The sequence below is a fragment of the Acinetobacter sp. ANC 4648 genome, from assembly GCF_002135345.1.
In the GTDB taxonomy this organism is placed as follows: Bacteria; Pseudomonadota; Gammaproteobacteria; order Pseudomonadales; family Moraxellaceae; genus Acinetobacter.
Map to the genome: position 1 here is coordinate 57,672 of NZ_NEGI01000008.1, position 110,572 is coordinate 168,243.

Sequence of the window (110,572 nt, forward strand, 5' to 3'; positions counted from 1 at the left end):
ATTTAACGCCAAAACCGACATTATTATTATCGGAGAATTCACCAATGACATCGCCATTTTGACGTTTAGCTTTGGCGTCACCCAGCCATAAATATTTCCCGCCTACAGCTATGGATAAAGTATTGCTCAGATTATATTGAACACCTATGCCTGTTCCCCAATAACCATCAATTGGACCCAATGCATTAGCAGGACTGCCAAGACCAGAATCCCAATTTAAAGATGTAGAAACCGCCCATTTAGAATTCAATTTATGGGATAAACCTAATTGGGCAGACCATTGATCATTTTCATAGGTTAAAAGTGGTACACCTTGTTTAGTCGGGCTATTTGTAGCTGTTTTTTGATAAAGGTGATAAGGCTTAAATGCAAAGTCACTCCAAGGGACCCATCGTACATTAAAGTTAAGTAATGTTGATTTATTTAAACCTGTTTGTAAATCAAAATTGACTGACTCTGGCGTTGTAAATGTGACAGAATGAATTAACTTCTCATCACTGATTGCCGTAAATGATTCCGTTGTTTGTGTGTCATGATTAATTTCAGATCGATAAGTTAATCCCGCTTTTAAGCCAATTTCTGGTTTTTTAAATACAATGCCTGTCACCCAGCCCACAGCTTTATCGGATTTTAATGTTGCTTGATAATTGGCGCTGGCTTTATAAATTTGACCTCTGAGCTTAACTTCGCCTTCTATTTCTTGCAGCGCAGGGCCTCCAAACAACATTACTTTAGAATTAACATTCCAACCTAATAAACCAGTAAAATTGTTACTTTCAAATTCTGCTTTTGTTCCTTCGGTTGTACCATTGGCTAAAGTTGAAATAAAATCGCTTTCGCCATAGTGCTGTACATTACTACCAAATGGTTGATCAAAAATAACTCCTAAACTAAATTGCTCATTAATGTCCGATTTGACAGCCCATCTTAGGCCAGAACTATTTTCCACAATATTTCTAGTTTCATTGGCAATTCGTGCGGTACTTAAGCCCGTATCTGTACCTTGTACATCTGGTTCAATGTAGTTGTACGAAACTTCAGCATAAGTACCATTTTTCCATAACTCTGTGACTGATTGCCCCGATCGGTCTAGTCCAGAAGCAAATGCCATGTTGGGAATAAATAAAATAGTGCTCGTTGTTAGAATTAATTTATTCATGTGATTTCAAATTCCATTTGAATACGATGATTAAGTTTTTATATAAATCAGGGCAATCTAATTACATTTAAATTGCCCTGATTTTTTGATGCTGTTTTGGGATAATTACGAATTATTACAAGGTAAGAACGTCTCTAATTGATTTGGCATTAGGTAATTTGTTTTAGGCATATATTCACCCATTACTCCAACTAAATCCTTTTGAGTTTCAATATTGGTAAAGGTATTTTTAAAGTCTGGAGAAGAGAGCATGTGACGAATTTGTATCACTGAAACATCGTCATCGAATACCCCATCACCATCATCTGCCATTGGTAACCAACCGATACCACATTCTGGTTTTGCATTTCGAGGACGATCCTCGGCACGACTAACTACAACGGTATAATAACCCTTGTCATCTAATGGAATTTCTTCATCAAATAAGCAGTCATTGACTCGAGTATTAGCAAAACTTTGATTCGAGCAAATAGACCAATATCTTAATTGACCTTGTGACATCACAGCATCGCTGTTAAATGTCTTTGCAACGGTTGGTGCTTTACCGCGCATCACAAATAATTTTCCATATTTTCTATTGGCAATTGTTCGAATGTATTGGTTGTCTAAGTTCGGATAAAAGCCACCTTCTGAACGTCGTGCATTTTCATTAAATTTACCTGTATAAATACCAATTAAACTTTCACGATCAAGCTGGATATACCATTCTGCAGGATTTTTAGCAGGCCATGTATCCGGTTTATCGGCTTGTTGAGCCAATTGACGATATTGATAGGGTGGAATACTTGCGGCGGCAGCAGTCAGTTGTAGCGGTTGCTTGGTATTCAGCTTTCCACAGGCTGAATCACCACTGACTACTGTCCCATCAGCCAGTGTTAATTTTGGTGTAGGTAAATTAACACCGCCAGTAATATCTTTGTTTTTATCGGGGAGATAAATTCGATAAAGCACAGTCTGTTGCCCAGTACCATATTGTGGAACATGTAATTTATCAACACTTTGTGCTTGACCTAATTGCCCAACGAGACGTTGAACTTCTGGGGCACTGCTGACAATCTCAACTGAATAATCGCGTTTATGACTATCACGTTTATTACCCGTTACAAATGGATTAACTGAACCCTGATTTGGTTTGATTAAATAATCCGCTGCGGATTCAATGGGTTTTCCTGCATTATCATAACTAATTAAAGACATATAGCGTGAATGTGGATATTGTCCTTGTATTTCCAGTTTAGCGCCTTTAGGGACTGTAAATGTCGCAGCCCAATAATAAACATTTGCATCTGGATAAGCCATATTCAAATAAGGATCAGCACTATGTGGCCCACGAGACCAGAAACATGTTCTTGGCCCAGGAATCCCCGAAGCATCTATTGAAGCAGAACTATTTTTTAAGTTTTTCTGACTAGCATCATTTGCTGCATAGCTCATACCCGAGGATAAAAGCATCAGGCTAGACATACTTGAAGCAAGTAAAACATTTCTCATTCTAACATCCATATCATTTTTCAAATTAGGAACACATTTAAATAAGAGTGCTTAAGTAAGGCATTCTTCTTTGATTAAAAATAAATCAAGAAAATGAATCATAGATAATAAAAAAGTAAATTGGTAATTCAATTAAAATATTAAAGTTATAGTTTTTAGAAATACCCGAGTTAAATTATTTTAACGTTCTTGAAAATATATTATTTTTAATATAAGTTCTCTTTAAATATGCTGTATCAATTTACGATTTGTTGAGAAAATATGTTAAAGCCAAATCACCTTAAACAAATCATCGTGTTAGCAGAAATTGGCTCAATTAATAAAGCCGCGAATGTATTGCACATGACGCAACCATCGTTAACAAATAGTATTAAAAAACTTGAACATCAATTGGGAATTCCGCTCTTTGAACGTACGACCAAAGGAGTGAAACCAACTTTATATACTGCACATATTATTAGAAAAGGAAAAAAGCTACTTTCTGATTTTAATGTATTACATAAAGAAATTCAGTTACTTGCTAGTGGCCAAAACGGAGAGTTACATATCGGTTGTGGCCCAGTCATTATTCATACTGTGATCCAAGAAATAATTACAAAATTTAGCTCACTGTATCCCAACATTGAAGTCAATATTCATGTTGATCATCCGCGAAAAATTGTCGACAAAGTAAAAAATGGCTCCTTTGATATTGGATTTCTCAGTACTGAATATATTAATGTAGAAAATAATTTTAAGACTTTATCTTTACATAAAGAAAATATTTTTTTTATTGCAAATTCTTCTCACCCAATTCTATTGGAAGATAATATTTCGATTAATTCAATTTTAAAATATCCATTAGCTTTACCCAAAATTTTCATTGAAAATATGGTGGATTTTAAAACAAATTTATTTGAGGCCAATATTAATATTCGAACCTGTTTAACATCAAATGATTATAATTTATTATTACATACAGTTCGTCATACAGATGCAATCACTGCAGCACCCCAGCATCTATTTGATCGCTACAAGAGCAGTAAAGATTTAGTCTGTTTAAATTATACCAATGAAAATCTGTATTGGCATGCACATGCTTTATATGATCCTATTCGAATGTATTCGACCAGTACTAAATTATTTTTAGATATGATTGTCGATTGGTTTAATCAAAAGAATTAGTTTTATATTTTAAATAATTTACCATAAATTTTAGGAATTGAGTCATGGATAGTACCAATTTAAATTATGAACAAAATGCAGAAATCGGATTGTTTAAAGAGATATTTCGAGAGCAGAAATTAAGTTTTGAAAAAGATAAATATCCTGTACTAAAATCAAGGAAAGAAAGTCTAAATACGCTCAAAAAAATGATTATCGATAATCAGGATTTAATAATTGATGCGATTAACCAAGATTTTAAAAGTAGAGCACGACAAGAAACCATTACTTTCGAAATTTTACCCTCTGTATTAACGATCAACTATACGCTTAAACATCTGAAAAAATGGATGGCACCGCAAAAAAGACATGTGCATTTGCTATTTCAACCAGGTTCAGCATCAATTTACTATCAGCCACTTGGTGTAGTGGGAGTGATTGTTCCATGGAACTATCCTCTCTTTTTAGCAATGGGCCCGCTCATACAAGCATTGGCTGCAGGTAATAAAGTAATGATTAAGATGAGTGAATTTACACCTCATTTTTCGTTATTGCTGAAGTCCTTAATTTCACAATATTTTGATAAAAATCAGATTAGTGTGATTCTAGGTGATGCACTCATTGCTAGTGAATTTACGCAGTTACCATTCGATCATTTGCTATATACGGGGTCGACCAATATTGGTAAGAAGGTGATGGCTGCTGCTGCAAATAATTTAACACCAGTCACATTAGAGTTGGGTGGAAAATCTCCCGCGATTGTCTGTTCTAACAGCAACATTCACGATGCAGCAGAAAAAATTGCTTATGGTAAGCAGGTTAATGCAGGGCAAACTTGTGTTGCACCAGACTACGTTTTTATTCATAAAGATAAAGTTACTGAATTTGTTACGCATTATACAAATACGATTCAAGCATTTTATTCGAATACAGTGAATAATTCTGATTACACTGCAATCATCAACCATATTCAAAATAATCGATTACGGCATTATATTGAGGATGCAAAATCTAAAGGTGCCACGGTTACTTCAATCCTTCCTGAAGGAGCCAAAATTTATGTAGAACCAACCTTAATACAGAATGTTGATGATTCTATGCTCATTATGCAAAATGAAATATTTGGCCCCATTTTACCGATTATTACATTTGATGATTTGAATCAAGCTATTGATTATATAAATAATAGACCACGGCCATTAGCATTATATTTATTTAGTAATAACAGCAATGATCAAAATAAAGTCATACATGAGACACACAGCGGAGGAATGTGTATCAATGAAACTGTTCTACATGTGGGTGTCGATTCATTACCATTTGGTGGGATTGGCGGTTCAGGTATGGGGCATTATCATGGTTATGAAGGTTTTATAACCTTTTCCAAAGTGAAATCTGTTTATAAAAAATCATTTATTAATTTAATGAAGTTTTTATATCCTCCTTATAGTCAAAATACTTTTTTTTATCAAATTTTGAAAAAACTTTTTATTAAATAAAATTTTTATAGATACACTTATTCTAAAAATATGAGTGTTTGAATTCTAAATTTTATTCAATGACTTATAACCTAAAGCGTAACAAAGATACTTTAGGTTGTTGAGTTATTTTTGAAATATAAATATTTGATTTAAATACTTAGGTTTTAGTGATATTGAGGAAAATTTTACGTAAATTTTACGGCAAATATATATCCTGAAATAGAGAGTTTACGCTGTTATTTTTCATACTAGGTTGTGGAATATCCCCGATGTTTAGGATGAAAACGATGGTTGCTAAATTCATAGCTCATCAACAAGTAAAGCATCACTTCTCATGCTTACAGCACAATCTATCTAAAAATATAATACAGCTGAACATGAGCATTTTTTCAACAGGAGAAATGCCATGTTAGAGCTAATCTGTCTTTTACTGATTGTCACTCTTTTGGCTTTTCCTCTTGGAAAATATCTTGCGACAATTATGCAAAACCGTGAGATGAAAATTGATCCTCTATTTAATTGGCTTGAGAGACCGATTTATGCAGTTTTGGGTACACATCCGAAACAAGGGATGAACGTTAAAACCTACATACTGAGTTTTATATTCAGCTGCATGGTCATTGGTTTGATAGTTTGGGGCCTATTTATGGTGCAAGCTGGGTTGCCTTTAAATCCCAATAATGCACCCAATATGTCGTGGGATCTGGCTTTACATACCATGATTTCATTCTTGACCAATACCAATCAGCAGCATTATTCAGGTCAAGCACAACTATCTTACTTATCTCAAATGGTTGGTATTGTCGGTCTGCAAGTTATTACCCCAATGATGGGTTTAGCCATGGTAGTGGTGACCATTCGTGTTTTATTCTTTGATCAATCCAATGCGCAGTCAGCGATTGAGTCGAACACACCTGAACAAAATCTTTCTAATAAAATTCAAATAATTAATGTCGGAAATTATTGGGCAGATGTGATTCGTCCAACCTTTCGCTTTTTATTACCGCTCTGTCTTATTTGGGCATTATTTTTAAATAGCCAAGGCGTACCTTCAACGTTCCAAGGTGGGCCGGAAGTCCAAGTTATAGATCAAACCACCGAATTAAAAACTCAGAAAATTCCACTTGGCCCAGTTGCACCAATGGTTGCTATTAAGCAATTGGGTAGTAATGGTGGTGGATGGTATGGGCCGAATAGTGCTGTACCTTTAGAAAATCCAACACCATTGTCTAATTTTATGGAAATGCTGGGAATTTTACTCATTCCTATTTCTGTCATTTTTATGCTGGGTTTTTTTACGAAACGTCCAAAATTTGCAGCCTTTGTTTTTGGTTCAATGCTTTTAATGTCAGTTATTTCAGCTTCCAGTGCAATTTGGTCTGAAAGTCTTTCGCAAACCGCATCGCAAGTTTCAGTGATGGAAGGCAAAGAAATGCGTTTTGGTGAAGCATCTTCGGCACTGTGGTTGGCACTTACCACGCAAGTCAATAATGGCTCAGTCAATATGATGCACGATTCTGCTGCACCATTAACAGGATTAATTGCACTGTCGAATATGCTGATTAATGCCATTTGGGGTGGTATTGGTTGTGGTTTGCAACAATTTATCATTTATTTATTCTTAGCTGTGTTTATTGCAGGATTAATGACTGGACGTACGCCTGAACTTTTTGGTCGAAAAATTGAAGCTGGAGAAATTAAGTTACTTGCTATCGTGATTCTGATTCAGCCAATTGTAATTTTAGGATTAACCTCAATTACATTGTTTTTCCCTGGTTTAACGGGAAATAGTAACCCTGCATATCATGGGGTTTCTCAAGTTTTATATGAATATGTATCTGCATTTGCCAATAATGGCTCAGGTTTTGAAGGTCTGGCAGACAATACCGTTTGGTGGAATGTCACCTGTAGTATTGCACTCATTTTAGGACGATTCCCAACGCTGATTATTCCTCTGATTATTGCCACTCGTTTGGCGGCTAAACGCCAAGCACCTGAAAGCAACGGTAGTTTAAAAGTTGAAACCCCAACTTTTGCTTTAACGCTCATTGCTATCGTGGTGATGTTGACCTTATTGCAGTTTATGCCTGTCTTGGTATTAGGGCCAATCGCTGATCATCTCTTATTGGTTCAGGTGGAGTAATATTCATGAATAATCCCAAAAATTCCCAAAAAAATATTTCAACGCTTTTTCAAGCTGAAGCATGGAAAGATGCCTTTATTAAACTTTTGCCACAACATGCAATTAAAAATCCAGTTATGGCGATTGTGTGGTTAGGGACACTTATCACCTTAATCAGTACCTTATTTGGCAAAGCAAACTTTGTTTTCGGTTCGCTGGTGACCTTAATTTTATTTATCACCGTATTGTTTGCCAATTATGCAGAAGCCATTGCAGAGGCTAAAGGGCGAGGTCAGGCTTCATCACTCAGACAAGCACGCCAAAATTTAACAGCCCGTCGTTTAATGTCTTTGGAAGATAAAGAGGGTGCTCAAGTTGCTGCGACACTTTTAAATATCAATGATCTAATTGAGGTACGGGCGGGCGAGCTCATTCCAGCAGATGGGGAAATTATTCATGGCTTTGCAACGATTAATGAAGCAGCAGTAACAGGGGAATCCGCACCGGTACTTCGTGAAGCGGGAACAGACCGTTCTGGAGTCATTGCTGGAACGAAGGTTTTAACGGATCGTATTATTGTTCAGGTGACCGCAGAATCTGGGCATAGCTTTTTAGATCGAATGATTGCTTTAGTTGAGGGTTCAAATCGTCAAAAAACACCCAATGAGATTGCGCTGGGTATATTACTGACAGTGATGACTGTGACCTTTATTATTGTGGTCTGTAGTTTACCAATTATTGGTCATTTTCTAAATATTTCGATGAATCCCATTCTTTTAGTTGCCTTATTGGTATGTCTTATTCCAACTACCATTGGTGGGTTATTACCAGCGATTGGGATTGCAGGGATGAACCGCGCCTTAAAAGCCAATGTGATTGCCAAATCAGGTAAAGCTGTCGAAATTGCAGGGGATATTGACGTCCTTTTACTCGATAAAACTGGAACAATTACCTATGGTGATCGTCAAGCAACCGTATTTTATCCACTTACAGGGGTTTCTGAATCTGAACTGCGTCAAGCAGCAGTCTTAACGTCGCTGGCAGATCCTACGCCTGAAGGAAAATCAGTCGTTGCTCTGGCTAAAGAACTGGGTGAAAAAATCATTGATCCAGAACAGGCAGAATTCATTCCTTTTAATGCATCGACACGTATTTCTGGGATAAATTTGGCAGATGGGCAACAAATTCGTAAAGGGGCATTAGATGCAATTTTAAAATTTACATCACAAGAAATTTCTCACCACAGCGAACTTAAAACGCATGTCGAGCAAGTTGCATCAAAAGGTGCGACACCACTTGTCGTTGCATGCGGACAAAATCTATTGGGAGTAATTGAACTTTCAGATGTCATTAAATCAGGGATTAAAGAAAAGTTTGCTCGTTTACGTGAAATGGGGATTAAAACCGTGATGGTGACAGGGGACAATCCACTCACTGCTGCTGCCATTGCTGCCGAAGCGGGTGTTGATGATTATATTGCAGAAGCCAGACCTGAAGATAAGCTAAATTGTATTCGTAATGAGCAAAATAAAGGTCATCTGGTAGCAATGGTCGGTGATGGTACCAATGATGCACCTGCACTTGCACAGGCAGATATTGGTTTGGCCATGAATTCAGGTACACAAGCAGCCAAAGAAGCCGGCAATATGGTGGATTTAGATTCAGATCCGACCAAATTATTGGCTGTGGTTGAAATTGGTAAACAACAACTGATTACTCGTGGCGCATTAACGACTTTCTCTTTAGCGAATGATATTTCAAAATATTTTGCGATATTACCTGCACTTTTTGTTGCCGCCATTCCACAAATGCATGTGTTAAATGTCATGCAATTGGGAAGTCCTGAAACTGCGATTCTTTCGGCACTCATTTTCAATGCCATTATTATTCCACTACTCATTCCAATTGCTTTACGTGGAGTAAAATTTAAACCTTCAACATCAACACAATTATTACGTCGTAACATGATGATTTATGGGGTAGGTGGAGTGTTATTGCCATTTTTTGCAATTAAAGCAATTGATCTTGTTATTAATCACGTTTTAGTCTTGTAAGGTGATGAACATGAATACAGTAAATGCAGAACAGTTAGTACAACCTTCCTATACTTCAATCATCCGTGCTTCGATTGGATTAAGCGTCATAAGTTTAGGATTATGTGGTTTTTTATATAGTTCAGTCGCTACGGGTCTAGGGCAATTGATATTTCCCGACCAAGCCAGTGGCAGTATGATTGAGTTAGATGGAAAAATTTTAGGTTCAAGTCTAGTGGCTCAAACTTTTCAGGATCCTCAATATTTTCAAGCTCGGCCTTCGGTAGCTCATTATGATCCAATGGCGATGGCTGGAAGTAACATGGCAAGAACCAATCCTGAATTGACTAAAATCATTGCACAACGCATTGCAGATATTGAAGCCAAGGATCATGTGAGTCCTAAGCAAATTCCAAGTGATTTGGTGACTGCCTCAGGCAGTGGTATAGATCCTGAAATTAGTATTCAAGCTGCGATGATTCAAGTGAAACGTGTCGCCTTACAAAGGCATTTAACTGATCAACAAGTGATTAAACTGATTCAAGAACAGACATTAAAACCAACTTTGGGCTTTTTAGGGCAAGAACGGATTAATGTTTTGGAGTTAAATTTAGCTTTGGATCAGATGAAAAAATAGGATTTTGATATCCATAGACTGTCCGATATATAATTTTTTATTATGAGCTGCTGTCATAAAGTTTAATGGTGGCAGCTCATAGGTTATTTTTTCGAATAAAGTACTCTAGAACCAAAATTATGAAAACAGCATTAGATATAAAATATCAGTATGTCTTCATATTTATTGATTTAATTACTGCAACATGATGAACCAGATTTTGAAATATATTTTCCCTAGACCGTTTCAGTTTTGCGCTAGGAATTTTATGAATAGAGTGAATAAAAGAATGATCTACCAGATGACTTTTTCCTATTTTAAAAAGATAGATTTATGACTGAAAATCGAAATAATAAAGTAGATGCTTTACTGCAACATGCACAACGCTATCAGTCAGGGCGATTAACCATTTTTTTAGGTGCGGCCCCTGGGGTAGGAAAAACCTATGCGATGTTAGTTCGCGCCCGTGATTTATTTCAGCAAGGGCAAAATATTATTATTGCTTATATCGAAACACATGGTCGCTTAGAAACTGAAAAACTGATTGAAGGATTACCTTTAATTCCACGAAAAATAATGCAATACCAAGGGCATTCTCTTGAAGAAATGGATTTGGATGCAGTTCTTTACCAGAAACCTGACATTGTATTGGTAGATGAGTTTGCGCATAGCAACATACCTAAAAGTCGGCATGAAAAACGCTGGCAAGATATCAATGAATTACTTGATGCTGGTATCGATGTTTTTACCACCATGAATATTCAGCATCTAGAAAGTTTAAATGATGTGATTTATCAGATTACAGGTATTCGAGTCAAAGAAACCGTGCCAGATCGAGTCTTTGACCGAATTCGCGATATTCGTTTAATTGACTTGCCTGTGAATGAACTTTTAGAACGATTAAATCAGGGTAAAGTTTATATTCCTGAACAAATACAACATGCGCTACAAGGCTTTTTCAATGCTTCCAATTTGACGGCTTTACGTGAGCTGGCAATGCAAACAGTTGCAAGTCATGTCGATAGTGATGTCCGGGAAAACTTTGCTTTACATGGGCTAATACCTATTCCACTCAAAAATCATATTTTGATTATGCTGGATGGATTAGGACAATCTGAAGCCTTGGTTCGGGCAGGTTGTCGGATTGCCGAAAATCGGTTAGCCGCTTGGACGGTCGTGGTGTTTATGGATGAACATCAAAACCAGCATAAAAAATTAGATGCTCAAAGTAGAGAAATCGAACGGGCGCTCAATCTCAGTCGTCAACTGGGTGGAATGACTGAAATTTTATATGGCCAACAACACACTAAAATTTTATCTGAATTTGCATTGGAACGCGGCATTTCAACCTTAGTCGTGGCACAAACCCAACAGAAACAACATCGGTTTAGCTTAAAACCAAATTTGATTAAACAAATATTACAACATCATCCAAATTTCGAACTCAGTATTGTTCCGATTCAATCAGAAATCAGGCACGTTCAACATAGTTTTCCCAAAAATCTATTTTTAAGTCTAAAAGAGTCTATTTTTGTTTTATTAACGACAATTATTAGTATTGTGATCGCAAGTCTTGGAGAAAAACTGCTTGGCATTGAAGAGCTTTCGGTTGTTTTTATCACAGCGGTGGTTTTTGTTGCATCAAAAACACGAATGACAGCAGCAGTATGTTCAGCCATCATTTTTTTTCTGGCTTATAATTTTTTCTTTATTATACCTAAATATACCTTACAAATTTCAGCACATCAGGGTGTGATTACGGTTGTGGCTTTTTTAGCTGCTGCACTGATTGCCAGTCGTTTGGCTTCTCGATTACGAGAACAAGTCACGGCGTTAAAAGCTGCGAATAGTTATAATAGTATTATGCAAGATTTAGGACAAAAACTCTCTATTGCCGCAAATTTAGAACAAATGCATGTGATTGCAAAGAAAAGTTTAGAGCAAAATTTAAAGGCAGAAATTTTATTCTATATTCCAAATCAAGAGGCGCTTGTCAATGATTCAAATCATTTACAACTTTCAGAGAAAGAAAAAATATCAGCCGAATGGACGATCGCTAATCATCAACCGTCAGGTCGTTTCACGCAAACTCTGACTGAAAATGAATGGTGGTTTTTACCACTTTTGGCATCTAAATTATGTTTAGGTGTCATTGGCGTAAAATTTAACTATGAAATAAAGAATCTTAGTGTTGAACAAAAACGCTTAACTGAAACTATGATTGAGTATATTGCTCAAGCAATTTCAAGGGCTAAGCTTACTAAAGAATTAGAAATTGCCAATGTCACATCTGAAACAGAGAAATTACGTTCTGCGTTATTATCATCCGTGTCACACGACTTACGTTCACCTTTAGCATCAATTATTGGTGCTGCAGAGACTTTGAGTAATTATCGACACTCTATGGATGAAGCTGATCAAAATAGTTTACTTGAGGCTATCCAATTGGAAGGTGAGCGTTTAGATCGTTATATCCAGAATCTATTAGATATGACACGTTTGGGTCATGAAGGCTTAAGCTTAAAACGCGATTGGATTGGGATGGATGAGTTAGTCGGCTCCGCAGTACGCAGGTTAAATCGATATTTACCAAAAGTCGATGTACATATTGTGATGCCTGAAGCCACAATTAGTTTATTCGTACATGCTGCATTAATTGAACAAGCAATTTTTAATGTTTTAGAAAATGCGGCAAAGTTTTCACCCGAAGATGAAGTAGTTGAAATTGAAGTCAAAAAAATTGATGATACACAGGTTCAAATTACCATTAGTGATCAAGGCCTAGGCATACCAGAAGATGAGCGTAATCGAATCTTTGATATGTTTTACACGATGCAGCGCGGTGATCGTGGACAATATGGTACTGGTTTAGGTTTAACCATTGTTAAAGCGATTATTGGGGCTCATATGGGGCAAATTTCAGCAACTTCTGCAAAAAATAATCGTGGAACATGTATTCGCATCTTGCTTCCTATACAGCAAATTATGGCATAAAAGAGAAATAAAGCATGATGAAAAGTCTTGATATGTCGAGCAATGCTGTCAATATATTAATCATTGATGATGAAACTCAAATTCGTAAATTTTTAGATATTGCCTTACGTGCTCAAGGATATAAGACCATTTTGGCAGAAACTGGACAACAGGGTCTAGAAACGCTTGCTTTACATGGTGCAGATTTGGTTATTTTGGACTTAGGATTGCCCGATCTAGATGGACAAGAGGTATTAAAAGAGCTACGTGTATGGTCACAAGTTCCCGTGATTATACTTTCCGTTCGTTCGAGTGAAGAAGAAAAAGTCGCACTTTTAGATGCTGGGGCAAATGACTATGTGACTAAACCGTTTAACGTGCAAGAACTCATGGCACGTATTCGAGTAATGCTAAGAAATATACCAACTCAAGTTGAATCAGCTATTTTTGATGATGGATTTCTCCGAATTAATTTTGCACAGCGTCAAGTTTTTATAGAAAATCAACTGCTGGCTTTAACGCGAAAAGAATTTCAATTATTAATGTTACTCGCGCAACATAGTGGACAACTTATTACTCAACCCCAAATTTTAAAAGAATTGTGGGGCCCAACACATCAGGAAGATACACATTATTTACGTATTTTAGTGGCAAAATTACGCAGTAAGTTAAGTGATGATGCAATTCATCCTAAATATATTATGACGGAATCAGGGGTAGGATTAAGGTTTATCGGTCGAATTAATGAATAACTCGCTGTACTGTTATTGTCGAGCGATTCGTCTTGTAAACTCCTGATAAAGAAAATGGAGCTTAAAAGCTCCATTTTTAATTGAAAGTATATCTATGCTCAAATATTTTTAAGTTTTAAATGTTTATGCAACACAATCAATGCAACTAATTAAGATCCTTGATCACCACATCTTTATGAAAGACCTCAATAGGTTGTCCTCCTATGGGGCGGTTCAGAAGAGCACCTTCTCTCCAGCTTGATCTATATATTCCCATTTGGAAATAGGGCGGCCATGCTTGATGATAGTTATTTTCTCCAGAAATTCTAGCGACTTCTTTATCATTATGTTTCACCACAATTAAACCTGGAATCAATTGATTATTAGCATCTAACTGCGACCATTGAATATCAAAATTCCAATTATTCCATTGATCATAAGTTACGGGCACATCAAGGATATAACGAGTTAACACTGTTTCTGGTACATCTAAAGGCGAAGATAGTGGCTTTAAATGATAGACATGGAGCTGCCATTCAGGTTTTTCCCCATTTAGGACGAATGCAATAGGTGGGTTTAGATTTTTATTGTTTAAACTATACCCATGCCATTGGGCTAAAATTGTTCCATATTTAAAAATTGGCCATGTAGAGGGAACGTAGTGGGAAACTGAATAATTATAATGCCCCCATTTGAACTGCTTTCTCTGGATTTCTGCTCTATAAGATTGACCATCATCAGGAACTATAAATTTGGCAACATTCTGATCACTACCCGCAGGATCTTTGACAATCTCTGCTGAACTACGATTTTCCATATTCAGTGCCATTGCACTCCATGTGTAGTCATTCGCGTTAACATTTTCCTTATCTACATTGATTTTCCCTGTCCAAAAACCATCACGGAACACGACTTTACCCAATTCAGTAGGTGGTTGAGTGCTTTGTTTTTCAACAACTTGTATAGATACAACACTGATTGGACTATCTAGTTCACCGTCATTGACGATCAAACTAATTTCATAGTTGCCAACAGTATCAGGAATGAAATTAAAAGTTTGCGTATTGGTTGATCCTATAGCAGGAAAACTATTTTCAGGCTTTGACTTGACTGACCATTGATATGTGAGAGTACTCGAACGATCATCAGTACTTTCAGAACTATCCAATACAATGGAAGATCCGACCACGACGATTATAGGTATAGCAGTGTTTTTTGATTGAATGATTGCAACAGGCGCTATATTCGTAGCTTTGTTTGGTGGTATTTCATTTGAAATACCTTCACTCTCTCCACCACATGCTGTAAGCCCTAAAAGTATAGAAAATATTAAAGAATATTTAATTTTTTTCATGTAAATTCATTCTCATTATCAGTACTAGATTAATTCAGTGTCTTATCTAGAGAGTTCCTTCAAAATACAAATTTGAGAGGAGAAATCTCATCATTCAATACAAAAAAATTACTAAAGTTATACTGAGAATTATACTAATATTGTAAATAATTTGTTTGTTTTTCAGTTACTAATCAGTACAGTATATTTATAATTGAATAAATTTTATCTAAATATTGAACATCTTTATTCTAAAAATTGAGAAGAATTATATGCGTGCTACTCGGCAGAATCACGTTCCTCCAATAAGCTGCATGTATATGCTATATATATTTGCAATATTTACCATTAAATAAAGAGTCTACTGACAAGTTTTGAAACACTATAGCAATTGTTGGCCCTTATCTAAACTAAGCTTTAATAATAGAAATAGGGCAGATTACCTACTTACTTCTCTTGTTTTGGAGTGGAATTTAACTCCGCCAAAACAAAACTTAGAGATATGTAAAATGTAGCATTTGATTTAATATTTTCTCACCCCTATTATTTTATGAAGAATAAAGGTATTAAAACACGATTAACTTTTTATCAAAATAAAGAAGACAAGAACCAGCTAGAAATATAAATATTAAAAATTTAAGTTAACTTTTTACTTAAACTATTAATACTTTAATTACTTTTCTCGTATTCAACTTGTTTGATTCCACCTTGGTTTAACTATTTATAAATTCAGATCAAATTGTTTACAGAATAAAGCATATCTTTTTACAAAGACTCAATTTACATTGAACTTAAACTATATTTTTACTGAAAATATAATTAACAAAGGATCAGTAAGTATGAAAAAATTAGTGATCGCAGGAATTGTGATAATTATTTTATTAATCGCTGGTTTTTTTATATGGCAATATTATAAAAAAGAGAGTTCTGATAACGTACTCACGTTATATGGAAATATTGATATTCGGCAAGTTTCACTGGCATTTTCCGAAGTTGGACGAATACAATATTTAAATGTTCAAGAAGGTGATCAGGTAAAAAAAGACCAAATACTGGGTCAACTGGACACTACTGTATTACAATTTCAGGCAGCACAAGCAAAAGCTCAAGTAGATGTACAGCAACAAATAATTTTAGAACAAAAAATAGGTGCAAGACCAGAAGAAATTACCCAAGCACGTGCTCAGTTAAATTCTGCAGAAGCAAGCTTATTAAAAGCACAGGAAGATTATTCACGGTTACAAATTTTGGATAAAAATACGGAGGGAAAAGCATTAAGTAAGCAAGAATTAGATTTAGTAAAAAGCAATCAACGTGCATCAGAAGCGGCAGTTAAAGAGCGTAAAGCCAATTTAGATTTAATTCTAAAAGGTGCTAGAAAAGAAGATCGTAACGCTGCGGTTGCTCAATATAATGCTTTAAAGGCCAATTTGGAACTTTTAGAATATCGTGTGGCACAAGGTATCTTACGCTCGCCTGTAGATGCTATTGTTCGGGCTCGTTTGCAAGAGCCTGGAGATATGACCAACCCACAGAATGCGGTATATACACTTGCATTAATTTCACCTAAATGGGCACGTATTTATCCTGATGAAAGTGATTTGGGTCGAATACAAATGGGCATGCAGGCACAAGTTTACAACGATACCAAACCTGATCAGCCAATCAGTGGAAAAGTGGGTTATATATCCTCAGTTGCAGAATTTACACCAAAGACGGTGCAAACAGATGAGCTTAGAACTCATTTAGTTTATGAAGTTCGAGTATATCTAAATGACTCAGTAGATCAACTCAAAATGGGACAGCCGATCACTGTCAAAATCAATGCACCTTTAAAGAGTGATTAAGGCTATGCCCAACAATAAACATGTTGTGATCGCTAGTGACTTGCTTATGGAGTTTGCTACTGATAAAAAACAAAAAACAAAAATAATAGCGCTAGATCATCTAAATCTTAAAATTGATGCTGGTGAAATTATTGCCTTCGTTGGTCCAGATGGTGCTGGTAAAACCACCTTGTTACGCTTAATTGCTGGTTTATATACCGCAACTTCTGGCAGTTTAACGGTATTAGAGACTGATGTATTCAACGATCCTCAATCTGTTCAAAATCGTATTAGTTATATGCCACAACGCTTTGGTCTATATGAAGATTTAAGTGTCATGGAAAACATACAACTTTATGCTGACTTACATGGCGTACCTAAACATATCAGAAAAGAAAGATTTGATCGATTACTTAAAATTACTGATTTAAACCAGTTTACTGAACGTATTGCAGGCAAGCTATCAGGTGGAATGAAACAAAAATTAGGCTTAGCATGTACTTTGGTTCGGTCACCAGAATTATTATTACTTGATGAACCTAGCGTTGGTGTCGATCCACTTTCTCGTCGAGATTTATGGGGGATTATTGAACAACTGGTTCGTGAAGAACAACTTAGTGTTATTATTAGCACAGCGTATATGGATGAAGCTGAGCGATGTGCTGAGGTGTATATTTTATATGAGGGTCGAATACTGGCTCAAGGTACACCACAACAATTAACCATAAAAGCTGAAGGTTTGACTTGGGAGGTTAAGCCACCAGAGTATATTCAAGCCAGAAAAGTACAAGCAAAATTACTTGAAAATACTGCGTTAATTGCAGATGCTGTACCCAAAGGCAATACGGTCAGATTTATCACTAAAGCTCAATATAAACATATTCCTGCAAATATTCTATCTGATGAGGCATTAGCTAAACCAAGAAAACCCGAACTTGAAGATGCCTTTATGCTGTTATTACATCAGGCAAAATCTAACTTAGAAATACAACAAAATCAAATAGCAAAAGTTGAAATCGTTTCAGAAGACAATCCATCAAAAAATATGGATAAAGCTGTAATTATTGTTCAAGATTTAGTGAGAAAGTTTGGAAATTTTACGGCAGTTGCAAATGTATCATTTGAAGTAAAAAGAGGTGAAATATTTGGCTTATTAGGCCCAAATGGTGCTGGCAAAACGACAACTTTTCGAATGCTATGCGGACTATTACCAGCGACCAGCGGTTTTTTAGAAGTTGCGGGGCTAAATCTACGAACTGCACGCGCTGAGGCACGTGCCCGTATAGGCTATGTTTCACAAAAATTTGCTTTGTATAGCAGTCTCACGGTACAGGAAAATTTACATTTTTTTGGTGGGGCTTATGGTCTAAGAGGTCAAAAACTTAAAAGACATATTGAAGCTGCATTACAGCAATTTAACTTAAACCCACATGACAAAAGTGGTGATTTACCCGGTGGCTATAAACAGCGTTTATCTATGGCTGTTGCACTAATACATCAACCAGAAATTGTATTTTTAGACGAACCAACCAGTGGAATAGATCCACTCGCTCGACGTTTATTTTGGTACACCATTGGTGAACTAGCCGATAAAGGCATCACGATTATTGTCACTACTCACTTTATGGAAGAAGCCGAATATTGTGATCGGATTGCCATCCAAGACGCGGGTAAATTATTGGCTTTAGGTACACCAGCACAAGTCCGACAACAAGCAGGACTTGAAAATGCATGTGATATGAATAGTGCCTTTATTGCAATTGTAGAAAATGCACGTGCCATTAATCAAAAGAATAAAGAGGTTGTGGAATGAAACAATCCTTTCTGCGCTTAATTGCACTCATTCGGAAAGAAACACGGCAACTGTTACGAGATAAAAGTAATTTAGCTGTAGGATTAATCTTACCCATTATTCTAATTTTATTATTTGGTTATGGATTGTCTTTTGATTTAACCAACGCGCGAGTCGCAGTGGTTGTAGAACAGCACTCACCACAAGCCAATACATTATTATCAGGAATACAAGACACAAAATATCTTAAAATAGAGCAATTTAATTCATTCGATGCTGCTAAAAGAGCCTTATTAAAAAATGAAAACGATGCAATTTTAACGATTCCACCAAATTATGCTCAAAGCTTAAGTCAAGGCAATGCACATCTACAACTTATACTCAATGGTGCTAATCCTAGTATTGCAACGGCATTACAAGGATATGTTGCTGGTGCAGTTTCAACGTCATTGAATATACAAGCAGATCGTCATATAGCTGTACCAATCCTTGGCACAGTCAGCATAGAACAGCGCTTGTGGTTTAATGAATCTGGCAATAGTACTTGGTTTCTTGTACCCGGATTAATCGTTTTAATTTTAACGCTCATTGGAGCATTTTTAACTGCTTTATTAATTGCGAAAGAACGAGAAAGGGGAACCCTCGAAGCAATTTTTGTCACACCTGTACGACCGATAGAACTAGTGATCGCAAAACTTGTTCCATACATTGTAGTGGGTACGATTGATTTAATCATTTGTTTGCTGGCCGCACATTTCATCTTTGATGTTCCTATTCGGGGATCTATCTTGGCTGTTTTTACAGCATCTTTTCTTTATCTGATCGTCTCTTTAGCACTCGGGTTAGCAATTTCAGGAATTGCTTCAAGTCAATTTTTAGCCAGCCAAGTTGCACTAATCGCAAGTTTTATGCCAGCTTTAATGTTATCTGGGTTTGTATTTGATACACGAAATTTACCTATTTTCATACAAATCGTCAGTCAAATATTGCCCGCCACTCATTTCATGACCTTAATTAAAACGCTTTTTTTAGCAGGAAATGATTGGACACTCTTCTTTAAGGAATGTGGGATTTTATTATTTTATGCAATCTTTTTAATCAATGCTTCACGAATATTTTTAAGAAAAAAATTAAGGTAAGACTATGAATAGCATCATGGCATGGTTTAAACATATAATATTTCTTATTCAAAAGGAATTTTTAGCAATTTTTAAAGAACCTGCTAATCGAGTGATTCTATTTGCACCTGCATTATTACAAGCATTATTATTTGGTTATGCTGCAACCTATGATGTGAATCATGTTGATTATGCAATTCTTGATCAAAGTAATGGTGCGGCCTCACATGAGTTAATATCGCATTTAGAGGGATCAGGATTTTTTAGAAGGACTGCAACGCTTAATTCAGCCAATCAGATTGCTAATGTTGTTAGTAAGGGTACAGCATTAGCCGTGATTTCTATACCTCCAGATTTTGAAAATAAATTAAATAAAAATCAAATCTCTCCTATTCAACTTATTTTAGATGGTCGAAACTCATCTACTGCTGGAGTAGCAGCATCCTATATGGGGGTTATTATTAACAGCTATAATCAAAAATATTTAAAGACTGCTGCACCCATCTCACTCGATACACGCGTTTGGTATAATCCTAACTTAGACTCTCGTTGGGGACTAATGCCACCCCTGATTGCCGCCCTCAGTATGATACAAACGCTTTTGCTCGCAGCACTTTCTGTTGCGCGAGAAAGAGAACAAGGAACATTTGATCAGCTTTTAGTAACACCGTACACCCCAATGCAACTGCTTATTGGCAAAGCATTACCGCCAATTTTTGTGGGCTTAATACAGTCTAGTATTATTTTATTGATTATTTTATTTTGGTTCAAAATTCCAATGCATGGATCATTTGGATTACTTTATTTTGGACTACTGAGTTTTAATATCGCTGTGGTTGGTTTGGGACTTTCTATTTCTGCTATCGCGGTTAATATGCAGCAGGCAATGCTATATACTTTTTTACTGATTATGCCACTGATGTTGCTTTCAGGCTTATTAACGCCTGTTCAAAATATGCCTGCCATTCTAGAGATACTCACTTATGCAAATCCGTTACGATTTGCGATTGATTTGGTTAGACGAGTTTACTTAGAAGGCGCAGTTTTTTCTGATATTGCCTTTGATTTTGTGCCAATGCTGATTATGGCGATAATTACGCTACCTTTAGCGGCTTGGCTGTTTCGTAATCGGCTTTATTAATTGAACCTAAAATTGCTTTATAAAGATGAAACTACAGAGCATATTGCTATTTTTTTGCTTAAAGTTTAATAAATAATCAATAGTAAAACGTGTTTTTTTAAGGAATAAAATGTTCAAGTAGGGTGTTTTTAATACCAATATTTAACTTTCAACATGGCTTAAATATATATCAAAAATACAGATTAATACCCATCTACGACTTTTTAAATCCTCAAGTAGAAGGGGTAATAAAAATTAATAATATGTAAAAGAGTATATAAAACGACTGGCAGAATATTTCAATAAAATTTGTAAAAAAGTCTTGAAAAAATAAAAAAATGTGATATTTTTCACATTATATTTTTTAGTAGTGACATTATTCATCAAACTATTGAAAAATAATAGGCAATTTTTTACATGAAAATTGCTTTTTTAACTATCCAGTTCATTATTTTTTAGGGCGTTATATGAAAAACTTTATCACTGCTGCATTGTTAGCTTCTTCTGGATTATTTGTAGTCAGTCATGCGAATGCTGCTGCAACCGCAAACTTCCAAGTAAAAGTTGAAGTTTTATCAACGTGTGCAATCAATGCTACAGATATTAATTTTGGTAGTGTGAATAGTGGTGTTGCAGCGACTGATAAAACAGGTACTTTAAACGTAACTTGTACTAGTCAGACACCATACAGTGTTGGTTTATCAGGTAGCGGAAAAATGACACATGCAACTGACTCTACGTCTAGTGTTGCGTATCAACTATTTAAAGCGTCTACTGACACAGCACAATGGAATAACGACAATAATAAATATTCTGCAACTGGTTCAGGTAGTGTACAGGCGATTCCTGTAGTTGCTAAAATATCTGGTTCTACAAATGTACGTGCTGGTAACTATGCGGATACAGTCACAGCTACAGTAACGTATTAATTTTTGTTATCCTCAGGATATTCTTAACGAAAAGAGTATCAGCATGAAAAATACAGCAAGCTTATCTTATCTTTTCCACTTGTGTGGTGCAGGAATCTTGGCAGCTAGTATTTCTATGACACAGGCGCAGGCTGCAAGCTTGCAGGTTGCGCCTATTTTACTAGAATTTTCACCACAGGAAAAAGTCAAAGAACTTTGGTTGACCAATACTGGTGATGAGAGTATTCGTGCGCAGGTTAGAGTCAACGCTTGGACACAAAGTAATGACCAAGATGTTTTAACAGCATCTAAAGATTTAATTGCAAGCCCTATGGTACTTAGCATACCTGCGGGACAACGGCAATTGGTTCGATTGATTCGCAATGTCAAAACAGTAAATACTACAGAGCAAGCTTATCGTCTAATCGTAGATGAGCTACCTAATTCAAAAGCTGAAACACAAAGTGGTCTACAATTATTATTAAAATACTCAATTCCTGTTTTTTTTAAGGTCTCAAACAGTAATGATACAAATCAAGGCATAACATCACTGAAAGGTATAAGCTTTAAATACACGCCACACACACTCACAGTCAGCAATCAGTCTGATCATTATAAACGCTTTAGTCAGTTTGCTTATATTGATGCCCAAGGCAAAAAAACGTTGATCCAAATGGGATTAATGGGTTATGTCTTGAGTGGGCAACGTATGCAGTGGAACATTCCAAATCATATAAATGTTAAACCTGATGGGAAGTTTGTCGCTGTAGTCAATATGGATGTTCGTGAACAAGTTCTACCACTATCACCTTGATACAGAATAATCTCTGGGGAGTTTCTGATCATTGAATGTTCAAATGAGTCACTTATTCCTTGCTGGAATAATAGTGATCACTACACCGACAGCATTTGCGGAACAAGATACATCTGATACAAGTAATGCAATTCAACAGGAACTGTATTTGGATGTTGAACTAAATCAGTCGGCACAAACTCAAATCGGTCATTTTTTACAGCAGGGTAGACAGTTATATATTGATACGGCTTCCTTAAAAAATTTCTCAATGATTACTGGTACCGAGCCAATTTTGATTGATCAGATGGCCTATGTTGCGCTTGATCAGATTGTAGGTTTAAGTTATGACTATGATGAAGCAAATCAAAAAATCTCTATTCAAGTTCCTATTACGCTGTTGACGAATCAAAATCAATATGGCTATCAGAATCAGCCTGCAGCAAAAGTTAATCCATCGCAGGAAAAAACGGGTGTCCTACTTAATTACACTGCTTTTGCTCAACAGAATGAGAATATATTTTCGTTAAATAGTTGGAATGAGTTACGTGTTTTTGGTCTACTAGGTGGGGTATTTAGCCTATCTGGAAATTATCAATATCGGGATCATGCCTTTACAGATCATCATATACTGGACACGTATTGGGAAAAAGACTTCCCTGAACAACTACTAAGGCTACGCCTAGGGGATGCACAAAGCAATGCATTATCATGGACACGCTCTACGCGGTTAAGTGGTCTTAGTGTATCGAAAAATTTTGCTTTACAGCCCTATACGGTAACGACTCCTTTAATGAGCTTTAAAGGTCAGGTCGCATTACCTTCACAAGTAGATTTAATCATTAACGGCATAAAGCAGTCGTCACAAAATGTTGTACCTGGGCAGTTCGATATTCAATCAGTGCCTAGTATTACTGGTGTAGGCAATGCACAAATGGTGATTACTGATATTAATGGACAACAACAAGTACTAAACTTTTCTCTATATCGTGCGAATAATCTACTTGCACAAGGCTTAAATGACTGGTCTTTTAATTTAGGTTATCCAAAGTTAAATTATGGCATTTCTTCATTTGATTATGCACAAGATCTTGCCTTTAGTGGCAGCTACCGTTATGGAGTATCGAATACTCTCACCCTTGAAACACACACTGAACTGACCGAACAATTAAAACAGGCGGGAGTGGGTAGCGTTTATCAATTGGGGAAACGTGCAGGACAGATGAATCTCTCGTATGCTTATAGTCGTACGTCTGAGCAACATGGGCAATTATTAAATTTCGGTTATAGCTGGAATTCTGCCTTAATGAGCCTAAATTATAATGGTATGCGACAATTTGGTGAATTTAATGATATTGCTAGCTTGAGTGATGCAGAATTTGCGAGTAAGTCAGATCAATTTTACATGGGATTGAATACCTCAATTGGTCAGTTTGGAAGTAGCTATATTCAGCAAAAATATGCTGAACAGAATAATAAATTTGTATTGCTTAACTGGTCTTACATTTTGCCACAACGTATGAACCTAAATTTAAGTTATAGTCGTGATTTGATTAATAAAGACAATAGTTACTATCTATCATTGAATATTCCTTGGCAAAAACGTAACTCTGCCACTGCATCTGCACAACGTAGCAATAATAACAATCAGTTCGGTATTAATATCATTCATGCTGTCGATCAGGATCAGGGAGGTTTTGGCTGGCAAACTATGGCCAATCGTACAGATCAATACTCACAACTTCAGGGGCAGGTAGACTACCTCGGCCGTTATGGGCAAGCACAGTTTAATGTGCAACATACCGAATCGGGCCAACAAAATAATACGAGTGCATATGCTTCAGTTAACGGCGGACTAGTGATTCTTAAAGATGTGATACTTCCCACACGTTTGAGTAATGGTTCATTCGCCATCGTCTCTACAGATAAAGTTGCGGATGTACCTGTACGGCTTGAAAATCGTTTAATTGGTACAACAAATCGTAAAGGTTATTTGCTACTCGATCGTCTAAATGCATATCAGCATAATAGTGTTGCGGTGGATACCTTAGATTTACCGATTAATTTAAAAATCGAAACAACCCAGCAAGATGTTGTGCCTCGTCAGGCAAGTGGTGTATTTGTTCGTTTTCCAATGTATCAAGTCAAAGCAGTCCAACTACAAGTAGTCGATTATATGGGACAGAACCTAGCAGTCGGTAAAGCTGTTTGGGATACAGAACCAACCATGCAGCAACCGGCTAAGACTATTGTTGCACATGATGGTATGGTGTATTTAGATGATGTAAAAAATAATAAACTGTATATTGGTGATCAGCTGAGTCAATGTCAGGTGAATCTTCCTGATATTTCTGCTCTCAAGGGTTTTAGTGATTTAGGAAAGCTAGTATGTCAATAAAACTTCGATTTGATCTATTTAAAGCATATGTTTATATTAAATCTTTAGCTGGTGCAGGCTTATTATTAATAAGTTGTAGCATGGCGTATTCGTCAGCTTATGCAGAGAGTTGCTGGGTCAGTGGTGGAAATTTGAGCTTAGGGACTGCTAATGCACAAGGCTCGGCAACGGCATCTACCGATATTACCGTAAATTGCAATTCAAACTGGACTCAACCAGTGACATATAAGATGTGTATGGTTGTCGATAGTATTGACCCTTCAGCTAAAGACCCCCGTGCAATGCTTAGCTATGATACCTATCCTGCACCTTTATTAAATTATAACTTATATTATGATGTAGCACGCACACGAAAAATACCACAGTCCGATGCTCAAACCACGGCTCAGTGTCAATCTTTTCAAGTAACAGCAAATACAGGAAGTCCCAGCACATTAATTAAAATGTATGGTCAGGTTCTTGCAGGACAAAATGTGCCTGCGGGTTACTATAAAACCAATAATATGACCATGAAGTTATACTATGCTTATCGTTATGGCTTAGATGCACCGACAGACTTAGAAACTTTAGCGAACCAACATATGGCAACCAACTATATGAACGTCAATTCTAATTATGAAAATAGCTGTTTAATCTTATCGGCTTCAGACATAGATTTTGGTGCAGTAGAGCGGTTTAATAATACATTATCTCGTTCAGGAATAATTCAGTTGGCATGTCCTACCGGTACAAACATGAAGGTAAGTCTAGATAATGGGGTAAATCCATTAGGCTCACAAAGACGTATGAAAAATGCTTTGGGCAGTTATATTCAGTACAATTTATATCAGAATGTAGGGCTCTCGAGTGCTTGGCAGGGTAATGTTTCATATGCTGTTACCAATCAGACCATACCCGTTTATGCCGTAATTCCACCGCAAAATATCAATAGTGTGGGGAAATATTCAGATACTATTACGGTGACCTTAACTTATTAAGCAACTCTAAGTTACTCATAACAATTAATAGGTAATGGTCGCAGTAACTCTATCAGTATATTGACCTGCAGGAACATTCGTATTCGGCACTTTTCCCCAAATCGGAATATTTTGAGGTTGTCCTGTACCATGTTGCGAAAACCGATTTTCTGAGATGTTCCCCCATTCTTTACTCATAGATGCATCTTGATAGAGTCGGTATGGAAGTTTCAAGGATACATCATGTGTATTTTTTAGCGTACCATCACTATTTAAAGCAATATGATACGGTGTGCCATTGGTGCAGGAAACATTCAGACTTCCTGTCGCTTGCACATCTTGTGTATTACGAGAAATGGTACCAAAATCTATATCAGAAGAAGAACTCGTGCCAACATCACAAATTTCGGTGATTTGCATTTTGACTTGAAACTGTGACGACTGACGGTCACTCATGGTATAAGCAGATACTGAGACGATGGCCAAAATTATAAATGAATATTTAATAAGTTTCATTGAATGTGCCTTTATCCAATATTTATAGATAATTATATGATTTTACTTAACTAAGTTGTCCCATCGATAGTTTCAAAATAAATGAACAAATAGTTTGTGGATATGAAAACTATATCCAACATTAATCCTCTATTATAAGTCAAAAAATAAGGTTGATACCATCAGAAATATTTAACTATTTAAATTAAACCATTGGTTTTATTTATATAAAAATAGAGCCATATCTAAAAAACTAGCTTTGATGACAACAATAAGTACGTACTGGGTCATATTCAGAATCTAGACATAGGCAACCATGAAGAAATAGAGCGACTTAAATTGTTTCTTATCAAACTTGATCATCAGATCTAACGGTGAAGATTACTTAGGATTTTGCATAATAAGTATTATGTTCATTAGAGTTGTATTATGAATAAACTTTCATAATACAACTCTAGCTAAAACAAAGCTGTATAGGCTACACTCTTAGATATTCTATTTTATCTAAAACTTATATCTCTAAAATTAAACGACTAGATTCGACTTCGTTGTATTAATATAAAAGATTAATAGGCTTATTCTGGAAGTCAAAGTTATTGAAAAATTGCTGATATGGCATTTCTTTCACAGTTTTAGCACCATTAATAATAGCGATAAAATCAGTTTTGGAAACATTAAAAATAGATTTAGGTCTGGTGAGTTTCACATCCACTTTTTTATAATTCATAACTGAATTTTTAAGCGAAATTTCATATACATCTATATTGTCGATATTGATATAAATAACAGTATCATTCGCATTTACGTTTACAAGTGTTGATAGTTTTTCAAGGAAAGTGTAGACGGTGCTTGCTGTAAAATAGCTGACATATCAATTTTTTTACGGTCATAAGTTGATTTTTCATTGCGTAAATCTTTAGCTGCGCTAATATAAAAATTCCGCCAAGATACCGATTCCGCATCATATCCTAAGGTTAAATAAACCTCGGAAAGTACTTTTTTTGCCGCATCATTGTTAGCATTAACATTTAAAATATGATTCAAAAGCTCTGCTGCCCAGCGGAATTCTTTTTGTTTTTGAGCCTCTAGAGCTGACCTGAGTACAGCATTTTCACCGCCCAATATACTGACGTATTTTAAACTTCGTTGCTTCCTTGGTAGCATGTCTAAATTAGCAGGATTACCATCAAACCATCCAATATAATATTGATAAATTCCTTTTACATTATGTTTGATGCTACCGTAGTAGCCACCTATAGATAGCTGTTTATTTAAATTTTCGGGTAATTTAATTTGTTCTACAATTTCATCTGCCGTGTAACTCTGATTCATCATTTTTAAAGTCTGATCATGTAAAAATTTATAAACATCACGGTGCAAGGCTATAAATTCAGAAATATTCTGATTCCCCCAAACAGGCCAATGATGCTGTGAAACTAACACTTCAGTTCCAGCACGATCATTATAATCTTTAGCTTCATTCAGATATTTTACCCATTTTAAGGTATCTCGAGCTTTTGCACCTCTTAAGGTATATAAATTATGCATCGTATGAGTAATGATTTCTGAACCACAATAGAGTTTTTTGCTTTCAATGCTAAAAGTGAGTTCAGAAGGTGCTTCAGAAGCAGGGACATTAAAGAAGTCAAAGTCAATACCATCCACATTAAGTTTTTGTGAGGGTTGGTCAATTAAAATAGTGGGTTGAACAATTGTTACCGTGCCAAAAGAAAGTCCTTTACCTAATCCACTATCCACCAATTGTTTTTCATTAACATCTAAGTTCATTCCAAACATATAAGCAGCACGTTTACCCATAATTGGGCCGGCCATAATATTTTCACTGGTTGCTGCATCCATAAAACCTGATGGTGCAATAATTGGAATATTTTTATCCTCAAGAAAAGCTTCAACTCCACCAAAATGATCATAGTGATTATGGGTTAAAACAATTGCACTAATTTTTTTATGACCTAATTGTGTCCGTAAGAATTTTAAAGCAGCTTCGGCTGTTTCTTTAGAGGCTAAAGTATCGACAATAATCCAACCTGTTTTACCTTCAATCACGGTAATATTGGCCAAATCAAAACCTCTGAGTTGCCAAACACCATCGGTCACTTTAAATAAGCCAATATTTTGATTTAACTTTGCTTGAGTAAGCAGTTTTGGATTAATTGAATTACCTGCATAATTTTCTAAGAATTTATAATCATCATAAGACCAAATTAATTTACCTTGCTCATCTACTAAGGTGCCATAAGGACGTGCAATAAAGCCACGTTGAGCATTCTGTAAATCTTGCTTTCTTTCTAATTGTGGTACTTTTTGTTCTGCAAGTGCAGCATAAGTAGGGTATGCAAATAAACCCACACTTAAAACAAATAATTTCAGTCCATATTTCATGAAAAAATCCTGATTGAGATAATTAGCTAAACGTGCTTTAAACTGTATTGAAATTTAGGTTTTAACTAAAAAATTGAATCAAAAAAAAGCCATTGCGCTGTAAAGCGCAATGGCTGATTGAAATTAATGCGACTGAGAAATTCGTATAATTGGCTTGAGTGTTATGCCAGTTTGACTATCAATAGCTGCTTGGTTGATATCTTCAAAATTATAAAATTTCACAAGCTTATCAAATGGGAATAAGCCTTTTTGATATAAAGTTACAAGCTCAGGAATAAATGTTTTTGGAACACTACTGCCTTCAACGACACCTACAATTGTTTTTCCACCTAACAAAAGATCGTTTACATCAAATTGAGCCAAGGTTCCTAAAGCTGGAGCGCCTACAATAGCGAGTTTTCCTAATATTCCTAAGGCATCAATACCTTGTTTCAAAATTTCAGGACGACCTGTCGACTCTAAAGCGAAAGCAACACCACCTTCTGTGATGTCTTTAATGGCTTGTACAGAATCTACATTCTTACTGTTAATGACATGTGTTGCACCAAGTTCTTTGGCAAGTTCTAATCGGCTTTCTACAATATCGACGGCAATAATTGTGGTTGCACCACAAATTTTAGCGGCTAAAAGTGCGCTTAAACCTACGGCACCTGCACCAAAGGTGACAAAGCTACTTGCAGGGGTTACTTTTAAGTTATTCATGACAGCACCTGCACCTGTTTGGATGCCACAACCTAAAGGACCAAGTAGTTCTAAAGGCGCATTTTTATCGACTTTAATAGTGTTATTTTCAAGGCTTAGGGCGTAGGTTGAAAATGAAGACTGCGCAAAGAAATGATCGTGAACAGCTTCAGAATTATGTCGACAAATGGCATTTTCACCTTGTGTATCTGCACCGCTAAAGTTCCGCCCAAAAAAATCAATACAGTAGGCGGGATTACCTGAATTACATTGTTTACAAGTACCACAATATCCGTAGCTCAAAACAACATGATCACCCACCGCTAAATCTTTTACAGCACTTCCGATCTCTTCAATAATACCAGCACCTTCATGTCCCAATACAGCAGGTAAAGGAACAGGGTAGTACTGATCTCGAACGATAAGATCGGTGTGGCACATACCTGTCGCAATAATTTTAACCAAAACTTCATTGTCTCTTGGTGGTCTAATTTTTAAGTTTTTTAATTCAAAATCAGCACCTTTTCCTTCAGTAACAGCTGCTTGAATATCAATTAAATCAGTCATGTTTATATCCTTTAAGTTATGTATTCCATATTAAAAATTAGATTAAATTTAAATCTTTTGATGCTATGCCATCTCTCAGCCATAGAGAGTATCAATCAAGAAATATGCCAAAAATAAGTCATTGATTTAAATTAATTATTTTTTAATACTAATTTATTTGTGTCTTTTTTATAGACGCATGTCTAAAAATAAGACACTGGAATAAATCTGACAGACTCACTTAAAGACGTCTGTCGATGAAATGATTAAAAATCGTAATTTGTGACAGCTGATTATTTGAACTTCCACGTATAATCTATGTTAAAGCGTGTTTCATTCGCAGATTTAAAAGTAGGCCGAGATCCAAAGTTATTATCATAATTTGCATAACGACCTCGGAAATTTAGCCCTTTGAATGTACCTGTTTGGATTTGGTAAATCAGGTCGAATCCCAGTTCTTTTTCATATAATTCTTTGTCTTTTAATTCTGTAATATGATCAAGGCGAATATCTTTGCCATAAGTATAACGTGTCATGGCTTTCAGCCCAGGAACATAATCTTTAAAATTATAGTCATAGCGAATCGTGTAGGCTTTTTCATTTTGATTAAGAAAGTCTGTTGCCCAAGAGTCCATATATGTTGCTGTTTCTCCACCACTTAAATAAGGAAAAGCAGTATCACCTGAGTTATGAATATACCCAACACTGAATTTATGATTGTTTTTAGATAAACCTAAAATAAAGTTTCCGTGATGATTATCAATTTTTCCTGCCATTTTTTGACCCGTATCCACGGTTCTAAAATAACGGAAATCTGTTGAAAGATTCATTTCATTATTCATCGGGTAAATATGATTGAGCCCTAAATAATATTGACAATAAATATCGTCTAAATTGGCATGAAATAAAGAAATTTCAGTTTGAGGATTTAGTGAGTAATTTGTACCGATATAATAAAGATGATCACTTTCTATTGGTTTAAAACGGCCATTGGCAGGAATTAATTTAATTTTTTCATAATTTGTAGAATCCCTATGATTTACTTGATCAAGATATGTCATTTCTATTTTTATTTTTTCAAGATCCTTAGAAATAAGCTGTAGACCTCGATAAGCTTGAGGTAAAGCCCGACTAAATGATGCTATAACAACAGGCGTTTTGGGAAATAATGTTCCATATTTTAATTCTGTCTCTGCGTATTTAAATTTTACAGTCGCTGCAATTTCTGCAAAAGTATCTGTAGGCTCACCAGTTTTTAAATCGATAGGCAGCATTCCTGTGCCACGTGAATGTTCTGCATCGCCCCAGAGTTTAATTCCAAGACCTGCATAAAGATCAACACCAGCCCCAATTAAACCCTCCGTATAGCCTGAGTTTAAATTTAAAATTAATCCTTGAGCCCATTCTTTAGAGGCTACTTGAGGGACATTTTTTCCAATATAATTTCGATCAATATAAACATTTTTAGTCGTCAACGTTGCTATAGATTGATCAATAAGTTGTGCATTTACTGAACTTGTCGCGACTAAACTTAAGTAAAGTAAAGTAAAAGTGAAATGTTTCATTGAAATTTTCCTTAATGGATTTAAATACGCAACGATCCTGTTGCTATAAAGTTTTTTAGATGGAATAATTTTTTTAACGATATTTAGGTTAAAAAAGACAAGACTCCACCAACGACTTTGCAAATAATGAAAAGTCGTCTATTAGGTTTGAAAGTGAAGACATATTCTTTAGAAGCGCAGATTTTTAGGTCATATCTACTAAGCTGAAACAGTTAAACTTAAAATGAGAAAATTAATTTGTATATTTCACATTTAAGTTTTTAATGCTTCCGTTATAAGCAAAAGGAGCTTGATCATAATAAGCTTGTGAGACAGGTGAACCGACATCTGAGCCTATATCGAAAGTTTCATTGACTGTAAATCCAAAAGAAACTAATTTGGGCACTGTACCTTGGGCAAAGGGCTGACCATTGACTAAAATTTGTAAATCACCCGATGATAAGTGCTGAATTCCTTCAATAGAGGGCTTTTTATTAAGGATGACTTCAATTTTTAAATCACCTATAGGCAATTTATTTGTACTTTTAATTTTAGTGTGTTCAATTTCAAATGCGTTATATTCATAATGCAAAATACCATCTTGAATAAATAAGCTAACACCACCGCCAAAGCCCCCCATTGCAAATAAAACACCATTGGCATTTTCAGGATTTTTAACATCAATGGTCAGTTTGTTATTTCGGCTCGCTAAACGTGGTGCTGTGAACTCAGGAATACGTGTAATTACAGACTTATAATTGTATTCTGTAGCGGGGTTAACCGTCATTTTATCTGGATGAATCATGGTATAGAGCGCACCACCAATAGGTAAGTTTTTATTTTTACGAGATTCATCCATGAAGTTGTTTTTCAATGCTTCCAATTTTTCTGGGTATCTTGTTGCTAAATCATTGGCTTGAGTAAAGTCCTCTTTTAAGTTGTAGAGTTCCCATACATCTTTATTTGGTGTCCATGTTGCCATACCTGGATTCGCTGCGCTCCAAGGAATACGTGGCCCAAACGTACCTGCTATCCAACCATCTTTATAAATTGCACGACTACCCATAATATCGAAGAATTGGGTGTGTTTTTGTGCTTTCGCTTTTGCATGATTAAAGGTATAAGCCATACTAATGCCATCTAGCGTATCTTGTTGAAAACCATTTACCACTTTAGGTGGAGTGATATTTAACAACTCATAAATCGTTGGGGCGATATCATTGACATGATGGAATTGAGATCGAAAATGAGGATCTGCTTTTATTTTTCTAGGCCAAGACACGGCTAAGGGTTGACGTGTCCCCCCAAATGTTGACGCGACTAATTTAGTTCCTTTAAATGGTGTAGAACCCGCCCATGCCCATCCAGCATGGTACATACTGCTCGTTTTGGCAGTACCCAATGCATCTAGTCCATCTAGCTCATCATTGAGCACACGAATATGATCATCAATTTTACTCGGTATTCGGTTGAGTACGAGCATTTCACTAATCGTACCTTGTAAGCCTTCTGCACTAGAACCATTGTCACCCCAAATATAATAAACCAACGTATTATCAGCTACCCCTATATCATCAAGACCATTTAAAATACGTCCAACGTTATAGTCAGTGTGCTCCACAAAGCCAGCAAAGACTTCCATTAATCGTGTTTGAAACGCGCGTTCATTCTGAGGGATGCTATCCCAAGCAGGTAATGAATCTGGTCGAGGTGTTAATGTTGCATTTTTAGGAATAAAACCTAATTTTTTTTGTCGTTCAAAAGCAACCTTACGGTATTCATCCCATCCTGCATCGAATTTTCCTTTATATTTATCCGCCCACTTTTTATCGACTTGATGAGGACCGTGTACAGCACCTGGAGCCCAATACATCAGTAATGGTTTATTTGGACTTAATGTTTTTTGTGTTTTCATCCAGCCAATCATATGATCCGTAAGATCATCGGTAAGGTGATATTCACCTTGAGACGTTTTTGCAGGCTTATCAATGTAGCTTGTATTCAAAATGAGCGATGGATCGTATTGAGACGCTTCTCCGCCAAAAAAGCCATAAAAATGCTCAAAACCATAATTTGTTGGCCAATAGTCGAACGGTCCAGCTTGTGTCGTGTGTGCTGTAGGTGTGTTATGCCATTTACCAAAAGCTGCTGTACTGTAGCCATAATTTTTAAGTACTTCAGCGAAAGTTGCAGAAGTTTTAGGAATAACACCACTAAAACCATCCCAATCGTTAGCAAGTTCAGTAATTTGACCATTGCCTACACGGGTATGATTACGCCCAGTCAGTAATGCCGCGCGAGTAGGGGAACACATAGCAGTTGAGTGAAACTGATTATATGAAATCCCTTGATTGGCGACACGACTTAAGTTGGGGGTATGAATTAAACCACCATAGGTATCCGGAATGCCAGGTCCGACATCATCGAGTAATATAATTAAAATATTCGGTGCATCTGCGGGAAGTTTTTGTTGTTCAATACGGCGAATATGTGTTGATTCTTCCATCGTATCTTTAGCAATACTAGCTGTAGGCGTTGATGGAAATGGTAAAATATCTTGTGAAACAGCGATAACGGGAATACCTCCAATGAGGCTAGAAAGTGGTAAAAGCAATATATTAATTTGCTTAATTTTAAATTTACTAAAAATTTTCATCAACGTAGCTCCTTTACATTAACAATAAAAATGATTGAGTAATACGATCATTACCGAATAGCATCCTTCTTATCCCTGCTATTTTGCATGAACTGTGCCAATAATTAAAAATTAATTAAATCAATTGGTTATTTCTTTATATTTTTTGGTGTGTATAGATAGTTAACGGTTAGTTACATATTATGTCCAAATTTAAAACATATGATCATGGTGGATCTAATAATAAAAGTGAATATTCTGAACTGAAACCGAATTGATTAACTTTTTTATATAAATTATATATGCATGTGGAGCACAATTTATTTTTGAGTGAAAACTAAAATTATTAAAAAAAATAAATATTATATCAATTTTTACATATATTTTTATTATTACTGGTTTAATTTTTTATCTAGATTTTAAATGTATTTTATTATGCTTAAAATGACTATTATCAATCAACATTGCTTATTTTATAATTAAGAAGAGACGTAAAAATATTTATTGAATTAAATTTAGTCATAATGGGCTGACGAAACTTATTAAATAATTATTTAATTACATATATCGATCATTATATTATGTTCTAAAAGGGATTTTTATGAATAATTTGATTGAACAGCAATCATGGGAAAGTATAAAGTATGATTTTTTCGAGTTAGGGATTAGACCTGAAATCGAAGCGTATCAGATACCAATTTTAGACTCATGGCAAAATTCAAAAAATGCAGGTTTAACACCATATAGCTCAGTGGTTAGTCAACGAAATTTTGAAATTAAATTATTAACATGTGATGACCACCAGCTTGCTAAACTGACACAACCTTATTTAGAAGATATTTTTAACTTATATAGACAGCAAGATATTAGTGTTTTTTTGATTAATAATGCTGGTTTGATTGTTAAAGAATTACACGATGATATTACAGACGATCTTTATAGTTTTCTTAAAGTAGGTAGAGTCGTATCCGAAGAAAATTTTGGTACGATTGCTCCTATTTGTAGTATCGATACTCGATTACCCATGACTCTAAATGGTCACCAACATTATTTAAAAGAATTTTCTTCATTTTCATGCGCTTCTGTCCCTATTTTTAATGGGCAGGGAGATGTTCTTGGCGCATTGGATATTACCTCGAAAACCTCAATTTCTACAGGTAATTGGTTGCATCATTTGCTTTATCAGTCTTATAAGTTTGAGAATGATTTTATAAGTAAATCACAAGAAGCGATCTATATTTTGTATTTTCAAAATACACCAGATCTAATCGCTAGCGCATATACAGGAGTCATTGGATTTAACCAATATGGTCAAATTACGCATATGAATCAGGTAGCAAGTCAATTGATCGGCTGTAGTGTCAAAGATGTATTGGGTATTGAAATTGCACACATATTTGAAAATATTGAATCTTCAATGCATAAAATTGGTGATATCCAATTACTCAAGAAAAATGATCATGCATTTTGTTATGCCAAAGTGATTCATCCACAGAAAAAAAAGAGTCAAGTAGGGGATGTTAAATTACAAAAATGTATCCGCGCCATTCAGGCGAATATTCCTATTTTAATTACGGGGGAAACAGGGACAGGGAAAGAGTTTCTAGCACAACAAATCCATGATAAATTTGAAAATCTACCCTTTATTTCAATTAATTGTGGTGCAATACCTGATAATTTACTTGAGGCAGAATTATTCGGATATGAGGGTGGTGCATTTACTGGTGCAAAAGCCAAAGGGCAGATTGGCTTGGTAGAAATGGCAAATGGCGGTTTCTTATTTTTAGATGAATTGGGTGATTTACCTATTCACTTACAAGTCAAAGTCTTACGTGTGTTGCAAGACAATACGTTTTATCGAGTTGGTGGTCGCACAGCCTTAAAATCTAATTTTAAACTTATTTGTGCAACCAATCGAAAGCTGAAAGATTTAGTCGATCAAGGATTATTTCGTAGTGATTTATATTATCGTATTCGGGGTTATGAAATTGAGTTGAGTCCGCTGAGAGATCGGGATGATAAGCTCACGATTGCAAATACTATTTTGGCAAATTTAGGTGATTATCGCTATTCAGACAAAGTTAAAGTGCAGATTTTAAATTATCCTTGGCCGGGGAATATTCGTGAACTCATGAATGTACTTAAAATATCTGCTGTTTTTTCAGATGATGACATTATTACTGAACTGTTATTACAGGATGAATCTTCCGTAGAAATGGTCCAGATCCAGCAGAAATCTGACTTAGAAGATTTAACCAGAGAAACTGTTAAACGTGTTTATCAAGAAGAAAATATGAATGTAACTAAAGTTGCAAAAAGACTTAAAATTTCGAGATCAACAGTTTATAAGTATTTAAAGTAGCTATTGTCAGTAAGCATTTTTGCTCATTTTTAGTTTTTATTAAGCATATGAATAATTAATAAAATAGAGTGTCTTATTTTTGGACATTCTATTTTTATTATTTGTCAGAAATATAGACAAAAAATCACCATGCTTTTATATGCTTTTGAATTTTATTGAAATATTTTTTGGCATGCTATATGCATATACTCAATATATCTAACACAATATATTGGTTTTTACCTATATTGGAAGGGATTTCGACGTAAATCGTGATTGTGTTTTGATCACATTTAAATGAGTTAAGGATAGAAAAATGAGTATATTAGCAACTGAAATTTGGGAAAATCGTTTTTTTAATGGTCAATGGACAGTCGCAGAAAAAAACTATGCGGTGACTGAAGTGGCAACAGGCGATCCATTGGGCGTCATGGGCTATGCTCAGCCAAGTGATGTTGAGTACTCTGCACAACAAGCGAAAATTGCTCAAGAAAAATGGTGGACATTGTCATACCAAGAACGTGCACAAATTTTTGAAAATGCAATTCAAGTGGCGATTGATCATAAAGCTGACATCATCGAATGGCTGATCAAAGAAAGTGGCTCGATTGTCATGAAAGCAAGTTTTGAAACCGATTTAGCCATTCAAGCGCTTAAAAATGCGATGACCTTACCATCGAGTGTTCAAGGTTCAGTACTTCCAACGCAAAATGGAAAATTAAGTTTGGCAAAGCGTCTGCCACTAGGTGTAGTTGGTGTGATTTCACCTTTTAATTTTCCATTGTATTTAGCGATTCGTGCGGTTGCTCCTGCCTTGGCATTGGGTAATGCCGTGGTGTTAAAGCCGGATGAGCGTACAGCAGTGTGTAGTGGTTTTGTCATCGCACGCATTTTTGAACTTGCAGGTTTGCCAAAAGGTTTACTGCATGTTTTACCGGGTGGTGCTGAGGTTGGCGAAGCGTTGGTGAATGATTCGAATATTGCGAGCATTCAGTTTACAGGTTCAACTGAAGTCGGTCGTATTATTGGTGCAGGTGCAGGGCGCACATTAAAAAAAGTATCTTTAGAATTAGGCGGTAAAAACTCACTGTTAATTTTAGATGATGCTGATATTGAACTTGCGGCACAAAATATTGCTTGGGGGGTGTTTCTACACTCAGGGCAGATTTGTATGACTTCAGGCAAGATATTGATTCATCAATCAATTTTCGAAGCCGTTAAGCTACGTGTGGTTGAAAAAGTGCAACAATTGAGGATGGGTAACCCAATGGATTCAAGTGTGAACATTGGTCCATTAATCAATCAAAGACAATGCCAACGTGTCGAAGGACTTGTTCAAACTGCGATTACTGCGGGCGCAAAACTCGAAGTGGGTGGTAAAGCAAACGGTGTATTCTTTGAGCCAACTGTGTTGTCTCAGGTTACGCAAGACAATCCTATTTTCGAACAAGAAATTTTTGGTCCTGTCGCTGTCCTCATTCCATTTGCAACAGATGAAGAAGCGATAGCATTAGCTAATCTAGGGGATTATGGTTTATCCGCAGGTATTATTACCTCTAATGTTAGTCATGGCATGCAAGTGGCACAATCTTTAAAGGTCGGTTTATTACACATCAATAATCAAACAGTTAATGATGAAACACTGAATCCATTTGGTGGTTTTGGTGCATCAGGTAACGGTACGCGCATTGGTGGGCCTGCAAATGTGGATGAATTTACCCAATGGCAATGGATGACGATTCAGGCACAAGCGCCGAATTACCCATTTTAATCATTACTCATTTTTAACGTAATGAATTGATATCATTTAATGGAATAAACAGGAGTTTCACATGGAGAGTCATTCACAAGTGATCACAATGGATAGCAATCGTATGCCTTGGCAGGAATTACCTATTCCTGAGCTTGATGCAAGTATTTTTATGAAACCGTTGTTTTTAGACAATATGACGGGGATGTCAATTTCTAAAGCCTGTTATAAAGCAGGTTTTATGAATAAATCTCATACGCATCATTGTGCGCATGGCATGTATGTTTTAGATGGCATTTTAGTGACTTCGGTTGGTGAATTTGCTCCCGGAAGCTTTGTATGGTTTCCTGAAGGTGAAACCATGTTTCATGGCGCTCAAGAAGATAATGATGTGACTTTCTTATTCATTACTGATAAGAACTTTGATATTCATTATGACAACATTGAATAATTAGTATCTTGATCGAAATAAAGAAAGACTAATTAGATAGATAAGTCTTTGAAACGTATGTCGGGTGTTATGTATTTTTTAAATATAGCACCCTTTTAATTGAGTTTTTGAAATGAAAAGCCAATTCCCATTATTTCGTAAGCTATGTTTTTCAACAGTAATAATACTTTCTGCTTGCAATTCAAATATTAATTTAAATCAAATGAGTAAAGATAATACAGTCTTGGGTAATTTGATTAAATGTGATGCATATAGTGGCTTACCACAGCAATGGTTAGCAACCAAACATGCTGGAATGATCCTGATTAAAGGTGGTACTTTTCAGATCGGTAGCAATGATCATTACCCTGAAGAAAGGTCCGTTTTCCAAAGTGAAAGAACAGTTGAAGACTTTTGGATTGATGCCACTGAAGTGACAAATGCGCAATTTCGTAGTTTTATTCAAGCGACGGGTTATATGACTGAAGCTGAGCAGCAGGGTGAAGCAGCTGTATTTATACAGCCAACGCAAGCAGTTGATGAATTAACATGGTGGAAGTTAGTACCGAGTGCGAATTGGAAACAACCCACAGGTCCTAATTCTAGACCTATTGCAGACAATGAGCCTGTCCGCATGATCACCTTAAAAGACGCTATGGTTTATGCCGAATGGCTTGGCCGAGAAATCCCAACCGAAGAACAATGGGAGTATGCCGCAAAAGCCTTTACTCAGCAAAGAGATGTGAGTGCATCTTTAGATGAAAAACATATGAATGCTAATGTATGGCAAGGCGAATTCCCTTATAAAAATGATAAAATAGATAATTTTGCTGATGTGGCACCTGTAGGTTGCTTCGAAGCAAATGAGTTTGGACTATATGATATGATTGGCAATGTTTGGGAATATACACAAACCCCTTTTATTGGTAGTCATGATGATCATATGGGGACAGAACAACAATTACACGCTCATAAAACTAAGGTATTTAATAGCTATACAATTAAAGGTGGTTCCTATCTATGCGCATCGAATTACTGTGCTCGTTTTAGAGCTTCTGCGAGGCAGCCACAAGAAATAAATCTCGCCATTAGTCATGTCGGATTTAGAACTATTAGCAAAATTGACTAATTTTTTCTTTATTCAAGCTTGTTGAACAAACTTATATAAAGGTGCGTTCAGTAATGTATATCTAGAATGAATAAGCTACCTTCACTCTCCTAGGCAAATTTAGTCTATTTTTTTGCATAGGAGAGATCATTATGAGTGGACAAGGATATACCTCATAATTTAAAAATAAAGCTGTTATGTTAGAAATACAACAAAGCCCTAGTATTCACCAATTACTCAACCACTGAGAAAAATATCGATTAATAAGAAAAAAGACATGGGTACAGATGTACGTACTATTATTAATTTTAAAAACATGAATGTTCATCCAAGTTCAATTGAACTGTATTGAATTTACTTTAGGTCTATTTATTACAAAACTGAATACGTGATAGAAACTTAAAAGTAGTTTTACTTAAATTACATTTCGTAATTCTCGAGCCGTTTCCAATAACAGAGGCATAATTTTTTGAACTAAATACTCCTTGGTTGTCTTTGCTGTCGGTGAAACAATATTTAATGCGGCAACCACATTTCCTTTTGGACTATGAATAGGCACGGCAAGTGCATGAACACCAAGTTCGTGCTCTTCGTTTGAATAGCACCAATCTTGCTCTTTAATTTCCTCAAGAATTGTCAGAAATGTATCATTATCAGTACAGCTAAATTTAGTTAGTCTTTTCAATGGATATCTTTCCAACCATTTTTTTTGTTCTTCTAGATCTAGATAGGCGAGTAAAACTTTACCTGCGGATGTTGCATGTGCAGGTAAACGGTTGCCCAAATGTAATCCATAAGGATTGACTCGATCGGTTTGTTGATGGGCGGCACTTCGAGCAATAGTAATGGCTTCATAACCGTCTAATACCATCACTGAATATATAAGCGATGTTTGAGTGCTAAGTAAATTTAACAAAGGTTGGCAAATTTTAGGTAATTGCGAACCGCTTAAATAAGCACCTGAAAATTTTAATATTTTAGGTGCTAAATAGTAATAATAACCATCAAATTCTAAATATCCCAAATATTCAAGAGTAAGTAAATGTCGACGGGCAGCTGCGCGCGTCATACCTGTTTTTTCAGCAGCTATACTGATATTTAAACGATGACGTTCAGCTCCGAAACAATCTAATATAGCCAGACCTTTACTGATACCAGAAATAAAATCTTCATGTCGAATTTTTTTTTGGTTATCTGAATTTTGTAAGATTTTTTTATCTTCTAATTTTGATATATACATGAAGTTGCCTTTAGTTCCATGATTAAATGATGCTTTAAGATCAATAGTAATCGAGTCATTATCTAGTATATTAAAAAAATAGATTAAATGTTCGATCATCGAACATATTTACTAAATATCGAACAAAACTGCTTTTTTACAGTAGATGTACCATCAAAAAAAATGAAGAATAAATAAAGGAATTCTAATTAAAATACTCGGGATTTAGTGATTCAAATTTGATATGACTTATCTATTTTAAATATTAATTTCCATCTTATTTTATGTATCGTACAAACGGAGTTGTCTAATGATTAATAAAAGCACTGCCTCATTAACAGAAGCACTCTCTCAAATCAAAGATGGCTCCACCATCATGATTGGTGGATTCGGAACCGCAGGCCAACCCGCTGAACTAATTGACGGTCTCATCGAATTGGGAATTAAAGACCTGATTATTGTGAACAACAATGCGGGCAATGGTGATTATGGCTTAGCTAAACTGCTGAAAGCAGGTGCAGTGCGTAAAATCATTTGTTCTTTCCCGCGTCAATCTGACTCTTATGTTTTCGATGAACTTTATCATGCTGGCAAAATTGAATTAGAGCTGGTTCCACAAGGGAATCTCGCTTGTCGTATTCAAGCTGCTGGTATGGGTTTAGGCCCGGTCTATACCCCAACAGGTTTTGGGACATTGCTGGCTGAAGGCAAACCAACTATGCATTATGAAGGTAAGGATTACGTATTAGAAAATCCGATTCGTGCTGACTTTGCTTTGATTAAAGCACATCAAGGTGATCGTTGGGGCAACTTGGTATACCGTAAATCTGCACGTAATTTTGGTCCTATCATGGCTATGGCCGCAGATATCACCATTGCACAAGTTTCTGAAGTGGTTGAACTTGGTGCTTTAGATCCTGAACATATTATTACCCCCGGTATTTTTGTACAGCATGTTGTTGCTGTAAAACCAGCACAGTAACGATCAACGGAGATCTAAATCATGAGTTATAGCAAACTAAGCCGTGACCAAATTGCTGCACGTGTAGCCCAAGATATTCCAGATGGCGCTTATGTCAATTTAGGCATTGGTTTACCCACCAAAATTTCTAATTATTTACCTGCAGATAAAGATGTATTTTTACACTCTGAAAATGGTCTATTGGCTTTTGGTCCACCACCAGCTGAACAAGATCGTGACCCTGAGCTGATTAATGCAGGTAAAGAATTCGTAACACTGCTGGAAGGCGGTTCATTCTTCCATCACGGAGATTCATTCGCGATGATGCGCGGTGGCCACTTAGATATTGCTGTGCTGGGCGCATTCCAAGTGGCAGCCAATGGTGATTTGGCCAATTGGCATACTGGCGCAGCCAATGCCATTCCCGCGGTGGGTGGTGCAATGGATTTAGCTGTTGGTGCGAAAAAAGTATTTATTACCACAGACCACGTCACCAAAAAAGGCGAACCCAAGATTGTGGCGGAATTGTCTTATCCTGCAACGGGTTTGAAATGTGTTGATCGGATTTATACTGATCTTTGCGTGATTGATGTGACAGTAGATGGTTTAAAAGTACTTGAAAAAGTGGAAGGCCTTTCTTTCGAAGAACTCCAAGCCATGACTGGTGCCACGCTTATAGATGCAACCACTGATACGGCTCACGCTTAAGTCAATACAGAATTCTGGATAATCAACAAAATGAAAAATGCCTATATCGTAGATGCGATTCGCACCCCATTTGGCCGCTATGCTGGTGATCTTGCCGCTGTACGTGCTGATGACCTCGGTGCATTACCGATTAAAGCCTTGATGGAACGCAATCCATCGGTGAATTGGGAACTGGTGGATGACGTAATTTACGGCTGTGCTAACCAAGCGGGTGAAGACAACCGTAATGTAGGTCGCATGTCTGCACTACTTGCAGGTGTGCCGTATCAAGTGCCTGCAACCACAGTCAATCGTCTTTGTGGCTCATCAATGGATGCCATTGCCATGGCAGCACGCGCGATTAAAGCGGGTGAAGCGCATTTAATTATTGCTGGGGGTGTAGAGAGTATGTCTCGTGCACCATTGGTGATGGGTAAATCAGATACCGCTTTCGGTCGTGGTCAAAAATTAGAAGACACCACCATGGGCTGGCGTTTTATCAATCCAAAGCTGAAAGAAATGTATGGTGTAGACACCATGCCACAAACAGCTGAGAACGTGGCAGAGCAGTTTAATATTAACCGTGCTGATCAAGATCAGTTTGCATTGATCAGCCAACAGCGTACAGCCGCAGCTCAAGCCCGTAGTTTCTTTGACAAAGAAATTGTGCCGGTAGTGATCCCCCAGCGTAAAGGCGAACCTATTGTCGTCGCTCAGGATGAACATCCGCGTGCGACTACAATTGAGGCACTAACTAAGCTTAAACCTGTAGTTAAAGCAGACGGTACAGTAACTGCAGGTAATGCCTCAGGTATTAATGATGGTGCTGCGGCATTACTCATTGCTTCAGATGAAGCGATCGAAAAATACCAACTTAAAGCACGTGCCAAAATTATTGCTGCCACTACAATCGGTGTTGAACCGCGCATTATGGGCTTTGCACCAGCACCAGCCATTCAGAAACTATTAGCACAAACGAGTTTAACCCTTGAGCAAATGGATGTCATTGAACTAAATGAAGCCTTTGCAGCACAAGCGTTGGCAGTGACACGTGAATTGGGTATTAAAGATGGCTCAACACAAGTCAATCCCAATGGTGGAGCGATTGCTTTGGGTCATCCTTTAGGTGCATCGGGTGCACGTTTGGTCACGACAGCATTGAATCAGCTTGAAGCAACGGGTGGAAAGTATGCATTGTGTTCGATGTGTATTGGTGTTGGGCAAGGGATTGCTCTTATTATTCAACGGGTGCAAAGTGAAGGAATCTTGTCATGAGCCACTTATATGCGAGTTTATTTTACCAAGCAGATGTGACTGAAATTTTCAGTGATCAAGCTCTGTTGGGCTATATGATTCAAGCTGAAGTGGCTTTGGCACAAGCACAAGCACAAGTTGGTGTGATTCCTATATCTGCTGCTGCAATGATTGCCGATGTTGCCAACAATCAAGGTATCCAAGCAATTGATTTTAATAATCTTGCAAAAGCAGCAGGACTTGCAGGCAATATCGCAATTCCATTTGTAAAGCAGTTTACAGCAGCAGTTCAAGCTGTCGATGAAGATGCAGCCAGTTACGTGCATTGGGGTGCAACAAGTCAAGATATTCTGGATACAGCGTGTATTTTACAAGTACGTGATGCATTGACTATCATTGAATTTCAATTGCAAAAGGCTTATCAAGCATCTCTCGATTTGGCTGAAAAATATCGTACTCAAGTGATGATTGGACGTACTTGGTTACAACAAGGCCTACCCATTACTTTTGGTCATAAAACTGCACGCTGGGCGGATACTTTTAAACGTGATTTAGAGCGATTAGAGCAGATGAAAACTCGTGTACTCACAGCTCAATTAGGTGGTGCAGTAGGTTCATTAGCTTCATTGTTAGATCAAGGTTCACAGGTTGTTGAAGCTTATGGAACACAACTTAATTTGAGTGTACCAAGCTGTACTTGGCATACTGAGCGAGATCGTATTGTTGAAATTGCAAGCTTTCTTTCCATTGTGGTTGGTAATACGGGGAAAATGGCGCGTGATTGGTCATTGATGATGCAAACAGAAATTGCAGAAGTATGTGAACCGACAGCAAAAGGTCGCGGCGGTTCTTCAACCATGCCGCATAAACGTAATCCTGTTGCTGCTGCATCCATATTGGCAGCCGCTAACCGTGTACCTACACTCATGTCGAGTATATATCAAAGTATGGTGCAAGAACATGAACGTAGCCTTGGTTCTTGGCATGCAGAGTGGCTGGCTTTACCTGAGATTTTTAATCTTTGTGCAGGGACATTACAACGTACAGTTGAGGTGCTAAAAGGCTTAGAAGTCAATACTCAAAACATGCAACGTAATATTGAAACCACACAAGGTTTAATTATGGCAGAAGCTGTGATGATGGCACTTGCTCCTAAAGTTGGTCGTTTAAATGCCCATCATTTGGTTGAGCAAGCATGTAGAAAAGCTGTTGCAGAACAGCGCCATTTATACGCGGTTGTTTGTGAAATAGAACAAGTTCAGCAATATTTTAATCGTGAGCAATTACAACAGATTTTTAAACCAGAATTATATCTCGGAAACATCCAAGATCAAATTGATGCCGTACTTAAAGAAGCCAAAGGAGAGGTAAAGTGATCAACACGATTACCAATCGACAAGGAAAAACATTATCTATACAGATTGATGGATCTAAAGATGCACCCGCCATTATCTTTTCTAATTCTTTAGGTACAGATAAAGGTATGTGGGATCTACAAGCGACCTATTTTAAAGAAAACTATCAAGTGATTCGTTATGACACACGTGGTCATGGCAAAAGTGATGTGATTGATGACACAGATTTAGCCAATTTAGGTGAAGATGTGATCGATATCATGGATACCTTAGATATTAAACAAGCACATTTTTGTGGTATTTCAATGGGTGGGCTAACTGCACTTTGGCTTGGTTTAAATGCACCTACTCGTTTTAAAAGTATCACTGTTGCAAATTCAGCTGCAAAAATTGGCCAAGCAGATACATGGTTAACACGTGCCAATCAAGTTGAGCAAAATGGGTTAGGCGATTTAGTTAAGACAACGCATACACGTTGGTTTAGTGAACAATTTGATTATCAGCATAATGCGCTAGCACAGCAAACTATTCTAAGTCTGGCTTCAACACCTGCAAAGGGTTATGCGAATTCCTGTCGTGCTTTGGCATATGCAAATGTCCGTCATGAATTACCTGAGATTAAAATTCCAACTTTAGTGATTTGTGGCTCGAAAGACCCTGTAACCACAGTAGAAGATAGTGAATTTATTCAACAGCATATACAAAAAAGTGAGCTTGTGTGTTTAGACGCCTCTCATTTATCGAATATTGAATGCTCCGATGAGTTCAGCCAAGTGCTAGATAATTTTATCGATAAAAATCAATAGAATAGTTAAAAAAAGGATTTGGCCTTAAGGAGGCAACAATGGCGTCTCAGGATAGTTATACGCAAAAATTAGGAATTGATGCCCAAACATTGATTAATGATTCACCAATAAGCAAATATCAGTGGTTAATTGCTGTTGTCTGTTTTTTGATTGTTTTTGTTGATGGTATTGATACCGCAGCAATGGGATTTATTGCACCTGCGCTTGCCCAAGACTGGGGGGTTGATCGTTCACAACTTGGCCCAGTGATGAGTGCTGCACTGGGCGGCATGATTTTTGGTGCTTTATTTTCAGGTCCATTGGCTGATCGTTTTGGGCGCAAAATTGTTTTAGCAATTTCAATGCTAATTTTTGGTGGATTTACTTTAGCTTGTGCATATGCAAATGATTTAGACAGCTTGGTGGTCTTTCGCTTTTTAACGGGAATTGGTTTAGGCGCTGCCATGCCGAATGCCACAACGTTATTTTCTGAATATTGTCCTAAACGTAGTCGCTCGTTATTGGTGACCTGTATGTTCTGCGGCTATAACTTAGGTATGGCTGTTGGCGGCTTCTTCAGTAGTTGGCTAATTCCAAATTATGGTTGGCACAGCTTATTTTTAGTTGGTGGATGGTCTCCACTCATTTTGATGTTCTTGGTGATTTTCTTTCTACCTGAATCTTATCGTTACCTAATTTTAAAAGGCAATAAAACCGAACAAGTTAAACAAATTTTAACGCGTATTGCACCACAAAAAGCGGCACATGCAACTGAATTTCACGTTCCAGAAGAACAGTCTGAAAATACCCAGAAAAAAGGTGTATTTGGTATATTGTTTTCAAAAAAATATGCCAAAGGTACATTTTTACTCTGGTTCACCTATTTCATGGGTCTTGTCATTATTTACCTACTGACCAGTTGGTTACCAACCTTAATGCGTGAAACAGGTGCAACCATGGAGCGCGCAGCATTTATTGGTGGTTTATTCCAATTTGGTGGCGTACTGAGTGCCTTGTTCGTAGGTTGGGCGATGGATCGTTTTAATCCAAACCGTGTCATTGCTGGCTTCTATTTTGCTGCTGGGATCTTTGCTTTTATTGTCAGCCAAAGTTTAGGTAATCCAACTTTACTCGCGATTTTCATTCTTTGTGCAGGTATGGCCGTGAATGGTGCACAGTCTGCAATGCCAGTACTCAGTACACGTTTTTATCCAACACAATGTCGTGCAACAGGTGTGGCATGGATGTCAGGTATAGGTCGTTTCGGTGCCGTATTCGGTGCATGGATTGGCGCAGTATTACTCGGAAACAATTGGTCATTTAGCTCAATTCTTAGCATGTTACTGATTCCAGCAACAGCTGCGGCACTGGCCATTCTTATTAAATCATTTGTTGCGCATACCGACGCAACTTAAGAGGTATATGTCATGAATGACGAAGAACGTTACACACAAGGCATTCAAGTTCGTACCGAAGTGTTAGGTGAAAAACACGTTGGACGATCTTTAGAAAATTTGAATGATTTCAATGAAGATTTTCAAAATTTTATTAGTCGTTTTGCGTGGGGTGAAGTGTGGTCACGTCCAGGCATGCCACGTCATACACGTAGCTTGGTGACTATCGCTATATTGTTAGCCTTAGGCCGTAATGATGAATTACGTATGCATATTCGTGCGTGTTTTAACAATGGTGTGACCAAAGACGATTTGAAAGAACTGTTTATTCATTCTTCTTTATATGCGGGTTTACCTGCTGCCAATGCTGCGATGCATATGGCCGAAGAAATTTTTGAAGAAATGGGCATTGCCCCAGAAAAAATCGTTAAGGATTAATTAATAAATTTAAAGGAGAGATCAAATGTCTCAAATTATTTGGGGAGCTTACGCACAGCGTAATAGTGATGACCATCCGCCAGCATATACGCCAGGCTATAAAACCAGTGTATTACGTTCACCTAAAAATGCATTGATTGCCATTGGTGAAACCATTTCTGAAGTGACTGCACCACATTTTTCTACAGATCAGTTTGGGCCGAAAGATAATGACCTAATTTTAAACTGTGCCAATGCAGGATTACCTGTGGGTGAACGCGTGATTGTGCATGGCTATGTCCGTGATCAGTTTGGTCGTCCAGTGAAAAATGCCTTACTTGAAGTTTGGCAAGCCAATGCTTCAGGTCGTTATCGCCATCCAAATGACCAATTTATTGGCTCACTTGATCCTAACTTTGGTGGTTGTGGTCGCATGATGACCGATGAAAATGGCTTCTATATTTTCCGTACCATTAAACCGGGCCCATACCCTTGGCGTAACCGTATTAATGAATGGCGACCTGCACATATTCACTTTTCATTGATTGCGGATGGTTGGGCGCAACGCCTTATTTCACAATTCTATTTTGAGGGGGATACGTTGATCGATTCGTGTCCAATTCTAAAAACCATTCCATCAGAAGAACAGCGTCGAGCACTCATTGCTTTAGAAGATAAAAGTAATTTTATTGAAGCGGATAGTCGTTGTTACCGTTTTGATATTACGTTACGTGGTCGTCGTGCGACTTACTTCGAAAACGAACTACATTAATGGATGGAGTATAAAAAATGAAAGATTGGAATTTTGAAGAATTACATGAGACACCCTCACAAACAGGTGGGCCTTATGTACATATTGGCTTATTGCCTAAACAGGCAGGCATTGAAGTTTTTGAAAATAACTTTAATAACGACCTGGTTAAAAATAATCCACAAGGTCAGCGCATTCGTTTAGAAGGTCAAGTCTTTGATGGTATTGGCGTACCATTACGTGATGTTTTAGTTGAAATTTGGCAGGCAGATGCGAACGGCGTTTATCCAAGCCAAGCGGATTTTCAAAATAAACCTGTCGATGAAAATTTTCATGGTTGGGGTCGAGCAGGTGCTGATTTTAAAACAGGTCTATGGTATTTCAATACCATTAAACCAGGTTCTGTTCCAGGACGTAAAGCCTCTATTCAAGCACCACACATTAACTTAATTATTTTTGCTCGCGGGATTAATACAGGTCTAAATACACGCATTTATTTTGAAGATGAAAGTGATGCCAATGCGAAAGATCCTGTCTTAAATAGCATTGAATGGGAGCCGCGTCGTCAAACCTTAATTGCTAAACGTGAAGAACGTGATGGGGACGTTATTTATCGTTTTGATATTTATATACAAGGCGAAAAAGAAACTGTTTTCTTGGATATCTAATCCAAAAAATCTATTCAGGATATTCGGCAGTCATTTTTTAATACTGCTGAATCACAAGGAAGAAGAATCATGAATTTTAATAAATTAGCCATACAAATATGTTTGGCAGCTTTAATTTCAATGGCTTTTGTTCCATTACATGCGGAAAATTTGAATATCATTACAGCACCGAATATTTATCAGGTTAAAAATCTAAATATTGGTGAACTGCCTGTGAAAACCATTGTACCTATTACTGCAAAAACTGTAGAACAGGCTTTAGCTCAAGCCAAAGTCATTGCAGATAATCCGAATGCAGATATAGCTGAATTTCGAATTGATTTACTGGATTTTGCATCGAATAACAAAGCAGTGATAACACTAGGGAAACAGATAAATCAAATTTTAAAAAATAAACCATTAATTGCCACAATTCGTACTGCGAATGAAGGTGGACAGTTAAAAGTGTCTGATGCTGAATATGAGAAAATTTATACTGCATATCTAAAGCAACCGTTTATGCAATTGCTGGATATTGAAATGTTCCGTGAGCAAGACAGTGTTAAAAAATTGACCCAATTGGCTCATCAAAAAAAGGTTTTGGTGATTATGTCAAATCACGATTTTAATAAAACACCGACTCAACAAGAGATTGAACAGCGTCTATTAAAACAAAATCAACTAGGTGCAGATATATTAAAAATTGCAGTCATGCCGAAGTCTAAACAAGATGTTATGACTTTAATGAATGCCACATTAAATGTGAGTCAACGCAGTAAAAAACCTCTTTTAACTATGTCAATGGGCCGCTTAGGTACTATTTCCCGTATTGCTACTGCAAATATGGGTGGCAGTATGAGTTTTGGCATGATTGGCGAAGCATCTGCACCTGGTCAAATAGATGTAGAGCAATTAAAACAACTTTTAAAAACCGTTCAACCAATACCATAATTTTGGACAAGGAAATGACCATGAAATTAAATATGTTACGTTTAACGGCGCTAACTTTAGGTCTAGTTGCTTCAGGATTTACTGCAGCAGAAACTTATGTGGTAGACCGTTATCAAGATGATAGCAATAAAGGTTCATTTCGTTGGGCCATTGAACAGTCTAATGCCAATAAAGCACAAGAAAATGAAATTCTGATTCAAGCTGTGGGTAAGTCTCCATATATCATTAAAGTAGATCAACCTTTACCGCCCATTAAGTCATCTGTCAAAATTATTGGCACACAGTGGGAAAAAACTGGTGAATATATTGCTATTGATGGCTCAAATTATATCAAAGGTGAGGGTGCTAAAGCCTGTCCAGGTGCAAATCCTGAACAATATGGAACCAATGTCAGAACGACTACATTGCCAGGTTTGGTACTACAAGATGTCAATGGCGTAATGCTAAAAGGTTTGGACGTACATCGCTTTTGTATTGGCGTTTTAGTGAATCGCTCAAGTAATAATTTAATTCAACACAACCGTATTAGTAATAATTACGGCGGTTCTGGTGTCATGCTGACGGGTGATGATGGTAAGGGAAATTCAACTTCAACCACGACAAATAACAACAAAGTACTCAATAATATATTTGTAGACAATGGCGATGGTTTAGAGCTAACCCGTGGGGCTGCTTTTAATTTGGTTGCAAATAATCTTTTTACCTCGACTAAGGCTAATCCAGAGCCATCGCAAGGCATTGAAATTCTGTGGGGGAATGACAATGCGGTAGTGGGTAATAAATTTGAAAATTATTCAGATGGTTTGCAAATTAATTGGGGTAAACGTAATTACATTGCCTATAACGAACTGACCAATAATTCACTTGGTTTTAATTTAACAGGTGATGGCAATATTTTTGATAGTAATAAAGTACATGGCAACCGAATTGGTATCGCAATCCGTTCTGAGAAAGATGCCAATACACATACGACATTGACTAAAAATCAAATTTGGAATAATAGCAAAGATATTAAACGCTGTGAAGCAGGTGGCTCATGTGTGACGAATCAGCGTTTAGGTGCAATTGTTTTTGGTGTACCTGCACTTGAACATGCAGATTTTGTCGGTTCTCGCGGTGGTGGTGTGGTTATTGATCCAAAAAATATGCAGAAAACTTGTACTGCAACCAATCAAAAAGACTGTAATGCCGTTCCCAATCAAGCGATAAAAGCCCCTCAATTAAGCGTGAATAAAGGGCAAATTGTTGTCTCTATTCAGGGAAATCCACAGCAACGCTATCAAGTTGAATTTTTTGGTAACACTGATGCAAAATCTCAAGAAGCTGAGTTTTATTTAGGTTCAGTTACTGTTTCAACTGATGCTTATGGTGTAGCTAAAACAACATGGAAAGCACCAATACATGTTGGCTCATTGACGGCAAATGTGACTGATCGCAATGGTGCAAGCTCCGAACTTAGCTCGGCAGTTCAAATTAAATAAAACAATCAAAGCATGGGAAGTCCGAATAATTTGGGTTTCTCAAACAGAAAATGGATATTTTGTTATGCAACAATTTTTAAAACTCAGTCTTTTGTCAGTTGCTGTTGTAGGTAGTCAATTTACCAGTGCTAATGATTTTTGGTCGCAAGATCGTCAGTGGCTTTTGGGAGATTGGAATGGAGAACGAAAGCAACTTGAAGATCAGGGTTATAAGTTTACTGCTGCAATTATGAGTCAGGGTGCGACAAATATTGACGGAGGCTATAATGACAGTACTACCTTTAAAAATGCAGCTCAGTTAACGCTTGGGGCTAACTTTGATTTAAGCAAAACTTCTGGTTGGGACAATACCACAGCAGCTATTATGATCACCAAACGTGATGGTAATGCATTAACTTTGGACCGTATTAAAGACCCACGTTCAAGTGCATTAGGTAATAGCCAAGAAATTTATGGGCGTGGAAAAATCTGGCGTTTAACGCAGGCGTGGGTAAAAAAAGGCTCTACCGATAATACTGTGCAATTTAAAATTGGCCGTATGGGCATGTCAGATGACTTTAACAGTTCACAATGTGAATTCCAAAACTTACTCTTGTGTGGTGGACAGCTGGGTAAATCGATTGGCTCAATTTGGTACAATTGGCCAGTCAGTTTATGGGGCACCAATGTCAAATATCAATTTACACCTGAATGGTCATTTGGTATCGGAGTTTACGAAGTAAATCCCGATAATGTTAAAACCCAATCCGATAGTGATGGTTTTAATCTTGATATGAACAATGTTAAAGGTGCAACCATTCCATTAGAGCTCGCATGGAAACCTAAATTAGCAGTATTTGATGAATTACCAGGCGAATATAAAATTGGTGGATTGTATTCCACTGCAAAAGCAAATGATGTCAAAACGGTAGGGAAGGTCCATGATGGAAAACACAGTTTTTGGGTAAATGCTCAACAACAACTAACACAATACAACAGTGATGCTAAACGTGGTTTATTCATGAGCGTGAATGCTGTGGTGAATGACAAAACCACCACAATGGTACAAAGCACGCAACAACTCGCACTTTGGTATAAAGGTGTTCTCGATAATCGACCAAACGATTCAGTCGGTTTGGGATTCGCAAATTACGTGGTGAATGAGCGAGCTAGAGATCGTCAAATTGAGATCAATCAAAGCAATGGTTATGATCAATATAATGCTTGGGCCGCAAACTATATTCCTATACAACATGATGAACTCAATATTGAGTTAAATTATACATACCAATGGTCTCCAGCAATTATGCTTAGACCCAATATTCAATATATCTACCAACCTGCAGGCGTAAAAGAAGTCGATGATGCATGGGTGGCTGGCTTAACGATGCGGGTAAACTTTTAATCAGATCAATCCCTCTGATTAAAATTTTTCACACAATATTGCAATGGTCATACGTGATATGGGAATAAAAGAATGAAAAAAATTAGTTTGGTCTTTTAAATGAATCCCTCTTGGGTATTCCGTTTGAAAGATCCATAAAATCACAAATACAGTGAGGATTGAAATTAGATAACCCCATTAATAAAATGTCGGTAAAGATTGGTGATAATGATCGGGCTCTTTGGCTTGGTTTACTTAATTTTTTTGGGATAATCTGTCCTATTTCTCTTAAGCATTTAAGATTCTAAATTTGATAGGAATCAATATTACCGACTCTAATATCGAATAAATATTTAACAAATCAATAGTAGTCTATACTCACCATCCTTTTCAGTCGGAGCTCTATGCACACAGGGTAAGGCTTGTTGCGTTGGATGATCTACTGCCAACCGCCAAAGATGTCCTGAGCCTAAATTTACAGGTTTTGTATCAGGTTTAGACTGATAATGTAGATCAAAAAAATTATCTTCTAAAAAAGTTTCAAATTCAGTCTCTGGACCGTCATGTAGTTTTTTCAGTTTCTCCCTGATTTCTGGAATCAAAATCTTTTGCTCAACCTGATCATGCGGCAAAATATCACTTGCAGAGCCATGGTAAGTACATAAAAAAGTATCTGTTTCGATGGGTGAGCGATCAATATGATACGAATATACATCTGTTGAGATAAAGTCTAGCTCTTCATCCCGTTCGTAACTTTTAAGTAAATTAAGAGAAGGTGATGCTCCGAAATCAGTTAATAGCTGTATATCCCTTAAGATAATTTCCCTTGCTAGATTACCTTTTTCTGAAAGTTGTAGCGTTAAAATATCTTCAATAGAAACTTCTGTAATATTTTCTTTTAACTGAAGTTTAGCCATAATTTCTTTAAAGTCACCAAGCAAATTTCTATACCAGCAAATGGCATTCATATTTGCTTGAAAATTCGTATTTACAAGTTCAGAAAAAGTAGAAACCACTTGAATTTGAGTATTGTCAGAAAATGTATTTTTCATATAAGAATTAAATGATAAATCATATTTGATTATACAGTCAGCGTTATAGAAATAGAGAGTGATTAATCCCATAACTTGAAATAACACAAATTATTTCAAGTTTTTTAGAAGTATAAATTAAGAACAATAAAGCCAAAGTATTAAGTAGCTTTATCAGCACAGTTACTATAAAGACATATGATATTCAATTACTCCTGATTTTTCAGCAATCCAGTCATAAAATTTTTGGGCAGTATGATTAACTTCCTGTGTATGCCAATATAACCGTGTACACTGTTGAGCAATTGCTTGTTTTTGTACATATTCAATCAAGTGTTTGTTTTAATATCAATAAACCTGGCATATATTGCCCCGTTAAGGTAATTAAAAATAAAGGTAAGGCAAAACTTAGTGCAGAATTGATCGAAAAGTAGGGCTGTAAAAATAGGCGATGCCAATTTTAGCTCAAATCCTAAACTAGCTATAAAATTTTAAGAACAACCTAAAAAGTATAAAATGATTTGTGTATTTGAAATTTATTTATTTTATACAAAATGAGTCTTAGCTCTACTTTAAGGAAAATTCTATTTTTAAACCCTTTAATTTTAGAAGTAATTTCCATCAGTCCCGTATTTAAAAATCTAGCCAAGAGCGTTACTTGCGCTAATTTTCATAAAATACAATGCTTACTTTTTAATGTGAAAAAAATAGTTAAGGAGTTTAGTAACAGACTCCTTAATGAGCACTACAGGGATTGTCGGAACTATGCTCGTGAGCTACCATTCCGAAATCAAAATTAAAATATATTAGATAAATAAACCACCCTCAATAGGTGCAATTATGACAACTTCTTATCGTGATCCGAAACGATGGTGGGTACTAACAGCGGTAGTACTTGCCTTTCTTCCCGTTGTTATTGATATGACCGTTCTCCATGTAGCGGTACCTTCACTAACTCAATCTTTGAGTGCATCTAGTACTGAAGTTTTATGGATCATTGATATCTATCCACTTCTCATGGCAGGTCTCTTAGTTCCGATGGGAACACTTGCTGATCGTATTGGTAATAGGAAGGTCTTGTTAGTTGGATTAATAATTTTTGGTATTGCTTCCATACTTGCTGCGTTTTCTCAAAGTGCATCGATGCTCATAGGGGCTCGTGCATTTCTTGCTTTGGGTGGTGCAATGATAATGCCTTGTGTTCTAGGTATTTTCGCAAAACTTTTGAAGACAGTGCTGAGCGTGCTATAGCTCTTGGCATCTGGGGGACTGTTGGATCTGCAGGTGCAGCAATAGGTCCGCTTATTGGAGGGGGCTTGCTTGAATACTTTTGGTGGGGCTCAGTTTTCTTGATTAACGTACCAATAATGCTTGTTGTTGCTCCAACATGTTATTTTCTTTTATCTCGAGAAGAGGTCACAACACCTGGTCATTGGGCATTTGGTCAAGCATTGTTACTCATTGTTGGCTTAATATCGCTTGTTTATTCACTTAAAGCCGGAATCGGTGGTAAACAGTCGTTATTCGTTGTGCTAGCGCTTGCAATGATTGCAATAGGTTTATTGGTCATTTTTGTACGTAAACAACTTAAATCTACCCAACCTATGTTAGATCTTTCTCTATTTTCACGTCCAGCCATTTTGGCAGGGATTATCATGGCGATGGTTGCTGCTGGGGCTTTAGCTGGGGTTGAACTCACTTTAGCTATGGAGCTTCAATATGTAATTGACCTAACACCACTACAAGCAGGTCTGTTTATGGTGCCGATTATGGTCGCTGCAGCTATTGGTGGGCCAACTGCTGGATTTCTTTCAAATAAATTTGGACTTCGTTTGGTTGCTACACTGTCACTATTTATTGCCGCATGTGCTTTAGCGAGTCTCGGATATTCTGACTTTCATAATCCTGGTGTGATTGTTCCCTTTATTTTAGCAGTGACTGGTTTGACGCTTAGTATTGGCTTAACAGCATCATCAATTGCAATTATGGGATCTGTACCTGCAGAAAAGGGGGCAGCAGCAGGCTCATTGGAAAGTACAGGTTATGAACTTGGTACTGGACTTGGTATTACTTTATTTGGCGTATTTATGGCAAATATTTTTAGTAGCAATATTAAAATACCTTCAGATTTTCCAGCTTCTTTAGCAGAAAAAGCGAGTCTTTCAATCGGTGATACTTATTTGGTTGCAAGTAATTTACCTACAGAGCAAGGTGCAGCACTCATTTCAGCAGGAAAAATGGCTTTTAGTGCTGCACATGTCACATTATTAACCACAGCGGGTTTAGTAATAGGCATACTTGCTGTTGTTGTATTCTTTATGCTTTCAAAATATCGTCAGTAGGGAATACTTATTAATTTTATTAATTAAAATTTTAGGTTGGGGTTTCAGTGAAAAATGTTTAGTTTAAGATATACTAAATCATCTGATTTTTACGGATATATTTTTTCATTGGAATCACTTATTACTGATTTAAGATTGGATAATTTTTTAACTGTATTTTAAAGCAGCTTCCACCTAATGTTTTTGATTTAGAGTAATTTAGGCTGCCTTGATGAGCCTCAATGATCGCATCAATAACCGCTAGTCCTAAGCCTGTACCACCATCTAAACGTGATCTAGAATCTTCCAAGCGATAGAACGGTTTAAATAAGTGTTCAAGATGAGACTCATCAATCCCAGGACCTTCGTCCTCTAACATCAAAATCCAGTTTTCTTGTGTTTTGTAGGTCGTAATCATCAGTTGCCCCGGATTAGCATATCTTAAGACATTTGAGAAGAATGCAATCAACACTTGCTCCATACGCCTTTCATCACAGAACACACTTTCATCAGTCAAATTTACCACTTCATTTAAACCTTTGACTTGAAAGCGCTCATGAAACATTTGCAAGCATTTATAAATACTGGCTTTTAAATTAGTCTTTTGAAGCTCTAAGCGAAATTGCTTATTCTCAATCAAAGTCCCTAATGGCTATTTTTTTAGGCATTTTAAAAGGTTTTTTTCCTGATCATTGGGAACAGTCTAAAAATTATTACAAATAGACATATATACAGAGCGACAAGTTATGACCGCAATAAAGGCGTATTACTAAAATCAGACTATGTATTTATGCTTGAGTCACTGGAGAGCTATATAGGTCATATTCAGAGCTTAGATATAGATAACCATGAAGAAATAGACCGATTGAAATTATTATTTATAAAACTAGATCATCAGATCCAACGGTTTAGATAGCGCAGAATTTTGCATAACGAATATTATGTTACTTAGCTTACTCAAGATCGTGAATACACTTATTTAGATTCACGATCTTGAGCTGTGGCTACAACTAGGTTGTGTAGGCCACAGTCTTAGATATTCTATTTAACATAATATACATTATGCGAAATCAGTAGATATTAAAAATTAGATACTAGAAATAGCTTATTATATTGTTTGTATTCATATGGATAATAAAAGCCAGATAAAAATTATCTGGCTTTTAAATATAATATAGGTTTAGCTTTATTAATTTAACGTACTTCCGCAGGAAAACCATCTTCAGCAAGCGCATCTAAAATAACTTGAGTTGGCTCTATTGTTTCAAGATCTACAATTTTATTTTCAACATCAATATTTACATTTGCATTTGCATCAATTGATTTAATCGTTGCAGTCACTCCTCGAGCACAGCCACCACAAGTTATATTAGCTATATATAGTTTCATGTTAAATCTCCAGTTAAATAAAGGATCTGTGAATATAGAAATACTTTAAAGCTTGACATCATGGTAAGGTCAAGTGCTTTAACATAAAATAAAAAACACGGCATAGAGAATAGATTCAAAGAATAATTCATCATATTCAGTAAAATTATCTAATATCAGCTCCATGCTCAATATGCTTAAGAATCGTACAATTTGAACTTGAATCACCTGAACAACTGACAACTGAATCTTGCAGTGTATCTACCATCTCTTGTAAGGTTTTAATTTTTTGGTTTAACGCTTCAATATGCTTAGAAGCCAATTGCTTTACTTCTGCACTGGTACGTCCTGTATTTTTCCACAATGATATAAGTTCTTTCATTTGTTCGGAAGAAAAACCAAGGTCACGAGCATGTTTAATAAAGTTCAAGGTTTTTAAATCTTGCTCGGTATATATTCGATAACCAGCATCTGACCTTTTGGCAACATCAATAAGTCCAATTTCCTCATAATAACGAATCATTTTTGAAGAAATTCCAGACTGTTTCGAAACCTGTCCGATATTCATATTTCACCTCAGTCAAATTGACTGTAGCTAGTAATTACAATCAGCTACAGTATTTTATTCTTTTTAAATAACATTAATGATCTGTCATTAATGTTGGGGCAAAAGCTCTTAACCGTAAAGCATTTCCCAGTACAAAAACAGAAGATAATGCCATTGCACCCGCTGCGAAAACTGGAGAAAGTAAAATTCCAAAATGCGGATATAGCAATCCTGCTGCAACAGGAATTAATGCGGCATTATAAATAAATGCCCAAAATAAATTCTGACGAATATTATCAATTGTTGCTTTACTTAAGGCAATTGCATTCGGGACACCCAATAAACTTCCAGACATCAATACAACATCCGCTGCCTCAATTGCAACATCAGTCCCCGTCCCTATTGCCAAACCCACATCTGCTTCAGCAAGCGCTGGTGCATCATTAATTCCATCACCTACATAAGCGACTCGACCATAACGCTGTTTTAACTGACGTACAGCTTCAACTTTTCCATCGGGTAATACTTCTGCAATCACTTCATCAATATTTAATTGCTTTGCAATAGCTTCAGCTGTATGTCGATTATCACCAGTAATCATAGCAACAGCCAAACCAAGTTGATGCAGAGCTTGAATTGCGGTGAAGGTTGATGTCTTGATAGGATCTGCAACGGCTATGATTGCAGCTAGTTGATGATCAATAGCCACATATAACGGGGTTTTACCTTCTTGACCTAATCGTTGAGCAATTTGATTAAAAATGGTCAAATCCAATCCCATCTTTTGCATGAAGCGATCTGCGCCAATATGTATTGCACTATCTTCAATTAGTGCTTCTATACCAAAACCTGTAACAGAATTAAAATTTTGCACACTCTTTAAAATTAAACCTTTATTTTTTGCTGCCGTTACAATGGCTTGAGCAATCGGATGTTCTGATTTATCTTCTACTGAGGCAACTTTAAGCAATACATCATTTTCATCAAAACCAGCGATCACTTCAAAATCAGTTAATGTTGGTTTTCCTTCAGTTAAAGTACCGGTTTTATCTACAGCAACTACTCGGGCTTCTTTTAAAAGTTGCAATGCTTCACCTTTGCGAAACAATATCCCCATTTCAGCACCGCGACCTGTACCCACCATAATAGAGGTCGGCGTTGCTAATCCCATTGCACATGGGCAAGCAATAATAAGTACCGCAACGGCATTTACAAGACCGAAAGTCAGTGCTGGCTCAGGACCAAAAATAAACCAGACTAAGAATGTGAATAACGCTAATAACATTACAATTGGCACAAACCACATCGTAATTTTATCAACCAGAGCTTGAATGGGCAGTTTTGAGCCTTGAGCTTGTTCAACCATGCGAATAATTTGTGCAAGAACAGAATCGCTACCCACAGCAGTTGCTTTAATCTGAATATTACCTTTCTGATTAACGGTCCCACCGACTACACTTGAACCTATACTTTTTTCAACAGGAATTGGTTCTCCTGTAATCATGGACTCATCAATATAACTTTGCCCAAATACCACATCACCATCTACAGGTACGCGTTCTCCTGGACGAATTTCAACAATCATGCCCGATAGAACTTCTGTAATTGGAATTTCAATCAGCTCCCCATCTTGTTTTACACGTGCTGTTTTGGGTTGCATTCCGACTAAATGTTGAATCGCCTGAGATGTTTTACCTTTAGCTTTCGCTTCAAAAAAACGTCCAAGTAATATCAGTGCAACAATTACTGCTGCTGCTTCGTAGTAAACATTGACAGTACCCTCAGGTAAAACTGTTGGTATAAAAGTGGCAACCACAGAAAAGCTATATGCTGCTAACGTTCCAACCGAAACGAGCGAGTTCATATCGGGTGCTAAACGAAATAATGCGGGAATGCCTTTTTGATAAAAGCGCCGTCCCGGAAATAATAAAATTAATGTGGTTAATATAAACTGGATATACCAACTATTAAGTGTGCCAATCTGGGTTGCAATAAAATGGTGAAATGCTGGAATCATATGCGATCCCATTTCTAGAATAAAAACAGGCACTGCGAGCACAGTTGCAATGATTAAATCCCGTTTTAATAATTCTTGCTCGTTGGCTTTCTGATCAATTTGTTCAGTACTATTTTGTTCAACAGGTTTCGCGTTATAACCCGCTCTTTCAATTGCGGCAATTAAGCTTTGGATATTAACATCAGCATAGGTATGAATGAGTGCTTTTTCAGTCGCCAAATTGACTGCTGCAGAACGAACACCATTCACCTTAGTTAAGGCTTTTTCAACACGACCTACGCAGGAAGCACAAGTCATCCCTTCAACCATTAACTCAATCGGTGGTTTTGTTACAACGGTATAACCCGTTTTTTCAATAGCTTTAATAATTTCTGGATAATTGATAGGCTGATCACTATGAATAGTCGCCTTTTCTGTGGCTAAATTTACTGCAACAGATTGTACTCCATCAATCTTATTGAGGGCTTTTTCAACACGGCCTACACATGAAGCACAAGTCATCCCTTCAATAGATACTGTGCCTGTATATTTTGGTGTGTTTTTTACTAGATCGTTCATATCAACACCTTCCACTATTTAATCTTATCTTATCGCTTCAGCATAAAGATTCCAACCATGGGAAGGTCAAGTGACATTTCGAACAAATGTATTGGGTATGTACTTATTTAATCCTTAAAAAAATGTAATTTTCACAAAGCTTAATCCTGTTGCCATCAATAAGATTGATATCATCTAGATGAAGAATTTGTGAAATAAAATAAATCTATAAGCTAAAAAACCAGTGAATTGCTCACTGGTTTTTTAGTAATATTAGTGTTCTAAAAATTTACTTTATAAATAAATTTAATCTGCAGAAATATCATCAAATAAAACTGAAGATAAATAACGTTCACCTGCGTCAGGCAGAATGACTACAATGGTTTTTCCTGTATTTTCAGGACGTTCAGCAAGTTTAGCCGCGGCTGCCATCGCTGCGCCACTTGAAATCCCGACAAAAATACCTTCCTGGGTTGCTGTTTTACGTGCAAAGGTAATTGCGTCAGCACTAAGAACTGTAATCACTTCATCAACGAGATCTAAATCTAAGTTTTTAGGAATGAAATTTGCACCAATCCCTTGAATTTTATGTGGTCCAGGCGTGAGATCTTCCCCACGTTTTGCTTGACTGATAATTGCAGATTCTGCAGGTTCAACCGCAACAGAATAAATCGGCTGGTTTTTAACTTTTTCAAAATAACGTGAAATACCAGTCAACGTTCCGCCTGTACCAACACCTGCAACTAAAATATCGACTTTACCACCCGTTGCGGCCCAAATTTCAGGGCCTGTGGTTTGCTCATGAATTTTCGGATTGGCTGGATTTTCAAATTGTTGTGGTAAAAAATAAACTTCAGGTTGAGCATCACGAAGACGTTCAGCTTCCTCTATTGCACCCTTCATTCCTTTGGCAGGATCTGTTAAGACCAAGTTTGCCCCTAAGGCTTTGAGTACTTTACGACGCTCAATACTCATACTTGAAGGCATAGTTAGTGTAATTTCATAACCTTTAGCGGCTGCAACAAATGCAAGTGCAATACCAGTATTCCCACTGGTCGGCTCAACAATATGCATACCCTGTTTTAAAACACCACGTTGTTCAGCATCTGCAATTAAAGCTGCGCCAATACGATCTTTCACTGAAAAAGCAGGGTTTCGGCTTTCAACTTTAGCAAGAACAGTTGCACCTGTTTGAATAATACGATTAATACGGACTAAAGGCGTATTTCCAATTGCTTCTGCATTATTAGAATATACTGCAATACCTAAATTTTCAGTTTTTGGAAAATTTGGATCTATAGGCATGATCTTTCCTTGATTATAAATAAAGTTATCTTGATCTATCATATCGCTTTTTGATGAAACATGGATGTTCAGAATTAAGATTTAATTATCTAAAAAAATTAAATGTTTATCTTTATAAATCATAAATTTAATTTCTATATGTCTTTGTTTGTCCAAATACGCACCAAATCCAATTGCGCATTTATATAATATTTCAAGCATAATATCTTTCTAGAAAGGATTTTGAGAACCCCATGGCGAACAGTGCTTATCAAAAAATTTACCGACAACTCACCAAAAAGATTCTAGATAAAATTGTCAGTCCCCAAGTTTTAGGTGATACACAAGCACTGGAAAATACAGTCCAAGATAATAAATTAAATGCATTACCCATTTGCTATGTCATTCAAGATGATTCAACTTCAAATAAGGTTCTGATTGATAATGAAACTAAAAAAAGACAGCTTAGCCCTGCTTTTTCACCTTTAGTACTCGGTGACTATCGAGAGGATGATTCTTTTCTGACGCTTGAACCAACCAAATCCAATGCATCTGCTTATTATCCAGACAAGTTAATCCGTCTAGTCGAGTACTTACTTCAACATCCTGAAAGCGATGTTTTATTGGTTCCAGTCACCATTTTATGGGGCCGTGCACCTGAAAATGAAGATAGTTGGTATAAAGCATTAATGGCAGATGCATGGACCAAACCAACAGGTATTAAACAAGCACTCAATATTACTCTATATGGTCGTGAAAATTATATTGAATTCCATCAAGCTATTTCTTTACGCGCATTAATTAATACTGCCACTGAGGTTGCACCCAATTTTGCACCTGCGCACTATGTGGTGACTGAGCTAAACAAATCATTCAATCAATATAAAGAAGCAATTTTAGGGCCCGATCTATCTGATCGCCGTAATGTAATTAATAAACTCATGATTACGGACACGATTAAGGAAGCCATTCTCAAAGAAAGTATTCATAAAAAAATCAGTGTTAATGAAGCTGAAAATTTGGCACGGCATTACTTAGATGAAATTGTTTCTGATTTTTCTTATTCAACTTTACGTTTTGCCGAAATTGCACTAACAAAACTGTGGACTCAACTTTATGATGGAATTGAAGTACATAACTTTGATACCGTTCGTGAGTTGGCCAAAGATTATGAAATTGTCTATACCCCTTGCCACCGGAGTCATATCGACTATTTGTTACTGTCCTATGTAATTTATAATCGTGGTTTAATGGTGCCACATATTGCAGCTGGTATTAATTTAAATATGCCTGTAGTTGGCCAATTAATGCGTGGTGCAGGCGCATATTTTATCCGCCGTAGCTTCAATGGAAATGCGTTATATACCGCCGTTTTTAAAGAATATATTCACAGCATGTTAAGTCGAAATACTCCCTTAGAATATTTCATTGAGGGTGGTCGTTCACGAACTGGACTTTTACTGCCGGCCAAAAAAGGTATGTTAGCAATTACCATCCAAAGTCATTTACGGGGTAACAGTAAACCGATTGCTTTTATTCCGACTTATTTTGGTTATGAGAAACTATTAGAAGGTTCATCTTATATTCAAGAACTTGGTGGACAAAAGAAACAAGCGGAATCGTTATTTGGATTATTAAAATCCTTTAAGAAAATTGAAAAAGTTTTTGGCATTGTGCATGTGAATTTTGGTGAGCCAGTTTTTCTAGATGATTTATTAAAGAAAAATGAAGCACCGAAAAAAGTAAGCTTACAAGATGAATTACCCATCTCAGTCAAAGCTACAGTTGATGATGTGGCGCATAATATTCAAGAAAATATTAATAAAGCAGTGGTTATTAACCCTATTAGTTTAATTTCATTAGTTTTATTAAATGCACCTACTTACTCACTATCTGAGCGAGATGTATTACAACGCTTAACCCAATTTCGCAATCTACTACAACAGCATCATTATGATGATCGTATGCAGATTACCCCATTGTCTAATCATGAAATCATTCAATATGCGATTAAGCTGAAGCAAATTGAGTTTATTGAACATGATAATGAGCGTTGGATTAAAGTTGCAAATAAGCAAGAAGCATTATTAAAATACTTTAGTAATAATATTCTACATACATTTATGCTTCCTGCACTAATAGCAGATGTACTTAAAAATCAGCTGGAGCAAGAGAATACTTCTATTAGTAAACTGGAATTGGTTACAACAGTTGTTGCACGTTATCCTGATATTCAAAAAATATTTTTCTTAAAATGGTCAGTAGATGAGGTTTTGGATGAAATTGATTTAATCTTAACTTATTTTATGACTGAAAAATTAATTCAAATAGATGGGGAGCAGATCCATATTGTGCAAGCTGATGAGGCTTTAGGTTTATTGTCTTCTTTCGCACTCCTTTATGAAGTGAATACGCCTTAATAATTAAAATTTTATTGCTTGCTTAAAACTGCAGTTTATCTTCAGTTTTAAGCTTTAAACCCTATAAAACCATAATAATTCAAAACTTGAGCAAAAGTTGCCACAGATTTAAAACCTACTTGTTTATATATATCTTGCATCTGTACTACATCAATTAAGAAAAAGTCTTGTGCTAAACGATCCAGCATAGCTTGGCTTTGTGCCTCACTTAACCCTATGGTTTGTACCAACAGTTTGAGCGTAATCCATTGCTGATCATGCTCAATTTTCATTAAGTCATAACTTAGACATAAACCATCTTTTTTCAGGGATTCTGCAATATCTTGAAAATAGTTTTGTTTAAATTCAAGTGGAACAAAATGTGAGACTAGAATAGAAAGTGCAGCATCAAATTGTTGATTCAAAGAATTTAAAATTGAAGTATCAGCATGAAAAAAATTCATCCGATCTATAAGCCCCAACTGTTCAAGATGATATTTGGCCTGATTTAACATATTCAGTGCCGGATCAATCGCCGTAAATGTCCACTGTGGGAATTGCTCAGCTAAATATTGCAGCTCATAACCTGTACCACAACCCACCACTAAAATATGCGCTTGTTCAGAGAGATAGGTTTTAAGAATGGCATGAACTTGTAAATGGATGAGTTCATACCCTGGGATCAATTTTCGAATATGCACATCATAACCATCAACGACTTTGGGGTGATTAAAATCTTTTGACATATCAATTACCCTTTTATATACCTTCTATGAATGTTCTATTTAGTTATATAGCTCATTATAATTCTGATTAAAAGAATACCTTATTGATCTCTATTTATAAGCCATAAAGTTCAATAAGGCACATCTATCAAAATTTATCTTATACCAAGTAAATATAGTGATTTACTCGTTTAAGCAATTTCCAATAAATTTAATTCATTCCGCATAAATTCCTGTAGTTTGAACTTTTGTGCTTTTCCTGATGCTGTCATGGGGAATTCATGAAAGAAACGTACATAACGTGGTACTTTATTGTGTGAAATATGCTCTTTACAGTATTGACGGATAGATTCTTCGGTAGCCTGATGCTGTTCATGTAAAATGATACATGCACATAGTTCTTCACCATAACGTGGATCAGGTAAGCCAATCACTTGTACATCGCTGACATCTGGATGTGAATATAAGAAGTCTTCAATTTCTTTTGGAAATAGGTTTTCGCCACCACGAATCACGACATCTTTAATACGGCCTTTGATTTTAACAAAACCCTCATCATCCATTTCAGCAATATCACCTGTATGCATCCATTTTGCAATATCAATAACTTCTTTGGTTTTTGCTTCATCTTCCCAATAGCCTAACATTACTGAATAGCCACGTACGCACAATTCACCTAGTTTGCCACGTGGGACTATTTTACCTTGTTCATCGATAATTTTTACTTCTAAATGCGGATGTACACGTCCGACCGTTCCAACGCGACATTCAATTGGGTCTGTTGTTGAACTTTGTGCACTAACTGGTGCAGTTTCCGTCATTCCATAGCAAATGGTAATTTCATCCATATGCATACGGTCAATCACACGCTGCATAATTTCACGAGGACAAGGACTTCCCGCCATAATTCCTGTACGTAAACTGCTTAAATCAAATTGATCAAACTTTTCATGTTCCAACATAGCAATAAACATGGTGGGTACACCATAAGCTGCAGTGCATTTTTCTTGTTCTATTGCTTTTAAACTATCTAAAGGATTGAATACAGCCGAAGGATAGACCATGGTTGAACCATGGGTAATACAGGCTAAATTCCCCATCACCATACCAAAACAATGAAATAATGGCACTGAAATACACACTCGATCTTGTGGGGTTAAATGAATGCCTTCACCAACAAAATAGCCATTATTTAAAAGATTATTGTGGGTCAACATTGTGCCTTTCGGATTGCCCGTGGTTCCAGAAGTAAATTGAATATTAATCGTTTCATCAAACTGTAATTCACAGGCAATGGTTTTTAATTGTTCTAACTCTTCTGCCGTTGGTGCTTGTATGAGATCTGCAAAGCGATGCATTCCTGCTTGATGTACATCATCAATTTTTATCACATGTTTTAGATGCGGTACTTTTTCCGAATCTAAAATATGATTTATTGTAGAGGCTAATTCTGGCGCGATTTGCATTAACACGTCTTGGTAATCTGAAGTTTTAAATTTTGATGCAATCACTAGGCCCTTACATGAGACCTTGTTTAAGACATATTCAAGTTCATTTTTTTTGTACGCTGGATTCAAATTCACCAAAATAATGCCCGCTTTAAAAGCAGCAAATTGAGCAATCGTCCATTCCACACAGTTAGGTGACCAAATAGCTAAACGATCCGTTTTTTCTAAACCTAAACGTAGCAAACTACAAGCAAAAGCATCTACTTTTGCTTGTAGTTCCCGATAAGTTAGTCGCACATTTTGATGTACGCTAATCACTGCATCATGCTCAGCATATTGCTGGCATGCTTCATCAAACTTATCACCTATTGTCATACCAATTAGAGGGGTTTGACTTGTTCCACAGGCATAACTTAACCGTAATTGCGACATTGAATCATACTCCTTGATTCTTTTTAATTCTGATTTTAACGTTTAATTTAATTGTTTTTACCGCGACTATTTTAGCCAGATTTTGTATATTTTATTACCAATAGACCGTTATATTCCCTCCAGCCGTTTTACTGCGTTGACACAAAAATCAGCAATTTGTTTAACAAAATAGGCTTTATATGACTCATCAAATATTACATTTAGAGATGGATTTAAAGGCTCAACCACCGCAAATGTCATGGCACCAACAACGCACAATGCAGCGGTATTTAAATCTTCAAAACTAAACTCACCTGTTGTTTTTCCTGTGGCAAGAATTTCTGTCATGCTTTGTTTAATAAGTTGTTTGCTATGAAACCGTTCGTGTTCGAGTTCAGGCCCAACGGGTTCAAACATGAGTGAATATGCCAGTTGTGAACTATTCATTGCGCGCCGTACAAACGTGGTTACTGCTTTATGTAATTTTTGTGTTGGATTTAATTGCCCTTGAGCGATGTGATTCAAAATCACAACTTCAAAGGTAATGGCATCATTCAACACTTCAATCAACACCTGATTTTTGTTGTCAAAATAACGATAAACTAGACCACTCGAAACACCTGCTCGGTCTGCAATGGCTTGTATTTGTGCATCTTTAAAACCACCCTGTGCAATAAGTTCACGAGCAGATTGTAAAATCATTTTACGATTTTTCTCCATTCGTTCTTGCATCAGAGAGGATCGTTTATAGCTCATATTTTATATTCTCAAATAATTAAAATGAATTGTAAATCATTTTTTGAATTTGTATTCACTTTTGTGAAAAAAAATTGTATGTTAGTGCTCAAGCACAATAAAAATGCTTTTGGAATAACAAATATAACCAACAGGATGACAGGAAAATGCACCTACAAAGTATCGATTTTGGTCTAGATGAGACGTTAATTGCACTCCGTGATTCAATTGCTGCATTTTGTGCAAAGGAAATTGCACCAATTGCAAAGCAAGTCGATCAAGAGAATTTGTTCCCACATCATTTATGGAAGAAATTCGGTGATATGGGCTTATTGGGCTTAACCGTGAGTGAAGAATATGGTGGAACCAATTTAGGCTATTTAGCACATATCATTGCTTTGCAGGAAATTTCTAGAGCATCAGCCTCTATTGGCTTATCTTATGGTGCACATTCTAATCTCTGTGTTAATCAAATTAACCGTAACGGAAGTGAGGAGCAAAAGCAGCGTTTCCTTCCAAAATTATTATCAGGCGATTTTATTGGCGCTTTAGCCATGTCAGAACCGAATGCGGGTTCAGATGTAGTCAGTATGAAATTAAAAGCTGATGAGAAAGACGATCACTTTATCTTAAATGGTTCCAAAATGTGGATCACTAATGGTGGTGATGCGGATGTTTTAGTAGTTTATGCCAAAACCGATCTGAATGCTGGTGCCAAAGGTATGACGGCATTCATCATCAAAAAAGACATGAAAGGCTTTAGTCATGGGACCCACTTAGACAAACTCGGTATGCGTGGTTCAAATACCTATCCCCTGTTCTTTGATAATGTTGAGGTACCGAAAGAAAATGTCTTAGGTGGTGTGGGTAACGGTACTAAGGTACTTATGAGTGGTTTGGATTATGAACGTGCCGTACTCAGTGCGGGTCCACTTGGTATTATGGATGCTTGCTTAGATGTGGTTATTCCTTATATTCACGATCGTAAACAGTTTGGTCAAGCTTTAGGTGAATTCCAATTAATGCAAGGTAAAATTGCCGATATGTATTCTACTTGGCTGGCTTGTAAAGCATTGGTTTATGCCGTTGGTGCTGCATGTGATAAAGCAGATCAGCATAATCGTAGTCTACGTAAAGATGCTGCAAGTGCCATTTTATATGCTGCTGAAAAAGCAACATGGATGGCGGGAGAAGCCATTCAAACCCTAGGTGGTAATGGGTATATCAATGACTATGACACAGGTCGTCTATGGCGTGATGCAAAACTTTATGAAATTGGTGCAGGTACGTCTGAAATTCGCCGTATGTTAATTGGTCGTGAATTATTTAATGAAACCAAATAATTAGCCGAATTTTTTATACCACAATAAAGATGAGTGTCGAAGTCGAAGATAGCAGTCCAATACAAGGATGTTCTGAATGAATCAATTACATAGTAAAATTAATATTCGCAGTGATGATTTTAAAAATAACCAAGCAGCAATGCAAAACTTGGTTAATGATTTAAAACTGATGACTGCAAATATTGCACTTGGTGGTGGTGAAAAGGCTCGTGAAAAACATTTAGCACGTGGCAAACTTTTACCACGTGAACGTATTGATCAATTAATTGACACAGGCACTGCATTTCTAGAGATTGGCCAAATTGCGGCTTATAAAGTCTATGCAGATGATGTACCTGCTGCAGGTGTAATTGCTGGCGTCGGTCAAGTACAAGGTGTGACCTGTATGATTGTAGCCAATGATGCAACAGTTAAAGGGGGAACTTATTATCCATTGACCGTTAAAAAGCATTTACGAGCACAAGAAATTGCAGAACAAAATCATTTACCATGTATTTATTTGGTCGACTCAGGTGGCGCGTTCTTGCCCATGCAAGATGAAGTCTTTCCAGACCGAGATCATTTTGGTCGTATTTTTTATAACCAAGCTCGGATGTCGAGCATGGGAATTGCCCAAATTGCCGTCGTGATGGGAAGTTGTACTGCAGGTGGTGCTTATGTTCCCGCCATGTCTGATGAAACGGTCATTGTCCGAAATCAAGGGACTATTTTCCTTGGAGGCCCGCCGTTGGTGAAAGCGGCAACAGGTGAAGTGGTTTCGTCTGAAGACTTAGGTGGCGGTGATGTGCATACTCGCCTATCTGGCGTTGCTGATCACTTGGCTGTGAATGATGAACATGCCATTTTAATCGCTCGTAATATTGTTAAAAATTTGAATAAAAAACCAAATCAGCCTTGTAATGAAGTTGAGTCCCCATTATTCGATGCGAAAGAGCTATATGGCATTATACCAAGTGATGCACGGCAACCTTTTGATATTCGTGAAGTCATTGCTCGTATTGTAGATGGTTCACGTTTAGATGAATTTAAAGCCCGTTTTGGTACGACTTTAATTACTGGCTTTGCATCGATCTATGGTATGCCAGTCGGCATTATTGCCAATAATGGCATTCTATTCTCAGAGTCTGCACAGAAAGGTGCACATTTCATTGAATTATGTACGCAACGGAATATTCCTTTATTGTTCTTACAAAATATTACGGGTTTTATGGTTGGTCGTCAGTATGAAAATGAAGGTATTGCCAAGAATGGTGCAAAATTGGTAATGGCTGTTGCGACCGCCAATGTTCCAAAAATCACCATGGTCATTGGCGGATCATTTGGTGCAGGGAATTACGGTATGTGTGGACGTGCCTACTCCCCTCGTTTCCTGTGGACTTGGCCAAATTCGCGTATTTCAGTGATGGGTGGTGAACAAGCCGCCAGTGTACTGTCCACCTTAAAACGTGACCAAGTTGAAAGCCGAGGGGCTGAATGGTCTGCACATGATGAAGATCAATTTAAACAGCCTATTCGTGATCAATACGAACTCCAAGGGCATCCATATTATGCTTCTGCACGCTTGTGGGATGATGGTGTTATTGATCCTGCACAATCACGTCATGTTTTAGGCTTAAGCTTAGCTGCGGCAATGAATGCACCAATTGTTCCAACTAAATTTGGCATATTTCGCATGTAAGAGGTATGAAATGGATTTTCAATTTTTACAACTAGAACAAAAGCAACAAGTTGCAACTGTTTGGCTAAATCGTGCTGAATTATATAATGCCTTTAATACTCAAGTCATTGAAGAGTTACATCAATGTTTTCAACATTTAAATACACGCGAAGATATCCGTGTAGTGATACTTGCAGGCCGTGGTAAAAGTTTTTCCGCAGGTGCAGATCTAAATTGGATGAAGCTTGCTGGACAAGCCTCGATCGCAGAAAATGAAGCTGATGCTTTAAAACTGGCAAAAATGTTACAAAGCTTAGCAAGTTTAAAACAACCAACCATTGCACGTGTACAAGGTATAGCCTTTGGTGGTGGGATGGGTTTAGCGTCAGCATGTGATATTTGTGTAGCAAGTACCGATGCTAAATTTGCAACCTCGGAAGTACGTTTAGGTCTAGCGCCATCGACCATTAGTCCATATGTAATTCGTGCCATTGGTGCACGTCAGGCCTCACGTTATTTCTTAACCGCAGAACGCATATCAGCCGATAAAGCACAAGCCATTGGTTTAGTTCATGAAATTGCAACTCCTGAACAGCTTGATCAAAAAGTAGATGAAATTATTCAAGCTTTATTACTGGGTGGCCCTGAAGCTCAAGCAGCATCAAAACAACTGATTAAAATGGTCAATCAATCCGTATTAACTGAAGAATTACTAATTCAAACTGCAAAACACATCGCACATGTCCGTCAAGGAACCGAGGCGAAAAATGGCTTAACAGCTTTTTTAGAGAAGCAAAGCCCAGCATGGATTAAAACAGTAGAATAACGATAAGGAATTAGACAATGTTTGAAAAGATTTTAATTGCCAACCGAGGTGAAATTGCTTGTCGCGTAATTCGTACTGCCAAAAAACTGGGCATTGCCACAGTTGCTATTTATTCTGATGCAGATGCAAATTCACAGCACGTCAAACAAGCGGATGAAGCCATTTATATTGGTGAATCCCCAGCATCACAAAGTTATTTACAGATAGACCGTATTATTCAAGCGGCGCTAGATACGGGCGCACAAGCAATTCATCCTGGTTATGGTTTTTTGTCTGAAAATGATCAATTTGCCTTGGCCTGTCAAAAAAACAATATTATCTTTATTGGCCCTCCTGTAGCTGCCATTCTAGCAATGGGATTAAAAGCGACATCTAAAGCATTGATGGAAAAAGCCGGTGTACCACTCACTCCTGGTTATCATGGTAATAATCAAGATGCTAATTTTTTAAAACAACAAGCGGATGCTATTGGCTATCCTGTTCTAATTAAAGCCAGTGCTGGTGGTGGTGGTAAAGGCATGCGCTTGGTTGAATGTGAAATTGAATTTTTAACTGCGCTTTCTTCATGTAAAAATGAAGCCAAATCAAGTTTTGGTAATGATGAAGTTTTAATTGAACGCTATGTTATCAACCCCCGGCATATTGAAGTGCAAGTCTTTGGTGATACGCACGGCAATTATGTGCATTTATTTGAGCGTGATTGTTCAGTACAACGCCGTCATCAGAAAGTACTCGAAGAAGCGCCAGCTCCGCTTATGTTAGAAGCCAAATTGGCTGCTATGCGTCAAGCAGCGCTTGATGCTGCTCGTGCGGTTGATTATGTTGGTGCGGGTACAGTTGAATTTATTGTAGAGCAAGATGGGACTGCTTATTTCATGGAAATGAATACCCGTCTGCAAGTTGAACATCCAGTGACTGAAATGATTACTGGACAAGACTTGGTTGAATGGCAACTGCGGGTTGCATTTGGTGAGCCATTACCGAAGTTACAACATGAATTACATATTCATGGACATGCGATTGAAGCACGCATTTATGCTGAGGAACCAGAAAAAGGCTTTATCCCTGCGATTGGTCAAATCAGTTATTTACACTACCCTACGCAAAATCAAAATGTCCGTGTTGACAGTGGGATCGTTCAAGGCGATGAAATTAGCACTTATTATGACCCGATGATAGCTAAACTCATTGTTTGGGGTGAAAATCGTGAAGCGGCATTAGTACAAATGCACCATGCACTTGAACACTTCCATGTCGAAGGTGTTGGTAATAACATTGCCTTTCTAGATCGTATTATTCGCTGTGATTCATTTCAAAATGCTCAATTGGATACTAATCTCATCCAACGTGAAGAAGAATTTTTATTTAAAAATACTCAAAAGGCTAATACGAATTTAATTCTTTCTGCAGCATTAACTGAACTACTTCTGCGTTTTAACAAAAATAAAATAGCGAATAATCCAGTGTGGCAAGCTGAAGCATTATGGCGATTGAATATTCAAACCCACTATCCAATTAAATTTATACTTGATCATCAAGATATTCAGATTAATTTTAGTCCCAACGGCAATTCTTTTATCGCTGGATATCAAGGACAACAATATTCAATTTCAGGCCAGTTATTTGATAAAAATACGGTTCAAATTGAAATTTCAGGGACAAAGCAAAAACTCACTTTTAGCCAGAGTGAGAATGCTCTTACATTATTTTCCAATGCTCAAAATTTTAAATTTGAATATGTTCATGCAAATTTCAAAACAGATGAGGCTGACGTAAATGAAAGTAATTTAAAAGCACCTATGCCCGGTGTAATTACTAAAATACTGATTTCTGCTCATGAAAAAGTAAAAAAAGATGATGTTTTACTTACGCTTGAAGCAATGAAGATGGAGTACTCCATACGAGCACCACGTGATGGCTTTATTACGTCATCTTATTTTCAAGTGGGTGATCAAGTGAAGGCTGGTGATGAATTAGTGGAATTTCAAGCATTAACGGAAGAAATTGCATGAGTGAATTTGTCAAAATTGTTGAAGTTGGGCCACGAGATGGTCTACAAAATGAAAAGATCCCTTTAAGTTTAGAACAGCGTAAAACACTTATTCTAGATTTAATGCGCACAGGATTAAAAAGTATTGAAGTGGGCTCTTGTGTTTCAGCTAAATGGGTTCCACAAATGGCACAGAGCGATGAACTCTATGCGCAACTACCTAAAGATCAAACTATTGAACTAAGTTTACTCACTCCTAACATAATAGGTTTTGAATCAGCGCTCGCCGTTGGCTGTAAAGAGGTTGCTGTTTTTACAGCAGCTTCTGAAAGCTTTACGCGTAAGAATATCAACTGTTCAATTGATGAAAGTTTTGAAAAGTTTTCCGATATCATCGCTGCTGCTCAAGCCCATGATGTTAAAGTACGTGGTTATGTATCTTGTATTGTGGATTGTCCTTATGAAGGTGCAATTGATCCACAACAAGTAGCTAAAGTCAGCAAACGATTATATGACATGGGTTGTTATGAGGTTTCTTTGGGTGAAACGCTTGGTACTGCAACACCTGATCGAGTTAAAAAAGTTTGGAATGCGTGTTTAGCAGAATTAGATAGTAAGGTACTTGCTGGACATTTTCATAATACCTATGGCATGGCAATTGCTAATATTTATCAATCATTAGAACAAGGCATTCGTGTATTTGATTCATCTATTGCTGGACTCGGCGGTTGTCCATATGCCAAAGGTGCTTCAGGCAATGTCTCCACGGAAGATTTATATTATCTACTGTCTAACATGGGCTTTGAAACAGGAGTCGATTTAGATGCTCTTATGCAAGCTAGCCGTCATATTAACCAAGTTTTGAATCGTCAAAATTCATCCAATTATACCAATGCTTACTGGCAAACCCAATCGGCTTAATGGTAGATCATAGATCTTGAGATTACTTGACAGATAAAACACTTTTCAAGTAATTTCGAAATCAGCTGAAGAATACAGCACACGATAAACACAAAATATTTAATATAAAAACATGGAGGTCTAAAATGCCAAATAAGGTTTATGAGAGTGCGCAAGCTGCATTAAAAGATATTGTCAAAGATGGGCAAACACTTGCTGTTGGTGGATTTGGCTTATGTGGAATTCCAGAACAGTTGATTACTGCATTAAAAAATACTGGGGTAAAAAATTTAACCTGCATTTCAAATAATGCTGGGGTTGATGGTTTAGGTTTAGGCCAATTACTAGCTACGAAACAAATCAAAAAAATGATTTCATCTTATGTCGGTGAAAATAAAGAATTTGAACGCCAATATTTAAGTGGTGAACTTGAAGTTGAACTCACTCCACAAGGTACTTTAGCTGAAAAATTACGTTCTGGCGGTGCAGGTATCCCCGCTTTTTACACCCAAGCTGGGGTAGGAACACTGATTGCTGAAGGTAAAGAGGTTCGTATATTTCATGGCAAAGAATACATTTTAGAAGAAACCTTAATTTCAGATATTTCATTGGTAAAAGCTTACAAGGCCGATAAAGCTGGTAATTTAATTTTTAGAAAAACTGCCCGTAATTTTAATCCCGATTGTGCAATGGCTGGTCGAATTAGCATTGCTGAAGTCGAGCATTTGGTCGAAATTGGTGAATTAGAACCCAATGATATTCACTTATCAGGCATCTATATTGATCGTATTGTTCTCAATTCAAATCCGGAAAAACATATTGAACATATGACACTGAAAACAGAGGGATAAAGTCATGGCTTGGACGCGTAATCAAATGGCACAGCGTGCTGCACAAGAACTTCAAGATGGTTTTTATGTCAATTTAGGCATTGGCTTACCTACACTGGTTGCTAATTATATTCCAGAAAATATAGATGTCTGGTTGCAGTCTGAAAATGGTCTATTAGGAATTGGTGAATTTCCAACTGAACAAACGGTTGATGCTGATTTAATTAATGCAGGGAAACAAACTGTCACCGCACGTAAAGGTGCTTCATTTTTTTCAAGTTCAGAATCATTCGCAATGATCCGTGGTGGAAAAGTCAATATTGCAATTTTAGGTGCAATGGAAGTTTCTGAAACAGGTGATTTGGCCAACTGGATGATCCCAGGGAAGAAAGTTAAAGGTATGGGTGGTGCAATGGACTTGGTTGCTGGCGTGCAACATGTAGTTGTGCTAATGGAACATTGTGCTAAAGATGGTTCACCCAAAATTCTAAAACATTGTGAATTACCACTCACAGGTAAAGCGGTCGTAAATCGTATTATTTCTGATTTGGGTGTATTAGATGTTACCCCAGCAGGAATAAAACTGGTACAACTTGCAGATGGCGTTTCTTTTGAAGAAATACAGCAAGCAACGGGTGTAAATATTATTCAATAATAAATAAAAATAAAGGGCATGATACTTATGCATTGCGCCCTACTCAATACGCATGCCTAAATTCAGTAGAATGTTGAATAAATTTATAAAAAAAAATGAAGTCTTGTATATGGATAATTCTCAGAATATCTTACAAAAAATTGCAATCAAAGTAAGTGAATGGTCTGAAAAATGGTTCCCCGATTCTTATATTTTTGCACTATTAGGTGTTGTTATTGTAGCAATTGTCGCACCTATGCAATAAGTTGCTATTTCTTTTGGCGATGGCTTCTGGAGTCTCATGTCTTTTACACTACAGATGTCTATGTTGATTATTGTAGGCTATGTTGTTTCAGTGTTTAAGCCTGTTGAAATACTTATTCAAAAAGTGGCGACTATTCCAAATTCTGGATGTAGTGTGATTCTTTTAATCACTACGTTTAGTTTTTTTTATTAATTAATTGAGTTGTTAGTAAGAGGTTTTAATGGTTTTTAGATTTTAAAACTTTAGAAAATGCTTAGGCTATTTTAAATATCACTAATTAATTTGTGGTATTCCATTCCAGCTTTATCAAAACTTTGTATTAAGCGTTGGTTAAGCTGTTGCTGTACATTTTCCCAAACCTCAATTTCATCTTGATTTGACTCACTTTTCCCATAAGAAGCACTTAAAAGTCGTTTAAAACTGTTTGGATAATGATAGACAGAAATATATCCCCCGTCGTATCTGCACCGACTAATTTTCCTTTACACAATTGAATTAAATCTTGCAAATGGTGTTCTAAAAATGCCCTTGATCTCAATTAGTCATCATCACTTGTTTCGACAAGATATTTTTATCGATCGATATATAGATTGGAAGTGAGGATTCACACAATTTAGTTTAAAAAGTTCCATAAGCTTATCTGCTGTGTCAAAACCATCTCATACAGATTTTGCGCCAATAAAATGAGTCCAATATGCACTTTGCTTAACATTCCAATGCGGAGTTTAGATTGATAAACCAATTGCTTAGGCTATTTTGTAAAATATAATCAAAAATACTGTCGTTAATAAGTCGAAATGAATATCGCTATTGCTGATAGACCACTAAATAAAGTTGATATAGTTGTTGTCCAAAAGCTGTATTTGAAAAATGCTTCACGCACCTGTTTCAATTACCTCTATACGTAATTCGGCTAAACTTTGAGTTTCTGCTTTAAGTTTTACGGCGGTTTTTTGATAACAGTGATCAATAATCTTCTTAATTTTTAAAATTTATAGCGACATATGCCAAGGCTTGCCCTTCTACAGATAAAAAACAGTTGTTCTGCCGTTTCGATTAGTTGTTGGTTATATATTTTTCAGACTCAATTAATAAAGGTGAATTAAGTGGTAAAGGAAGATAAAAAATCTGGAGTAATATCAAAATGCTTAAATAACCAAAGTTTACCCGTTCGGTAAAAGCCCATTTGAATTTAATCTCCCAGCAACAGAGTACCGTGATCATCAAGTACTTTTTTCAATTCTGGATAAAAGTTCATAGGTAGAATAACGTAACCACCTGTCCCTTGAATAGTTTCAATATAAAATGCAGCAAACTCACTTTCACGAACTTTCAGATCCCCAACACCGTGATATTCATTTTCAAATAAACGTTTTAAATTCAGGCACTAACTTCACGACATATTCTTCAGGTATTATGCCTTTAGAACGGCGACATGGGTATAGGAATGGATAAACTGCCCACGTTCATCAAGAAGAAAAATCTAAGAGCACAGCCACGTATCCTTTTCTAATCTTATTAGTTGATAATGCTCAGTTGTGTCAAAATATCCTAAGTGAGCTATGATCAAGTAGTTTAGGCATTAACAAACTTTTCGTTTGAGCAATTAATCAATATCCTGCTTTACAGCACATTTCAGCCGATATTCCTCACGCCATAGACTTCGCTGCTCGCAACTTTACCATCAGTAATTCCGCATGGTTAAAAGTGATCACGATTTTGAATCGACATCTAAATCCAACTTAAACTGTGAAAATGGCTATATCTTTCCTAAAATTTAGATCTAAGTATTAAAGTCAATAATGACAATCAGACCATTACAATTTTTGGACTCTAAACGGAATCGATAACCATATTGTTTTAATAAAATTTGGCATAAAGAAAGTCCTAGCCCATGGCCATTTTTTAAAGCAGTTTTACGCCAAAAGCGTTTACCAGCAAGTTCTAATTCAGTTGGGCTCAATCCAATGCCAAAATCTTGAATGAATAATTGATTGTTTTGCATATAAATCGCAATTTTTAGCTCGGTTTGAGCGTGCTTCAAACTATTTTCAATAATATTGGTCAGCACCATCACTAAAGCATGATACGACATTCTAATTGCTGTAAATGAATCCCAATCTATATCTAAGCGTTGTTCAATATCAGGCTCAATAGACTTGAGTTGCTTAATTACATCACTTAAAAGCACTTTTAAATCAATTATTTCAGCATTTATATTCTGTTGTTGTTCTGATTGACTCAAAATCAATAATTGTTCTAATAAATTTTGATAACGACTAATGCTTTGCTCCGCATCGGATAATATATCCACCAGATCAAAATGCTGGCTTTGCTGCGCAATCATTTTACTCAGTTGTACATTGGTTTTAATGGCAGTTAATGGACTACGTAACTCATGTGCGGCATAGGCACTAAAGCTCTTTTCATTTTCTAAACTTTCATATAAACGTGACACCAATTCCAATATATTTTCAATAAAAGGTTGAATTTCATTGGGAATCGTATCTAAATCAAATTTAGATAAATTTTCTAAAATATTATTGGCCTGATTCTTATCATGAATTAATAAACCTGTAATTTTTTCAATCGGACGAAATTCCACTTTAATGATCCACAAAATTAAAGCGATACATAAAATAAGCGTTAACAGTAATGGATATAAGATAGATTTTAAAATTTCAGTCAGTAATGAATCTCTAAGTTGTACCTTCTCTGCGGAAACAACTTGCAGCGAGCCTTTCTTTAATACATAACTACGCCATTCAACCCCATGTTCTTTCCATGTACTAAATCCAACCGCTCGATTTACTAAGCCTAGGGGTGCACCATTGGTGCGAGCAACCACTTTTTGATTAATGACAACATCTGAACTGAAAAAAGAAACTTCACATGCAATTAAATTTTGTTGATTCAATTCATCAACCAATGGCTTAGCCGTTTGAATTAATTGCTGTGCAGGAAATTGGCTTAAAAGACGAGCGACTGTATGTGCTGAAGCTGAAAGCCGTTCATCCAAAGTCTCATTCATTTTTTTTTCTAAGTTTAAATACAGCCATGCAAATGCCACGATCCACACCACAATAAAGGTGCATGCAATGCTTAATACCAGCCGTGATTTCAAACTATAATTTTTCATAATCAAAATTTAATTTATCGTATTCAATACAAGTGATTCGACATGAAAGAGATAACCAATTCCACGGACAGTACGAATATAATCTGCGCCAATTTTTTGTCTTAAATGAAAGATATGTACATTTAACGCATTGCTTTCAATATTATCCTGAAAGCCATACACCTTATCGAGTAATACTTCATTACGAAGTACTTGATTCGGTTGCAGCATAAAAATTTCTAAGATTGCAAATTCACGGCGTGATACAACCAATTCAACACCTTTAAAAATGACTTTCTGAGCCGCCTTATCTAAAACTAAATCACCAATCACAATTGAATTAGAAGCATAACCACGATGACGCCGTCCCAGTGCATGAATACGAGCAATCAATTCATCTAACTCAAATGGTTTGGCAAGGTAATCGTCTGCACCCAAGTTTAAAGCTTCAACACACTGCTGTGTTTGATTTCGTGCCGTCAACACCAGCACAGGAACAATAATGTTCTGTTCACGCCAACTCTTAAGTAAATCTAAGCCATCTTGGTCAGGCAAGCCTAAATCGAGCAAACATAAATCCACCGCTGAGTTTTTAACAAAATAATCGGCATCTTGGGCTGAACTAACGTGCTCAATAGAAAAGTTAAGATGCTGCAATGCGAGACAAATACTTTTCGCAATATACGGATCATCTTCAACCAATAAAATAAACATAGACTTTTCCTCTCAGCCAATTATTTTACAAAGAAAAACAACAGTTAATGTTTTCTTAATCTATTTCTATGGATAATAGTCGGTAATAAAATATTTATTTTGGATGATAAATATGCGAGCCTTTTTAAGCTTATGTTTTTTGTCAATATTTACCTTAAGTTCACCCAGTTTTGCGAATGATGATTTCTTAGCGCCTGATCAAGCATTTAAATTTTCTGCTGAGTCAATCTCGGAGAAACAAGCGCAATTAAAATGGACGATTGCTCCGCATTATTATTTATATCATGACCAATTCAAAGTTAGTGTAAATAACACCCCTCTAAAATTGTCTCTTCCTAAAGGACACCAAAAAAATGACCCAACCTTTGGTATAACCGAAGTACATTACAATCAAGTTTTGACCCAGATTAATGTCAAACCAAATACCAGCTATCAAGTCGTGTGGCAAGGTTGTGCCGAAGATGGTCTGTGTTATCCATTACAGCGTAAAACGATTCAAACCGATGCCAATGGTTTATTACCACAAAGCTCGCTTACATCCACAAATTTATTAGGGAATAACGGTAAAAATCAATTCAACACTGATGCTTCACAGCAAAAAAATGTGGATGTAAAGCCAAAAATAGAATTAGCACCACAAGCCCATGGTGAAGCTGTTTCTTCAGACAAGGTAAAAACTGACAATTCAACATCATCAACTGTCGTATCTACACTTCAAGATAATTCTCAAGATGAGATAGCTAGTTCTGAAACAACACAAATTAAAAGTAATGGCACAGTCGTAAATTCGAATGCTTTAACAGAAAATAATGCTCAAAATAGCAAGACAGCCTCATTACAATGGAATGATGATCAGTCTTTTTTCAAGCTATTATCTAAAGACTCGATCTTTCTTAACTTAATAGTTTTCTTTGGATTAGGCATTTTATTGGCATTTTTACCCTGCTCATTACCGCTTATCCCCATTCTCTCAGGAATTATTCTACAGCGTACAAAGGGTTATAAAGCGGTCATCATTGCCCTTAGTTTTGTAATCAGTATGGCTTTAGTGTATAGCTTGATGGGAGTTGTCGTTGCTGAAATTGGTTATAGTTTTCAGCGCTGGTTCCAAAGCCCCATCGTAATTTCATTATTCGCCCTTTTATTTATTGTATTTGCGCTCAATCTATTTGGGTTATTCCAACTCTCAATGCCTCAAGCCTTAACGCAAAAGTTAAATTCCTTACAAGATAAGCAAAAAGGTGGAACTTTACTAGGTGCAGTCATTATGGGGGCTCTATCTGCCCTGATCGTCGGCCCCTGTATGAGTGCACCACTCGCAGGTGCATTACTTTTTGTCTCTCAATCACACAATGCCGTATTAGGTGGTGTTTATCTCTTTGTCTTAGGCTTAGGGATTGGCGTACCTTTATTTTTGACTAGCATATTTGGTTCTAAATTTTTGCCTAAACCCGGTGTTTGGATGGATCGTCTTAAAGTCTGCTTTGGCTTTATGATGCTTATGATGGCCGTCTACTTTATTCGACCGATGATTCCTTCCATGCTCTATTCAATCTTATTGGCTATACTCTGTCTCGCACTCGCCATTTATCTATTCTTCATACGCAGAGATACCATTAAAACGCTGCATAAAGGGATAATGATTTTAATGAGCGTTATTTTCTTATTTACAAGTTTTTGGAATATTCAACAAAGTATTACCGCCTATCAAGTTCAACACTCTCAAGCTGAACATCTACGCTGGATAAACGTCAACACGGCGGAACAATTGAATCAAGCGTTAGCACAAGCCCAAAAACTGAATCAACCGATCATTATGGATGTATATGCAGATTGGTGTGTGGCTTGCCAGCCATTGGAAAAAGAAGTCTTCCCAAGAACTGATGTTCAAAATGCATTGAAAGGTTTCACATTAATCAAGCTCAACTTAACCGAATATGATGCGTCACAAGACATTATTCTCAAAGAACGTGAGATTTTAGGTCCACCAACCATGTTATTTCTAAACTCCAATGCACAAGAAATTCGTCCACTTCGTCTCACTGGAACGTTCTCTGCTAAAGAACTGATGCAGCAATTGAATAAAGTGGCACAATAAATGTTAACGCCACAAGCCATTCATTTAGGACCACTCATGCTTCCATGGGGGTTAATCATCCCCTTGTGTAGCTTGATGCTCACGTTGCTGCTTACAACACATCCATTCAAGCAAAAGTTTCAAGTCACAGCCGAACAATGGAATCTCTTTAAAGATTCCATTTGGACAGCTATATTACTTGGACTGGTTTTTGCTCGAATTGGCTTTGTACTTCTCAATTTCTCAGCTTATTTAGAGCATCCTATTGAAATACTGAAATTCCAAGATAAAGGGTTTAATCTTTATATTGGCCTAATAGTCGGATCTTTATGGATTATTCTAAAGAATAAAGCGCTGAAAAAAGTATTTTTAATCCTGATATTTGGCTTATTTATCGTCTTGAATAGCATCGGATTCCGTACTCTCCATCATATTCAACAGCAATATCAACAATTTCCAAAAGTTGAATTACTCGATTTACAGCATAACTCGGTAAAGCTGCAACAATTTGCAGGAAAACCTCTGGTTATTAATTTATGGGCAAGTTGGTGTCCACCTTGTCATCGTGAAATGCCAGTGCTGAATCAGGCACAAATACAATATAAGAATGTACAGTTTATCTTTATTAATCAAGGTGAAGATTCTGAAACCATTCAACGCTATTTACAGAAAAACCAACTTCAACTCCAGTATGTTCTACTGGATCCACAAGGATTAACAGCACAATCTACTGGTATGTACGGTATGCCAAGTACTTTATTTTTTGATGCCCAAGGCAAATTGATCGAAACCCATATGGGAGAAATTAGTCATGCCGTTTTAGCGCAAAAAATTCAAAAATTAGTTTCAAAATCAAAATAAGGAGCAATAGTCATGCTAACGTTAAAATCACTGAGTATGTATTCATTCGGTTTATTATTCAGTAGTGCTATTTTGGCCAATACAGATACCATTCAAAGTAAACTCGAAAAAGAAGGCTACACCTTTGTGAAAAAAATTCCAGCACCGACAGGGTTGGTCGGCTGGACAGGTTATAAAGATGAATACCCATCGACTGTATTTATCGCCCAAGACCAAAAGTATTATATTGTTGGCGATTTAATGGATCAAAACGGTAAAAATCTTACAGAGGAAGCAATTAACACACATGTTAAAGGTGCTGTTTTAGATGAAATTTGGAAAAGTTTAGAAAAATCGACATGGATTCAAGACGGCTCCCCACAGGCACCTAAAATTATTTATGTGTTTAATGATGCCAACTGTCCTTATTGTCATACCTTTTGGAAACAAGCCCGCCCATGGATAGATTCTGGTAAAGTTCAATTACGTCATATTATGGTAGGCGTCATTCGTCCAAGTAGTAAAGGACAAGCTGCAACTATTTTAAGTGCTCAAAATCCTACTGAAGTTTTCAAGCAATATAATTTAGCAGAAGGTAAATCTAAACCGAAAGATATGCAAAATATACCGAAAGCAATTTCTGATAAGTTAGATGCGAATGCTAAATTGATGGATAAATATGGCTTCTATGCAACTCCTGCTCTAGTTTGGAAAAATGCCAAAGGTGAAGTTGAAAGCCAGCAAGGTGCTCCAAAGGATCTAAAAAAGATCTTTGATTAATTGATGCCAATTTTTAAACATGGTGACATTATAGTTCACCATGTTTTTATATAACAATCCTCTATGAACAGTACCATGATGATTAGAAATAATTTAAAGGTAACTTTAAATAACGGATGCCATTGGCTTCAGTTTCAGGGAATTTCCCCGCAGCCATATTGATTTGAATTGCAGGTAAAATCAGTTTTGGCATAGATAAAGTTGCATCACGTTGTTCACGCATTTCAATAAACTCTGATTTATCTATACCTATATGTGCATGAACATTCTTATTTTTTTGTGATTTTATATCTGTTAGATAGGCATATTCATGCCGTGAAATAGGCAAATAGTCATGACATAAGAACATCCGCATATGCTCAGGAAGTTCATATAAACGCTGAATAGAATCAAATAATTGTGAAGCACTACCTTTCGGAAAATCACAACGTGCTGTCCCATAATCGGGCATAAACAAAGTATCACCTACAAAAACAGCATCTCCGATAACATAACTTAAACAGGCTGGTGTATGTCCGGGTGTTGGAATGTTATAAGCATTCAATTCACCTATCATAAAATGCTCATGATCTTGAAACAGATAATCGAAGGGTTGCTGTGAATTAAAATTTTTTATATCTAAATTATAAATCGTACTAAAGAGCTCTTGTACGATGGTAATTTTTGCACTTATGGCAATTGTACCGCCTAACTGCGCTTTTAAATATTGGGAAGCAGTGAGATGATCTGCATGTACGTGTGTTTCAAAAATCCATTGCACAGAAAGTTGATGAGCTTTTACATATTCAATAATGCGATCCGCATGGAGCGTTGTTGTAGTCGCTGATGCAGCATCATAATTGAGTACACTATCAATAATGGCACAGTACTGGGTGATAGGATCCATTACGACATAGCTAAATGTATTGCTATTTTCATCAAAGAACTCTTTCACTAAAGGGTTCATATTGCACTCATTGCTATTCACATTATGCTCCTACAACTCTACGATGAATGAAGATACCTGCCAACATTGCAATAATAAAATAGAAAGCCTCGTAATGACCTAAACCAATCAAGGTCAAACTCGGTGCAGGGCAAATTCCAGCAATTCCCCAACCTATACCAAAAATAAAAGTGCCAGTAATTAATTTTTTATCCCATTGATTATTTTGAGGCAATTCAATCATTTCATTAAAAAGCGTAACAGGTTTTTTCTTCGCAATTTGGAATGGAATAAATGCCACCAGAATTGCACCGCCCATGACAAATGCAAGACTTGGATCCCAGTTGCCAAAAATATCTAAAAATCCAATTACTTTTGCGGGATTCGCCATACCTGAGAGCATAAGCCCAACTGAAAATATTCCACCGAAAATAAATGCACATATATTTTTCATTAGAAGGCTCCTATAACATGACGCATGGCAAATACAGTCATAAAGCCTGCCAGCATAAAGGTACTTGTTGCAATGATTGAACGTTTAGATAGACGACTAATGCCACAAACTCCATGTCCGCTGGTACAGCCTGAACCTAAACGCGTGCCAAAGCCTACCAATAAGCCTGAAATAATAAGAATAAATGGACTCGAGGTCATGACAATGTCTGGTTTTACAAAGATGCTATAAATAAAAGGAGTGATGAATAGACCAAGTAAGAACCAAAGTGCTGGTGTTTTAAATACGTGGTGTGGAGTTAATACTTGTGCAATCAAACCACTGATGCCTGCAATACGCCCATTAACAAATAAATATCCAACGACTGCACTACCCAGCAGGAGCCCACCTAAAAATGCGATTAGGAAATCATGCATTGTTTTTCAACTCAATCAATATATGTTTTTATAATATATATTATATTCAACTATTCAAGCTACTTTTATATCCTAAGATAAACAAGGATATAATCTGTATAATAAATTATATTTAAATCAGATATATAGAGGGTTTAAATAATTAAAAAACATTCATTAAAACCAGAATTGAACATTAAAATTAATTCAGTTATCTACACTCTCATTCACCTAATAAAAACAATCTGGCTTATACACGGCGTAATAAAAAAGAATCTATATTTTATTTAAAATCAGTATTTTTTGGTATTAATCAATATCTCTATGATCTTGTATTATCAAATTTGGAATGCAGTCTATGACTCAGAATTTTTTGACTACTAATATTAATATTTAAGTAAACTCATTCAATATTTGATCTACAAACCATTTGGGAAATAATTTAACCTCTGGATTGAGCTTTAAGGTTTCTGCATCATCAATTTCTGCAATGAAAGAAACTTTTTGGCCATTCGAAGAATTATCAAAAATATAAGCTCGATCAGAAGCTTCAATTGCTGGCATCAGTAAAGCTAAACTGCGGTAATAACGTTCACGAATTTTGTGTTCTGGTACAGCATGTCCTCCTGTCAAAATCCGATAATGTACTCGAGCAATGTTAATTGCTGGATCTACCGTCGCTACATAATATAAATACGTCTTAAATCCCTGTCTTTGTGCTGCTCTTAAAAACTCCACCTTACTGATATGTGACATGACTGTTTCAAAGGTAAAACTTATTTTGAGCCGTAAAAATTCCACACGGATAAAATCAATAATACGTGCTGCTAGATAAGAATCTATTTCATTCGTTTCAAATTGAATTGAACCATCGATTTGTACTACTGGTTCAGATGACAATAATGGTATTAAACTTTCACCATTTTTTCTTTTTGTTTGTTTTAAAAATTGAATGAGTGCTTCCGCAGACAAAGATTCATGGTAGTCAGATAAACAAAGGACTTGCTTAACAGATAAATTTTTTTCAAGTTCATCTGCATTTAAATACGCCCCAATTTGATGGGGCGGTAAATAATCTTTAATGGTACTTTTTCCTGATCCGTTCGGACCTGCAAACATCCTAATGCGTGGTTGAGGCATTCTCTAAGCCATTACCTCATGTTTTTTATTACGTCTTAATACCGTATGTTTTAATTTAGGTACTACATAAGCATCGGAAAGATCTTTAAGTATGGTCACTTCACCATCTTTATTTTTTTGAACTAACTGTTGAGCATCTACATAAATCACATCGACAGATAACACTTGTGCCTGCTCAAAAGCATGAGCAAAAGCTTCTACAGCGAGCTTAGGAATCATTGCTTCCTCGCGCACACTGGTTTTCATTACTGTAAATGCCGTCATACTCTGCCCCACTTTTAGGTATAGACTCTCGAACCATAAAAAAGCACTTTTTAATATCTTAGCACAATCGTTCTATTTGTCTATTTATTCAACTGATCTCACTATTTTTCAAGCTTCGATTAGCATCAATATAAGCTATAAAATTGATACTTGTATTGATTAAATCTTTATGCATAATAATTAGAGCAATTACTCCAATTACAAATATAGGCATAATTCTAATGATAATTGGTTCTCGTGAGTGGATGAATATAAGTCATGGTCAACTCTCTATCAAAGAAAAAATAAAATTAATCAATCAAGTATTAATGCCTGCAAGTTTTGCATTTAGTAAAACCTTTTTTCAACAAATGCCATCAGATACAGCTTTAGAATTCAATGAATTTCAGATTCCTGATACCGCTATCGTAAAAGAAGCCATGATTGAATTGGAACACTGTGGCTCATTAAGCGTGATTAATCATTCTTGGCGTAGTTATTTTTGGGCTGCTGCAATCGCAAAATGTAAAACATGGGATGTTAATCATGAAAGTTTACTCATTGCGAGTCTGATACATGATTTGGGATTGGTAGATGATACAGTTGCTTATAATGAACAATGTAAGTGTTTTACCTATGCCAGTGCCTTACATGCTGAAGATTTATGTAAAAAGCATCATTACCCAGAAGATAAAACTGAGAATATTTCCAACGCAATTTGTTTACATATAAATGGTTACTTAGATGAAAATGACCCCAATCTAACAAAAGAAGTCTTATTACTACAAAAAGCCACGGCGTGTGATGTAATTGGAACTGATTTTGCTGAATTAAAACAAAGTTATCGTGAGGATGTTTTGACACAATACCCCAGAGAAAATTTTAATGATGAAATGCAACGACTCCTTAAAAAAGAAGCGCAGCGTAATCCTAAATCACGCACTGCATTGATGTGTAAATCAGGCTTACCGATGATGATCAAAATGAATATCTTTAAACAATAAAACGTAGCATTTAATGGAAAATAAATAATGAATAAACCTTTTTTTCAAAAAAGTCTTCATTTTTATCAAAGCGATGCAATTGCTGTCGATATTCATTATCATGTAAACAATAAAGCCAATATTATTCTCTTGCCTGCCTTAGGCGTTGCCATCAGTAAATATGATCAGCTGATTCAAGCATTAACTCAACAAAATTTGAATGTCATCACTGCCGATTATCCTGGTTGTGGACGTAATACTCCATCCGTTTCAGCTGAGTTTGATTATGGTTATGCAGATTTGCTCGGATATTTTATTCCACAACTTGTTAAAATGTCTAAAGATGTATTAGATCAAAAACCCATTATTTTAGGACATAGTTTAGGTGGGCATTTGGCAACACTGTATGCACAATATGAAGATGTGGATGTGATTGCTATCGCTACAGGTAATATTGGCTTTCTCAATTGGAATTTGAAAGGAAAACTAAATATTTTAAAAGCAGTGATTACCTTTAATGCCATGATTCTAAAAGATGGCTATTTAGCAGGCTACAAAATTGGCTTTGGTAATAAAGAAGCCAAAACGTTAATGCAGGATTGGTGTAAAACAGTATTCACTGGTGATTATAAACATATTCTTGAAGATGAAACAATTTCTGAAAATTCAGCCCTATTTATCCAATTCAAAAATGATGAATTTGCCCCCTTAAGCTCTACCCTTGCTTTAAGCCGCTATTTTAAAAACCCTCAAATTAAAATTTTAGATTTAACAGTAACAATTCAAGGAAATCAGCATAGTGTATGGATTAAACAACCTCAATCAGTCGTTACACTCATACGAAAATGGATTGTTTCTCGGGAAAATTCAATATTTTAAAGATTATAATTGATCAATGATTTCTTCGAGTACTTCACCATCCATAAAATGCCAGCATTTTTGATAGACCGAAATAAAACTACCAATGAATACAGGTGAACGATCAATGGGTGATTTAACTTTAAAATAGCCTTGTTCTATCGCCCAGTCATAACTGCCTTGATTTAACGGGTATTCAGTTAATACGCCACTCAAATAATTTTTCTTAATCCAAATATTCGCTAATGTAAATGAAGAAAATACAGCAGAAGAAAAGCATGCTTTATTAAAGTTAAAAACAAAAACACTATCTGAAGAAGAATGCATGGTGACCACCATAGCTTTTCATTATTTTTATTAAATTTTACTTCATTTAAAGATTACATCAATTTAATTAATGTGTGACTTTCGTCACAATTTAAAGTTTTTTTTGTCTTAAGAAATATCAGATCAAAGGTTTAATATTTTACTAGGTACCATGTTATTGATTACAGGACTTTCTATGCTCTAGGCAGCATACATTCAATAATAGGATAAGATATCCATCAGCCTTTTAATCAGCAACTTTCTAATACAGAGCTGTAAAAGCAATCAAGAGACTACATAAAAACTCAAAATCACAAAACTCAATAAACTCACCGCTTCTGTAATTTCAATGCTTGCACCTATAGTATCTCCAGTAATCCCTCCAATTCTTTGAATAAACTTATAACGTAAATAGCTCAATGTCGCTAAGAATATCAATCCAGTCAAAACACCAATCCAAGCAAAATAAGCACTTGTTATTAAGCACAAGCTAAAGATCAAGCTTGCACCTATTTTAGGAATAAATTCGGCTATAGAAGAACCTAGACCCTTTTCGCGCACATAGGTTGTAGTGAGGAATAAAAATAATGGTGCTACACGTGCTAAAACAGGAAATAGAAGTAAAGTAGTGTATAGCTGTTTTTCTAATAACACATAGATGGCAGACCATTTCATTAAGCAAACAATAATAAGACTTAAAACCCCAATTGGACCACAAGCTGGGTCTTTCATGATTTTTAAAGTACGTTCTTTATCACCAAAACCACCTACCCATGCATCAGCAGTATCAGCTAAACCATCTAGATGTAATCCACCTGTAAGCCAAATCCAAATGATGAGAATAATACTGGCAAGTAAAATAACAGGTAAAGCATGTAATAGCGTTGCTAAAGCAAATAAAATCAATCCAATGATCAATCCAACCACAGGATACCAAAGTAATGACTGCGCATTTTGCTGTTGGCTGGGCATTACTTTAAGCTGGATAGGAAATGTAGTCAAAAACTGTAACGCAATTAAAAAAGCTGTCATACATTATTCCTCTAATAAGCATATGGAGAAATCTGCATGCAGCATAAATGAATTTAATCGCCCTAATTCAGCTGACATTTTTAAAAGATCATCCAAAGGCTGATTCAATGCCAAACATTTTAATAGTTTGATCACACCACCATGCGTAACGACTAGAGCATACTGCCAGTCATTTTTGAGCATTAACCTTTGAATGTTCTGTAAAGCTATTAATACTCGAGTATGAAAATTTTGCATTGTTTCTGCATTCGGCGGAGTGAATTGAGTCGGTTGCTGCCAGAACTGAGCCAATGATTCAGGTTCATTTTCATAAATTTCTTGGGTCGAAATCCCTTCCCAATCACCAAAATGCATTTCTTGTAGATTCGTCTCTTGTACTAAAGGCAGTTGAAACTGTCTCGTAATATTTTCAGCAAATAGCTGACAGCGTTTTAGAGGTGAGCTAAAAACTACATCCCAGTGTAGCGCCTGACTTAAGGATTGATCTGTTGCCTGATTAATGGTTCGTTGCATTTGAGACCAACCAAGTTCAGTTAATTCATCATCGGTTGAACCACGTAAGGTATGTCCTAGCGTTGTTTCGCCGTGGCGCAATAAATCAATCCTAAGCACAGTATTTCCCTTATTCGTATAAACGTAAATTTAAACCTTTTCACCAATCACAGCTGCTTCGGCAAAAGTCGCCATATTGTTATGTAAGCTACATGCAAGCTTAATCAAACCTAAAGATGCACCTGCTCCGCTCCCTTCTCCCAACCGTAAATTGAGTTTAAGTAATGGATGGGCATTAAGTTCATCTAATATGCGTTTGTGCCCATACTCAGCAGATTGATGTCCAAACAACATCCATTGACGCGCTGCTGGATTTAAACGAACTGCGACTAAGGCTGCAACAGAACTGATGAATCCATCAACCACCATCGGTAAGCCAAGTTGTGCACAACGTATATAAGCGCCTGTCATGGCTGCAATTTCTAAGCCACCGACAGCACAAAGCGCTTTAAAAGCATCATTTGCCACATAATCTTTATGCAATACTATGGCTTGATCAATAATATTTTTTTTATGAATTAATTGTTCTTCACGAATGCCTGTACCGACACCTGTCAATTTTTCGGCGGATTCATTTAATAAGAAACATGCGATTGCGGAAGCAGAACAAGTATTACCAATACCCATCTCGCCTGCGACATAAATCAAGGCACCATTTTCTAGCGATTTTTCTACACTTTCACGGCCCAAATTCATGGCTTGAATACATTGTTGTTCAGTCATTGCAACTTGCTTCGAAAAGTTTGCGGTCCCTGGGGCAATACAATGACGCTCTACACCAACATAGTCATACGCATCTCCCACTGAACCACAATCTATGACTTGCAACGTTGCATGATATTCTTTGGCAATAACCGCAATACAGGCACCGCCAGATGCGAAATTTTGCAGCATTTGACGAGTTACTGCCTGAGGATAGGCCGAAATATTTTCATCCATTACTCCATGATCACCGGCAAAAATAGTAATCCACGGTTTATCAATATTTGGATGAGGATTATCCTGCAAACTTGCTAGCAGAATGGCTATATTTTCTAATTCAGATAATGACCCTGTGGGTTTAGTTAATTGTAATTGACGCTCAGTTGCCAATTGTTTCGCATTTTCACTTGGTTGTTTACACGGTTCTAACCACCAACTCATCATTTATCTCCTTTTAAAATCATTGGAAACCCAGCAACACAAAATACAACTTTATCGGCAATCTGACCGAGCTGTTGATGTAATCGGCCTGCTTCATCCACAAATTTACGGCTAATTTCACCCATGGGTATCACACCTAAACCCGTTTCATTACTGACTAGAATAACTTTAGATTGTAATTTAGGGAGTGTTTTAAGCAGTTTTTGACATTGCAGCATCTGTAATTCAGCGTTTTCATGTAACAATAAATTAGTCATCCATAGCGTTAAACAATCGACTAAAATACATTGATTTACTTGATCAATTTCTAACAGTCGATCTGCCAAAAATATAGGTTCTTCCAATACCGTCCAATGACTGGGTCTTTGTTGTTGATGATGGGCAATACGACTTTGCATTTCGTCATCCCAAGCCTGTGCCGTGGCGATATAAGTCACATCCAATACCGAATCTTGAGCAATGTGTTCTGCTAAACGGCTTTTACCTGAGCGAGCTCCACCTAAAATTAATTGCAACATGACGCTATATGACTCACTTGAGTTTTATCAATTAAAGTGTTGATAAATAAATTTGTTGATAGGGATAAAGTGGCCCTTGTAACTCCTTGGCTTTATAACAGCCAAAACTGAGCTGGTTGACTGAAATTTCAAAACTTTGCTGTTGAATAGCCTTAATCTTTGCAAAAATTGTATCACTGTTAAATGCTGACGGATAAAGTCCTAGAGTGATGTGAGGACAATAACTTAATGCTGCAATCTCATTTTGAGATTTTGATAATAAAGCTCTAATTTTGCTTAGGCTATTTTGATGATCTAAAACTTCAACATATAAAGCACTTTCAAAACTATTAATCTTGTCTATTTTTAAGGTAAAAGATTGAATATTTTCTTGAATTAACAGCTGTATTTGCTGTTTGAGTTGTTCAATTGAGAAATCATCATTTAATACTGGCGTTTTTTCAGTTAAAAAACCACAAATAAACAATGTGATATGAAATTGCCGAGTATTGGGTTGAAATAAAAATTTTGAAAAATATGCCCTTAGTTGTGTCAGATATTCTAATAACTCAGGATCGTTAATCTCTAAATACCATATCGCATAGTCTTGCCGTCCAAGATGCCAATCAGGATAATCATTCAGTTGCGTAGGAATAACGAATTGTGAGGGTTTTAAGAACACGTCAAGAATACAGAAAATAATTCGGAATATTTAAACATGGATTATCATATTTTGCTGAACTGATTGAATTAGAACTATTCACATCAAGCTAAATTTTATTCAGTTTTTATCTTTATTCCAAAAGTATGTTCAATATTTAAATCATCTAGAATTATATATCTAAGACATCAACAAACGATTCGCCTAACACTTTGGCTAAACTCTGTGGCTGGAGAACCTTATCTAAACCACGTTTATCACCACTCACATAAATTTTAGGTAATTATTCCACGATGATATCTCTTACTATTTTTAAATGCTTTTCTACCCCACTGGACTAATTCCTCCGACTAAATAACCAGTTAAACGCTCCACATCTTTCGGATCGGCTATGTGTAATTTTTTACAACCCAATGCAGATTTGAATTTATCTATCTTTCCAAAACTTCATATTAAATAAATGAGTCTAATGACAGATGCTGTTTTTCCATTCAAATTTATCCAATACGTTTGGCGTTAGTGAAGACCCTTTTAAGAGCTTCTAAAATTTCACAGTAACGATCGTTAGCTGCTCGGTTTTTTCTATTTTAATAAAAACTTCTCCTTGAGAGGATTGCCCTTGATACACGGAAGATCCATTTCTCTGTGTAATTAAATTTAACGACTTTGCCTGAGTCCTATTCTTTAAATCAGATAAATTTTTCATGCTGCCCAATTTTTGCTATTAATTAAATGATGATGAAATGACTAAATATAAATTAAACACACCCATCAATCCAATCAAAGACGATAGCCTTTACTTCGCACTGACCTTTATTTTACTGAATATGTTTTAGTGTATTGTTTCATACACTCAGCAACATCCGTATTATTTTCACTAAAAAACAATTTTTTTATATTTTTTTTAAAACAATTACAAATACTTATTTATAATAAAATGATAAAGCATTATGATTATCATTAACAGTTAGCTTCAATAATCATTTCCTTCACGAGATTCTTCATGTTACCGCGAAACTTTCAAAAAACTGTGTTATTCAGTTCAATCTTATTGAATACCTCTACATTTGCCGCATTAAATGAAAATACCAAGCAAGAAACAGCAAATAATGCTATTCCACTCTTAGAAACAATCGTAGTGACCGCAAGTGGTTATGATCAAACTGTAGCTCAAGCTCCTGCTTCTATTACCGTTATTCCTGATGAAGAACTTGAAAAACACAGCTATACCAGCTTACAAGATGCATTGCGTGATGTTGAAGGTGTCACGATTGCTGGTGGTGTTAAAGGTGAAATCTCGATTCGGGGTATGCCTGCGGAAGGTACACTAATTTTAGTCGACGGTAGAAGATAGAATTCAACTAAGGTACTTAACCCTAAAGGCGGAAATTCTGCAGATAATCATTGGATTCCGCCGATTAGTGCTATCGAACGTATCGAAGTGGTTCGTGGCCCAATGGGTTCACGCTATGGTTCGGATGCGATGGGTGGTGTTGTTAATATTATTACTAAAAAAGTAACCGATACTTGGTCAAGTTCAATCGGTCTAGAAACCACCCTACCCACCTCAAGTAAAGAAGGTGATCAAGCTCAAGCGGATGTACAACTTTCTGGTCCATTAATTCAAGATAAACTTGGCATCCAACTTTGGGGTTATGCTAGTGGTCGTGATGAAGATAAGATTTTAGGTGGTCAAAACCAATTTAAATCCATTAACGGTACTGCACGTTTATGGTTTACACCAAATAAAGACAACGACATCATATTGGAATACCAACAACAAGACCAAGACTACAAAGAAAGTAAAGATAAATCTGCTTCAGGTGATACCACTAAACGTGATTACAGCAAAGAAATTTTAACCTTAGCGCATACAGGTCGTTGGGAAAATTTAACCTCAGAAGTGTCTTATACCTACGATAAAAGCAAACGTAATGCATCGACCCAAGACAATAAAACGGGTAAGTTTGTTGAAGATCAATGGCGTCCTGAAACCAAGAATCAATTACTCGAAGCAAATTTATTTACCTCAATCGGTACCCAGCATGTGGTCAGTTTTGGTGGTACATATAAAAAAGAAGATTTAAGTTTAGGTGGACAGGCTGTTGAAGGTTCAGAAAGTTGCTCGAAAGATAGAACCAGAATTGATGCATCTGTCAGCCAATGGTCATTATTTGCTGAAGATGAGTGGCGATTACATGATCGATTTAATTTAACCCTTGGTCTTCGCTATGACGATAATGAAATCTTTGGTAATCACCTCTCGCCTCGTATTTATGGTGTATGGCAAGTCAATGATACTTGGACATTAAAATCCGGGGTTGCTACGGGCTTTAAAGCTCCGAGTATGCGTGAATACAATCCTGATTTTGGTAACCCACAACGTGGTGATGCAACCACTTGGGGGAATCCAGATTTAGACTCAGAAACTTCATTAAATAAAGAGATCGGAGTTTATTTTGATAATGGTGGTCCATTTACAGGGAATATCACTGTATTTCATACTGACTATAAAGACAAAATCGCTAATACGGGATCAAAATGTTTAACTGCACCAAACGGTGAACCAACTGTCAATGTCAGTGGTAATGACTGCTGGGCAGGTAAAGATGGTAAACCAATGAGTGTCTATTTCAATGTTCCTAAGGCTGTGATGCAAGGTGTAGAACTTTCAGGTCGTTGGGAAATTACCCCACAATGGGCACTCAAAGGCACATGGACTTTTGTTGATTCAAAAATGAAAACCGAAAATATTTCTGTTTATGGCTTCCCACTGAGCCAAGCAGATGGACTTGCTACAATCTCTACGCCAAAACATGTCGGAAGTTTACGTCTTGATTGGAAAATGGATGATCGCTTCAGTACCTATTCACGTTTAAGTTATCGTGGTGAAGATAATCAAGGCGTCAATTGGGGTAGCGGTTCTGCTCCAATGAATGAAAGTGCTGGTGATCTATTAACTTATGATGTTGGTGGTAGTTGGCAAATTACCCCAACTATCAGCTTAAATATGGCTATGCTGAATTTATTTGATCAACGTGTTTATGATCCAGACGTTACCACCAATTACCAATATATTGAAGAAGGTCGTCGTTTTTGGGCTGGTATGCGTATGAACTTCTAGACGTTAAACGTTAAACATCCAATCAAATTAAGCCTGCTCATTGCTATTATATAGCGATGAGCAACTTCCGTTTAGATCTTGAGGATCAAGAACCTCCTGTTTCGCGTAGGAGTATTCTGTTAAATGAGGGATTGTTTAGCCTATTTCATAGTGTGAAAGTTTTATAAATAAAAATTACTAATGAGTATACGGCGTATCGCTAAGTTGAAAGATATAAAGTTTAAATACTACAAATCCATTCCCGCTATAAAATAATGCAATATGCAACATTATGATGCATAAATTGCATTATTATTTATCAGCATTAATTTTAAAAATTATTAAATATCAATAAATTAATATTTTATATTGTTTTTTTCTTATAATCTTATTATGCAAATCAAGAATGCATTATCTGTTTTTTGCAACATCAATATTTTACTTTCTGCAAAGCTAATTAATAAATTACTTTACAGGAAAATGGCATGAATAAAGCGATTGGAATATTAGGAGGTATGGGACCTCAAGCTACAGTCGATGCTATGAATAAAATTATTAAAAATACTCCTGCAAATTGTGATCAAGAACATATTCCAGTCATCACAGTATCTATTCCTGACATTCCAGATAGAACAAAATCAATTATAAATCATGATGATAAGCCATTTGAAAAAATGAGTGAATATATTCGTATTTTAGAAAGTGCGAATGTTGGATGCATTATTATTCCATGTAATACTGCTCATTTTTGGTTTGATCAATTACAAAAAAGTACCCATATCAAAATGATCAGTATCATTGATTCTACGGTTAATTTTATTAAAAAAAATAAGGTTAAAAAGATTTGTATTTTAGCCACATCAGCAACCATTAATGCTGAACTATATCAAAAGAAGTTAGCAGACAACCAAATTAATTTTATGATTCCTGAAGTAGCTATTCAGCAACTGGTCATGCAAAGTATTTACAAATATAAATCAGGAGAAATTATAGAATCAAAAAAAATAATGAATAATATCATTAAATTATATTATAAAAATTCTGAGGTTAAATTTCTTCTTGCTTGTACAGAGATCCCATTAATTTTGGAAGAATGGATCAAAGATTATCCAGAATTATTTATTGATGCCACTGATGTCTTAATCAGAAATGCTATTCATTGGTATAAATACGGATGGCCGACTACTTGTAGTTAAGCATTAAATTGCCATGCATTTTATGCATGACCATTTGTTTTTATGCATTCACTAATGCATAAAAACTGTCATAACTAATAAAAGACATTTAGTTCTTCAGTAATTTAGTGAGTGTGATATGAAAAAGGAAATGACTGTTCGCTATGTATTAATAGCCATATTTCTAGGCGCAACGATTGGACTTCTATGCCACTATTTGGCATCTACTCCTGAACAGGCAAAAGAAATTTCGTCGTATTTCAATCTTTTGACGGATATTTTTCTTCGATTGATTAAAATGATTATTGCTCCATTAATATTCTCAACAATTGTTGTGGGAATTGTATCGATGGGTAATTCTTCATCTATTGGTAAAATTACCTTTAAAGCTATGGGGTGGTTCATCACCGCCTCTTTTATTTCTCTCGGTCTAGGAATGCTTTTCGCGAATATATTTCAACCTGGAGTCGGTTTAAATCTCACAGTTGAACATACGACGAATGTACTGACATCTTCAATTAACACAGATAATTTTTCTCTAAATGGGTTTATTACTCATTTATTTCCACGAAGCTTTGCTGAAGCAATGGCAAATAATGAAATTTTACAAATCCTGATTTTTTCAATATTCTTCGGTAAAGCTTTGAGTTTTGTAAATAATCAATATTCATCTGTAATTTTTAAAATAGTTGAAGAACTTAGCCATATTATGTTCAAAATTACAGAATATGTTATGAAGTTTGCACCTGTAGCGGCCTTCTCAGCGATCGCTTCTGCAATCACAGTACAAGGCGTAGCTGTATTTGTAAATTATGCAACTTTTCTAGGTTCATTCTTTCTTGCATTAGCCATTTTGCTCATAATTTTATTTTCAGTGGCTTATATTTTTCTCAGAAAAGATACATTTAAATTGGCAAAACTTATTCGTGAACCTGTCATGCTAGCTTTTGTCACTACCAGTAGTGAATCTGCGTATCCTAAAACAATGGATGCATTGAATAAATTTGGTGTACCTAAACAGGTCACAAGCTTTGTACTTCCTCTCGGTTACTCATTTAACTTAGATGGTTCAATGATGTATGCATCATTTGCTATTTTATTTATTGCTCAGGCTTACAATATTGATTTAAGTATTACACAGCAAATCCTGATTTTATTAACGCTAATGATTACCAGTAAAGGGATCGCGGGTGTTTCTAAAGCTTCAATTGTTGTTGTCGCAGCAACTTTAAGTTTATTTAAGCTTCCTGAAGCTGGATTATTACTAATACTCGCTATTGACCAATTCTTAGATATGGGACGCACTGCGACAAATGTTGTTGGAAATAGTATTGCTACAGCAGTAATCGCAAAAACCACTCAATTAGATGAACTTAAACAAGAAATCAATATGGATATTGATGAAAAAATTATCGTTTCATATGAACAAAAAGCCTAATATTTGCCAAATTTTTAAGAAAGTAGATTTTAAGTAATCTACTTTCTTTTTTATGCAATTGTCCAATCAATCGCTTTAATAAAATTCCATAAACCTTCTGATGCTGCATTCAATCTTGAGCTACTTCTATATAAATAAATATCAACGGACAAAACAGATTCTTTCAAAGGAATAATAATCAATTCATTTTTTTTTAGTTCTTCTTGAATACTATAATCGGGTAACCAGCCTATTCCAAACCCTCCCTTAATCATATCTTTGAGCAAAATACTCATTGAAGAAACAAACGTAGTATTAAAATATTCGGACTGACTATCCTGAAGAAACTTATTTACCTTTTTGCCCATATAACTATCATCTGTATAGTTCATTAGTGGTAAGGAGCTATCTTCTAAAGAAAATTTTGGGCGTCCAATTTGATTTGGAGCTGTAACCAAATATAGTTTAGCCGAGAAAATTTTATGACATAAGAACTGCGGATTCATAAGCTCATCATCATAAAACGATGCAATAAAATCACATTTCCCATTCCGAAGGTAATCCACTGTTTCATTTACATTAATGGCTTCAACATGGAAAACTTTTTCTTGATAGTTCTTCAAATTCCCTAGGATTTTAGGGAAAATATGACCAGCTAAAGAATGTGCGGAAGCAATAGTAACCTTGCTTCTTATGTTGTCGGCACCTTTAATTTTATCAATATTGTACTCAAAATCATCAAGAAAACTCCTTGCATGTAAAATGAAAAGTTTTCCTTTTTCAGTTAATTGTAGAGGTGAGGCATCTCTATTAAACACTTCAAAGCCCAAAGTACTTTCTAACGTTTGAATACGTCTGCTCAAAGAAGATTGTGAAATATTCCTCATATCAGCTGCTATAGTAAAATTTCGATATTTTTCTAAAACAATAAGATCATACAGCCATTTCAATTCAATATTTTGTATCAAGTACTTTCACCATTATTCATTAAGACTTTTATTCAAAAATATTTAAGGCTCTTATTCAAAGAAAATCAACCTAATAATTACTATAAGCTATTTTAAATTTTTCTAAAATTAACATAATACACTGTATGCGAAATTTAAAAATCGAGTCTATATTTTTTGATTTATAGATTTTTTTTAAATTTCATGTAATTCCCATTATGTTAAATAAGTTTAAAATTCTTAATAGAAGTTTTTATTCTACCAATTTTTAAAATGTTAGGATGAAAAATAATAAACTTATTTATTGAGAATAGGCATGTCAGAAAATACACTTTTAGCTAAATTATCAATTAATTATATCGAATTTAATGTATTTAAGATTGCACGGAGCAAAACATTCTTTCAGCAGCTTGGTTAGACATTTATCGATGATGGTGATGCATACTGCGAATTTAATTCTGGCACTTTAAAAAATGGCTTCAGCTTAAGTGATGCAGTTAAAGTAGAGGGAGCTGCTCTGATTATTTTATATAGTTTAGATTTAGAGCATAGCTTGAAACTAGTGAGTCAAGCAGGAGGAGTTATTACAAAAGAAATTTTTAGTTTTCCGGATTGGAAACATTTCCATTTCCAAGATCTAGATGATTATGAACTAGCTATTTGGTCAGATCAATAAATTGATAAAATCAATCTAACACACCTTATAATAAATCTAAAATAATAGCCTTAAATATTTATTTTTATTGTATTATTTATATTTAATTCAGTGATAAATACAATTTTAAGAAACCTAGATAACTAAAGGTTATTCACGATTTTTTCTTTATGATAGATAAAAAATAGTCAATTATACGAAATTAAAAATGGGAGGCTTAGTATCCATTCTACTAATTTTTTGATAATTTCGTATTATGATGTTGGGCTAGCTAGTATTTCCAAAACAAGCCAATCATTCAGGTATTGGAATCATTGACTTAAACAGGATTCAGGTTACTTTGATAAAATCCTCATTTCTGATCAATTTAAAATTTCGCACCAGAAAAATCTGCCTAGAAGTTTACATTTTAACTATGAAATGAAAATTAACCTTAATTTAATTGAAAATTCACAGAATAAGTCTTATTTTTTCATATAAAAACAATGGTATAGAATTTGCTTAATCACTGAGACAGCCTTCCCTTTTCAGGATCATCTCAATGCAAATTTTTCATAAAACACTATTATGCTTTTCTCTTACAATGCTACTTGCGGCTTGTAATGACTCAGATGATAAAACAACTGACCCTAAAATTGATCCGGTACCATTTAATCCAGTTGAAGCATCAATTTCAGATGTTCATAAATCTATTTTAAGTCATGGGGCAAGTTGTGTTCAAGTTGTACAAAGCTATTTAGACCGTATAAATGCATACGATAAACAAGGTCCTACTTTAAATAGTATTATCACTATTAATCCGAATGCACTTAAAGATGCACAAGCATTAGATGATTATTTTAAACAATCTGGTAAATTAAAAGGTGCACTACATTGTGTTACTGTTTTACCTAAAGATAATATTGATACACTAGACATGCCGAATACTGGCGGTTCAGTCGCACTTGCCAATAATATACCTGTAGATGATGCATTCATTATTAAACGTGTTCGTGAACAAGGTGGCATCATTCTGGGCAAAGCAAATTTAGATGAATTCGCATTTGGTTTTGGTGGGAAGTCGAGTCATCCAAATGCGGGACAAGTTAAAAATGTATACGACTTAACCAAAGGTCCAGGAGGCTCTTCGGCTGGTACTGGAGCAGCAATTTCTGCAAGTTTAGCACTCATTGGTATTGGTACTGATACTGGCGGATCAATTCGAGTACCATCAGCAGTTCAAGGTTTAGTTGGACTCCGACCATCACTTCGCTTAGTGAGCCAAGATGGTATTATTCCTCTTGCACCAACACAAGATACTGCAGGCCCAATGTGCAGAAAAGCAATGGATTGTGCAGTTCTAATGGATAGTTTAGTCGGTTTCGATATGGCTAGTTCATCTAACCAAAGAAGTAGTTACGAAAGAACATCTGCACTGATTAATTCGGAAACTACTTACCGCGCTTTAACTCAGCAACCGACTAGCTATGTTCCTAACAATTCTGTCAGTTTAGTTGGAAAACGTATTGGTTTAGTCAGAGCCCTTTATGCTCAACCTAATTCCGCTGGTGAATTGTCAGAGGATGGAAAATTAGTCAATGCATCTATTGACGAAGCTGTAGCAAAATTACGGGCGGCTGGTGCAATTGTTGAAGATGTCGAAATTAATGATTTATCAACTATTTTGAGTCACTACTCAAGTCTTTCCAGCTATGAATTCAAAACATCTCTTACTGAATATTTAAAGACTACTGCTAGCATTTATCGATCATATCAAGATCTATTAGGCAGCAATTTAATGATTTCCACTTTTTCAAACTACGATAGAGATACTACAACTGAATCCTTTGTTGCAGGATACGAGCTCAATACCACTGAGCGTAGTCCTTATGTGCGATCAAGAATGAGGGCAGCTTTAGAAAATACACAACTCAATGGAATAGTTAAAGGAATCAAATATGATGCTTTAGCTTATCCAGCGATTACGGGACTTGCTGCTAATCTTGGTTCGAGCCCAACGACAGGAACCAATAATCGACTGAGCCCATTTAGTGGTTTTCCTGCTATTTCAATGCCTTCAAGTTCAGTTACATCTAGCCGTAGTCAATATCCAATGAACGTTAATATTGAATTCATTGCTCGAGAGTTTGATGAAGCGACATTGCTGAATATTGCAGTAGCATTTGAAAAAGTAAATCCTGCGCGTCAAGTTTCGACACATACACCAGCACTGTAAAATTATTTTATCTAACTCGAATCGTAGATAAGAAATTGACTTGAAAAAATAGGACTAGAGCTATCAGTTGAGTTACCATACAAAACTTATGGCACTAGTCCTTATGTTTGATAGTACCCAACTATTTTGTGTAGTTGCTGCTTTCTTTCTAAAATTTAAGAGAACTTATATAAGAAATTATAATATTCTATCTAACATAAAATCTCTTATGCGAAAAGTCCTCTAAAGGACTAGCTTAAACAACTCTTTTTCAACTTACGCCGATTCACCAAACCCTGCAACGTTCGACCTCTTGCCTTCACCCGTACATCAAACTGATTGGTAGCAAGGTTACTAATCATTGTTAAGACTTCATGTGCTTTTGACTAAACATTAAAAGCCTTTAAGAGTAGTTTTAGCAGCTTCTTTGGCTTCACGATGTGTCTTAGCCTCTGCATTTAAAGAACTGATTTTTTATACTGCATGTGCAGCATCAAAACCGACTTCGTTCCTATCATCATGAATATAAATAGGAAGCCCTTGCTCATTCACTTCCGCATAGGTTTTACCATCAACAGTGATAGTTTTGATTTTCATAGGTTTAGGTTTCTATCATATTTAAGTCAGCATCCGCTCATTACGCTGTCCGTATCCACTTTCAGCAGGCAATAAAAAACCGCCTCTTGGCGGTAGTTAGTTTTTTAATTTCTTACTCAATCAGCTTTAGTTCAATGATTGCGAACTCGTATCCTTCTGATTCGACAGTCTTGTTTAATATTTTTAAATGGCTCACAGCAGCTTCTCTAGAAGTGAAAAGACCTATGTTAACCACATTGTGTTCACGCCCATTTTCAACATCTAATTCAAATGTTTTAAGGTAAAAATAAGTCTTACTCATGCTCAAAACTCCTATACTCTTAGATAACCTAAAGTATTCATAAAATGAAATTAGCATACAAAATGAAGGTTCTATTTAGGTTATTTGTAATTACAAATTAAGATTCTTAAATATTTCATCATCCAGAGTATTAAGCTTAGTCAATGTATAACCTCTCTTATTCAATGGATCAGCAAACTTATCAATGCCATACTCGCCTTTTTTGTAAAGCTCATACTTTGATTTACCTAGCCAAGTACGCTGAAATAGCTCATCCATCTGTTCAAACAACTCTTTATGTGAGGCTTTTTCATTTCAGCTTAAATAGTATTCCCACAAATATCCTTTGAACCAGATGGATATGTTTGAACTATTTTAGAGCCATCTGTTATCAGCTCTATTGAGTAATTTTTACCATATATCGTTGAGTTAGAACCAATTTCTGAGAACCCAATAGTATTAGTAAAATTGACACTATGAATCTTACTTTGAATAGATTGTACATATCCGTAATTAACTCCATTCAATATAAATCCAATCTTTTTTGTATCTTGATTAATGTAAATTCCAAAATATTGATAACCATCATTTGTTGCTGAGATAGGAAGTATCCCTGCATCATAATGCTGACCATTCTCTGTAAATATTCCAAAACTTAAAGCATTTAATCGAGGAGTACTTGGATTATGTAAATTATTTATATATACAAATCCAATCCCAACATTTCCAGCATCGTTAAATGCCACTGCGGTAGGATAACCAAGCATCTGTTCATTTGTTGAAAGTAAAGTGCCAGGAACCTTCATTTTATACTCATATACAAATATTCCGCTTTGCGGAGTTGTTGCCACACCTTTCATGCCAGCTATATCATTTTTATTTATGGCTATATAAGTTTCACTACCCTGAGTTGTAAATGTTGCTTTCTGATTTATTAAATCTGGGAATAAAGTCATATGCGGATAAATTGTATTTATTTGAGCCTGAGTTGCATCAAAATTATAACTACACTCTGCCAAAACATTACCTGACAATGCTGATCCTAGTAAAATTCCAAAATATATTTTGTTCATTATTAATCCATTTTTATTAATTGAAAACCCAACATACTACATTTTATTATTCTTTTTATATCAATCAGATGAATGCTATTTATTCATATCGTTTAGATAAAAAAATAATTAACTTTATCTAAAAATTAGATCACTATTTAATGTAAAGATATTTTAACAATATTTATTCTTCTATTATACTTAGTGGGTTCTATGAAATTTAAAAAAACTAGAGGTTAAAATGTCTATTTTAATTTCAATTTTTCTAATTTTTGCTGCATATATTATTGTCAATGTTTTCTAAAGAACTCGGCTATGAAATTCTTAAGAAGAATACAGAGCCACCATTTAGATGGCTTGTTTTATGAATAATACTTTTGTGAGAAACATAATTTTTGACAAGCGGAATTGGTTGATATAGATACAAATTATTCATCAATAATATCAGCAAAATTTGCTCCTAAAATCTGACTTAAATCCAAAGGATGTAACCCAATATCTAACCCTCTCTTACCGCCACTCACATACAATTTAGGTAATTGTTCCGCTGTTATATCTATCACTGTTTTTAGACGTTTTTTCTGCCCTACTGGGCTAATACCTCCCACCAAATAACCAGTTAAACGTTCTGCATCTTTCGGATTAGCCATATGTAATTTTTTACAACCCAATGCAGATGCAACTTTTTTTAAATTAAGCTGATAATTGACAGGCAAAACCGCAACAAAGAAATTTTTGTCATCTGTAACCATGAGCGTTTTAAACACTTCATCAACATTCAGCCCTAATTTCTCAGCAGCTTCCAAGCCAAAGCTTTTTGCATTCGCATCATGTTCATATTCGTGAATACTGAATACTATCTTATTTGATTTTAAAATTTTACAGGCAGGAGTCATAAATTTATGGTGTGTTAGTAATAGATTATCCATTATATTACTTTTAAAATCATATGTTAAATATGCTTAGGCTATTTAATATGTGATTTTATAAAACTGCTGAATTTATCTTTCAATACTAAGTTTAAAATAAGACCATACATTTGTTATTTAACTATTTTAATTTAATTCAACGACAAAACAATTTAGAAATTAACCATTTAAAACTATCAGAAAATAAAAAAACTTTACTCTATCCCCTATATATTGTTTTAATAAGCTTGATTTTTAAACAATTACACAATAAAAATTTGGTCGTCCTAATGAATCAAGAATCGCAACACCACCTTATTCCACCCAATCCAAACCAGCATCAAAGCAATCTAACCACCCTTTCAATTGCACGTTGCATTGCTTTTTTAACACGTCGTGGTGCCCGACTTCTTACTGGAGCGCGTAGTTTATGGATCGGCTGTCAACCCGAATTAAAGCAACGAATCTATTACGCCAATCATAATAGCCATATCGATTTTATTTTATTGTGGTCATCTTTACCTAAGCCTATACGCCGCCAAACACGCCCTGTAGCAGCATCTGACTACTGGATGAAAGATAGCTTCCGTCGCTTTCTAATCCAAGATACCTTTAATGGTGTCACCATTCAGCGGCATAGAGAACAGAATCAAGACCCTTTACAACCCATTCTTGATGTTTTAGCCCAAGGCTACTCGATTATCTTCTTTCCTGAAGGTACGCGAAATTTAAATGACGATATCGATTTACTCGATTTTAAAAGTGGATTATATAATTTACATCGTCAATTTCCAGAGGTTGAAATTGTTCCAGTCTGGATTTCAAATTTAAAACGGGTTATGCCTAAAGGTGCATTAATCCCGCTTCCTTTACTATCAACTGTCTGTTTTGGTTGTCCCTTAGAGCAACATTTAGACATGACTAAAACAGAATTTCTAGCATATGCTCAACAACAATTACTCAAATTAAAACAGGTTGAGAATCAATGACACTTGATAACTTACACCAAACCTATCTTTTATTTGGCATCTTTGCAGCAATTTTAATCTTTGCCTCTTCCGTGGGCTTTATCTTGAAAAAAAAATCGGAAAATAAATCTTCAAGCGTTATCGACAATTTGAATGCTCGTATTAATGCATGGTGGGTCATGCTAATTGTTATTGGTACAGCCATCCTATTGGGTAAGATTGCCTTTATTGTATTATTCGGTTTAATTTCATTGTTCGCTTTACGTGAGTTTATTAGTTTATTACCGACTCGACGTGGTGATTATTTCCCTTTACTGATTGCCTTCTATTTCGTGATTCCTTATCAATATTATTTAATATATACAGATTGGTACGGGCTATATTCTATTTTTATTCCATTGTATGTATTTTTATTAATTCCAATTGCCAGCTTAAAACAAGAAGATACCACTCATTTCTTAGAGCGTAGCGCTAAAATTCAATGGGGGCTGATGGTCTGTGTATTCTGTATTTCACACGTTCCAGCTCTGTTAAATTTAAAACTTCCCGGCTTTGATGGCGAAAAAATTTGGTTAGCAATTTGGCTCATTATGGTGGTGCAAGCTTCAGATGTACTACAATATGTTTGTGGAAAATTATTTGGAAAACATAAAGTGGCCCCAGTACTTTCTCCATCTAAAACTGTTGAGGGCCTACTTGGCGGCATTGTTTTAGCTACCGCATTGGGTGTAACAATGTCTTGGTTGACACCATTTAATTACTGGCAAGCAACACTTATTGGTTTCATTGTCTGTATTTTTGGATTCTTTGGTGGATTGGTTATGTCGGCAATTAAACGTGATCGTGGCGTTAAAGATTGGGGCCAATTGATTCATGGTCATGGTGGTATGTTAGACCGCATCGATTCTATTTGCTTTTCTGCACCTATTTTCTTTCATATTCTAAGGTACTGGTGGAGCTAAATTTTAAAGGCGGTGCGAATTATTGATCTGAATAGAAATGCAGATATTTTTGCACCGCAGACCTTGTTTATAACAAGAATAAAGGAAAAGCCAAAAATATAAAAACAAGAAATACTGATTTTTCTCTTGTGTATATGGTTCAATTTCAGAACCACCACAGCCTGTGGCAATGCTCTGCTGGTATTTCGAACTGCTGCACTACTTCGTCACTAAAATACTGATAGATAGCTAAATATAATTTTTCTTTAAAACTTTCAGAGACAGATAGTCTAGCTCCATCCTATCACATTCGAATATCACTAATTCATATTCAATATATGTAGGAATATCAAATGGATCTAGTTTACTTTAGCAATTTGTACATCATAATGAATAGCGTTCAATCATAACCATGCTCATGTTTTTATCTTTAACTTAAAGTCACACTATAATTTTATTGACCATCAATTCAATATAAATAAATTATTAAAAATAACATAATATAAAAAGAGAGTTGTGTAAAAACGTGACCGCAACTTGACTCTATATATTCTGCCCATTACCATAATTTTTCTTAAAATCTTGCTATTTTGGTTTTCATTTTGCTTACAGCTAATCAACTCACTCAATCAAAATCATCACATCAATTATACTTTTTAAAAGCAATTATTATTGCTGTCAGTATCTTAAGCATTTCAGGATGTTCATCTTTAGGTGGTGGTTCAGTAGAAAAACGAGCACAAAAATTATCCAAAGGAATCCAAAGTGCTTATTCAGTTTCTCCCAATACCGCAAATCGTATTGCTCCTATGATTGTTCAAAGTGCCGATCAATATCAGATCGACCCTCTTCTCATTGCAGCAACGATTCGACAAGAATCAAGTTATAGAACTAATGTTGTATCATCTGCAGGTGCTGTAGGTTTAACACAAGTTATTCCTCGGTACTGGCAACAGTCTTGTCCGGGAGACTTATTTGAGGAATCAACCAATATCAATTGTGGTGCTTTAATTTTAGCAAAATATAATCAATCTGCGGGTAGCTGGAAAAAAGCGTTAGCTTATTATAATGTCGGCCCTACTGGTTACAACACCAATCGTAAAATGAAAAAACAAGGTAAAAAATATGCCAAACAAGTGAAAAAGCATGAAAAAATATTAAAAAGTGCTCTCTAATCAGCGCTAAAATTTATAATTCGAACCTGAATCTTTCCCATAAGAAAATCAAAAGTAAATGAAGAATACTAAAAAGCCTTGATGATTAAACAAGGCTTTTTAGTAAATATCCAGTATTTAAATTTAACTTGTTTGAGCAACAGTTGCTTCAATTTTAGCTATACTTTTAGCAGGAGCAACACGAATTAAAGAAATCGCAAATGCTGCTATAACTAAAGGAATCGCTACTGCTATAAAATTCCATTTATGTGGAAGTTCCATCCCTAAAATCATACCAATTACAATTGGACCAACAATTGCGCCAATACGACCAACAGCAGATGCCCAACCAATACCAGTTGAACGAACAGCTACTGGATAATACTGTGCAACATAACTATAAAGTAAAATACTACCACCAATCGCAGAGGCACCAGCGAAAGCAACTAAAATATAGAGAACTACTGGTGGAGAATTAAACCCTAAACCGAATAAAGCCAATGCGCCTATTAAAGTCATACTAATCAGCACAGGCTTTAAATGAAATCTATCGGCTAATATTCCACCACCAATAGTCCCAATGACAGCCCCTACATTCATAGACAGTAAAAATAATAAGCTACTACCTAAAGAATAGCCTGCCGCCATCATCAATTTTGGTAACCAGCTACCTAATGCATAAAGTACCAATAAACACATAAAGAAGATTAGCCAAAATAAAAAAGTTCCTGCAGCTCGTTTTTCTGTAAATAATGCTTTAACTGAAGAACTTTGTGTTTGATCTGTGTCTGCTAGAACCAATTTTGCTTCAGGTAATAACGCAGTTGATGGCTCAATTTTTTCTAAGAACTTTCGTGCTTGGGCATGATGATTTTCTTTTACTAAATAAGTTAAAGATTCAGGTAGGAACTTCCAAAATAAAGGCGTGAATAGTAGTGGAATACCTGCAATATAAAACATGATTTCCCAACCATATGATGATGCGAACCATGTTCCACATAGTGCAGCCATAATCCCGCCCACGGCATAACCACTAAACATTGTGGTTACCAAAGTACTTCGTAAACGCTGTGGAGCATATTCATTGGTTAATGCAACTAAGTTAGGTAATACTCCCCCAATCCCTAGACCTGCAATAAAACGTAGCACTCCAAATTCTGTTGGATTGGAAGCAAAACCACCTAAAAAAGTAAAGCCACTAAATAATATGACACAGATTAAAACAACTTTTTTACGACCAATTTTATCTGCTAACATTCCAAAAAACATAGCACCAAACATCATGCCAGCCAATGCAGTACTAGCAAGCATACCAGCTTGAACAGCGGTCATTCCCCATTCTTTCATCAACAAGGGCAAAACCACACCATTAATGGCTAAATCATAACCATCAAACAAAACTATAAATAAACACCAAAGTATTAATTTTGTATGAAATGGCTTAAATTTTGAATTATCAATTACTGTATTTACATTTATTGCCGTCGTTGACATTTTGACTCACCTCCAGTTGTGAGACTTAATTTCAACATACAATGAATCTAGATTCACTTTTTGTCTAAAACCTATAAGATATATATTAATACTTAATAGGTATTAAAATTAATTATTGGCGTAAAATATCACCTGATGTCTGATTAAATTAGACACAAATAGATCCTATTATATGAAAAGTGTAACAACTCATAAGTTAATATTAATACTTATCAATAAGTTATTTTTTAAATACTCAGCAATTAGACCATTGATATATAAAATTCAAAAATGATACTTCTAATAAATTCAAAATAGCCATTACCCCCCTTTTCTTAATTCATTAACTTCCGCGCATAAAAAAACACCCCTTACATTGTAAGGGGTGTTTTTAGGAATAATGAGCTGGCGATGACTTACTCTCACATGGGTAACCCCACACTACCATCAGCGCTAAGAGGTTTCACTTCTGAGTTCGGGAAGGGATCAGGTGGTTCACTCTTGCTATTGTCGCCAGCACAACTGTTTATG

The 110,572-nt window shown here is 36.1% G+C and carries 87 protein-coding genes, 1 rRNA gene and 8 pseudogenes (1 of these 96 running past the window's edge); 54 read left to right on the forward strand and 42 right to left on the reverse strand.

What is annotated here, in order from left to right; all coding sequences use genetic code 11:
- Together B9T27_RS13160 and B9T27_RS13165 are read right to left on the reverse strand one after the other, a co-directional pair.
- Positions 1-1,159, reverse strand: the 5' portion of a protein-coding gene (locus B9T27_RS13160; RefSeq protein ID WP_086207269.1) for an OmpP1/FadL family transporter. Its footprint begins 20 nt before the window's first position; the window shows 1,159 of its 1,179 coding nt (coding positions 1-1,159); its start codon is at positions 1,157-1,159; the stop codon falls past the left edge of the window.
- 105 nt (positions 1,160-1,264) lie between these two features.
- A complete protein-coding gene (locus B9T27_RS13165; protein ID WP_086207270.1) occupies positions 1,265-2,650 on the reverse strand; it encodes a hypothetical protein in 1,386 nt (461 codons plus the stop codon).
- Positions 2,651-2,911: 261 nt separating this feature from the next.
- On the opposite strand from B9T27_RS13165, the gene B9T27_RS13170 reads away from it, so the two are divergent.
- The 7 genes from B9T27_RS13170 to B9T27_RS13200 all read left to right on the forward strand — a co-directional run bounded on the left by B9T27_RS13170 (position 2,912) and on the right by B9T27_RS13200 (position 13,770).
- Positions 2,912-3,814, forward strand: a complete 903-nt coding sequence (locus B9T27_RS13170; RefSeq protein ID WP_086207271.1) for a LysR family transcriptional regulator — start codon at positions 2,912-2,914, stop codon at positions 3,812-3,814.
- A gap of 44 nt (positions 3,815-3,858) precedes the next feature.
- Complete coding sequence (locus B9T27_RS13175) at positions 3,859-5,292, forward strand: coniferyl aldehyde dehydrogenase (protein WP_086207272.1); 1,434 nt, start codon at positions 3,859-3,861, stop codon at positions 5,290-5,292.
- Between the two features lie 388 nt (positions 5,293-5,680).
- Positions 5,681-7,417 (forward strand): potassium-transporting ATPase subunit KdpA, encoded by a 1,737-nt coding sequence (gene kdpA, locus B9T27_RS13180; RefSeq protein ID WP_086207273.1) that lies wholly within the window; start codon positions 5,681-5,683, stop codon positions 7,415-7,417.
- A 5-nt stretch (positions 7,418-7,422) separates the two neighbouring features.
- Entirely contained in the window at positions 7,423-9,450 is a 2,028-nt protein-coding gene (kdpB, locus tag B9T27_RS13185; RefSeq protein WP_086207274.1) for a potassium-transporting ATPase subunit KdpB, read from the forward strand.
- A gap of 10 nt (positions 9,451-9,460) precedes the next feature.
- The gene (gene kdpC, locus B9T27_RS13190; RefSeq protein WP_086207275.1) at positions 9,461-10,066 is read left to right on the forward strand and encodes a potassium-transporting ATPase subunit KdpC; all 606 of its coding nucleotides are present in this window, start codon (positions 9,461-9,463) and stop codon (positions 10,064-10,066) included.
- A 312-nt stretch (positions 10,067-10,378) separates the two neighbouring features.
- Positions 10,379-13,039, forward strand: a complete 2,661-nt coding sequence (locus tag B9T27_RS13195) for a sensor histidine kinase (protein ID WP_086207276.1) — start codon at positions 10,379-10,381, stop codon at positions 13,037-13,039.
- Between the two features lie 17 nt (positions 13,040-13,056).
- Positions 13,057-13,770 carry a response regulator gene (locus B9T27_RS13200; RefSeq protein ID WP_416224408.1) on the forward strand — a complete coding sequence of 238 codons (714 nt, stop codon included), beginning with the start codon at positions 13,057-13,059 and terminating at the stop codon, positions 13,768-13,770.
- Positions 13,771-13,915: 145 nt separating this feature from the next.
- Here B9T27_RS13200 and B9T27_RS13205 read toward each other — a convergent pair whose 3' ends face one another.
- Complete coding sequence (locus B9T27_RS13205; protein ID WP_086207278.1) at positions 13,916-15,103, reverse strand: heparin lyase I family protein; 1,188 nt, start codon at positions 15,101-15,103, stop codon at positions 13,916-13,918.
- Positions 15,104-15,921: 818 nt separating this feature from the next.
- Between B9T27_RS13205 and B9T27_RS13210 the strand changes: the two genes are divergently transcribed.
- From B9T27_RS13210 to B9T27_RS13245, 8 genes are all read left to right on the forward strand, one after another.
- Complete coding sequence (locus tag B9T27_RS13210) at positions 15,922-16,929, forward strand: HlyD family efflux transporter periplasmic adaptor subunit (protein ID WP_086207279.1); 1,008 nt, start codon at positions 15,922-15,924, stop codon at positions 16,927-16,929.
- Positions 16,930-16,933: 4 nt separating this feature from the next.
- On the forward strand, positions 16,934-18,721 hold the full coding sequence (locus B9T27_RS13215) for an ATP-binding cassette domain-containing protein (protein ID WP_086207280.1): 1,788 nt from the start codon (positions 16,934-16,936) through the stop codon (positions 18,719-18,721).
- The gene (locus tag B9T27_RS13220; RefSeq protein WP_086207281.1) at positions 18,718-19,839 is read left to right on the forward strand and encodes an ABC transporter permease; all 1,122 of its coding nucleotides are present in this window, start codon (positions 18,718-18,720) and stop codon (positions 19,837-19,839) included. The genes B9T27_RS13215 and B9T27_RS13220 overlap by 4 nt, the downstream gene beginning before the upstream one ends.
- A gap of 4 nt (positions 19,840-19,843) precedes the next feature.
- On the forward strand, positions 19,844-20,959 hold the full coding sequence (locus tag B9T27_RS13225) for an ABC transporter permease (protein WP_086207282.1): 1,116 nt from the start codon (positions 19,844-19,846) through the stop codon (positions 20,957-20,959).
- 446 nt (positions 20,960-21,405) lie between these two features.
- On the forward strand, positions 21,406-21,867 hold the full coding sequence (locus B9T27_RS13230) for a spore coat U domain-containing protein (RefSeq protein WP_086207283.1): 462 nt from the start codon (positions 21,406-21,408) through the stop codon (positions 21,865-21,867).
- A 43-nt stretch (positions 21,868-21,910) separates the two neighbouring features.
- On the forward strand, positions 21,911-22,660 hold the full coding sequence (locus tag B9T27_RS13235) for a molecular chaperone (protein ID WP_228146219.1): 750 nt from the start codon (positions 21,911-21,913) through the stop codon (positions 22,658-22,660).
- Positions 22,661-22,703: 43 nt separating this feature from the next.
- Complete coding sequence (locus B9T27_RS13240; RefSeq protein WP_086207284.1) at positions 22,704-25,037, forward strand: fimbria/pilus outer membrane usher protein; 2,334 nt, start codon at positions 22,704-22,706, stop codon at positions 25,035-25,037.
- Positions 25,028-26,014, forward strand: coding sequence for a spore coat U domain-containing protein (locus B9T27_RS13245; protein ID WP_086207285.1), 987 nt, complete (start codon positions 25,028-25,030; stop codon positions 26,012-26,014). The genes B9T27_RS13240 and B9T27_RS13245 overlap by 10 nt, the downstream gene beginning before the upstream one ends.
- 24 nt (positions 26,015-26,038) lie before the next feature.
- On the opposite strand, the gene B9T27_RS13250 is transcribed toward B9T27_RS13245, so the two are convergent.
- The 5 genes from B9T27_RS13250 to B9T27_RS13270 form a co-directional block, all read right to left on the reverse strand.
- Entirely contained in the window at positions 26,039-26,509 is a 471-nt protein-coding gene (locus tag B9T27_RS13250; protein ID WP_086207286.1) for a spore coat U domain-containing protein, read from the reverse strand.
- Positions 26,510-27,295: 786 nt separating this feature from the next.
- A complete protein-coding gene (locus tag B9T27_RS13255) occupies positions 27,296-28,891 on the reverse strand; it encodes an alkyl/aryl-sulfatase (RefSeq protein ID WP_086207287.1) in 1,596 nt (531 codons plus the stop codon).
- Positions 28,892-29,014: 123 nt separating this feature from the next.
- Complete coding sequence (locus B9T27_RS13260; RefSeq protein WP_086207288.1) at positions 29,015-30,139, reverse strand: NAD(P)-dependent alcohol dehydrogenase; 1,125 nt, start codon at positions 30,137-30,139, stop codon at positions 29,015-29,017.
- 272 nt (positions 30,140-30,411) lie between these two features.
- The gene (locus B9T27_RS13265) at positions 30,412-31,683 is read right to left on the reverse strand and encodes an OprD family outer membrane porin (RefSeq protein ID WP_086207289.1); all 1,272 of its coding nucleotides are present in this window, start codon (positions 31,681-31,683) and stop codon (positions 30,412-30,414) included.
- Positions 31,684-31,915: 232 nt separating this feature from the next.
- On the reverse strand, positions 31,916-34,318 hold the full coding sequence (locus B9T27_RS13270) for an arylsulfatase (RefSeq protein ID WP_086207290.1): 2,403 nt from the start codon (positions 34,316-34,318) through the stop codon (positions 31,916-31,918).
- A 580-nt stretch (positions 34,319-34,898) separates the two neighbouring features.
- Here B9T27_RS13270 and B9T27_RS13275 point away from each other — a divergent pair.
- The 4 genes from B9T27_RS13275 to B9T27_RS13290 all read left to right on the forward strand — a co-directional run bounded on the left by B9T27_RS13275 (position 34,899) and on the right by B9T27_RS13290 (position 39,947).
- Positions 34,899-36,659 carry a sigma-54-dependent Fis family transcriptional regulator gene (locus B9T27_RS13275; RefSeq protein WP_086207291.1) on the forward strand — a complete coding sequence of 587 codons (1,761 nt, stop codon included), beginning with the start codon at positions 34,899-34,901 and terminating at the stop codon, positions 36,657-36,659.
- A 295-nt stretch (positions 36,660-36,954) separates the two neighbouring features.
- Positions 36,955-38,409: a benzaldehyde dehydrogenase gene (locus tag B9T27_RS13280; RefSeq protein WP_086207292.1), complete on the forward strand. Its 1,455-nt coding sequence runs from the start codon at positions 36,955-36,957 to the stop codon at positions 38,407-38,409.
- Between the two features lie 61 nt (positions 38,410-38,470).
- On the forward strand, positions 38,471-38,839 hold the full coding sequence (locus B9T27_RS13285) for a cupin domain-containing protein (RefSeq protein ID WP_086207293.1): 369 nt from the start codon (positions 38,471-38,473) through the stop codon (positions 38,837-38,839).
- 202 nt (positions 38,840-39,041) lie between these two features.
- The gene (locus B9T27_RS13290) at positions 39,042-39,947 is read left to right on the forward strand and encodes a formylglycine-generating enzyme family protein (protein ID WP_086207356.1); all 906 of its coding nucleotides are present in this window, start codon (positions 39,042-39,044) and stop codon (positions 39,945-39,947) included.
- Between the two features lie 394 nt (positions 39,948-40,341).
- Here the strand turns inward: B9T27_RS13290 and pcaU are convergent, their stop codons facing one another.
- Positions 40,342-41,166 (reverse strand): IclR family transcriptional regulator PcaU, encoded by an 825-nt coding sequence (gene pcaU, locus B9T27_RS13295; RefSeq protein ID WP_086207294.1) that lies wholly within the window; start codon positions 41,164-41,166, stop codon positions 40,342-40,344.
- Positions 41,167-41,455: 289 nt separating this feature from the next.
- Between pcaU and B9T27_RS13300 the strand changes: the two genes are divergently transcribed.
- The 12 genes from B9T27_RS13300 to B9T27_RS13355 all read left to right on the forward strand — a co-directional run bounded on the left by B9T27_RS13300 (position 41,456) and on the right by B9T27_RS13355 (position 53,212).
- Positions 41,456-42,127, forward strand: a complete 672-nt coding sequence (locus B9T27_RS13300; protein ID WP_086207295.1) for a 3-oxoacid CoA-transferase subunit A — start codon at positions 41,456-41,458, stop codon at positions 42,125-42,127.
- Between the two features lie 21 nt (positions 42,128-42,148).
- The gene (locus B9T27_RS13305; RefSeq protein WP_086207296.1) at positions 42,149-42,814 is read left to right on the forward strand and encodes a 3-oxoacid CoA-transferase subunit B; all 666 of its coding nucleotides are present in this window, start codon (positions 42,149-42,151) and stop codon (positions 42,812-42,814) included.
- A 30-nt stretch (positions 42,815-42,844) separates the two neighbouring features.
- Positions 42,845-44,068, forward strand: a complete 1,224-nt coding sequence (gene pcaF / locus B9T27_RS13310; protein WP_086207297.1) for a 3-oxoadipyl-CoA thiolase — start codon at positions 42,845-42,847, stop codon at positions 44,066-44,068.
- Positions 44,065-45,423 carry a 3-carboxy-cis,cis-muconate cycloisomerase gene (gene pcaB, locus B9T27_RS13315; protein ID WP_086207298.1) on the forward strand — a complete coding sequence of 453 codons (1,359 nt, stop codon included), beginning with the start codon at positions 44,065-44,067 and terminating at the stop codon, positions 45,421-45,423. The genes pcaF and pcaB overlap by 4 nt, the downstream gene beginning before the upstream one ends.
- Entirely contained in the window at positions 45,420-46,208 is a 789-nt protein-coding gene (gene pcaD, locus B9T27_RS13320) for a 3-oxoadipate enol-lactonase (RefSeq protein ID WP_086207299.1), read from the forward strand. Before pcaB ends, pcaD begins: the two co-directional genes overlap by 4 nt.
- A gap of 38 nt (positions 46,209-46,246) precedes the next feature.
- The gene (locus tag B9T27_RS13325; RefSeq protein ID WP_086207300.1) at positions 46,247-47,602 is read left to right on the forward strand and encodes an MFS transporter; all 1,356 of its coding nucleotides are present in this window, start codon (positions 46,247-46,249) and stop codon (positions 47,600-47,602) included.
- Positions 47,603-47,614: 12 nt separating this feature from the next.
- Complete coding sequence (pcaC, locus tag B9T27_RS13330) at positions 47,615-48,019, forward strand: 4-carboxymuconolactone decarboxylase (RefSeq protein ID WP_086207301.1); 405 nt, start codon at positions 47,615-47,617, stop codon at positions 48,017-48,019.
- Between the two features lie 25 nt (positions 48,020-48,044).
- Complete coding sequence (pcaH, locus tag B9T27_RS13335) at positions 48,045-48,770, forward strand: protocatechuate 3,4-dioxygenase subunit beta (protein ID WP_086207302.1); 726 nt, start codon at positions 48,045-48,047, stop codon at positions 48,768-48,770.
- 17 nt (positions 48,771-48,787) lie between these two features.
- Positions 48,788-49,417: a protocatechuate 3,4-dioxygenase subunit alpha gene (pcaG, locus tag B9T27_RS13340; RefSeq protein WP_086207303.1), complete on the forward strand. Its 630-nt coding sequence runs from the start codon at positions 48,788-48,790 to the stop codon at positions 49,415-49,417.
- A 120-nt stretch (positions 49,418-49,537) separates the two neighbouring features.
- On the forward strand, positions 49,538-50,347 hold the full coding sequence (gene aroD / locus B9T27_RS13345; protein ID WP_416224409.1) for a type I 3-dehydroquinate dehydratase: 810 nt from the start codon (positions 49,538-49,540) through the stop codon (positions 50,345-50,347).
- A 20-nt stretch (positions 50,348-50,367) separates the two neighbouring features.
- On the forward strand, positions 50,368-51,828 hold the full coding sequence (locus tag B9T27_RS13350) for a NosD domain-containing protein (RefSeq protein ID WP_086207305.1): 1,461 nt from the start codon (positions 50,368-50,370) through the stop codon (positions 51,826-51,828).
- A 64-nt stretch (positions 51,829-51,892) separates the two neighbouring features.
- Positions 51,893-53,212 carry a carbohydrate porin gene (locus B9T27_RS13355; RefSeq protein WP_086207357.1) on the forward strand — a complete coding sequence of 440 codons (1,320 nt, stop codon included), beginning with the start codon at positions 51,893-51,895 and terminating at the stop codon, positions 53,210-53,212.
- Positions 53,213-53,544: 332 nt separating this feature from the next.
- On the opposite strand, the gene B9T27_RS13360 is transcribed toward B9T27_RS13355, so the two are convergent.
- The 3 genes and pseudogenes from B9T27_RS13360 to B9T27_RS13370 all read right to left on the reverse strand — a co-directional run.
- Complete coding sequence (locus B9T27_RS13360; RefSeq protein ID WP_086207306.1) at positions 53,545-54,243, reverse strand: DUF1826 domain-containing protein; 699 nt, start codon at positions 54,241-54,243, stop codon at positions 53,545-53,547.
- Between the two features lie 165 nt (positions 54,244-54,408).
- Positions 54,409-54,561, reverse strand: a pseudogene (locus B9T27_RS13365) (GNAT family N-acetyltransferase); the annotation flags it as partial.
- A gap of 1 nt (position 54,562) precedes the next feature.
- Positions 54,563-54,695 (reverse strand): annotated as a pseudogene (locus tag B9T27_RS13370) (benzoate/H(+) symporter BenE family transporter); the annotation flags it as partial.
- A 448-nt stretch (positions 54,696-55,143) separates the two neighbouring features.
- Between B9T27_RS13370 and B9T27_RS13375 the strand changes: the two are divergent.
- Positions 55,144-56,564 (forward strand): annotated as a pseudogene (locus tag B9T27_RS13375) (MFS transporter).
- Positions 56,565-56,685: 121 nt separating this feature from the next.
- On the opposite strand, the gene B9T27_RS13380 reads toward B9T27_RS13375, so the two are convergent.
- The 5 genes from B9T27_RS13380 to cysK all read right to left on the reverse strand — a co-directional run bounded on the left by B9T27_RS13380 (position 56,686) and on the right by cysK (position 62,317).
- Positions 56,686-57,108 (reverse strand): ATP-binding protein, encoded by a 423-nt coding sequence (locus B9T27_RS13380; RefSeq protein WP_086207358.1) that lies wholly within the window; start codon positions 57,106-57,108, stop codon positions 56,686-56,688.
- Positions 57,109-57,737: 629 nt separating this feature from the next.
- The gene (locus tag B9T27_RS13390; RefSeq protein ID WP_086207308.1) at positions 57,738-57,932 is read right to left on the reverse strand and encodes a heavy-metal-associated domain-containing protein; all 195 of its coding nucleotides are present in this window, start codon (positions 57,930-57,932) and stop codon (positions 57,738-57,740) included.
- A 145-nt stretch (positions 57,933-58,077) separates the two neighbouring features.
- Positions 58,078-58,479 carry a Cu(I)-responsive transcriptional regulator gene (gene cueR / locus B9T27_RS13395; protein ID WP_086207309.1) on the reverse strand — a complete coding sequence of 134 codons (402 nt, stop codon included), beginning with the start codon at positions 58,477-58,479 and terminating at the stop codon, positions 58,078-58,080.
- Between the two features lie 73 nt (positions 58,480-58,552).
- Positions 58,553-61,033: a heavy metal translocating P-type ATPase gene (locus B9T27_RS13400; RefSeq protein ID WP_086207359.1), complete on the reverse strand. Its 2,481-nt coding sequence runs from the start codon at positions 61,031-61,033 to the stop codon at positions 58,553-58,555.
- Positions 61,034-61,318: 285 nt separating this feature from the next.
- A complete protein-coding gene (cysK, locus tag B9T27_RS13405) occupies positions 61,319-62,317 on the reverse strand; it encodes a cysteine synthase A (protein ID WP_086207310.1) in 999 nt (332 codons plus the stop codon).
- A gap of 233 nt (positions 62,318-62,550) precedes the next feature.
- On the opposite strand from cysK, the gene plsB reads away from it, so the two are divergent.
- Complete coding sequence (gene plsB / locus B9T27_RS13410; protein ID WP_086207311.1) at positions 62,551-64,716, forward strand: glycerol-3-phosphate 1-O-acyltransferase PlsB; 2,166 nt, start codon at positions 62,551-62,553, stop codon at positions 64,714-64,716.
- 47 nt (positions 64,717-64,763) lie between these two features.
- Here plsB and B9T27_RS13415 read toward each other — a convergent pair whose 3' ends face one another.
- The 3 genes from B9T27_RS13415 to B9T27_RS13425 all read right to left on the reverse strand — a co-directional run bounded on the left by B9T27_RS13415 (position 64,764) and on the right by B9T27_RS13425 (position 68,035).
- On the reverse strand, positions 64,764-65,441 hold the full coding sequence (locus tag B9T27_RS13415; RefSeq protein WP_086207312.1) for a class I SAM-dependent methyltransferase: 678 nt from the start codon (positions 65,439-65,441) through the stop codon (positions 64,764-64,766).
- 170 nt (positions 65,442-65,611) lie between these two features.
- On the reverse strand, positions 65,612-67,300 hold the full coding sequence (locus tag B9T27_RS13420) for an AMP-binding protein (RefSeq protein ID WP_086207313.1): 1,689 nt from the start codon (positions 67,298-67,300) through the stop codon (positions 65,612-65,614).
- A 108-nt stretch (positions 67,301-67,408) separates the two neighbouring features.
- Positions 67,409-68,035, reverse strand: a complete 627-nt coding sequence (locus tag B9T27_RS13425; protein ID WP_086207314.1) for a TetR/AcrR family transcriptional regulator — start codon at positions 68,033-68,035, stop codon at positions 67,409-67,411.
- A 146-nt stretch (positions 68,036-68,181) separates the two neighbouring features.
- Here B9T27_RS13425 and B9T27_RS13430 point away from each other — a divergent pair, with 146 nt between their 5' ends.
- From B9T27_RS13430 to B9T27_RS13465, 8 genes and pseudogenes are all read left to right on the forward strand, one after another.
- Positions 68,182-69,357 carry an isovaleryl-CoA dehydrogenase gene (locus B9T27_RS13430; RefSeq protein WP_086207315.1) on the forward strand — a complete coding sequence of 392 codons (1,176 nt, stop codon included), beginning with the start codon at positions 68,182-68,184 and terminating at the stop codon, positions 69,355-69,357.
- 76 nt (positions 69,358-69,433) lie between these two features.
- A complete protein-coding gene (locus B9T27_RS13435; RefSeq protein WP_086207316.1) occupies positions 69,434-71,035 on the forward strand; it encodes a carboxyl transferase domain-containing protein in 1,602 nt (533 codons plus the stop codon).
- A 10-nt stretch (positions 71,036-71,045) separates the two neighbouring features.
- Entirely contained in the window at positions 71,046-71,840 is a 795-nt protein-coding gene (locus B9T27_RS13440) for an enoyl-CoA hydratase/isomerase family protein (RefSeq protein ID WP_086207317.1), read from the forward strand.
- A 17-nt stretch (positions 71,841-71,857) separates the two neighbouring features.
- On the forward strand, positions 71,858-73,852 hold the full coding sequence (locus B9T27_RS13445) for an acetyl/propionyl/methylcrotonyl-CoA carboxylase subunit alpha (RefSeq protein ID WP_086207318.1): 1,995 nt from the start codon (positions 71,858-71,860) through the stop codon (positions 73,850-73,852).
- Positions 73,849-74,751, forward strand: a complete 903-nt coding sequence (locus tag B9T27_RS13450; protein ID WP_086207319.1) for a hydroxymethylglutaryl-CoA lyase — start codon at positions 73,849-73,851, stop codon at positions 74,749-74,751. Before B9T27_RS13445 ends, B9T27_RS13450 begins: the two co-directional genes overlap by 4 nt.
- 125 nt (positions 74,752-74,876) lie before the next feature.
- Positions 74,877-75,581 (forward strand): CoA transferase subunit A, encoded by a 705-nt coding sequence (locus tag B9T27_RS13455; RefSeq protein WP_086207320.1) that lies wholly within the window; start codon positions 74,877-74,879, stop codon positions 75,579-75,581.
- 4 nt (positions 75,582-75,585) lie between these two features.
- The gene (locus B9T27_RS13460) at positions 75,586-76,215 is read left to right on the forward strand and encodes a 3-oxoacid CoA-transferase subunit B (RefSeq protein WP_086207321.1); all 630 of its coding nucleotides are present in this window, start codon (positions 75,586-75,588) and stop codon (positions 76,213-76,215) included.
- 109 nt (positions 76,216-76,324) lie between these two features.
- Positions 76,325-76,639: pseudogene (locus B9T27_RS13465) on the forward strand (TIGR00366 family protein); the annotation flags it as partial.
- A gap of 940 nt (positions 76,640-77,579) precedes the next feature.
- On the opposite strand, the pseudogene B9T27_RS15100 reads toward B9T27_RS13465, so the two are convergent.
- The 3 genes and pseudogenes from B9T27_RS15100 to B9T27_RS13480 all read right to left on the reverse strand — a co-directional run.
- Positions 77,580-77,910, reverse strand: a pseudogene (locus B9T27_RS15100) (aminotransferase class III-fold pyridoxal phosphate-dependent enzyme); the annotation flags it as partial.
- Between the two features lie 332 nt (positions 77,911-78,242).
- Positions 78,243-79,529, reverse strand: coding sequence for a sensor histidine kinase (locus B9T27_RS13475; RefSeq protein ID WP_416224407.1), 1,287 nt, complete (start codon positions 79,527-79,529; stop codon positions 78,243-78,245).
- 78 nt (positions 79,530-79,607) lie between these two features.
- Positions 79,608-80,291, reverse strand: coding sequence for a response regulator (locus tag B9T27_RS13480; RefSeq protein ID WP_086207323.1), 684 nt, complete (start codon positions 80,289-80,291; stop codon positions 79,608-79,610).
- 112 nt (positions 80,292-80,403) lie between these two features.
- Between B9T27_RS13480 and dsbD the strand changes: the two genes are divergently transcribed.
- From dsbD to dsbG, 3 genes are read left to right on the forward strand one after another with little or no spacing between them, the layout of a single operon-like run.
- Entirely contained in the window at positions 80,404-82,389 is a 1,986-nt protein-coding gene (gene dsbD, locus B9T27_RS13485; protein ID WP_171263407.1) for a protein-disulfide reductase DsbD, read from the forward strand.
- On the forward strand, positions 82,390-83,229 hold the full coding sequence (locus B9T27_RS13490; protein ID WP_086207325.1) for a TlpA disulfide reductase family protein: 840 nt from the start codon (positions 82,390-82,392) through the stop codon (positions 83,227-83,229). It begins immediately after the preceding gene.
- Positions 83,230-83,241: 12 nt separating this feature from the next.
- The gene (dsbG, locus tag B9T27_RS13495; RefSeq protein ID WP_086207326.1) at positions 83,242-83,988 is read left to right on the forward strand and encodes a thiol:disulfide interchange protein DsbG; all 747 of its coding nucleotides are present in this window, start codon (positions 83,242-83,244) and stop codon (positions 83,986-83,988) included.
- 82 nt (positions 83,989-84,070) lie between these two features.
- Here the strand turns inward: dsbG and B9T27_RS13500 are convergent, their stop codons facing one another.
- The 5 genes from B9T27_RS13500 to B9T27_RS13520 form a co-directional block, all read right to left on the reverse strand.
- Entirely contained in the window at positions 84,071-84,934 is an 864-nt protein-coding gene (locus tag B9T27_RS13500; RefSeq protein ID WP_086207327.1) for an MBL fold metallo-hydrolase, read from the reverse strand.
- A 22-nt stretch (positions 84,935-84,956) separates the two neighbouring features.
- Positions 84,957-85,367, reverse strand: a complete 411-nt coding sequence (locus tag B9T27_RS13505; protein WP_086207328.1) for a DUF6691 family protein — start codon at positions 85,365-85,367, stop codon at positions 84,957-84,959.
- A complete protein-coding gene (locus tag B9T27_RS13510) occupies positions 85,367-85,783 on the reverse strand; it encodes a YeeE/YedE family protein (RefSeq protein WP_086207329.1) in 417 nt (138 codons plus the stop codon). Before B9T27_RS13510 ends, B9T27_RS13505 begins: the two co-directional genes overlap by 1 nt.
- A 372-nt stretch (positions 85,784-86,155) precedes the next feature.
- Entirely contained in the window at positions 86,156-86,902 is a 747-nt protein-coding gene (locus B9T27_RS13515; protein ID WP_086207330.1) for a zeta toxin, read from the reverse strand.
- Between the two features lie 3 nt (positions 86,903-86,905).
- Entirely contained in the window at positions 86,906-87,166 is a 261-nt protein-coding gene (locus tag B9T27_RS13520) for a hypothetical protein (protein WP_086207331.1), read from the reverse strand.
- Between the two features lie 221 nt (positions 87,167-87,387).
- Here B9T27_RS13520 and B9T27_RS13525 point away from each other — a divergent pair, with 221 nt between their 5' ends.
- Positions 87,388-88,149: an HD domain-containing protein gene (locus B9T27_RS13525; protein WP_228146220.1), complete on the forward strand. Its 762-nt coding sequence runs from the start codon at positions 87,388-87,390 to the stop codon at positions 88,147-88,149.
- 27 nt (positions 88,150-88,176) lie between these two features.
- Positions 88,177-89,007, forward strand: coding sequence for an alpha/beta fold hydrolase (locus B9T27_RS13530; RefSeq protein ID WP_086207332.1), 831 nt, complete (start codon positions 88,177-88,179; stop codon positions 89,005-89,007).
- A gap of 3 nt (positions 89,008-89,010) precedes the next feature.
- Here B9T27_RS13530 and B9T27_RS13535 read toward each other — a convergent pair whose 3' ends face one another.
- The 7 genes and pseudogenes from B9T27_RS13535 to B9T27_RS13565 all read right to left on the reverse strand — a co-directional run.
- Complete coding sequence (locus B9T27_RS13535; protein WP_086207361.1) at positions 89,011-89,313, reverse strand: hypothetical protein; 303 nt, start codon at positions 89,311-89,313, stop codon at positions 89,011-89,013.
- A 264-nt stretch (positions 89,314-89,577) separates the two neighbouring features.
- Positions 89,578-90,324 carry an adenosylcobinamide-GDP ribazoletransferase gene (locus B9T27_RS13540; protein ID WP_086207333.1) on the reverse strand — a complete coding sequence of 249 codons (747 nt, stop codon included), beginning with the start codon at positions 90,322-90,324 and terminating at the stop codon, positions 89,578-89,580.
- Positions 90,325-90,327: 3 nt separating this feature from the next.
- Positions 90,328-90,936: a histidine phosphatase family protein gene (locus B9T27_RS13545; RefSeq protein WP_086207334.1), complete on the reverse strand. Its 609-nt coding sequence runs from the start codon at positions 90,934-90,936 to the stop codon at positions 90,328-90,330.
- Positions 90,937-90,966: 30 nt separating this feature from the next.
- The gene (cobT, locus tag B9T27_RS13550) at positions 90,967-92,019 is read right to left on the reverse strand and encodes a nicotinate-nucleotide--dimethylbenzimidazole phosphoribosyltransferase (protein WP_086207335.1); all 1,053 of its coding nucleotides are present in this window, start codon (positions 92,017-92,019) and stop codon (positions 90,967-90,969) included.
- Positions 92,019-92,537, reverse strand: a complete 519-nt coding sequence (gene cobU / locus B9T27_RS13555; protein WP_086207336.1) for a bifunctional adenosylcobinamide kinase/adenosylcobinamide-phosphate guanylyltransferase — start codon at positions 92,535-92,537, stop codon at positions 92,019-92,021. The genes cobT and cobU overlap by 1 nt, the downstream gene beginning before the upstream one ends.
- Before the next feature lie 31 nt (positions 92,538-92,568).
- On the reverse strand, positions 92,569-93,198 hold the full coding sequence (locus B9T27_RS13560; RefSeq protein ID WP_086207337.1) for a 2'-5' RNA ligase family protein: 630 nt from the start codon (positions 93,196-93,198) through the stop codon (positions 92,569-92,571).
- Between the two features lie 151 nt (positions 93,199-93,349).
- A pseudogene (locus B9T27_RS13565) lies at positions 93,350-93,612 on the reverse strand (YbaK/EbsC family protein); the annotation flags it as partial.
- A 568-nt stretch (positions 93,613-94,180) separates the two neighbouring features.
- Here B9T27_RS13565 and B9T27_RS13575 point away from each other — a divergent pair.
- From B9T27_RS13575 to B9T27_RS13590, 4 genes and pseudogenes are all read left to right on the forward strand, one after another.
- Positions 94,181-94,660 (forward strand): annotated as a pseudogene (locus B9T27_RS13575) (TonB-dependent receptor plug domain-containing protein); the annotation flags it as partial.
- A complete protein-coding gene (locus B9T27_RS13580) occupies positions 94,661-96,301 on the forward strand; it encodes a TonB-dependent receptor domain-containing protein (protein ID WP_228146222.1) in 1,641 nt (546 codons plus the stop codon).
- A 464-nt stretch (positions 96,302-96,765) separates the two neighbouring features.
- Positions 96,766-97,476 carry an aspartate/glutamate racemase family protein gene (locus B9T27_RS13585; RefSeq protein ID WP_086207340.1) on the forward strand — a complete coding sequence of 237 codons (711 nt, stop codon included), beginning with the start codon at positions 96,766-96,768 and terminating at the stop codon, positions 97,474-97,476.
- A gap of 118 nt (positions 97,477-97,594) precedes the next feature.
- Complete coding sequence (locus B9T27_RS13590; protein ID WP_086207341.1) at positions 97,595-98,893, forward strand: dicarboxylate/amino acid:cation symporter; 1,299 nt, start codon at positions 97,595-97,597, stop codon at positions 98,891-98,893.
- A gap of 50 nt (positions 98,894-98,943) precedes the next feature.
- Here B9T27_RS13590 and B9T27_RS13595 read toward each other — a convergent pair whose 3' ends face one another.
- The gene (locus B9T27_RS13595; RefSeq protein ID WP_086207342.1) at positions 98,944-99,840 is read right to left on the reverse strand and encodes a LysR substrate-binding domain-containing protein; all 897 of its coding nucleotides are present in this window, start codon (positions 99,838-99,840) and stop codon (positions 98,944-98,946) included.
- A 1,175-nt stretch (positions 99,841-101,015) separates the two neighbouring features.
- Between B9T27_RS13595 and B9T27_RS13605 the strand changes: the two genes are divergently transcribed.
- Positions 101,016-102,689 carry an amidase family protein gene (locus B9T27_RS13605; RefSeq protein ID WP_086207343.1) on the forward strand — a complete coding sequence of 558 codons (1,674 nt, stop codon included), beginning with the start codon at positions 101,016-101,018 and terminating at the stop codon, positions 102,687-102,689.
- A 375-nt stretch (positions 102,690-103,064) separates the two neighbouring features.
- Here B9T27_RS13605 and B9T27_RS13610 read toward each other — a convergent pair.
- The 4 genes and pseudogenes from B9T27_RS13610 to ybaK all read right to left on the reverse strand — a co-directional run.
- Positions 103,065-103,265 (reverse strand): annotated as a pseudogene (locus B9T27_RS13610) (hypothetical protein); the annotation flags it as partial.
- 112 nt (positions 103,266-103,377) lie between these two features.
- Positions 103,378-103,566, reverse strand: coding sequence for a hypothetical protein (locus tag B9T27_RS13615; protein WP_086207344.1), 189 nt, complete (start codon positions 103,564-103,566; stop codon positions 103,378-103,380).
- A 299-nt stretch (positions 103,567-103,865) separates the two neighbouring features.
- On the reverse strand, positions 103,866-104,618 hold the full coding sequence (locus B9T27_RS13620) for a DUF4882 family protein (protein WP_086207345.1): 753 nt from the start codon (positions 104,616-104,618) through the stop codon (positions 103,866-103,868).
- A 407-nt stretch (positions 104,619-105,025) separates the two neighbouring features.
- Positions 105,026-105,493 carry a Cys-tRNA(Pro) deacylase gene (gene ybaK, locus B9T27_RS13625; protein ID WP_086207346.1) on the reverse strand — a complete coding sequence of 156 codons (468 nt, stop codon included), beginning with the start codon at positions 105,491-105,493 and terminating at the stop codon, positions 105,026-105,028.
- A 302-nt stretch (positions 105,494-105,795) separates the two neighbouring features.
- Here ybaK and B9T27_RS13630 point away from each other — a divergent pair, with 302 nt between their 5' ends.
- The 3 genes from B9T27_RS13630 (at position 105,796) to B9T27_RS13640 (ending at position 108,589) form a co-directional block, all read left to right on the forward strand.
- Complete coding sequence (locus tag B9T27_RS13630) at positions 105,796-106,494, forward strand: lysophospholipid acyltransferase family protein (protein ID WP_086207362.1); 699 nt, start codon at positions 105,796-105,798, stop codon at positions 106,492-106,494.
- Positions 106,491-107,435, forward strand: coding sequence for a phosphatidate cytidylyltransferase (locus B9T27_RS13635; protein ID WP_086207347.1), 945 nt, complete (start codon positions 106,491-106,493; stop codon positions 107,433-107,435). The genes B9T27_RS13630 and B9T27_RS13635 overlap by 4 nt, the downstream gene beginning before the upstream one ends.
- 644 nt (positions 107,436-108,079) lie before the next feature.
- Positions 108,080-108,589, forward strand: a complete 510-nt coding sequence (locus B9T27_RS13640) for a lytic transglycosylase domain-containing protein (RefSeq protein ID WP_228146223.1) — start codon at positions 108,080-108,082, stop codon at positions 108,587-108,589.
- Positions 108,590-108,712: 123 nt separating this feature from the next.
- Here B9T27_RS13640 and B9T27_RS13645 read toward each other — a convergent pair whose 3' ends face one another.
- Both B9T27_RS13645 and rrf read right to left on the reverse strand, forming a co-directional pair.
- Positions 108,713-110,062, reverse strand: coding sequence for an MFS transporter (locus tag B9T27_RS13645; protein ID WP_086207348.1), 1,350 nt, complete (start codon positions 110,060-110,062; stop codon positions 108,713-108,715).
- A 382-nt stretch (positions 110,063-110,444) separates the two neighbouring features.
- Positions 110,445-110,559: ribosomal RNA gene (rrf, locus tag B9T27_RS13650) — 5S ribosomal RNA — on the reverse strand.
- Positions 110,560-110,572 lie beyond the last annotated feature (13 nt).

What these genes read in the sequence shown, in the direction of transcription:
- B9T27_RS13220 (WP_086207281.1), top strand. Translation starts at nt 18,718, where the DNA reads ATGAAACAATCCTTTCTGCGCTTAATTGCACTCATTCGGAAAGAAACA.
- B9T27_RS13580 (WP_228146222.1), top strand. Translation starts at nt 94,661, where the DNA reads ATGGGTGGTGTTGTTAATATTATTACTAAAAAAGTAACCGATACTTGG.
- ybaK (WP_086207346.1), bottom strand. Translation starts at nt 105,493, where the DNA reads ATGACTCCTGCCTGTAAAATTTTAAAATCAAATAAGATAGTATTCAGT.
- B9T27_RS13460 (WP_086207321.1), top strand. Translation starts at nt 75,586, where the DNA reads ATGGCTTGGACGCGTAATCAAATGGCACAGCGTGCTGCACAAGAACTT.
- aroD (WP_416224409.1), top strand. Translation starts at nt 49,538, where the DNA reads ATGGCTTTTGTTCCATTACATGCGGAAAATTTGAATATCATTACAGCA.
- pcaG (WP_086207303.1), top strand. Translation starts at nt 48,788, where the DNA reads ATGAAAGATTGGAATTTTGAAGAATTACATGAGACACCCTCACAAACA.
- B9T27_RS13390 (WP_086207308.1), bottom strand. Translation starts at nt 57,932, where the DNA reads ATGAAACTATATATAGCTAATATAACTTGTGGTGGCTGTGCTCGAGGA.
- B9T27_RS13590 (WP_086207341.1), top strand. Translation starts at nt 97,595, where the DNA reads ATGAAAAAGGAAATGACTGTTCGCTATGTATTAATAGCCATATTTCTA.
- B9T27_RS13450 (WP_086207319.1), top strand. Translation starts at nt 73,849, where the DNA reads ATGAGTGAATTTGTCAAAATTGTTGAAGTTGGGCCACGAGATGGTCTA.
- B9T27_RS13165 (WP_086207270.1), bottom strand. Translation starts at nt 2,650, where the DNA reads ATGAGAAATGTTTTACTTGCTTCAAGTATGTCTAGCCTGATGCTTTTA.
- B9T27_RS13355 (WP_086207357.1), top strand. Translation starts at nt 51,893, where the DNA reads ATGCAACAATTTTTAAAACTCAGTCTTTTGTCAGTTGCTGTTGTAGGT.
- kdpA (WP_086207273.1), top strand. Translation starts at nt 5,681, where the DNA reads ATGTTAGAGCTAATCTGTCTTTTACTGATTGTCACTCTTTTGGCTTTT.
- B9T27_RS13455 (WP_086207320.1), top strand. Translation starts at nt 74,877, where the DNA reads ATGCCAAATAAGGTTTATGAGAGTGCGCAAGCTGCATTAAAAGATATT.
- B9T27_RS13605 (WP_086207343.1), top strand. Translation starts at nt 101,016, where the DNA reads ATGCAAATTTTTCATAAAACACTATTATGCTTTTCTCTTACAATGCTA.
- B9T27_RS13250 (WP_086207286.1), bottom strand. Translation starts at nt 26,509, where the DNA reads ATGAAACTTATTAAATATTCATTTATAATTTTGGCCATCGTCTCAGTA.
- B9T27_RS13425 (WP_086207314.1), bottom strand. Translation starts at nt 68,035, where the DNA reads ATGAGCTATAAACGATCCTCTCTGATGCAAGAACGAATGGAGAAAAAT.
- B9T27_RS13260 (WP_086207288.1), bottom strand. Translation starts at nt 30,139, where the DNA reads ATGACTGATTTAATTGATATTCAAGCAGCTGTTACTGAAGGAAAAGGT.
- B9T27_RS13540 (WP_086207333.1), bottom strand. Translation starts at nt 90,324, where the DNA reads ATGACAGCTTTTTTAATTGCGTTACAGTTTTTGACTACATTTCCTATC.
- dsbD (WP_171263407.1), top strand. Translation starts at nt 80,404, where the DNA reads ATGCGAGCCTTTTTAAGCTTATGTTTTTTGTCAATATTTACCTTAAGT.
- B9T27_RS13210 (WP_086207279.1), top strand. Translation starts at nt 15,922, where the DNA reads ATGAAAAAATTAGTGATCGCAGGAATTGTGATAATTATTTTATTAATC.
- B9T27_RS13350 (WP_086207305.1), top strand. Translation starts at nt 50,368, where the DNA reads ATGAAATTAAATATGTTACGTTTAACGGCGCTAACTTTAGGTCTAGTT.
- B9T27_RS13645 (WP_086207348.1), bottom strand. Translation starts at nt 110,062, where the DNA reads ATGTCAACGACGGCAATAAATGTAAATACAGTAATTGATAATTCAAAA.
- cysK (WP_086207310.1), bottom strand. Translation starts at nt 62,317, where the DNA reads ATGCCTATAGATCCAAATTTTCCAAAAACTGAAAATTTAGGTATTGCA.
- B9T27_RS13420 (WP_086207313.1), bottom strand. Translation starts at nt 67,300, where the DNA reads ATGTCGCAATTACGGTTAAGTTATGCCTGTGGAACAAGTCAAACCCCT.
- B9T27_RS13500 (WP_086207327.1), bottom strand. Translation starts at nt 84,934, where the DNA reads ATGAACCCTTTAGTGAAAGAGTTCTTTGATGAAAATAGCAATACATTT.
- B9T27_RS13235 (WP_228146219.1), top strand. Translation starts at nt 21,911, where the DNA reads ATGAAAAATACAGCAAGCTTATCTTATCTTTTCCACTTGTGTGGTGCA.
- pcaF (WP_086207297.1), top strand. Translation starts at nt 42,845, where the DNA reads ATGAAAAATGCCTATATCGTAGATGCGATTCGCACCCCATTTGGCCGC.
- B9T27_RS13535 (WP_086207361.1), bottom strand. Translation starts at nt 89,313, where the DNA reads ATGCATTCTTCTTCAGATAGTGTTTTTGTTTTTAACTTTAATAAAGCA.
- pcaB (WP_086207298.1), top strand. Translation starts at nt 44,065, where the DNA reads ATGAGCCACTTATATGCGAGTTTATTTTACCAAGCAGATGTGACTGAA.
- B9T27_RS13255 (WP_086207287.1), bottom strand. Translation starts at nt 28,891, where the DNA reads ATGAAATATGGACTGAAATTATTTGTTTTAAGTGTGGGTTTATTTGCA.
- B9T27_RS13280 (WP_086207292.1), top strand. Translation starts at nt 36,955, where the DNA reads ATGAGTATATTAGCAACTGAAATTTGGGAAAATCGTTTTTTTAATGGT.
- B9T27_RS13270 (WP_086207290.1), bottom strand. Translation starts at nt 34,318, where the DNA reads ATGAAAATTTTTAGTAAATTTAAAATTAAGCAAATTAATATATTGCTT.
- pcaC (WP_086207301.1), top strand. Translation starts at nt 47,615, where the DNA reads ATGAATGACGAAGAACGTTACACACAAGGCATTCAAGTTCGTACCGAA.
- B9T27_RS13305 (WP_086207296.1), top strand. Translation starts at nt 42,149, where the DNA reads ATGAGTTATAGCAAACTAAGCCGTGACCAAATTGCTGCACGTGTAGCC.
- B9T27_RS13415 (WP_086207312.1), bottom strand. Translation starts at nt 65,441, where the DNA reads ATGTCAAAAGATTTTAATCACCCCAAAGTCGTTGATGGTTATGATGTG.
- B9T27_RS13445 (WP_086207318.1), top strand. Translation starts at nt 71,858, where the DNA reads ATGTTTGAAAAGATTTTAATTGCCAACCGAGGTGAAATTGCTTGTCGC.
- B9T27_RS13620 (WP_086207345.1), bottom strand. Translation starts at nt 104,618, where the DNA reads ATGAACAAAATATATTTTGGAATTTTACTAGGATCAGCATTGTCAGGT.
- B9T27_RS13175 (WP_086207272.1), top strand. Translation starts at nt 3,859, where the DNA reads ATGGATAGTACCAATTTAAATTATGAACAAAATGCAGAAATCGGATTG.
- B9T27_RS13490 (WP_086207325.1), top strand. Translation starts at nt 82,390, where the DNA reads ATGTTAACGCCACAAGCCATTCATTTAGGACCACTCATGCTTCCATGG.
- cueR (WP_086207309.1), bottom strand. Translation starts at nt 58,479, where the DNA reads ATGAATATCGGACAGGTTTCGAAACAGTCTGGAATTTCTTCAAAAATG.
- B9T27_RS13265 (WP_086207289.1), bottom strand. Translation starts at nt 31,683, where the DNA reads ATGAAACATTTCACTTTTACTTTACTTTACTTAAGTTTAGTCGCGACA.
- cobU (WP_086207336.1), bottom strand. Translation starts at nt 92,537, where the DNA reads ATGTTGCAATTAATTTTAGGTGGAGCTCGCTCAGGTAAAAGCCGTTTA.
- B9T27_RS13480 (WP_086207323.1), bottom strand. Translation starts at nt 80,291, where the DNA reads ATGTTTATTTTATTGGTTGAAGATGATCCGTATATTGCGAAAAGTATT.
- B9T27_RS13195 (WP_086207276.1), top strand. Translation starts at nt 10,379, where the DNA reads ATGACTGAAAATCGAAATAATAAAGTAGATGCTTTACTGCAACATGCA.
- B9T27_RS13530 (WP_086207332.1), top strand. Translation starts at nt 88,177, where the DNA reads ATGAATAAACCTTTTTTTCAAAAAAGTCTTCATTTTTATCAAAGCGAT.
- B9T27_RS13230 (WP_086207283.1), top strand. Translation starts at nt 21,406, where the DNA reads ATGAAAAACTTTATCACTGCTGCATTGTTAGCTTCTTCTGGATTATTT.
- B9T27_RS13510 (WP_086207329.1), bottom strand. Translation starts at nt 85,783, where the DNA reads ATGCATGATTTCCTAATCGCATTTTTAGGTGGGCTCCTGCTGGGTAGT.
- plsB (WP_086207311.1), top strand. Translation starts at nt 62,551, where the DNA reads ATGGCGAACAGTGCTTATCAAAAAATTTACCGACAACTCACCAAAAAG.
- B9T27_RS13325 (WP_086207300.1), top strand. Translation starts at nt 46,247, where the DNA reads ATGGCGTCTCAGGATAGTTATACGCAAAAATTAGGAATTGATGCCCAA.
- kdpB (WP_086207274.1), top strand. Translation starts at nt 7,423, where the DNA reads ATGAATAATCCCAAAAATTCCCAAAAAAATATTTCAACGCTTTTTCAA.
- B9T27_RS13300 (WP_086207295.1), top strand. Translation starts at nt 41,456, where the DNA reads ATGATTAATAAAAGCACTGCCTCATTAACAGAAGCACTCTCTCAAATC.
- B9T27_RS13240 (WP_086207284.1), top strand. Translation starts at nt 22,704, where the DNA reads ATGAGTCACTTATTCCTTGCTGGAATAATAGTGATCACTACACCGACA.
- pcaU (WP_086207294.1), bottom strand. Translation starts at nt 41,166, where the DNA reads ATGTATATATCAAAATTAGAAGATAAAAAAATCTTACAAAATTCAGAT.
- B9T27_RS13205 (WP_086207278.1), bottom strand. Translation starts at nt 15,103, where the DNA reads ATGAAAAAAATTAAATATTCTTTAATATTTTCTATACTTTTAGGGCTT.
- B9T27_RS13505 (WP_086207328.1), bottom strand. Translation starts at nt 85,367, where the DNA reads ATGAAAAATATATGTGCATTTATTTTCGGTGGAATATTTTCAGTTGGG.
- B9T27_RS13360 (WP_086207306.1), bottom strand. Translation starts at nt 54,243, where the DNA reads ATGAAAAATACATTTTCTGACAATACTCAAATTCAAGTGGTTTCTACT.
- B9T27_RS13520 (WP_086207331.1), bottom strand. Translation starts at nt 87,166, where the DNA reads ATGACGGCATTTACAGTAATGAAAACCAGTGTGCGCGAGGAAGCAATG.
- B9T27_RS13245 (WP_086207285.1), top strand. Translation starts at nt 25,028, where the DNA reads ATGTCAATAAAACTTCGATTTGATCTATTTAAAGCATATGTTTATATT.
- B9T27_RS13290 (WP_086207356.1), top strand. Translation starts at nt 39,042, where the DNA reads ATGAGTAAAGATAATACAGTCTTGGGTAATTTGATTAAATGTGATGCA.
- B9T27_RS13200 (WP_416224408.1), top strand. Translation starts at nt 13,057, where the DNA reads ATGAAAAGTCTTGATATGTCGAGCAATGCTGTCAATATATTAATCATT.
- B9T27_RS13435 (WP_086207316.1), top strand. Translation starts at nt 69,434, where the DNA reads ATGAATCAATTACATAGTAAAATTAATATTCGCAGTGATGATTTTAAA.
- pcaH (WP_086207302.1), top strand. Translation starts at nt 48,045, where the DNA reads ATGTCTCAAATTATTTGGGGAGCTTACGCACAGCGTAATAGTGATGAC.
- kdpC (WP_086207275.1), top strand. Translation starts at nt 9,461, where the DNA reads ATGAATACAGTAAATGCAGAACAGTTAGTACAACCTTCCTATACTTCA.
- cobT (WP_086207335.1), bottom strand. Translation starts at nt 92,019, where the DNA reads ATGAGTTGGTGGTTAGAACCGTGTAAACAACCAAGTGAAAATGCGAAA.
- B9T27_RS13400 (WP_086207359.1), bottom strand. Translation starts at nt 61,033, where the DNA reads ATGAACGATCTAGTAAAAAACACACCAAAATATACAGGCACAGTATCT.
- B9T27_RS13285 (WP_086207293.1), top strand. Translation starts at nt 38,471, where the DNA reads ATGGAGAGTCATTCACAAGTGATCACAATGGATAGCAATCGTATGCCT.
- B9T27_RS13225 (WP_086207282.1), top strand. Translation starts at nt 19,844, where the DNA reads ATGAATAGCATCATGGCATGGTTTAAACATATAATATTTCTTATTCAA.
- B9T27_RS13635 (WP_086207347.1), top strand. Translation starts at nt 106,491, where the DNA reads ATGACACTTGATAACTTACACCAAACCTATCTTTTATTTGGCATCTTT.
- B9T27_RS13525 (WP_228146220.1), top strand. Translation starts at nt 87,388, where the DNA reads ATGATAATTGGTTCTCGTGAGTGGATGAATATAAGTCATGGTCAACTC.
- B9T27_RS13585 (WP_086207340.1), top strand. Translation starts at nt 96,766, where the DNA reads ATGAATAAAGCGATTGGAATATTAGGAGGTATGGGACCTCAAGCTACA.
- B9T27_RS13615 (WP_086207344.1), bottom strand. Translation starts at nt 103,566, where the DNA reads ATGAGTAAGACTTATTTTTACCTTAAAACATTTGAATTAGATGTTGAA.
- B9T27_RS13430 (WP_086207315.1), top strand. Translation starts at nt 68,182, where the DNA reads ATGCACCTACAAAGTATCGATTTTGGTCTAGATGAGACGTTAATTGCA.
- B9T27_RS13215 (WP_086207280.1), top strand. Translation starts at nt 16,934, where the DNA reads ATGCCCAACAATAAACATGTTGTGATCGCTAGTGACTTGCTTATGGAG.
- B9T27_RS13275 (WP_086207291.1), top strand. Translation starts at nt 34,899, where the DNA reads ATGAATAATTTGATTGAACAGCAATCATGGGAAAGTATAAAGTATGAT.
- B9T27_RS13380 (WP_086207358.1), bottom strand. Translation starts at nt 57,108, where the DNA reads ATGTTTCATGAGCGCTTTCAAGTCAAAGGTTTAAATGAAGTGGTAAAT.
- B9T27_RS13170 (WP_086207271.1), top strand. Translation starts at nt 2,912, where the DNA reads ATGTTAAAGCCAAATCACCTTAAACAAATCATCGTGTTAGCAGAAATT.
- dsbG (WP_086207326.1), top strand. Translation starts at nt 83,242, where the DNA reads ATGCTAACGTTAAAATCACTGAGTATGTATTCATTCGGTTTATTATTC.
- B9T27_RS13515 (WP_086207330.1), bottom strand. Translation starts at nt 86,902, where the DNA reads ATGCCTCAACCACGCATTAGGATGTTTGCAGGTCCGAACGGATCAGGA.
- B9T27_RS13440 (WP_086207317.1), top strand. Translation starts at nt 71,046, where the DNA reads ATGGATTTTCAATTTTTACAACTAGAACAAAAGCAACAAGTTGCAACT.
- B9T27_RS13630 (WP_086207362.1), top strand. Translation starts at nt 105,796, where the DNA reads ATGAATCAAGAATCGCAACACCACCTTATTCCACCCAATCCAAACCAG.